The 115343-nt window shown below is 62.3% G+C and carries 108 protein-coding genes and 3 pseudogenes (1 of these 111 running past the window's edge); 57 read left to right on the forward strand and 54 right to left on the reverse strand.

Going from position 1 to position 115343, the window contains the following annotated elements:
• A pseudogene (locus ONR57_RS06105) lies at window positions 1–284 on the reverse strand (hypothetical protein); the annotation flags it as partial.
• A gap of 528 nt (window positions 285–812) precedes the next feature.
• A complete protein-coding gene (locus tag ONR57_RS06110) occupies window positions 813–3281 on the reverse strand; it encodes a molybdopterin-dependent oxidoreductase (protein ID WP_265122194.1) in 2469 nt (822 codons plus the stop codon).
• 199 nt (window positions 3282–3480) lie between these two features.
• On the opposite strand from ONR57_RS06110, the gene ONR57_RS06115 reads away from it, so the two are divergent.
• On the forward strand, window positions 3481–4098 hold the full coding sequence (locus tag ONR57_RS06115) for a dihydrofolate reductase family protein (RefSeq protein WP_265122196.1): 618 nt from the start codon (window positions 3481–3483) through the stop codon (window positions 4096–4098).
• Window positions 4099–4112: 14 nt separating this feature from the next.
• On the opposite strand, the gene ONR57_RS06120 is transcribed toward ONR57_RS06115, so the two are convergent.
• The 5 genes from ONR57_RS06120 to ONR57_RS06140 are packed head-to-tail and all read right to left on the reverse strand — an operon-like array spanning window position 4113 to window position 9176.
• A complete protein-coding gene (locus ONR57_RS06120; RefSeq protein WP_265122198.1) occupies window positions 4113–5534 on the reverse strand; it encodes a lipase maturation factor family protein in 1422 nt (473 codons plus the stop codon).
• A gap of 57 nt (window positions 5535–5591) precedes the next feature.
• Window positions 5592–6143 carry a dihydrofolate reductase family protein gene (locus tag ONR57_RS06125; protein WP_265122199.1) on the reverse strand — a complete coding sequence of 184 codons (552 nt, stop codon included), beginning with the start codon at window positions 6141–6143 and terminating at the stop codon, window positions 5592–5594.
• A gap of 46 nt (window positions 6144–6189) precedes the next feature.
• Entirely contained in the window at window positions 6190–7083 is an 894-nt protein-coding gene (locus ONR57_RS06130; RefSeq protein WP_265122201.1) for a TAXI family TRAP transporter solute-binding subunit, read from the reverse strand.
• A gap of 2 nt (window positions 7084–7085) precedes the next feature.
• Window positions 7086–8516, reverse strand: coding sequence for a HAMP domain-containing sensor histidine kinase (locus tag ONR57_RS06135; RefSeq protein ID WP_265122203.1), 1431 nt, complete (start codon window positions 8514–8516; stop codon window positions 7086–7088).
• Window positions 8517–9176, reverse strand: coding sequence for a response regulator transcription factor (locus tag ONR57_RS06140; RefSeq protein WP_265122206.1), 660 nt, complete (start codon window positions 9174–9176; stop codon window positions 8517–8519). It lies immediately after the preceding gene.
• 185 nt (window positions 9177–9361) lie between these two features.
• Between ONR57_RS06140 and ONR57_RS06145 the strand changes: the two genes are divergently transcribed.
• Window positions 9362–10840: a DASS family sodium-coupled anion symporter gene (locus ONR57_RS06145; protein WP_265122208.1), complete on the forward strand. Its 1479-nt coding sequence runs from the start codon at window positions 9362–9364 to the stop codon at window positions 10838–10840.
• A 166-nt stretch (window positions 10841–11006) separates the two neighbouring features.
• On the opposite strand, the gene ONR57_RS06150 is transcribed toward ONR57_RS06145, so the two are convergent.
• Entirely contained in the window at window positions 11007–11990 is a 984-nt protein-coding gene (locus ONR57_RS06150; RefSeq protein ID WP_265122210.1) for an NAD(P)-dependent alcohol dehydrogenase, read from the reverse strand.
• Window positions 11991–12321: 331 nt separating this feature from the next.
• Here ONR57_RS06150 and ONR57_RS06155 point away from each other — a divergent pair, with 331 nt between their 5' ends.
• From ONR57_RS06155 to ONR57_RS06165, 3 genes are all read left to right on the forward strand, one after another.
• Window positions 12322–13368: an RNA polymerase subunit sigma-70 gene (locus ONR57_RS06155; protein ID WP_265122212.1), complete on the forward strand. Its 1047-nt coding sequence runs from the start codon at window positions 12322–12324 to the stop codon at window positions 13366–13368.
• Window positions 13369–14096: 728 nt separating this feature from the next.
• Window positions 14097–14648 carry a DUF5994 family protein gene (locus ONR57_RS06160; RefSeq protein WP_265122213.1) on the forward strand — a complete coding sequence of 184 codons (552 nt, stop codon included), beginning with the start codon at window positions 14097–14099 and terminating at the stop codon, window positions 14646–14648.
• Window positions 14632–15033: a DUF5994 family protein gene (locus tag ONR57_RS06165; protein WP_265122214.1), complete on the forward strand. Its 402-nt coding sequence runs from the start codon at window positions 14632–14634 to the stop codon at window positions 15031–15033. Before ONR57_RS06160 ends, ONR57_RS06165 begins: the two co-directional genes overlap by 17 nt.
• A gap of 264 nt (window positions 15034–15297) precedes the next feature.
• On the opposite strand, the pseudogene ONR57_RS06170 reads toward ONR57_RS06165, so the two are convergent.
• Window positions 15298–15399 (reverse strand): annotated as a pseudogene (locus tag ONR57_RS06170) (resolvase); the annotation flags it as partial.
• A 632-nt stretch (window positions 15400–16031) separates the two neighbouring features.
• Between ONR57_RS06170 and ONR57_RS06175 the strand changes: the two are divergent.
• Together ONR57_RS06175 and ONR57_RS06180 are read left to right on the forward strand one after the other, a co-directional pair.
• Entirely contained in the window at window positions 16032–16673 is a 642-nt protein-coding gene (locus tag ONR57_RS06175) for a hypothetical protein (protein ID WP_265122215.1), read from the forward strand.
• A 25-nt stretch (window positions 16674–16698) separates the two neighbouring features.
• Entirely contained in the window at window positions 16699–17820 is a 1122-nt protein-coding gene (locus tag ONR57_RS06180; RefSeq protein WP_265122216.1) for an ImmA/IrrE family metallo-endopeptidase, read from the forward strand.
• A 244-nt stretch (window positions 17821–18064) separates the two neighbouring features.
• Here the strand turns inward: ONR57_RS06180 and ONR57_RS06185 are convergent, their stop codons facing one another.
• From ONR57_RS06185 to ONR57_RS06205, 5 genes are all read right to left on the reverse strand, one after another.
• The gene (locus ONR57_RS06185) at window positions 18065–20614 is read right to left on the reverse strand and encodes a DEAD/DEAH box helicase (protein WP_265122217.1); all 2550 of its coding nucleotides are present in this window, start codon (window positions 20612–20614) and stop codon (window positions 18065–18067) included.
• Window positions 20611–21558, reverse strand: a complete 948-nt coding sequence (locus ONR57_RS06190; protein ID WP_265122218.1) for a DUF1837 domain-containing protein — start codon at window positions 21556–21558, stop codon at window positions 20611–20613. Before ONR57_RS06190 ends, ONR57_RS06185 begins: the two co-directional genes overlap by 4 nt.
• Before the next feature lie 12 nt (window positions 21559–21570).
• Window positions 21571–21726, reverse strand: coding sequence for a hypothetical protein (locus ONR57_RS06195; protein ID WP_265122219.1), 156 nt, complete (start codon window positions 21724–21726; stop codon window positions 21571–21573).
• A 757-nt stretch (window positions 21727–22483) separates the two neighbouring features.
• Window positions 22484–23005 (reverse strand): recombinase family protein, encoded by a 522-nt coding sequence (locus tag ONR57_RS06200; protein WP_308198668.1) that lies wholly within the window; start codon window positions 23003–23005, stop codon window positions 22484–22486.
• 353 nt (window positions 23006–23358) lie between these two features.
• Window positions 23359–23769 (reverse strand): MerR family transcriptional regulator, encoded by a 411-nt coding sequence (locus ONR57_RS06205; RefSeq protein WP_265122220.1) that lies wholly within the window; start codon window positions 23767–23769, stop codon window positions 23359–23361.
• A 53-nt stretch (window positions 23770–23822) separates the two neighbouring features.
• Here ONR57_RS06205 and ONR57_RS06210 point away from each other — a divergent pair, with 53 nt between their 5' ends.
• Entirely contained in the window at window positions 23823–24695 is an 873-nt protein-coding gene (locus ONR57_RS06210) for an alpha/beta fold hydrolase (RefSeq protein WP_265122221.1), read from the forward strand.
• A gap of 36 nt (window positions 24696–24731) precedes the next feature.
• On the opposite strand, the gene ONR57_RS06215 is transcribed toward ONR57_RS06210, so the two are convergent.
• Window positions 24732–25511 (reverse strand): enoyl-CoA hydratase-related protein, encoded by a 780-nt coding sequence (locus tag ONR57_RS06215; RefSeq protein WP_265122222.1) that lies wholly within the window; start codon window positions 25509–25511, stop codon window positions 24732–24734.
• A gap of 58 nt (window positions 25512–25569) precedes the next feature.
• Window positions 25570–26433 carry a hypothetical protein gene (locus ONR57_RS06220; protein ID WP_265122223.1) on the reverse strand — a complete coding sequence of 288 codons (864 nt, stop codon included), beginning with the start codon at window positions 26431–26433 and terminating at the stop codon, window positions 25570–25572.
• An 85-nt stretch (window positions 26434–26518) separates the two neighbouring features.
• On the opposite strand from ONR57_RS06220, the gene ONR57_RS06225 reads away from it, so the two are divergent.
• Window positions 26519–27919 carry a GntR family transcriptional regulator gene (locus ONR57_RS06225; protein WP_265122224.1) on the forward strand — a complete coding sequence of 467 codons (1401 nt, stop codon included), beginning with the start codon at window positions 26519–26521 and terminating at the stop codon, window positions 27917–27919.
• 32 nt (window positions 27920–27951) lie between these two features.
• Here the strand turns inward: ONR57_RS06225 and ONR57_RS06230 are convergent, their stop codons facing one another.
• A complete protein-coding gene (locus ONR57_RS06230) occupies window positions 27952–28707 on the reverse strand; it encodes a maleylpyruvate isomerase N-terminal domain-containing protein (RefSeq protein ID WP_308198658.1) in 756 nt (251 codons plus the stop codon).
• 255 nt (window positions 28708–28962) lie between these two features.
• Window positions 28963–29415 (reverse strand): Lrp/AsnC family transcriptional regulator, encoded by a 453-nt coding sequence (locus tag ONR57_RS06235; protein ID WP_265122226.1) that lies wholly within the window; start codon window positions 29413–29415, stop codon window positions 28963–28965.
• A 112-nt stretch (window positions 29416–29527) separates the two neighbouring features.
• Here ONR57_RS06235 and ONR57_RS06240 point away from each other — a divergent pair, with 112 nt between their 5' ends.
• Entirely contained in the window at window positions 29528–30160 is a 633-nt protein-coding gene (locus tag ONR57_RS06240) for a LysE family translocator (protein ID WP_265122227.1), read from the forward strand.
• Between the two features lie 19 nt (window positions 30161–30179).
• Here ONR57_RS06240 and ONR57_RS06245 read toward each other — a convergent pair whose 3' ends face one another.
• From ONR57_RS06245 to ONR57_RS06255, 3 genes are read right to left on the reverse strand one after another with little or no spacing between them, the layout of a single operon-like run.
• Complete coding sequence (locus ONR57_RS06245) at window positions 30180–30869, reverse strand: CE1759 family FMN reductase (RefSeq protein ID WP_265122228.1); 690 nt, start codon at window positions 30867–30869, stop codon at window positions 30180–30182.
• Entirely contained in the window at window positions 30866–31318 is a 453-nt protein-coding gene (locus ONR57_RS06250) for a MarR family winged helix-turn-helix transcriptional regulator (RefSeq protein ID WP_265122229.1), read from the reverse strand. Before ONR57_RS06250 ends, ONR57_RS06245 begins: the two co-directional genes overlap by 4 nt.
• Window positions 31318–32493: an LLM class flavin-dependent oxidoreductase gene (locus ONR57_RS06255; RefSeq protein ID WP_265122230.1), complete on the reverse strand. Its 1176-nt coding sequence runs from the start codon at window positions 32491–32493 to the stop codon at window positions 31318–31320. Before ONR57_RS06255 ends, ONR57_RS06250 begins: the two co-directional genes overlap by 1 nt.
• A 127-nt stretch (window positions 32494–32620) precedes the next feature.
• On the opposite strand from ONR57_RS06255, the gene ONR57_RS06260 reads away from it, so the two are divergent.
• The 15 genes from ONR57_RS06260 to ONR57_RS06330 all read left to right on the forward strand — a co-directional run bounded on the left by ONR57_RS06260 (window position 32621) and on the right by ONR57_RS06330 (window position 47664).
• A complete protein-coding gene (locus ONR57_RS06260) occupies window positions 32621–33166 on the forward strand; it encodes an MliC family protein (RefSeq protein ID WP_265122231.1) in 546 nt (181 codons plus the stop codon).
• Between the two features lie 126 nt (window positions 33167–33292).
• Entirely contained in the window at window positions 33293–34924 is a 1632-nt protein-coding gene (locus tag ONR57_RS06265; RefSeq protein WP_265122232.1) for an aromatic/alkene/methane monooxygenase hydroxylase/oxygenase subunit alpha, read from the forward strand.
• An 89-nt stretch (window positions 34925–35013) separates the two neighbouring features.
• Window positions 35014–36057 carry an FAD-binding oxidoreductase gene (locus ONR57_RS06270; protein ID WP_265122233.1) on the forward strand — a complete coding sequence of 348 codons (1044 nt, stop codon included), beginning with the start codon at window positions 35014–35016 and terminating at the stop codon, window positions 36055–36057.
• 53 nt (window positions 36058–36110) lie between these two features.
• On the forward strand, window positions 36111–37217 hold the full coding sequence (locus ONR57_RS06275) for an aromatic/alkene monooxygenase hydroxylase subunit beta (protein ID WP_265122234.1): 1107 nt from the start codon (window positions 36111–36113) through the stop codon (window positions 37215–37217).
• Entirely contained in the window at window positions 37214–37555 is a 342-nt protein-coding gene (gene mimD, locus ONR57_RS06280; RefSeq protein WP_265122235.1) for a propane 2-monooxygenase effector subunit MimD, read from the forward strand. The genes ONR57_RS06275 and mimD overlap by 4 nt, the downstream gene beginning before the upstream one ends.
• Before the next feature lie 22 nt (window positions 37556–37577).
• Entirely contained in the window at window positions 37578–38621 is a 1044-nt protein-coding gene (locus ONR57_RS06285) for an amidohydrolase family protein (RefSeq protein WP_265122236.1), read from the forward strand.
• On the forward strand, window positions 38618–39361 hold the full coding sequence (locus ONR57_RS06290; protein ID WP_265122237.1) for an iron-sulfur cluster assembly protein: 744 nt from the start codon (window positions 38618–38620) through the stop codon (window positions 39359–39361). The genes ONR57_RS06285 and ONR57_RS06290 overlap by 4 nt, the downstream gene beginning before the upstream one ends.
• Window positions 39358–40383 (forward strand): NAD(P)-dependent alcohol dehydrogenase, encoded by a 1026-nt coding sequence (locus ONR57_RS06295; RefSeq protein ID WP_265122239.1) that lies wholly within the window; start codon window positions 39358–39360, stop codon window positions 40381–40383. Before ONR57_RS06290 ends, ONR57_RS06295 begins: the two co-directional genes overlap by 4 nt.
• A gap of 38 nt (window positions 40384–40421) precedes the next feature.
• Window positions 40422–42071: a chaperonin GroEL gene (gene groL / locus ONR57_RS06300; protein WP_265122240.1), complete on the forward strand. Its 1650-nt coding sequence runs from the start codon at window positions 40422–40424 to the stop codon at window positions 42069–42071.
• A 34-nt stretch (window positions 42072–42105) separates the two neighbouring features.
• Window positions 42106–42429, forward strand: a complete 324-nt coding sequence (locus ONR57_RS06305; RefSeq protein WP_265122242.1) for a putative quinol monooxygenase — start codon at window positions 42106–42108, stop codon at window positions 42427–42429.
• On the forward strand, window positions 42426–43796 hold the full coding sequence (locus ONR57_RS06310; protein WP_265122244.1) for an FAD-binding oxidoreductase: 1371 nt from the start codon (window positions 42426–42428) through the stop codon (window positions 43794–43796). The genes ONR57_RS06305 and ONR57_RS06310 overlap by 4 nt, the downstream gene beginning before the upstream one ends.
• A gap of 111 nt (window positions 43797–43907) precedes the next feature.
• The gene (locus ONR57_RS06315; protein WP_265122245.1) at window positions 43908–45662 is read left to right on the forward strand and encodes a sigma-54-dependent Fis family transcriptional regulator; all 1755 of its coding nucleotides are present in this window, start codon (window positions 43908–43910) and stop codon (window positions 45660–45662) included.
• Between the two features lie 100 nt (window positions 45663–45762).
• Window positions 45763–45993, forward strand: a complete 231-nt coding sequence (locus ONR57_RS06320) for a hypothetical protein (RefSeq protein ID WP_265122246.1) — start codon at window positions 45763–45765, stop codon at window positions 45991–45993.
• An 86-nt stretch (window positions 45994–46079) separates the two neighbouring features.
• Window positions 46080–46844 carry an ANTAR domain-containing protein gene (locus ONR57_RS06325; protein ID WP_265122247.1) on the forward strand — a complete coding sequence of 255 codons (765 nt, stop codon included), beginning with the start codon at window positions 46080–46082 and terminating at the stop codon, window positions 46842–46844.
• Between the two features lie 76 nt (window positions 46845–46920).
• A complete protein-coding gene (locus ONR57_RS06330) occupies window positions 46921–47664 on the forward strand; it encodes a hypothetical protein (RefSeq protein ID WP_265122248.1) in 744 nt (247 codons plus the stop codon).
• Here the strand turns inward: ONR57_RS06330 and ONR57_RS06335 are convergent.
• Together ONR57_RS06335 and ONR57_RS06340 are read right to left on the reverse strand one after the other, a co-directional pair.
• The gene (locus ONR57_RS06335) at window positions 47600–48013 is read right to left on the reverse strand and encodes a PPOX class F420-dependent oxidoreductase (RefSeq protein ID WP_265122249.1); all 414 of its coding nucleotides are present in this window, start codon (window positions 48011–48013) and stop codon (window positions 47600–47602) included. The genes ONR57_RS06330 and ONR57_RS06335 overlap by 65 nt on opposite strands.
• 2 nt (window positions 48014–48015) lie before the next feature.
• Window positions 48016–49041: an LLM class flavin-dependent oxidoreductase gene (locus tag ONR57_RS06340; RefSeq protein WP_265122251.1), complete on the reverse strand. Its 1026-nt coding sequence runs from the start codon at window positions 49039–49041 to the stop codon at window positions 48016–48018.
• Window positions 49042–49090: 49 nt separating this feature from the next.
• On the opposite strand from ONR57_RS06340, the gene ONR57_RS06345 reads away from it, so the two are divergent.
• The 3 genes from ONR57_RS06345 (at window position 49091) to ONR57_RS06355 (ending at window position 51146) form a co-directional block, all read left to right on the forward strand.
• The gene (locus tag ONR57_RS06345; RefSeq protein WP_265122252.1) at window positions 49091–49552 is read left to right on the forward strand and encodes a PPOX class F420-dependent oxidoreductase; all 462 of its coding nucleotides are present in this window, start codon (window positions 49091–49093) and stop codon (window positions 49550–49552) included.
• 70 nt (window positions 49553–49622) lie between these two features.
• Window positions 49623–50318: a hypothetical protein gene (locus ONR57_RS06350; RefSeq protein WP_265122253.1), complete on the forward strand. Its 696-nt coding sequence runs from the start codon at window positions 49623–49625 to the stop codon at window positions 50316–50318.
• Window positions 50319–50330: 12 nt separating this feature from the next.
• Entirely contained in the window at window positions 50331–51146 is an 816-nt protein-coding gene (locus tag ONR57_RS06355; protein WP_265122254.1) for an SDR family oxidoreductase, read from the forward strand.
• 3 nt (window positions 51147–51149) lie between these two features.
• Here ONR57_RS06355 and ONR57_RS06360 read toward each other — a convergent pair whose 3' ends face one another.
• Window positions 51150–52268, reverse strand: a complete 1119-nt coding sequence (locus ONR57_RS06360; RefSeq protein ID WP_265122255.1) for a site-2 protease family protein — start codon at window positions 52266–52268, stop codon at window positions 51150–51152.
• An 83-nt stretch (window positions 52269–52351) separates the two neighbouring features.
• Window positions 52352–53236 carry a LysR family transcriptional regulator gene (locus ONR57_RS06365; protein ID WP_265122256.1) on the reverse strand — a complete coding sequence of 295 codons (885 nt, stop codon included), beginning with the start codon at window positions 53234–53236 and terminating at the stop codon, window positions 52352–52354.
• Window positions 53237–53332: 96 nt separating this feature from the next.
• Here ONR57_RS06365 and ONR57_RS06370 point away from each other — a divergent pair, with 96 nt between their 5' ends.
• Both ONR57_RS06370 and ONR57_RS06375 read left to right on the forward strand, forming a co-directional pair.
• Entirely contained in the window at window positions 53333–54568 is a 1236-nt protein-coding gene (locus ONR57_RS06370; RefSeq protein WP_265122258.1) for an MFS transporter, read from the forward strand.
• A gap of 70 nt (window positions 54569–54638) precedes the next feature.
• Complete coding sequence (locus ONR57_RS06375) at window positions 54639–54848, forward strand: PLDc N-terminal domain-containing protein (protein WP_265122259.1); 210 nt, start codon at window positions 54639–54641, stop codon at window positions 54846–54848.
• 7 nt (window positions 54849–54855) lie between these two features.
• Here ONR57_RS06375 and ONR57_RS06380 read toward each other — a convergent pair whose 3' ends face one another.
• Together ONR57_RS06380 and ONR57_RS06385 are read right to left on the reverse strand one after the other, a co-directional pair.
• Window positions 54856–55386 (reverse strand): hypothetical protein, encoded by a 531-nt coding sequence (locus ONR57_RS06380; RefSeq protein WP_265122260.1) that lies wholly within the window; start codon window positions 55384–55386, stop codon window positions 54856–54858.
• A gap of 20 nt (window positions 55387–55406) precedes the next feature.
• Entirely contained in the window at window positions 55407–58496 is a 3090-nt protein-coding gene (locus ONR57_RS06385; RefSeq protein WP_265122261.1) for a sacsin N-terminal ATP-binding-like domain-containing protein, read from the reverse strand.
• A gap of 63 nt (window positions 58497–58559) precedes the next feature.
• Here ONR57_RS06385 and ONR57_RS06390 point away from each other — a divergent pair, with 63 nt between their 5' ends.
• Complete coding sequence (locus tag ONR57_RS06390; RefSeq protein WP_265122262.1) at window positions 58560–59207, forward strand: TetR/AcrR family transcriptional regulator; 648 nt, start codon at window positions 58560–58562, stop codon at window positions 59205–59207.
• Window positions 59204–59860 carry an enoyl-CoA hydratase-related protein gene (locus ONR57_RS06395; protein WP_265122263.1) on the forward strand — a complete coding sequence of 219 codons (657 nt, stop codon included), beginning with the start codon at window positions 59204–59206 and terminating at the stop codon, window positions 59858–59860. The genes ONR57_RS06390 and ONR57_RS06395 overlap by 4 nt, the downstream gene beginning before the upstream one ends.
• Here the strand turns inward: ONR57_RS06395 and ONR57_RS06400 are convergent.
• Complete coding sequence (locus ONR57_RS06400) at window positions 59847–61040, reverse strand: cation:proton antiporter (RefSeq protein ID WP_265122264.1); 1194 nt, start codon at window positions 61038–61040, stop codon at window positions 59847–59849. The two genes, ONR57_RS06395 and ONR57_RS06400, sit on opposite strands and share 14 nt — an antisense overlap.
• A 189-nt stretch (window positions 61041–61229) precedes the next feature.
• Here ONR57_RS06400 and ONR57_RS06405 point away from each other — a divergent pair, with 189 nt between their 5' ends.
• The 3 genes from ONR57_RS06405 (at window position 61230) to ONR57_RS06415 (ending at window position 62913) form a co-directional block, all read left to right on the forward strand.
• Window positions 61230–61958 (forward strand): flavodoxin family protein, encoded by a 729-nt coding sequence (locus tag ONR57_RS06405; protein WP_265122265.1) that lies wholly within the window; start codon window positions 61230–61232, stop codon window positions 61956–61958.
• A gap of 72 nt (window positions 61959–62030) precedes the next feature.
• Window positions 62031–62669: an RNA polymerase sigma factor gene (locus tag ONR57_RS06410; RefSeq protein ID WP_265122266.1), complete on the forward strand. Its 639-nt coding sequence runs from the start codon at window positions 62031–62033 to the stop codon at window positions 62667–62669.
• Window positions 62662–62913 carry an anti-sigma factor gene (locus tag ONR57_RS06415; RefSeq protein WP_265122267.1) on the forward strand — a complete coding sequence of 84 codons (252 nt, stop codon included), beginning with the start codon at window positions 62662–62664 and terminating at the stop codon, window positions 62911–62913. Before ONR57_RS06410 ends, ONR57_RS06415 begins: the two co-directional genes overlap by 8 nt.
• 1 nt (window position 62914) lies before the next feature.
• On the opposite strand, the gene ONR57_RS06420 is transcribed toward ONR57_RS06415, so the two are convergent.
• The 9 genes and pseudogenes from ONR57_RS06420 to ONR57_RS06460 form a co-directional block, all read right to left on the reverse strand.
• Entirely contained in the window at window positions 62915–63295 is a 381-nt protein-coding gene (locus ONR57_RS06420; protein ID WP_265122268.1) for a VOC family protein, read from the reverse strand.
• A 13-nt stretch (window positions 63296–63308) separates the two neighbouring features.
• Window positions 63309–64172, reverse strand: a complete 864-nt coding sequence (locus ONR57_RS06425; protein ID WP_265122269.1) for a universal stress protein — start codon at window positions 64170–64172, stop codon at window positions 63309–63311.
• Window positions 64173–64255: 83 nt separating this feature from the next.
• Window positions 64256–65143, reverse strand: coding sequence for an alpha/beta fold hydrolase (locus tag ONR57_RS06430; RefSeq protein ID WP_265122270.1), 888 nt, complete (start codon window positions 65141–65143; stop codon window positions 64256–64258).
• 266 nt (window positions 65144–65409) lie between these two features.
• Window positions 65410–67068 (reverse strand): annotated as a pseudogene (locus ONR57_RS06435) (SulP family inorganic anion transporter); the annotation flags it as partial.
• Between the two features lie 119 nt (window positions 67069–67187).
• Entirely contained in the window at window positions 67188–69947 is a 2760-nt protein-coding gene (locus tag ONR57_RS06440; protein WP_265122272.1) for an HAD-IC family P-type ATPase, read from the reverse strand.
• A 29-nt stretch (window positions 69948–69976) separates the two neighbouring features.
• On the reverse strand, window positions 69977–70339 hold the full coding sequence (locus ONR57_RS06445) for a hypothetical protein (RefSeq protein ID WP_265122274.1): 363 nt from the start codon (window positions 70337–70339) through the stop codon (window positions 69977–69979).
• On the reverse strand, window positions 70336–71745 hold the full coding sequence (locus ONR57_RS06450) for a DUF4389 domain-containing protein (RefSeq protein WP_265122276.1): 1410 nt from the start codon (window positions 71743–71745) through the stop codon (window positions 70336–70338). The genes ONR57_RS06445 and ONR57_RS06450 overlap by 4 nt, the downstream gene beginning before the upstream one ends.
• On the reverse strand, window positions 71742–72632 hold the full coding sequence (locus tag ONR57_RS23285) for a DUF302 domain-containing protein (RefSeq protein WP_308198659.1): 891 nt from the start codon (window positions 72630–72632) through the stop codon (window positions 71742–71744). The genes ONR57_RS06450 and ONR57_RS23285 overlap by 4 nt, the downstream gene beginning before the upstream one ends.
• Window positions 72633–72763: 131 nt before the next feature.
• Window positions 72764–74110: a wax ester/triacylglycerol synthase family O-acyltransferase gene (locus ONR57_RS06460; protein ID WP_265122277.1), complete on the reverse strand. Its 1347-nt coding sequence runs from the start codon at window positions 74108–74110 to the stop codon at window positions 72764–72766.
• 177 nt (window positions 74111–74287) lie between these two features.
• Here ONR57_RS06460 and ONR57_RS06465 point away from each other — a divergent pair, with 177 nt between their 5' ends.
• From ONR57_RS06465 to ONR57_RS06490, 6 genes are all read left to right on the forward strand, one after another.
• Window positions 74288–75274 (forward strand): nitroreductase family protein, encoded by a 987-nt coding sequence (locus ONR57_RS06465; protein ID WP_265122727.1) that lies wholly within the window; start codon window positions 74288–74290, stop codon window positions 75272–75274.
• A gap of 213 nt (window positions 75275–75487) precedes the next feature.
• Window positions 75488–77803, forward strand: a complete 2316-nt coding sequence (gene ppsA, locus ONR57_RS06470; protein ID WP_265122278.1) for a phosphoenolpyruvate synthase — start codon at window positions 75488–75490, stop codon at window positions 77801–77803.
• A complete protein-coding gene (locus tag ONR57_RS06475) occupies window positions 77800–78597 on the forward strand; it encodes an HAD family phosphatase (RefSeq protein ID WP_265122279.1) in 798 nt (265 codons plus the stop codon). Before ppsA ends, ONR57_RS06475 begins: the two co-directional genes overlap by 4 nt.
• A complete protein-coding gene (locus ONR57_RS06480) occupies window positions 78590–81004 on the forward strand; it encodes a glycoside hydrolase family 65 protein (RefSeq protein ID WP_265122280.1) in 2415 nt (804 codons plus the stop codon). The genes ONR57_RS06475 and ONR57_RS06480 overlap by 8 nt, the downstream gene beginning before the upstream one ends.
• Before the next feature lie 88 nt (window positions 81005–81092).
• Entirely contained in the window at window positions 81093–82820 is a 1728-nt protein-coding gene (locus ONR57_RS06485; RefSeq protein ID WP_265122281.1) for a GAF domain-containing protein, read from the forward strand.
• Window positions 82821–82954: 134 nt separating this feature from the next.
• Entirely contained in the window at window positions 82955–83338 is a 384-nt protein-coding gene (locus ONR57_RS06490) for a hypothetical protein (protein WP_265122282.1), read from the forward strand.
• On the opposite strand, the gene ONR57_RS06495 is transcribed toward ONR57_RS06490, so the two are convergent.
• Window positions 83339–84136: a 2-oxo acid dehydrogenase subunit E2 gene (locus ONR57_RS06495; protein ID WP_265122283.1), complete on the reverse strand. Its 798-nt coding sequence runs from the start codon at window positions 84134–84136 to the stop codon at window positions 83339–83341. It abuts the gene before it with no gap.
• Window positions 84137–84301: 165 nt separating this feature from the next.
• Here ONR57_RS06495 and ONR57_RS06500 point away from each other — a divergent pair, with 165 nt between their 5' ends.
• The 3 genes from ONR57_RS06500 to ONR57_RS06510 all read left to right on the forward strand — a co-directional run bounded on the left by ONR57_RS06500 (window position 84302) and on the right by ONR57_RS06510 (window position 85763).
• On the forward strand, window positions 84302–84592 hold the full coding sequence (locus ONR57_RS06500) for a hypothetical protein (protein ID WP_265122284.1): 291 nt from the start codon (window positions 84302–84304) through the stop codon (window positions 84590–84592).
• A 55-nt stretch (window positions 84593–84647) separates the two neighbouring features.
• Complete coding sequence (locus ONR57_RS06505; RefSeq protein WP_265122285.1) at window positions 84648–85292, forward strand: PRC and DUF2382 domain-containing protein; 645 nt, start codon at window positions 84648–84650, stop codon at window positions 85290–85292.
• Between the two features lie 219 nt (window positions 85293–85511).
• Window positions 85512–85763 (forward strand): hypothetical protein, encoded by a 252-nt coding sequence (locus ONR57_RS06510; RefSeq protein ID WP_265122287.1) that lies wholly within the window; start codon window positions 85512–85514, stop codon window positions 85761–85763.
• Here ONR57_RS06510 and ONR57_RS06515 read toward each other — a convergent pair.
• From ONR57_RS06515 to ONR57_RS06550, 8 genes are all read right to left on the reverse strand, one after another.
• On the reverse strand, window positions 85736–86557 hold the full coding sequence (locus ONR57_RS06515; protein ID WP_265122288.1) for an alpha/beta fold hydrolase: 822 nt from the start codon (window positions 86555–86557) through the stop codon (window positions 85736–85738). The two genes, ONR57_RS06510 and ONR57_RS06515, sit on opposite strands and share 28 nt — an antisense overlap.
• A 203-nt stretch (window positions 86558–86760) precedes the next feature.
• Window positions 86761–87390: a dienelactone hydrolase family protein gene (locus ONR57_RS06520; protein WP_374116404.1), complete on the reverse strand. Its 630-nt coding sequence runs from the start codon at window positions 87388–87390 to the stop codon at window positions 86761–86763.
• 10 nt (window positions 87391–87400) lie between these two features.
• Window positions 87401–88399 (reverse strand): zinc-binding alcohol dehydrogenase family protein, encoded by a 999-nt coding sequence (locus tag ONR57_RS06525; protein ID WP_265122289.1) that lies wholly within the window; start codon window positions 88397–88399, stop codon window positions 87401–87403.
• 37 nt (window positions 88400–88436) lie between these two features.
• On the reverse strand, window positions 88437–90734 hold the full coding sequence (locus ONR57_RS06530) for a heavy metal translocating P-type ATPase (RefSeq protein ID WP_374116405.1): 2298 nt from the start codon (window positions 90732–90734) through the stop codon (window positions 88437–88439).
• A complete protein-coding gene (locus tag ONR57_RS06535) occupies window positions 90734–91336 on the reverse strand; it encodes a polysaccharide deacetylase family protein (RefSeq protein ID WP_265122291.1) in 603 nt (200 codons plus the stop codon). Before ONR57_RS06535 ends, ONR57_RS06530 begins: the two co-directional genes overlap by 1 nt.
• Window positions 91337–91581: 245 nt before the next feature.
• Window positions 91582–91845 (reverse strand): hypothetical protein, encoded by a 264-nt coding sequence (locus ONR57_RS06540; RefSeq protein ID WP_265122292.1) that lies wholly within the window; start codon window positions 91843–91845, stop codon window positions 91582–91584.
• Between the two features lie 37 nt (window positions 91846–91882).
• Entirely contained in the window at window positions 91883–92308 is a 426-nt protein-coding gene (locus tag ONR57_RS06545; protein WP_265122293.1) for a hypothetical protein, read from the reverse strand.
• A gap of 7 nt (window positions 92309–92315) precedes the next feature.
• The gene (locus ONR57_RS06550; protein WP_265122294.1) at window positions 92316–92897 is read right to left on the reverse strand and encodes a hypothetical protein; all 582 of its coding nucleotides are present in this window, start codon (window positions 92895–92897) and stop codon (window positions 92316–92318) included.
• Between the two features lie 267 nt (window positions 92898–93164).
• Here ONR57_RS06550 and ONR57_RS06555 point away from each other — a divergent pair, with 267 nt between their 5' ends.
• Window positions 93165–94391, forward strand: coding sequence for an alkane 1-monooxygenase (locus ONR57_RS06555; protein ID WP_265122295.1), 1227 nt, complete (start codon window positions 93165–93167; stop codon window positions 94389–94391).
• 148 nt (window positions 94392–94539) lie between these two features.
• Here ONR57_RS06555 and ONR57_RS06560 read toward each other — a convergent pair whose 3' ends face one another.
• Complete coding sequence (locus tag ONR57_RS06560; RefSeq protein WP_265122296.1) at window positions 94540–95124, reverse strand: HhH-GPD-type base excision DNA repair protein; 585 nt, start codon at window positions 95122–95124, stop codon at window positions 94540–94542.
• Between the two features lie 159 nt (window positions 95125–95283).
• On the opposite strand from ONR57_RS06560, the gene ONR57_RS06565 reads away from it, so the two are divergent.
• The 7 genes from ONR57_RS06565 to ONR57_RS06595 all read left to right on the forward strand — a co-directional run bounded on the left by ONR57_RS06565 (window position 95284) and on the right by ONR57_RS06595 (window position 101759).
• On the forward strand, window positions 95284–95964 hold the full coding sequence (locus ONR57_RS06565) for a hypothetical protein (protein ID WP_265122297.1): 681 nt from the start codon (window positions 95284–95286) through the stop codon (window positions 95962–95964).
• A gap of 46 nt (window positions 95965–96010) precedes the next feature.
• Complete coding sequence (locus ONR57_RS06570) at window positions 96011–97267, forward strand: glutamate-cysteine ligase family protein (protein WP_265122729.1); 1257 nt, start codon at window positions 96011–96013, stop codon at window positions 97265–97267.
• Window positions 97264–98583, forward strand: coding sequence for an ergothioneine biosynthesis protein EgtB (egtB, locus tag ONR57_RS06575; RefSeq protein ID WP_265122299.1), 1320 nt, complete (start codon window positions 97264–97266; stop codon window positions 98581–98583). The genes ONR57_RS06570 and egtB overlap by 4 nt, the downstream gene beginning before the upstream one ends.
• 2 nt (window positions 98584–98585) lie before the next feature.
• On the forward strand, window positions 98586–99365 hold the full coding sequence (egtC, locus tag ONR57_RS06580) for an ergothioneine biosynthesis protein EgtC (RefSeq protein WP_265122300.1): 780 nt from the start codon (window positions 98586–98588) through the stop codon (window positions 99363–99365).
• The gene (gene egtD / locus ONR57_RS06585) at window positions 99362–100363 is read left to right on the forward strand and encodes an L-histidine N(alpha)-methyltransferase (RefSeq protein ID WP_265122301.1); all 1002 of its coding nucleotides are present in this window, start codon (window positions 99362–99364) and stop codon (window positions 100361–100363) included. The genes egtC and egtD overlap by 4 nt, the downstream gene beginning before the upstream one ends.
• 111 nt (window positions 100364–100474) lie before the next feature.
• Entirely contained in the window at window positions 100475–101032 is a 558-nt protein-coding gene (locus ONR57_RS06590) for a hypothetical protein (RefSeq protein ID WP_265122302.1), read from the forward strand.
• A 169-nt stretch (window positions 101033–101201) separates the two neighbouring features.
• Entirely contained in the window at window positions 101202–101759 is a 558-nt protein-coding gene (locus ONR57_RS06595) for a hypothetical protein (RefSeq protein ID WP_265122303.1), read from the forward strand.
• A gap of 7 nt (window positions 101760–101766) precedes the next feature.
• Here the strand turns inward: ONR57_RS06595 and ONR57_RS06600 are convergent, their stop codons facing one another.
• On the reverse strand, window positions 101767–105315 hold the full coding sequence (locus tag ONR57_RS06600; RefSeq protein WP_265122305.1) for a bifunctional RecB family nuclease/DEAD/DEAH box helicase: 3549 nt from the start codon (window positions 105313–105315) through the stop codon (window positions 101767–101769).
• A gap of 45 nt (window positions 105316–105360) precedes the next feature.
• The gene (locus ONR57_RS06605; protein ID WP_265122306.1) at window positions 105361–105753 is read right to left on the reverse strand and encodes a hypothetical protein; all 393 of its coding nucleotides are present in this window, start codon (window positions 105751–105753) and stop codon (window positions 105361–105363) included.
• Between the two features lie 263 nt (window positions 105754–106016).
• Here ONR57_RS06605 and ONR57_RS06610 point away from each other — a divergent pair, with 263 nt between their 5' ends.
• The 4 genes from ONR57_RS06610 to ONR57_RS06625 are packed head-to-tail and all read left to right on the forward strand — an operon-like array spanning window position 106017 to window position 110820.
• Window positions 106017–107678, forward strand: a complete 1662-nt coding sequence (locus ONR57_RS06610; RefSeq protein WP_265122730.1) for an ABC transporter ATP-binding protein — start codon at window positions 106017–106019, stop codon at window positions 107676–107678.
• On the forward strand, window positions 107675–109456 hold the full coding sequence (locus ONR57_RS06615; RefSeq protein ID WP_265122307.1) for an ABC transporter ATP-binding protein: 1782 nt from the start codon (window positions 107675–107677) through the stop codon (window positions 109454–109456). The genes ONR57_RS06610 and ONR57_RS06615 overlap by 4 nt, the downstream gene beginning before the upstream one ends.
• A 9-nt stretch (window positions 109457–109465) precedes the next feature.
• Window positions 109466–110497 (forward strand): NUDIX hydrolase, encoded by a 1032-nt coding sequence (locus ONR57_RS06620; RefSeq protein WP_265122308.1) that lies wholly within the window; start codon window positions 109466–109468, stop codon window positions 110495–110497.
• A complete protein-coding gene (locus ONR57_RS06625; RefSeq protein WP_265122309.1) occupies window positions 110494–110820 on the forward strand; it encodes a tRNA-binding protein in 327 nt (108 codons plus the stop codon). Before ONR57_RS06620 ends, ONR57_RS06625 begins: the two co-directional genes overlap by 4 nt.
• On the opposite strand, the gene ONR57_RS06630 is transcribed toward ONR57_RS06625, so the two are convergent.
• Window positions 110806–111267 (reverse strand): hypothetical protein, encoded by a 462-nt coding sequence (locus ONR57_RS06630; RefSeq protein WP_265122310.1) that lies wholly within the window; start codon window positions 111265–111267, stop codon window positions 110806–110808. The genes ONR57_RS06625 and ONR57_RS06630 overlap by 15 nt on opposite strands.
• Before the next feature lie 10 nt (window positions 111268–111277).
• The gene (locus ONR57_RS06635) at window positions 111278–112069 is read right to left on the reverse strand and encodes an SDR family oxidoreductase (protein ID WP_265122311.1); all 792 of its coding nucleotides are present in this window, start codon (window positions 112067–112069) and stop codon (window positions 111278–111280) included.
• Window positions 112070–112169: 100 nt separating this feature from the next.
• Here ONR57_RS06635 and ONR57_RS06640 point away from each other — a divergent pair, with 100 nt between their 5' ends.
• Window positions 112170–113339 carry a low temperature requirement protein A gene (locus ONR57_RS06640; RefSeq protein WP_265122313.1) on the forward strand — a complete coding sequence of 390 codons (1170 nt, stop codon included), beginning with the start codon at window positions 112170–112172 and terminating at the stop codon, window positions 113337–113339.
• Window positions 113340–113432: 93 nt separating this feature from the next.
• Here the strand turns inward: ONR57_RS06640 and narI are convergent, their stop codons facing one another.
• The 3 genes in view from narI to narH are tightly spaced (each overlapping or abutting the next) and all read right to left on the reverse strand, a layout consistent with a single transcriptional unit that may run on beyond the window.
• Window positions 113433–114164 (reverse strand): respiratory nitrate reductase subunit gamma, encoded by a 732-nt coding sequence (gene narI / locus ONR57_RS06645; RefSeq protein ID WP_265122315.1) that lies wholly within the window; start codon window positions 114162–114164, stop codon window positions 113433–113435.
• Window positions 114161–114865 carry a nitrate reductase molybdenum cofactor assembly chaperone gene (gene narJ, locus ONR57_RS06650; protein WP_265122317.1) on the reverse strand — a complete coding sequence of 235 codons (705 nt, stop codon included), beginning with the start codon at window positions 114863–114865 and terminating at the stop codon, window positions 114161–114163. Before narJ ends, narI begins: the two co-directional genes overlap by 4 nt.
• On the reverse strand, window positions 114862–115343 hold the final stretch of the coding sequence (narH, locus tag ONR57_RS06655) for a nitrate reductase subunit beta (protein WP_265122319.1). The gene runs 1153 nt beyond the window's last position; only the last 482 of its 1635 coding nucleotides appear in the window; its start codon lies beyond the right edge, outside the window; it ends in the stop codon at window positions 114862–114864. The genes narJ and narH overlap by 4 nt, the downstream gene beginning before the upstream one ends.

Genomic DNA, 115343 nt, shown 5'->3' on the forward strand with positions numbered 1-115343 from the left:
AGCGCCGCAGTGTCGTGCGGGTGATCCCGGCTTGCCGGGAGAGTTCGAGTTCGCTGCAGCGGGTCAGCATCGCCTGTTGCAGCGCGTGTCAGAAGGCGGATGAGGCTGCGTCTGTCATCACGTGCGATCTGTTCCCCGGCACTGAGGTGCGCGAGCACGCTGGGCGCACGGTGGTCGCTGCCCGCGCGGGCCAGACCAGCAATGGTGGAAAACATCTGCCCATGCAGCGGGCGGTAGAAGTCGGAGTCTTCCAGCGTCCTGGCGGCAGTAGCCGCGTCACGCACCGGCTATGGAAGACCAATCCGATCACGCACGCTCAACAAGCGACCTGCAGCAACCACCCATACAGGCGCAGTTCGCAACACCGCAGGTAATGCCCCAAGGGCTGCCGGGGAGAGGGGTTATCAGAACCTGCCGTATTCGCATGCCATGCGAATAACCCGTTTGTTACCTGACATAATGTAGATTATCGGCTGTAGACATAGTCGCAGATCCGGCACGAATTCATCGCTGTGATGGCCCTGCTCACTCATTCGTTGACTTGCCCACTTTAGTTGTCGCACGGATGCAGCTACGGCCTCTAACTTGGTTGCGTGACTGCCACGCTAAACGAACCCTGGATTCAGCCGAACCGCGTCCAGTCGGTTGCGTGCGGATTACGGCACCCGGCTGCGGCTCGGACAAATACCGTTCTACTTCCTGATCCTCCAACGCCCCGTGACCCACCCACAAAACGTCACTGTGACGTTTTGGACTTCAGTTAGACCTGCGGCCGTCACTTGGCCGGTGGCGCGGAGGTCATTGCTTTCCCATCAGATCGCTTCCAGCCGGGCGGGAACATACTTGTGCCACGGGGTTCCAGCGAACTCGTCGCGCAGTTCGGCTGTGGTGAGTTCGTTCGGCGCGACACCCGCGCTCACAGCGCCTTCTTCATCAGGGAAATCGACACCGAGGCCGTTGGGCAATGCGATGTTTCCGCGCTGCATCATGTTGCTGATCTCGACGAGGACCTTGGCGGATCCGCCACGGGTAACCAAGCGAGCATGGTCACCGTCTGAAACCCCGAGCGCAGCAGCATCTTCCGCGTTCACGCGCAGGGTGCCGTCGCGATCTCTGCGACGCCAGTCAGGGTTGCGGATGATCGTATTTGCAGTAAACGAGCGGCGTTCACCGGCAGCCAGAATCAGCGGAAACTCATCAGTGGTCCACGAGGATCGCGCGGTGGCGAGGTTACGGGTTTGCTCAAGCAAGTCGTCGATGACAATGGTGAACCGCCGGTCCTTTCGGGTGACGTAGTTCCAGACTGTATCCCAGGTGTCAGCGGTGAACACCACGCCCGTGTCGGACTCAAGTATCTTGTCAAACAGGGCATTTCCCGGTGCGAGCCCTGCCCCTGTGAAGCCCGCACGGCTGACGGCGTCAGGGTTGGCCGCCGCGCACATCTGGGCGGCGCCCCACAGCACAGCCGCCCCACGCATGTGTGCGGGCAACGTTTCCCCAAGAGTTTCGTACAGGATGTACGGCGCGAGCTTGGCGAGCTGCGGCTGGGCCACGGTGAGTGCCATAAACGTGGCACCAAAGGTGTCACGACCAGTGTGTGCCGCGGTCCGGAGATTGGTGAGTGTCGCGTCGTCAACCACGTTCATGCGCCGCAGAATCCGGGCATAAATTTCGGGTTCAGCTAGCGTCCCTGGCAGCGGTTCGAACACCGGTTTACGCAGGTGAAATACATTGTGCGGGAATTCGAAGTTAAAGAAGGTCGCCTCTGGTTTCTCGAACTGACTGGCGGCGGGCAGGACATAGTCCGCGTGGCGGGCGGTTTCGGTGAACGCCACATCCACGACGACAGTAAGATCTAGCGCGCGCATTGTCGCTCGGAACCGTTTTGAGTCAGGGAGTGAATGAGCGGGGTTCGTGCTGTCGAGCCACATGGCCCGAAACCTCTTTGGGTGGTCAGTCAGAATTTCCTCAGCAATAGAGTTACAGGGAATGAGTCCACCGATGATTCGCGCACCAGTGACCGGTGTTCGCCGGGCCCCGCCACTTGAATTGCTGACTTGCGGCGGTCCCCCAACGAGCGGCGCTAGTGTTTCGAGGAGGGCCCGCGCACTTGGTTCGACCATGCGCCTGAGCCCCGGGGCCCGAGCTGCGGCTGGAATCAGATTCGCAGCGGCCGTCGCACCTGTACGCATGGCTGTGCTGAGGGCGCGTTTCTGTGCGCGCTGCAGTGGGGTCAGAGTTCGTCTCTGCCCGCCTCCTGCCCCACCTCCGGCGAGTGGAACGAAACTCGAGTGCAGGAACATCGTCCCGGGCCGCCCGAAATTGCCGGTCAGAATCCACAGCATCTTGTTTAGGTAGGACACCAATGTGCTGTTAGGTGCCTGCTGAGTGCCCAGATCTTCGTACACGCACACGCTGCGTGCGGTTCCTATCCGCCGGGCCGCCAACCGGATCTTCTCTTCAGGCACACCACAAATTTCAGCGAAGCCAGGGATGTCGACACCCTCGAAAACCGTTCGGACCTGGTCAAACCCAGTGGTGTGTTCGGCTATGAACTGCTGGTCGACGAGGTTCTCCTGCACAAGTACGGCAACCATGGCGGCAATTAACCATGCGTCGCACCCCGGTTTGACCTGCAAGTGGTGGTCGGCGAGAGCGGCGGTTTCGCTCACTCGGGGATCGACGACGACCATCGACTTTTCTGGGTCTTTCGCCACAGCTTTCAGCAGCGGCCGGGCTCGAGGGAAGCTATGTGACTGCCATGGGTTTTTGCCGATGAACACCAGGACTTCAGCGTTCTCAAAGTCGCCCTTCGTGTGGCCGCCGTACAGCTTGCCGTCGACCCACATCTCGCCTGTCTTCTCCTGGGCGAGAGCGTTCGAGTAGAACCTGCTGCCCAGCGCTGCTCGCAGCGCGACAGCATTCGCTGAACCCAGGTGGTTGCCCTGCCCGCCACCGCCATAGAAGAAGATGGTTTCCCCGCCGTGCTGGTCGCGGATCCCCATTAGCTTGGCAGTAATTTCGTCGAGAGCAGTGTCCCAGTCGATTTCGGTGTACGTGCCGTCCGCCTGCCGTTTCATCGGACTGCTGATGCGGTGCGGACCGTTTTGATACAAGTCGAGGCGCATTGCCTTCTCGCAGGTGTACCCCGCTGAGGCAGGGTGCGCCTTGTCACCGCGAATCTTCGCGATTCTGCTGCCCTCGATGTCCAGCGTGAGACCGCAGTTGCACTCACACAGCACACATGCCGAGTTCTTCGTCGTTACAACGTTGGGGTGCATGGCGCTCCTCGACAGCGTGACAATTGGTAGCCAGACCGGGCATTAGTACTTTTTATGACAGATAGCATACCCCATGGAGACGGGTGTCGAATGCAGGGCAAATCTGCCTGCTGGCTGGTCACCCGAATGTCCACCGATGAAGACCACCCGCCCGCGCGGTCTAAAGGAATGACGATGGCGGCAAACAAGAGGCGTCACCATGAAACTGACGACAACCACGCACCTGTCGCTTGATGGAGTCATGCAGGGCTGCGGCGGGCCGGATGAAGACCGAAGCGGCGGATTTGAACGTGGCGGCTGGATCACGCCGTTCTTCGATGCGCAGGGCGGCACATTCATCGTCGAGACATACCAACGCGCGGAAGCGTTTCTGTTCGGGCGGCGAACGTATGAACTCTTCGCCGGCTACTGGGGAACAATGACAGACCGGAACAACCCCATCGCAGCCGCCTTGAACACGCGTCCAAAGTACGTCACGTCACGCACGCTCACTGCTCCCCAATGGGACGGGACGACCGTTATCAGCAGTGACGTCGCAGCCACGATCCGCAAGCTGAAGGCACAGCCCGGACGGGAGCTACAGGTGCACGGCAGCGGCGAACTCATCCGATGGCTGATCCACGAGGATCTTGTCGACGAGATCAACCTTCTCCTCTTCCCCGTTATTGTCGGCCAAGGCCGTCGCCTATTTGCCAGCGACGGCCCGGACGTCGCTCTCCATTTGCTGAAATCCCAAACCACCCCCGCAGGCGTCACAATCCAGACGTACCGGCCAGCCGGGCGCCCTCGGTACGCGACCGCCGGAGCCGAATCTTAGCGCCCAAACCAGCATCATCTGCGGCCCACCGGCGCCATGTAGTCAGTCACGAATTCGCGGTGCCACCACGCGCCGGTTCGTTTGCGCTCCGCGGGGCTGGTGAATCGATAGACATACATTCGGGCCCGCACCCATCGGGGCGGCGTATCGGGGAACGGATTGTGCCTGAGTAGTTTCAGCGTTGCAGAGTCATTCTCGGCGAGTTTGCGCGCGAGACGCGGCAGCCATGTCTGGGCGTACCCCGGCGAGACCGCCGCGAACCACATCAGCCAGTCGAGACGCAAGTGATAGGGCGCAAACTGGCGTGGCCGCCGGTGCGGGTCACCCGGCTTTCCCTTGAATTCATACTCATGCCATTCGGCGATATCAGTCGGCAGCTCCGCAGAGGTGCCTTCGAGGATCACTTCGTAGCGTGTGCGCGTCACCCGGCCGAACGCGCCATATGTGTTAACCAGGTGCAACTTGTCGAAGCTGTAGTTCATCAGTTGCTGCCGCGAGAATAGGTTGCGTGCTGGCCGGTAGCTCAGCGCAACAACAAGGACGGTTACCCCGACGACAAGGAAGGCTTGCCATCCGGGAACCGGTTCTGCTGCGGGCGGATCGAGCGGTAATACGATCGCCCACCACGAGCCGTCGATGACCGAAAGCGCCAGCACAATCGTCAGGACATTGAGCCACGCGAAGTTACCACTCATCACCAGCCAGGATTGCGTGATGATGATGATAAGCGCCGCGATTGATGCCACTGGCTGCGGCGCGAAAAGAAAAAACGGAACGACCAGCTGTGCAAAGTGATTGCCAGCTACTTCGATTCTGTGCAGCGGCTTCGGGAGGTGGTGAAAATACCAGCTCAGCGGATTAGGCATCGGCTGTGTCTCGTGGTGGTAGTAGAGGCACGTGAAGTCACGCCAACAGCGGTCCCCATGCAGTTTGATCATGCCCGCGCCAAATTCAAGGCGGAAAAGAACCCAGCGCAGCAGGAACAGCACTAGTACTGACGGCTCCGCGGGCCCCGCACCGATGAATATCGCGAGGAAGCCCACTTCAAGAAGCAAGGACTCCCAGCCGAATCCGTACCACGCCTGCCCAACATTCACGATCGACAGGTACAGGATCCACAACAGCGCCCACAGCGCCATCGAAGCCCACAGCGGAATCACGTCGCCGACACCTAACACTGCGGCGCCAGCGAGCGCTGCACCGCACCCGGCGACGACTGCGAAGAAGCGATCTGAGTAGTAGAGATGGAAGATGCTTGGCGCCTGCCGCCAACTCCGCTGCTCCAAATAGCGCGGTATCGGCGTGAGACCCCGGGAGCCGATCAGTGCGCGAAACTGATTAAGCGCGACGAGGAACGCAACGAGATACACCAGGCCGAGCCCACGCTGGAACATCCAGCGGCTCAGCCAGTATCCAGACTCTCCGAACCACTCCATGCCGCACCTCGGTGACTCAGCTCAGCCTACAACGCTGCGCCACCCACGTCGCGGACTTCATTCAGTGACGTAGCGCAAAAGCACCGCGGTGTTGAAATGCCTGGTCTCGGCGAGTCGAAGACGAATGGAATTATCGATGACAGGGAACATCGCGGTGCCGCCCCCGAGCACAACAGGTGAGACGAAAATGTGGTACTCATCGACGAGTCCATGCGGTATCAGCGAGGCCGCGAGATTAGCCCCGCCAACCTCCATGACGCCATCGCCGCCCGCTTTGAGTCTGCGGACCTCCTCCACTGCGTTCTCGCTGACGAGAGTGCTGTTCCAGTGGACCTCAGTCAGTGTCCTGGAGAAGACGACCTTGGGCTTCGCCAGCCAAAGGTCCGCGAAGTCGCGCTCGATGATGGACGCGTCGCCAGGCACGTGCGGCCAGTACTCCGCCATCAGCTCGTACAGCCGACGGCCATGCAGCGAAATCTCGACGTCGCGGAACCGGTCGTTGTGAAACTGGTGCAATTCGTCGTCCGGGTGAGTCCAGTCGATGTTGCCGTTGCGGTCGTTGATGTAGCCGTCCACGGACGTTGTGAACCCATAGATCAGTTTCCTCATGACCAGTTAGACCTCCGCCGCTTTCGAGACTCATCGGAGCCACGGTTTACCCGTGCAGACGCTGGTACGCGTCGGCCGCTCCAGGATGCATCGGTACAGGCCGAGTGCCGATAAGTGCACGGATGTCGAGGAACTGCGTTCCAAGTGCGTGTTCGGGAATCAATTCACGTGCCTTGTCGACGAGCACCCGCGCGAGTTGGCCTGCCAGCGCATCGGAAAGATCGCTGCGCGTCAGCAGTAAGTTCGCGACGCCGACTGTGTCGACGCGCGTGCCGGGCAACCGGACGTGGTCGTACAGGCCCGGGTGGCTGCGCTGGAGCTCCGGGATGACGGGACCGAGCGACAAGTAACGAACGCCCGCGGTATGCAGCGCTGGAGTGGGAAACCCGCTGCCCCAAATCACAGCGTCAATCTGCTGCTGCTGCAGCGCAGCGATCGATTCGGAGAGCGGCATCGTCAGCGCTGCCACGCCGTCTGTCATTCCCGCCGCATCGAGCAGTCGCACGCTGGTCACTGCGGCGACTCCAGAGCCGGGAGCCCCGAGCACTATCCGCGCCCCACGAAGGTCCTCGAGTACGGAGAAGTCGGAGTCGTCGCGTACCGCCAGCTGGATGTAGTTTTCATATACTCGTCCGATCGCCACAAGTGTCCCCGCCGCAGCGTCCTCGCCGATTGCGTCCGCATGACTGAGCGCGAGCTCAGCATCACCAGCGAGGAGGAGCCGGATATTTGAGCGCGAACCATCGGTGACTAGAGGGTCGATTCGCAACGTTGAACCCGCTGTTGCCGCGGCTAATAGCTGCGCGAATTGAATGTACGTGCCAGCAGCCTCCCCCGCCGCGAAACGCAGTGTCACCGTACCGCTGTCGCCGGAACATCCGGTGCCGCCCGCCGCGAGGACAGCACCGAACATCAGCAGGAATTTTCTTCTCGTCAGCATGGTCAGCCACCGCTCTCGGCGCGCGCAGCAGCTACCGTGCCCACTTCGAGCGTCACGCAGAGCCCATGCGGCTCGGCGGCCTCAACGTGGAGCTTCGCAGAATATGCCTCTGCGAGTGCGTGGGCGATCGAAAGCCCGAGCCCCGTGCCGGTTTGGCCCTGACCTTCAGCGCGGTAAAACCGCTCGGTCAGTCGCCCAAGCTCACTTTCAGGCACGCCCGGACCGTCGTCAGCAACGGCGATTTCACACGTGTTGTGATCTGACCGGACAGACAGCGTCACCGTTGCGCCCGTTCCGGCGTAGTGTTGCGCATTGCTCAGTGCCGCGTCAAGAATTTGTTCGAGTGCCGATTCTTCGATCATCGCTCTGATGCGCTGCGCACCGAATTCGGTGCGGAGAGTCATCTCTGCGGCCTTAAACGCCGCGCCCCACGCGTCAGCCCGTTCCGCGGCGACAAACACTGCGTCGCAATACGCAGCGGAATCGGTTCCCGCGGCAGCGCTCTCGAACTGGTGTGGCACTTCGGCGGTGGCGAGCTTGAGCATGCCGTCGAGAATTGCCCCGAGGCGTTCTGCCTCCGCACCCGCCCGGTCGAGCGATGATTGGGAGCCAGTTGGCAGCTCATATGCCAAGGCGTCGAGCCGTAAAGTCAGTGCAGCCAGCGGGTTTCGGAGCTTGTGCGCGGTATCTTCGATTAGCTTCCGCTGCGCGCTCGCTGAGCTGAGGACCGCGTGTGCCATGGCGTCAAAGGACCGTGCGAGGTGCCGTATCTCCGGCGGCCCCGAATAGTGAGCGGTGAGCGGCGCTGGCGCTTCGGGGGTCGGCAATGTTCGCGTGAGGAAACTGACACCGGCCGCGAGAGAGTCCAGGGGACGCAGGACCCAGCGCGTCAAAGTGTGGGCTAGCACATAGACGACACCCAGTGCGACAGCCGAACTCAGCGCAATCAGTATCCAGGTGCGCGTGATGTCCGCCTTTGCGCGCACGGTTGTCACTTCGAGGAGAACGACCCCTTCCGAATGCACGCCCGTCCCGATAGGCCTGGCAAGCAAGAGCGTGTCCTCGCTCCATGGTGTAAGCCGTGCAGGAGTATCCAATTGTTCGTTACGACGGCCGGAGTCGATGGCGCCGCGCACCATCGGGTCAGCAGCCTCCAAACCGGTAGAAAGGACAACAGTCCCCGCAGAATCCGCTATCAGAACCGGCTCCCGAAAGAGTTCGTAATAGTCGTCGATCTCACCGCGCAGAAAGTCCGCGTCTCCCGTGATGAACTCCGGGTAAGCGAGGGTCGCGAACCAATCAAGTACGGCTGTCCGGCTCAGCATGAGGTCACGCGTCCGCGCGTCAGAAGCGGCGAAAGCCAGCGGTATCGCGAAGGAAAGCACCGCTACAGCTGCGAAGGCGAGCAGCGCGGCCAGCACACGGGCGCGCATTCACGTCCCCCACCGGTAACCGAACCCGCGAATCGTCGAAATGAGTCCCGGACGGTTCAGCTTTGACCGCAATCCGTTCATATGCACGTCGAGGGTGCGTGAGATCGCGACGTATGCGTCGCCCCAAATCTCATCCATCAGTTGCTGGCGGCTGATGGCCTCGCCAGGCCGAGCCGCAAGGGCGGCAAGCAGTTCGAACTCCTTGGAAGTCAGCGGCACTGTTTCACCGGCCACGGTCGCCGTGCGGGCGGTGAGTTCGACTCGGACGTCACCGGCAACGACGACATCTGGGGGTTGTTCGTCGGCTGGTCGCCGCCTCCGGGTCACAACCTCGAGGCGCGCGACGAGTTCGTTGAGGCGCGGCGGCTTCACCAGGTAATCGTCGGCTCCTGTTCGAAGGCCGCGCACGACTGAGCGTTCGTCATCGCGGGCAGTCAGGATTATTACGGGAATGTCGCTGACCGCGCGGAGTTGCCGCAGTATGACAAGACCGTCAGTATCGGGCAGACCCAGGTCGAGAAGTACGGCATCGAACCCGCGATGATGCAGCAGCAACTCGTCGCCGCGACGCATCCGCTCAGGAGTGTGCGCACGCGCGCGCAGTGCGTCTACGAGTGCATCACCGACACCATCATCGTCTTCAACAACCGCGACTCGCACCTGTCTTCCTCTTTCCCTGCCCGCGCTAGCGGCACCGGCAGATCTACGTTACAGAACCAGCCACGTGCCCGAACCCATTCGTCTTAAGGGAATGTAAGGCCTCGCCGCAGAGTGTGGCCTGGCGCATAGCGAGTGAGTGAAGGTGGTGTGTATCACCAGAACAGATTCCAGTCCAAGGAGCGCAAGTGAGTGTAACCACGATGCCGCGAGGGACAACGAATGCGCCGTCCTCCCCTATCACCCGTGAACGGATTGGGCTGCTGCTGGGGCCCGCGCTGTTCGCGATCGCCTACTTTATCCCGGCCCTCACTGGCCTCGACGACGCCCCCAGGGCAGTCCTCGCTGTGACGTTGTGGGTGGCGACCTGGTGGATAACGGAAGCCCTGCCGATCCCGGCAACGTCGCTCATGCCGATCTTTCTGCTGCCCGTTTTCGGTGGCGCAGACCAGACAACCGCGGCGACCGCCTACGCACATCCGATCGTGTTCATGTACATGGGCGGATTCACCATCGCGATTGCGATCCAGAAGTGGAACCTGCACAAACGCATCGCCATGGCAATCATCACGATGGTCGGCAGCGGTGGGCAGCGCATCATCCTGGGCGTCATCCTGGCAACTGCGTTCCTGTCGATGTGGATTTCCAACGCGGCCACCGCATTGATGATGCTGCCGATCGCGCTAGCACTGATCGCGGAACTTCGTGATAAGCGGATCTATGACGAAGAGACGTTGCGGCGCTTCGCTAAGGGCTTGTTGCTGTCGGTTGCGTACGCAGCATCCATTGGCGGCCTCGCAACGTTGATCGGTTCAGTTCCGAATGCGGTATTCGCGGCAGTAGCGGAGCAAAATCTCGGTACCACCGTGTCGTTCGCGCAGTGGTTCTTCTTCGCGGCGCCGCTTACCGCTGTGATGCTCACGTTCCTGTACTTCTACCTCACCCGCATTCAGTTCCGTGTGGCGTCGCGAACCAGTGTGTCGAGCGACTTTGCGCGCGAGCAGCTGAAAAAGCTCGGACGTATGTCGTACGAAGAGAAGGCGGTGCTTGCGGTCTTCACTGCGGTCGGCGCGCTATGGATCAGCAGCGGATTTCTGCCTGAAGCCCTCCGGCTGTCCGACACGTCGATTGCGATCATCGGGGCCGTGAGTATGTTCTTGCTGCCCGCGAAGCAGGAGAAAGGCGGCCTGCTCGTCTGGGACGATATGAAGCAGTTGCCGTGGGGTTTGCTCCTGTTGTTCGGTGGCGGACTCTCGCTGGCTGCGGCATTCGAATCGTCGGGCCTGACGACGTGGTTCGGCGAGCTGCTCGGGGGGCTGGCATCGCTGCCATTCGTGCTGATCATTGCCGCGCTGAGCGTCATCGTGCTTTTCATGACCGAGATCATGTCGAATACGGCGGTATCGAACATGCTGATACCCATCAGCATCGGGCTCGCCCTCGGCATCGGTGTCGATCCCTACTCGATCATGGCTGTCGTCGCACTTTCCGCGAGCTGCGCGTTCATGCTGCCAATCTCGACCCCACCGAACGCCGCCGTCTTTGCCTCCGACTACATCACGATCAGCGACATGGTTAAGGCCGGGTTCTGGGTGAACATGTTCGCGATCCTCGTCATCAACGGATTCGTTCTGCTGTGGCAGCCACTAGTGATGAGCGCGGGCTAGTTCGCGACGGCACGAAAGGCAGACTCACCTGCGCGTCGCTTCGGACCGGAGCGACGCGCAGGTGCTGACACCGCACACAGAACAGTGACGCAACCTTCGCGAATAGTTTGTACAGTTGGCCAGAGCTGACAGCCACGGGTGCGCTGGCGGGGACGATCGGCGGCGCCTAGTCTGCGGCCGTTTCCCCTGGCGATTCGGCAGAGCAGTCGTCCGCCACGGTGATGACGATCTTGCCCTGGGCCCGGCCGGAGCGACTGCGGCGGTAGGCGTCCTCAGTGTCGGCGAACGCGAACTGGCTGTCTATTACAGGAGTGAGTTCGCCCGCCTCAATCATCGAATTGATCGTTTCGAGGTCACGTCTCACGGGACGGACGAGGACCCCTTTCACGCGCGGATTACGGCTGGTCCGCAACGCGAGTACCGACTTGGCATTGCCGCCCGTGGAAACGAAGTACCCGTGCGGTTTCAGCAGGGGCGCGCAAGACTGCGGTGTCTCGTAAGACGTCACATCGAAGACCAAGTCGAATTGTCCAGCGTCGCGACGGTAATCCCCCGCGGTGTAGTCGATGACCGCGTCCGCACCGAGTTCATGCACGCGCTGGCGGTTCCGCGAGCTGCACACGCCAGTGACATGACAGCCCATAGCCTTTGCGATCTGGACAGCGAGGGTCCCGACCCCGCCGGACGCGCCGATGATGAGCACCTCGCTCCCTGACTGCGCCTTACCGATGTGCAGGCCCTGCAGCGCTGTCAGCGCAGCGAGTGGGAGCGATGCAGCGGTGGCAAAATCCAGGCCATGCGGCATGTGCGCAACGCAGCGTTGGTCGATGACGGCCTTCTCCGCCAGGGACGCGGTGCGTGGCCGCATGTCCATGCCATAAACCTTGTCCCCCACCGTGAAGTCAGTGACGCTCGACCCGGTGGCGATTACTTCACCTGCGAGATCGTCACCAAAGAGGGGCGGTAGGAGCTTTGTCAACAGAGGTGTCGCGAGCATCGCGGCTGTGCGGTTGAGTTTCCAGTCTTTGGGGTTCACTGACGAAGCCTTCACCTTGACCAGGACGTCGTTCGGTCCCGGTTTCGGCGGCTTGCTCGTGCCGACTACCAAGCGGGTGCCAGGACCCAAACCCGCCGTTTTGATTGCCTTCACTGCATACCTCCGTCAGCGCCTCGTGCCAGCAGGCGAAAGCGATCTCGGTATGAGCTGGTGACGCATACCTGCCGCCGGGGCAGAGTCATACCGTGCTGTCAAGCAATCCTAGAACGGCCAGCCAAGCTCGCCGTTCCGGGCTTGCCGTCCAGTGCTGCCTGGCGCGTGAGCGCAATGCTGACCGGACACCGAGCGTTGTGGCTGCCCCAGCCCTCTTCTGCGGCCTGCAGGCAGATAACCACACTCACCGATACCGGCCGATGACATTCTTCCCCTTCAGACGTCTGCACTTATGACGGGTGAGGTACGTTCGAAAAAGGAGTTGATCGCCATGGGCAAAGTGAGGCACGCCGAAGTAAGCAGCGCAAGCAGCGATACCGGTCCCATCGGCGCAGCTGAGGTCGAATTCATTACAGCCGCGCGGTCCAGTGACACGGCACAGTTCGCCCTGCTCACTGAACAATATCGGCGCGAGCTGCAAGTGCATTGCTACCGGATGCTCGCGTCATACGAAGACGCTCAGGACATGACGCAGGAAACGTTCCTGCGTGCATGGGACCGCCGCGAAACCTTCCAGGGCAGAGCCGCGCTACGCACGTGGCTGTATCGCATCGCCACGAACTGTTGCCTGGATTTCCTGGAGAAACGCCGCGATCGCACACCAGTGCCTGCAGAGCTGCCCGAGGCAGGATCGGAAGTCCGCTATCTCCGGCCGTACCCCGATTCAGCCCTGCCCGACGACCCGCAAGAAACAACGGTCGCGCGCGAAACAATCGAGCTTGCATTCATTGTGGCAGTACAGCACCTCCCGCCGCGCCAGCGCGCAGTACTCATCCTGCGTGACATCTTGGGCTGGTCGGCACGTCAGGCTGCAGACGCACTGGAACTCACAGTTGCGTCATGCAACAGTGCCCTGCAGCGCGCCCGGTCGGGAATGCGCGAACAGCTGCCAGATGGACGTCTGGACTGGCGCGCCGCGTCGACGAAACAGTTAACGCCGGACGAGCGTGTATTGGTCGATGCCTACATGGCCGCCCACGAACATTTCGACTCAGACAAGCTCGCATCGTTGCTACGGGAGGATTTGCGCTTCGCAATGCCGCCTCAGCCTGGTGTGTGGGTTGGCCGCGGTGCCACCGTTGCGGCATGGATCGAGGGCGGACTTGGTACCCCGGAGTACTCGGATTGGCGCTGCGTGGCGACGACGGTCAACAAGCAGCCTGCCGTTGCTATGTACCTGCGCAAACCGGGCGATACCGTGCACCGCGCTTTCGCTGTGGACGTCCTGCGAGTCACTGACGGTCTCGTCGCAGAGATCATAACGTTCGATGAGACGGTCTTTGGGGTGCTTGGGCTGAGCGAGGTTGTGGATGGCTGAGCAGGAAGGTCCAGAGTCTCGGCGTGTCAGTCTGCTTGCCCTGAGTTCACGCAACACGGCAGCGCAATGATGTATCAGACGAAGTTTTGCAGGACTTCACTCACACGTGATTACTTCACTGGACCGGAATATGATCTGAAGACTTGGACGATTGCCTTGGAAAACCCCAATCGATTCACTTATACAGCCAGCCTGTGCCTCAAACAGTTTCCTGATCTGAAGAAATACTTGGACGAAAATCTATCACTCCGAGTGCCCCTGACAACGTTCGCCGATGCAAAACTAGCACCGCGCGAAAAGGTGCGGTGGGCTAGCCTTCTTGAAGAGAGCTAAGCCGCCCCATCTTTTCGAAACTGTTTGCAGTCAGTAGGCAGCGAAGGGTTCCGCTACGCTCGGTTAAGCGGCCGCGGAGCTCGGCGCATGCCACCGCCCGACCGCACTCGTATGGCCGGTAAGCGGAACTCCGATCTGCGTACCGGTGTCCAGATCCCACACCCGCACCGTCTTATCTAGGCTGCCGGTGACCGCGACCGGTCGGCCACCAGCCACCGAAATGAAGATGCAAAGGTACCGGCAAAAATTCCGTACATCTAATCGCGGCCAGCTCAGCAAATGCACAGGTCAAGCGCGCAGTCTAGCGTTAGTGGCCAAAGACAACACTTAGGCATTCTGCCTACGCGGCCGCGATGAATCAGTCACGCAAATGCGGGGCAGATCGGATCGTCACAATGACGCAAACTTATACCCCCGTATGTGGCAGCGATGATCGCTGTCGGCTGCGGATGAAGCCGCCCGGCGCACAAGCAGGTGCCGTGGATGGCGTTTGGTGGCCGCATACAGACGACCTCACGCTGGAGATTCCCCTGCTTCAGGAGTTCTGCCGCACCCTTGGGCGGATCGACCGAGTTGCGTACTCGCTCTTCGAATGGGCCTCTGCACCAGCCGCTGTCGTGCATAATGATCACCGCATTAAACTCGACGGGTACCGCTTCCACACGCGCCACACACTGCACGTGCGGTACGTGAACGGCACCGCGCTACGTCTGCTCATCCTCCCGCCGCAGTCTGCGCCGGATGCGGCAGCTGCGGCACTGTCCGTTGCGGCGCAACCTCGTGACGAAACGTCCGTGGCCGACCTTTTGAACCCACATTCAGCTGCCCTCGCTGGCTACCTCGCACGCCGTGCAGCCGAGCAGAACTGGGAATACGAAGGAGGGCACACCTACGAAACCGATGCGGCCCAGCCCGCGATGAGGAAATGGTATGACAAGCGCACATGAAACACCCGCCCGCACTCCTCGAGAGTTCGGTGTCGGTCACATGCCCAAAAGCACCGAAAGCCAGCCTTTCAGGAAACCAAGCCGGACGCCACGCTTACAAATGCAGGCCGGTGATCGCACCAGCGGACAGTGGCGTCCCTTCACGACTAACCTCGTCGTGGAGCTGCACGATCTGATAGCTGCGCTCTCCCAGTTCTACGGACCCATCGAACGTGTCGTGTTCGACTGGAGTGACCACGACATTGGGCAGCGAGCTATCGGCAATCTCGACGATGTCGCAGTCGATGGGCCGGAGCCAGACCAGCCAGCAAACACGATGTACCTCTACTCAACAACAGGCCTCCGGATCCAGTTAACGGTAGAACCACCAATCAGCACCCGATGAAGACGCCGTAACCCAATGGCATGAAGCCTGCGCCACAGCGATCGCATGCTCCGGGGCACCGCGCGCTCTGGCCTGGACACATCTGCTGATGGGTCAACACCGGCACGGTCGGCGATCGCGATGCGCGCCAGAAGATGGGGTTCCGGTAGTAATCGCGCGAAAAACAACACATATGCCCGGACCAGCAGTAATGGCGGAGTATTTCGGGTCCGGGCGGGTTACGTGCGTGGGGCGGATGCCGCTGATGAAGGTGGATGGTGGAAGCAGTTTCGGCTGTTTGCCCTTGAGTCGGCCTTTCGCGCGGGCCTTTGCCATGCCCTCGCGGGTGCGCAGGTGATTCAAGTTGGCCTCGAATTCGGCGACCATCAGTTCAATCGACGGTGCGTCATCCTCACCTCCGGAGCCTTGAACAATCCGGCCCCCACGATTCACATCTCCGCCCCGGCATCCTGGCGACGGTCCACCTCGTCGAACTCATCGCCGAAACCAGCAGCGAACCTGTCCTTCGGCAGCACGATCTCCTCGCGCGGCTCCGGCATCCCGCCTTCCCTCGCCAGTGCTCCGTCCCGGATAACACGCCACCCCCGGCATGGCGCGGCGACGCGAACACCTCACCGCCCATGACTGGATCGACGTGCGGCAGTAACTCAATAACCTCGTCATCCCGCGACGTCCCCATGACCGCAACCTTTCGACCTGGAACCAATTCTCCTTCACATCTACGGTCGTTACCGATGCCCACGGTCATCGCCTCATTTCGATGACAGATTGCCCTGCGCGCTGCCTGACTACGCTAGTGGTTACACCCCGCCGCAGGCGTTTGCAGCCGCGCAACTCCAGTGCCAGATGGATCGGGGGCTCTTGTTTGTAGGTCGGACGGGCCTCGTGCGGTAATCTCATCGCCCGGCAGTTCAAGAAAACGACTCACATTTGTGGTCTTGAAACTTGAACTGATTCGGGATGGTGCCCTACGCTGTGTATAGCCGACGATCGGAGTGATGATGGCGATTCTTCAGCCGCGCCGCCGCGAGGAACTGCACCAGCGTCTCGCGTCGATGAACCTCGAGCTCTGGTGTTTCGAGAACGCGCTCGCCAGCGGTGCGGCGGAAGCTTCCTCCTACTCCCCCGGCGCACCGACGGTCGCGCCCGAGCTTGGCCGCTGGCTGCGGACCGTCGAGGAACTGCACAACGGGCTCGTCGCCCTGCAGCGTGGCTGGGAGCGCTCAGATCCAATGAATCAGCCCACCTGGATAAACCCCGCGATGCACACTGCGATCGTGGTTAGCAGCGGCGATGAAAACACGGGTCAGGTTACGTTCAGCGATCCGAGTAACCGCAACCCGAAAGGGCGGTCGTTCGGGGCCCTGGTCGCGGCTAACGAGCAGGCTTCGTTCTTCGACGCGGTCACAGAATCCGGTGAGATGGTCGATATCAACGAGACTTGGGTATTCCTCTACGACGCTCGCGAGGGCTTCGTTTACTCGGAGTTGTCCCTGCCGACCGTTATGCCCGAGGCCTACATCGAGAACTGGCGCGAGCGCATCCTCCTGCCGCGATTCGACGGTGGCGCTAACAGATTCGACGGCTCGGCCGACGATGACCCGACCCAGGACTTCAGCTTCACTATCCAGCGCCGCTGATGCAGCACGACATATCTAATCCACGATGACTCAACTGTTCCTATCGTCGCGCCTGCCGATGGCGCGTAGCCTGCGCGGACTGACCGCGGCGGCACTCGCCAAGTCCGCCAATGTCACGCCCGAGTGGCTGTCTAAGGTCGAACGCAACCGCACAACGCCGAGTGACGAGCTTGTAGGCCGACTCGCTAGAGCGCTCGACTTCCCAGTCGAGTTCTTCTACCGCGATCCGATCAAGCTTCCCTCGACCGAAGCCTTTCATTTCCGGGCCTCGTCCAAGCTTGCGCAGAAAGACGAGACTGCGGCGCGCTCCTTCGCCTCCCTAGCTGCCGAGCTGTCGGAGTGGATGGACCGGGCCTACAAGCTCCCTATACCGGGCATCCCCGAGATTCAGGAACTCGCCGGAGCGGAGGTTGACGCCGGCCCTGAAATCGCCGCTGAAGCGCTGCGGAGCTACTGGGGTCTAGGAACGGCGCCGATCAGCAACATGATGACGTTGCTGGAATCGAAGGGCGCAAGGATCTTCTCCGTAAGCGGCACTTACCAGGCGATCGATGCATTCTCCTTCCGGTACAACGGCAGCGCCATCATCTTCCTTAACCCCTCGAAGTCAGCTGAGCGGCTCCGCTTCGACCTGGCGCACGAGTTGGGACATCTACTAATGCACGGTGGGAGCCTCTATGAGAGCGAAAGCAAGCTCCGTGAACGACAGGCGAACGAATTTGCCTCCGCATTCCTGATGCCCAGGGCCGGCCTGCTCGGCTCACTCCACGGGAACGTCTCGCTGGATGACCTACCAAGGTTGCGGGAACTCTGGAAGGTCAGTGCGATGGCGATCACAGTGCGCCTGCACCAGCTCGGGGTGATCTCGGATTGGACCTATCGGCTCATGTGCCAGGAACTCTCCAAGCGCGGCTTCCGGAGAGGCGAACCCGGATCAACTTTGATCCCGGAGCTCTCCAGCTTGTGGGCCCAAATCCTCGCCGACCTGCGTGAACAAGGACTAGGCTTCCCCTACATCGCCAACCTTATCGAAGTACGCGCGGCCGACGTTCGCTCACTCCTAGTTGGGCTCGTCCCGATGGCGATCAGCGGAGGCGCGACACGGTCGAGCCGAAGCTCTGGCGACCTGCGGCTCGTCAGCAGCTAGTCCCCTATACCGCTTTCAGATGGTTTCTCAAAGAGACTGGACTGGCGCGGCACTTTATTTCTTGTTGGGAATAAGGCTGACTCTGATGCGGGTTTCGCCTGGCTGATGTGCCCTGGCGCATAAGTTCTCAGCGTCCTAATGTTGGCTGACTGGAAGATCCAGTGATGACTTTCCGAAGTTGGATCTTGCTCCAGCCGATATCCATGCCGTTCAACCATAGCGTGACATGGGCACCGATCGGGCGTTAGTGCTGGTCCGGGAGCGTGGATTGCGTGGCAATGAGGTCGAGGATTTCCCGCTGGATCAGGACAGGGATGTCCATGCCTTCAATGTTCTGGTGCGTAAGCCATTCGAGGCATTCGGTTGATGTCCAGTTGTCGACCGTCACGTATTGTGAGAGAGCGATTGTTGCTGTGCGGGACATGCCAAGTGACATCAGAACCACCTCGCTCGGTCTGGAAACACCGAGTTCGAGAAGCATCGTGATGTCTTGGCTGGGACCGACGTCGTGAACACCGCGCTCAGAGGCATAGGCGGCGAGCACATCTGAGTAACATGACAAATACTTCGGTGCCTGGAACCGGGCGACCGTCTCAATATCGGCCATGACGTCTCTGATGGCCCTCGCGATGGAAGTCTTTCCGGTGGCACGCTGCTCGATCAGGCGCGCTAGTGGCATCCCCTTCATCCAGTTGACGACCAGATTAGCGATTTGCCATTTGCGTTTGTCTGGTCCGCCGGTCTTCGGCGGAAACCCGAACGCCGTGGTCATCGTCTGGCCGATTAGAACGAGCGCGTCTTGATATCGCTGTCGGGCGTCTTGCTCCTCCGGAAGGGGTAGTGAGAGTTCGTGGGGATCTTGGTCAGTGGCTCGAAAACGCTCGAGCAGGCGTTGCATCGCAATTGGCGAGATGCCGGCATGCCGCGGAATGAGATTGTGTGGAAACTGGGCGTGATCGATGGCGTTGATGAGGGCATGCTGGACTTCTGCCCGTTCCGAGTGGACCGCTATACGGTCCAGATGAATGGTTATGTCTCGACCGCAAGCGTATTGAGCGGCCAGGTATGAGAAAAGATTTTCGGAGCCAGTATCCGACCCCACGGCGAAGTCACTGCGTATGTAAGCGATAAGCGGAGCCACGTCACTGAGACCATGGTGTGTAGCAAGCCTTAAGTTAGATCGACGTCTGATAGCTGGAAGGTTAGGCCATAGGTTTTCGTCGTCCGTATCGATGCACACAATGTTGCCCTGGAATTCCTTGCCCCACCGGCCAGCGCGCCCCGCGAGGTTCCAGAAGTCGGCTTCGGATAGAGGCCGTCCACGGCCTTTCTGCGGATTGCGCATAAAAATCGTGCGGCAGGGAAGGTTGACGCCCTCTAGCAACGTGGAGGTACAGACGAGGAACTCAATCTTGCCGTCACCGAAGAGACGTTCGATCTCAGACCTGATGGCGAGAGGCATGTTGCCGTAGTGGAACGCGACGCGCTTCGCGAGGGCGTCGGCCAAGCTGTATTTCGGGTGGACTGCGGTTCGCACCAGTTCTTGAAGATTCCGGACTTCCTCATCATTCATCACATTGGGACGGAGGTCAGAAATGTTCTTCGCGACTTTCTCAGCCTCGTCGGCGCCATTGATGTAAACGATGTTGCCGCCGCTGTCACCACCGAGTGCGTGAGCGACGTACGCGATCCTCATTGGGATCCGTGTCGCGCGCTGTTGCAGCTCGAAGCTAGCGACTTCGTGGGCCTGGCCATCTTGCACCAGAGAGACGACTCTCTTCGCGGGCGCTCGGTACACTCCCTCGACTCGGATAAGGTTCTGGTTGACCGTCACGGCTTCGGATGTAATAGCCTGCGACCGGGCTGAGTCCGGCTTGTCGCTTAGGAGGATGGCGGGGTTAGCGCTGAGCGGGCTAGCAAAAATGACTCTTAGTGCAGGCCGATCCTCGACGGCACGGTCAAGGACGTGTTGGAGCAGCACACCTCTCTCGGCGTTACCGAGCCCTTGCGCTTCGTCAACAAACAAAAGGTCAATTTCGAACGGATGGCGTGCCTGCTGGATGAGATGGAGCCGTTCCTGCGTTAGAACGAGGACACGTCGGTGGGTCTTGTCTAGATCGGGGTCCCACGGCATCACAAAGACACCGGTCCCTGCGGGCACCGCTTCGCGGAAGTCTGCTGAAACCTCTTCTACCAGTGCGCGAGTGGGTACAAGGTACACGGCCGTGTATCGGTTGTGCTGCCTGATCTGCTCCAGAAACCATTCGCGCACGATCCGTGACTTTCCGGCGGATGTAGGCGCAGAGACACTCACCCAGTCGAAGTCCTCGGCATGCTTCCACAGCTCACTCTGGAAGGAGTTGACCGTGAGGTCCACACCGGTCGAAAGCGGAATCGATAGCTGAAGGCGCTTTCGGATCGTCTCCATTCGCAGCAAAGGAGGAAGCTGCTTCCAGATACCCGCCTGGACAAGATTGCGTGATTCCGCGAGCTCTACGGAACGATGGTTGCCAACTCGATCAAGGATGGCGGTTGCCGCGCTCTTGTGTGCCGCATCGGCATCGTCGCTTGCGAGACAGGCCGCTGCGACTCTGAGCACAGTGTTCTGCGCACGCTCGGTAGGGGTGGAGGAAAGAGCACTGGCGCATAGCAGTGCATAGTTCCAGTCAATCACGGTGGGCTCGTGGTGCATCGTGATCATTGGGAATTCCGCGTGGAGCGACTGTAAACGTATCGAGTGGACGATGTCTCGGAACTTCTGTGACTCGAACACGATCTGTGAGAGGTCAGTCACGAGACACCCAGCTTCTTTCGGACCATCTTTCGGAGCGCATCGACGTCCGGGAACGGGATGCAAAACACATCGATACTTACTTCGAGCAGTGTGTTTTTCTTAAGCCTGTCAAAGATGGCCTTGTGCCACCGTTCAGTGGCCTGAGCGATTTTGGTCGATTCCTCGTCGGCGAGCGTCTTCAGGTTGGGGTAGCTCGAGTAGTCGAAGCCGACGAGGCAGACGCCGTTCCAACGAACCTGGAGAGCCTTAGGATTCGTCTCGTCGAAGTATTGGAGAAGATGGGCGGCAAGGTCGCCCTGCTGAACGTTCAGGTTGTCGCGCACCAGCAAGAGATCCCGGCGGCGGGTATCGCCGTCAGCACCGAGGAATGGCCCGATGCTATCGAAGCAGTCTGTAAACGCAGCTGAACTTGACTGATATAGCTTTGATTCGCCCCAGTAGAGGTCCAGTACGCCATCGTCAGCAAGCTTGGCATGGACCCCATCGGAACCATGTACATGGACGTTGCTATTGGTTTTCAGTGACATCTTCGCCAAGAGTTGAGGCAGTTTGAGCGCTTGTTCCATGAGTAGGAACAGGAGTAGTTCGCCTCCTTCGCCGGTGCCGTCTCCATCGACAAAGAGTTCTCTTGCTTGTTGTTCAAGGCGGGAGAACTGACTGGTCGAACCGGTTTCTTGGAGGTGTTTTAGTGCTTGTTTGACACGGGATCGTGGGATGCAGAAGTCCACGGCGGCGCGCGCCATGGCAGTGCCAAGCAATTCGACTGCCGGATTGCCATTCGCGTCTGTGGCAAGGAAGTGTGTACGCACCGTCGCGGTTGATCCTTCGAGGTGCACGGGGACGTCATACGCAGTCAGCAGGTGCAGAAACTCGTTCGGGTCTCCCCGAACCAGGCTCTCCAGCATGTCCGCGAACGAATCGTTCACAACTCCGGTGTCGCTCATTCACACGCTCCGTCACTCAGCGGCATAACCATCACTCCACATTGCGGCGTTCGCTTCTGCTGGATCTGGTGTCGCTCTGTCGTGTCCGATCCCGTCGGCGGCCGCGTGCATGTAGGCGATGAGGAGATCTACCGGCTGCTGGCCGACAGAACTGGCCGCTGGCGCCATATGTTGTCTCCACATCTGATAGATCCGGGTGCTACCAGTCGGTGCGATAGAGTAGGCCACTTCGCAGTATCGACCCACATGTGGGTCCCGTTCCGCGCGCTCTCCGTGTTCGACCCCGTCACGAACCGACATTCCGGCCGACTCCGACGTCGGCCGACCATGCGGAACAGCGCTGCGAGTAGTGTCGTACATGACATCTTCAGTTGCCTGCACAACCAGCGAGCCACGCCGATGCTTGTCGTTAGCGCGTGAAGAATGAGTCCCTGTTGCCATCAGCAACGATCAGCCCGCCGGTACCCCCAACGACCGCTGGTGCCTACTCAGCCTAGCGAGGATTGCAGGTGGTGAATAGCCAGCTTGGCATGTCGACGGTGTGCACGGTGCAAGCACGGGGAGGACAGCGGCCGGATTCCGAAATGCCGCAGTTGCTTCTTGCCGGATGGTCCGGCTAGCTGTACTGACGCACAGACTTTTCGCGACGGCGTGGTGGGTCGATATGACGAAGACCGCCGGATAAAGGGCAAATTGCCGAGCATTCACGTAACCACGGCGGAACTCTCCGTATTCACCGGAATGCGCATTCTCTTGGAAGATTGTGGCTAGCGTGCTGCACCGTGGACGACGATTAACATTTCAACGAATCGGCGGCTGTCCACTGGGCACAGCGATTCGACCTTCTCACGTGCTCACGACGCCGAATGCGTAAGGGCGCGGTGGCGTACCGGATGCACGACTGCCCCTCGTCAGTCGTGCTTTGCTATTTAGCCCGCCCGAGGTGCCGGTAGATCGTGGCCCGCCCGACACCGAGCTCGGCTGCGATCTGCGCGACGGTGTATTTGCGCTTCCCGTCCTCGCTGAGTTCGTTGTACATGTCGCGGGCCAGTTGGACCTGCCGAGGCCGCAGCTTGGGTTTCTGGCCACCGACTCTGCCCCGTGCTCGTGCTGCGGCGAGACCAACCATCGTCCTCTCCCGCATCAGTGACAGCTCGAATTCACTGATCGCGCCGATGATCTGAAAGAACATTCGCCCCAACGCGTTTGACGCGTCGATGCCCTGTTCGATTACCACCAGATCGACTCCGCGTTGCTCAAGCTGCTTTGACAGCTCGATCAGGTGCCCGAGGGAACGGCCGAGCCTGTCCAGCCGCGTGATGACTAGCTTGTCCCCCGCCCGGTTCGCTGACAATAATGCCTTCTCCAGTCCGGGTCTCGCGGTGAGCTTGTCCGAGGCGTGGTCGGTGAATACCTCGTCGCATCCGGCCGCGCGCAGCGCATCGATCTATCCGTCGAGGTTCTGGTCGGCGTGGACACCCGCGCGTAGCCGATCTTCATGGCGCTCCCCGGTTTCGTCGCGTCGCCGTCATTCGTAGTGTGTCAGAGACGGGGTTCGCGAGACATTGAATCGGACACGGAATGTGAGACACCTCTGTGCTCGCGAAACAGGTTTCCGCGCCGGTGTCTCACAAATGATCGTTGGCAAGACGTAGGACGGCGTTTGCCTGAACGTTTCAATTGAACTGCCGACTCGCAACGTGCATGTGCAAGTCGCGGGCCCGTTTGACCGAGGAAGCCCGCGCTCAGGTGGCCGACTGAGTGGATATGATCTTGGACGCCAGCCGGTGCGTTAGGACGTCAAGGTGTGGCTGACGGTGTCACTTGCTTGTTTTGCTGCAGACGGACGGTTTCGGCATATCTCATGCACGAATCGCATCTCGTCAGTAGGTCGTGTTTGCAGTTAATGACGTGCTCAAGGAATCGTTCGGCATCCTCGAGTTGCGCTCGTTGTGTTCGGATCCGGTGAAGTTGCCGCTCGATCGCGCCCGTTCGCCCGGGTTCCCCGCGCTGCAGCACCTGCCGGATCTCCGGCAGGCTCATGCCGACGTCCTGGCAAGCCTGCAAGATCCGTAGGCGATGGAGGTGCTCGTCGGTATATTCACGGTGGCCTGACGGTGCGCGGTCGGGCACGACGACCCCTACATCGTCCCAGTGCCTCAGCACATGCACCGCCACACCGATACGGTGAGCGGCCTCTCTGATCTTCATGAACCCATTATGGCCCTTGACCTCAGGTCGACCTGAGGTTCTAGCGTCATCGCATGAATACGCCAGCGCAGTTGCCGGATCCTGTCCACATCTCCCTCGATGGGGCAAGCGTCGCGACATACGTACTCACGCCCCGCCGCAGCGCTCCGCTGGGCGACGTGGTGTTCTGCCATGGCACACCGTGGTCGTCCCAAGTGTGGGCAGCGGCCGCACACCACTTAAGCAGCCGCTATCGGGTGCACCTGTGGGACATGCCCGGCTACGGTCGATCAACGAAGGATCCGTCAGTACCAATTGATCTCGCCGCCCAGATGTCACGATTCGCGCAGCTACTCACGCAGTGGCGCTTGGAGAGTCCATACGTCATCGCACACGACATAGGAGGAGCCGTGGCGCTCGGCGCTCACCTGCTACATGACAGCGAGTACGCGGGCTTGTTCCTTTGGGACGCCGTGACACTCGATCCCTGGGGTTCACCGTTCTTCCGCCTGGTTGCCGAACATGCCAGCGTGTTCGCGGAACTCCCCCACGCGCTCCATACGGCGCTGGTCAAGGAGTATATCTCCGGCGCGGCACACCGCCAGTTGTCACGTGATTGGGTCGACGCGCTGAGTCAGCCGTGGCTGGGGACGCAGGGTCAGCCGGCCTTCTACCGCCAGATCGCTGCACTGCGGCCCGAACACACTCAGCCGGTCGTGCAGCGCCTGCAGCAGGTGAGATGCGAAGTGGCCATCGGCTGGGGTGAGCAAGACCCGTGGATTCCTGTCAGCCAGGCAGCTCAACTGCAAGACCGGCTCCCCGGGAATCCACCCGCCATCACCCTGGACGGGGTTGGGCACCTTGCGCCCGTCGAAACGCCATTGCGTGTCTCCCGCGCTCTGAGCGACTGGCTCGCCGCTACTGCTGTCCGGGGTAAAGAGCGGTGACCACTCGCCGGATCCCCTCCCGTCAGCGGTCTCGAACTAACCGGGGACCCCTTCCCCACGGTTGAGGAACTCGTCGATCCCCCTCCGGACTCCCGCGGTGGGCACGGTCGTAGCGAACCATGCGGCCTCGACACCGAGTCCTTCATCGATGGGCAGGTTGATGCCGCGGGTAACTGCTGCGAGGCAGGCATGTACCGCCGTGGGGGCGTGCCGCTCGACGCGGATAGCCAGATCGGACGCGGCTTTCAGCACTTCCGAGGCGGGCACTACGTGGTTGACCAAGCCGATCTCGTACGCACGGCGGGCACCGATGGGGTCACCGGTCAGGATCATCTCGAGCGCGCGTTTGCGGCCGATGTGGCGCGGTAACCGTTGGGATCCGCCGAACGGGGGCGGAAATCCGAGTGATACTTCCGGTTTGGCAAAGGTGGCATGTTCGGCCGCCACTGCCAGATGAGCGGCCTCGACAATCTCGCAACCACCGCCGTAGGCCAGGCCGTTGACCGCGGCGATGACTGGCTTGGGGAACTGTTCGATTCGTTTGGTCAGGCCTTGGCCGCGGAACACGATGTCTTGCAACGCACGTGGAATTCCCGATCCGATGGTTTCTGCCAAGCAAGAGATGTCCGCTCCCGCGCTGAATGCACGGTCACCGGCTCCGGTGATGATGACTGACCGGATCGAATCGTCGGTTGATGCGGTATCGAGCCACGCAGACAGCTCATCGATAGTGCTGTAGTCGAGTGCGTTGAGCTTTTCGGTCCGGTCAATGGCGACAATAGCCGTGGTTTCGGCCAGCTTGACGTCGATGGTCACGCGGCTGTCCTTCCTGGATGTGAACTTTTCGGCTTCATTGCTCTCTCCGGCGGTTTCTTCAGGGCCGGGGAACGCCGACGGGGTTGGGCAGCGGTATGGCACCGGAGTCGAACAGGCGCCGGCTGATCGGTGCCGCGATGGCGATGATGTCCTCGATTCCCGTCTGTCCGACAGCGGTGACCGGGTCAGCTGCGAGAAAGTCAGTGCGGTCTTCGATGCTGCGGCGCAGCGCTCCACCATTCTTGGTGAGTCGGCCACTGACATCGATCACGCCACCGGCGCGAAGTCGCCGCTCCGAGGTCTCCCACTCTTCGTCGGTCCAGCCGCGATTGTGCTGCATAATCTCGCGGGTCACGGTTCCGGTGGCGGCGTGTGCGACGACGGCATCGATGCCGCGCAGTCCAGCGTGCACGCAGGCGATGACGTGCCCGTCACCTCGGTGCTCGCGCAGTACAGTCGCAGCGAGCCACACTTGCGCGGTGAGATCGTCGGGTCGCGTGACACGCGACCACCCGGCGGCCAGTGGCCGGCCTGCGAAATGACAACCGTCCGCGGCCATCTCAAGGTAGGACGCGAGCTGTTCGAGGTCGCGGCGAGGGACCTGGCCCAGGTACTCGGAGAGCACGAGACGAGCCGTGGCTAGCCGCGCTTGCAGCACGGTCGCAGGATCCGCGCACACCCACGCTTCAGGCAGCGCACGGGCGACACGCCGGGCGGGGAAGCTAAAGAACATCGACTCAACGGGCGCGGCGGTCATCGCGCCGAGTGGCGCCGCCCGGCCCGCAAAGTAGCCCATCCAGTAACCGCTCATGCCGAGATCGAGTGAAACCCGGCGGTGGTGCGGTGAGAAGTATGCCGCGGCGTGCAGGGGCTCGATCGCTTCCCACAGGCGCCGTGCCAGTGTCGCTGCCGGTTCTGCCATCCTCGTCGTCTCTCTGCTTTGATGAACATGCTGTGAAACCAGCATCGTGGTTGCGGAAGAAGACGGACAGTGCCACTTTTATCAAGTGGACCAGGATGCGGCGTGGTGGACAACACTGGTCTTCGGCGCGGACGGAGACACTGACCTCCCTCGTTACCTGCAGATCGTGGCCGATATTGAGCACGCCATCGAAACCCGAACTCTGACACACGGTCAGCGTTTGCCCGCAGAGCGGACTCTCGCAGCTGCTTTGTGCGTCAGCCGTGGCACTGTCGTGCGCGCATTCGAGATACTCGCTGAGCGCGGCACAATCGAGCGCATTCACGGCTCGGGCACGTTCGTCCGGTCCAATCCGTTCGCCGCCCTGCCACACGTCCGGCACATCGATTCGGCCGCAGACGATCCCGGCGACGTCATCGACCTATCCCAGGCAGCACCCTCCGATCCGTCACATTTACCGGACATCGATTGGGGGTTCGACCCTGTCGACCACAGTCCGGGTATCACCGGGCGGGGCCTGCCGATGCTGCAGGAAGCACTAGCAGTACACCTCACTCGCCTGGGACTTCCAACCACGGCGGACCAGATCATCGTGACTACCAGCACCGCTGACGTTGTCGATGTGGTTCTCCGCTCGAACCGCGCAGGCAAACGGCCAGCTGTCCTTGGGACGCCGGCGTGGCCCGCGTTGCGGTCAGTTTTCAGCGAACACACCGCGGCTTCGTTGTGTCTCTACCCTGACGCGGGGGGTGTAGACCCGGCTGCGTTACGACGGGCACTGCGCCGCACGGCGGCGTCGGTCGTACTCGTCGACACGGTTGAAGCGGGACCGGTCGGCCGAGCGACGGCCACGTCAAGGTTTCCCCGGATCGCCGCGGCGATCGAGGACCACACCGCCGTCGCGCTTGAGGATCTGTCCTTCTTGGCGTGCGAGGCTGTCCACAACCCCCAATTCCGGCCCCTGTCGGCATTGTCCGAACGGTTCACCGCAATGGGAGACTTGGGACGGGTGTTCTGGTCCGGTTGTGGGGTGGGGTGGCTCAGGGAAGCCGCACCCGCGGAGTCACTACTCGGCGCTGCCCTGCGGATTCCTCGACCTGCAGCAAGCGCGCAGGTGCACGCCGCACGCCTGCTCGTCGCCGCGACCCCTCAATGGTTTGCCGAGCGCCGCGAGCACCTCAGCGAGCACGTGCGGTACTTGATTCGGCGTCTTGGAGAGGTGCTGCCAAGCTGGAAGATCGAGTCGCCGACTGCAGGTGACGGCGTGTGGGTACGCTTGCCGGTTATCGACGCGTCAACCTTCGCTCACGTCGCTGCTCGCAGCGGAATCACGGTGTGCAGCGGGCAAGGGTGCGTCACAGACGGCGGCCTGCGCGAATACATCAGAATCTCGGCAGCCGCGGACAAGCCCACCCTGGAACTCGCAGTGGACCGACTTGCCGAAGCCTGGGCAATCTACACACGGCGACTCGCCGCAAGTGTGTAGGGTCTCGCACGACAGACCGCAAGCCTCTGATGTCACACAACAGTGAACCCGCCAGGCAGGCTGCACCGCCCAGTTAATGCGAGCAGGACCAGTTCGCCGTGCCCGCGCCGCATCGCTAGCGTCGCTGCCAGCGTCAGCACTTCGGTTGTCACCTCCGCCGGAAGAGATTCGCATTGCCCGGTTGCTCGCGCTAAGTCCAGGCCGTGCACGGCAAGCTCGAAGGTGCGAGTCGGTAAATAGTCTGACAACAACATTCCGCCCACCGCGGTAGGGATGAGCCGGTCTTCGACACCGGAGAGTGCGCTGACAGCGCGGTCGCGAATAGCCGTCAGCGACGTCAGCGGATCGTCACCAAGCTCAGCTCCGGCCTGAACGCCACGTACCTGGATCGAGTGCGGATCGATCTGATCGGCAACGAGAAGGTAGTAGTCAGCGGCGGAACACACCGCGTGCTCGGTGGTGGATCGAGCGAGGTAGTCGACGACCGTGGTCATCGCTCGGCTGATATGCCCAACCAGAGAGCGCACGGTCCACGAACCCAGTGCAGGCTCGTCCCACTTCCCTTGGGGCACACACTCGGTCAGTGCTACGACGTAGTCAGCCGCAGCGCGAAAGTTGTCAATTGGCAAAACATCACAAGACGCGCGTGCGCAAGCATGCTTGGCAACGCCCTTCCCCTGGTTGATAGCCATGCCACCAATCGAACCGATCCACCACTCCAGGCGACAGTGCCACTTAGCGAGAAAACCCTCAGCTAACCGCCCATTGGACCAGTGCACCTTCGGCATATTCGGAGTACTGAGACCAGCACTGGCACAGAATCCGAGCCGATGCGCGCGCCAGTCCGCTCGACAGAAATTCCGGCGCGCCTCAGCGCCGCTGCGCGGTGTCGTCACCGTGAAGTCGCGAACCAGCAGGAGGAACGCGATCGAGCTCTGGCTGAAGAGCGTCGGCCGACGCTAAGTGACATCTTCATCGCTGCCGTACGCCGCTCCTTGCGGGCTACGACGCATACCGATCGGTCTACACCAATGGATAGGAGCTCAGAGCGGCAACGGACGTTCCCGCACAACGTGTTTCATTACGAGGGTGGAAGCAACTCGCTGAACTCCGGGCAACCGAGTGAGTTGCTCGTCATAGAGCCGCTGATACGCGGCTAAGTCTTCGCTGACTACCCGCACGAGATAGTCTGGTTCGCCGAAAAGCCGCTGCGCCTCAAGCACATTGGGGATTGCAGCCGCCGCCTCTTCGAACCTGACGAGCGTTTCGTGGTTCGCCTCTCGCATCGTGATGAAAAGCAGTGCCTCGAATCTCAGGCCCAGCACTTCGGGTTCGAGCACTGCCCGGTACCCGCGAATGACGCCAGTGTCCTCAAGCTCACGCAGGCGGCGATGTGTCGGTGACACGGTGAGACGCACGCGCGCAGCTAGTTCGGTGATACTGATTCGGCCGTTTTTCTGGAGCTCCGCAAGGATTTTCCGGTCAACCGCGTCCATGGCCAAGATTCTCTCAAACACTCGCCGGTAGCGGCGGAATCTTAGGAACCAATTCTTCCCCATTCGGCATAGGTTTTGCTGAGGTCCCATCGAGTGGAGGAAGGTTCTGCCAATGAGCATGAGTATGGTCGCGGGCTTTTGGGTGATCGCGCTGCTGCTGATTGCCCTCCCTGGGCCTGACTGGGCATTCACGATTGCGGCCGGTGTGCGTGACCGAACCGTGTACCCGGCGGTCGCGGGTTTAATGGCCGGATATGTGATTCTCACGTGCGTCGTCGCAGCGGGGGTCGGCGCACTCGTGGCGAGCACACCTGCGATCCTGACGGTGCTGACGATCATCGGCGCGGCTTACCTGCTGTATCTGGGCGGCTGCCTCCTCAAGCGGCCGGCGCCAGTGCAGCTCGGCCAGCCGGATTCGATGACGTCCGCACCCTGGTGGGCGCGGACAGTGCGCGGTGCCGGTGTAAGCAGCCTCAACCCCAAGGCCCTCATCTTGTTTCTCGCGCTGCTACCCCAGTTCACCGACGGCAGCAGTAGCTGGCCAGTTCCCGCACAAGTCGCGGCCCTGGGCGCCTTGTACATCGCGACGTGCGGCGCGTTCTACACGGCAGTCGGCCTTGGCGCACGCGCCGCCGCACTCACGCGGCCACGAGTGATGCGTGCCCTCCCCAAGCTGTCAGGTGCTGCGATGCTGACGCTGGGTGTCGTGATGCTAGGTGAGCACGCCGCGCTGTTAGTGAGCTGATCTGGCCCGGCACCCACATTCACTGCCGCGGGCGGATCGACCCGCCCGCGGCCAGCCGCATCAAATCGGAGTCCAGATCAATGGACGTTTCGGTGCCGCCCGCGCTCCCGTATTCGTGCTGATAACTGCCCCACGACTCGTCGCGCACTTTGTGGGCGATACCAGACTCCATGAGCAGCACCAGTTCGCGCGCAGCACGGTCGATACGCTTATTCAAGTCACTGTCGCCCCAGTCGTCCGACGCCGCGAAGAGCGCGGTCGGCGCGGTCATGGTTCGCAAAAACGCAAAAAGCGAGCGCATCTGTTCATCGACGACGAGGGCATGCCGACTAGTCCCGGCAGTCGCGGCGAGCACGACTGGCTTGGCGATGAGGAGATCGTTGTCGAGCACGTGGAAGAACGACGTGAAAAGCCCGCTCGGCGCAGCCTTGTAGACAGGTGCAGCGGCGATGATGCCGTCGGCCGCAGCGAGCGCAGCCACCGCGCGTTCCATCTTGGGGCCATGCAACTGGGAAACGAGGGCTGCGCTGATCTCCTGGGCAAGCTCCCTGAGATCGATGACCGTCGTTGTGACAGCTGCGCCCCGCTTTCCGGCGAGGCTTTCGGCACGTGCCGCGACGCGGTCCGCCAGCAACCGTGTCGAGGACGGATCACTTGTGCCGCCGCTGACGATGACGAGCCGGTAAGGCTGTGCAGTCCCGCTGGTCATAGTGGTGTTGCCTTTCTTTCCTGCGCGGCGAGTTTCCCGCAGAGTCTTTGCAGTTCACACATCTCTTCCTCGGTGAGCGCGCTTTTCACGGCACGCGCGACACCAGCGGCGTGGCGACCGCCAATGCGGCGCTGCACCTCCCGCCCGTCACTGGTGAGTGAAAGCCGCACTCCCCGGCCATCGCGTGGGTCCCGGGAGCGTGCGATCAGTCCGCGATCAACGAGCCGGTCAACCATCCGCGATAGCGCGGGCTGGCTTAACAGCACGTAATCGTTGAGCTCTGCCAATCGCAGCGGGGCAGGGCATTTCGAGAGTGTGTAGAGCACGTCGTACTCCCGCATCGTGTAGCCCTGCCACACGTCTTGCGCAGCGAATCGCTTCATGAGCACCGCATGCGCCGTCATCAGTGCTTCCCACGCGTCGTTCGCGCGACGACTGCTCGACGACATCAGCGGCCAGTCGTGAGCTGAGAACTGTCCTGGTACGGAGAGGTGCCTGTGAGGTTGTCACCGCGGTTGGCGTTCGGACGCGGCTGACGCGCAGGCCGGTCACCGTACTTTGCCCGCACGCGCGCCGCGTGAGTGGGCGGGGACGCTGTTTCGGGATCTTTCCTTGCCGCGAGCTCCCTGCGCAGTACGGGCACTACTTCACCACCGAGCAACTCAAGCTGGTCGAGCACCACGTTCAGCGGCAGGCCTGCATGGTCGATGAGGAAAAGCTGGCGCTGGTAGTCACCGATGTGGTCGTGGAAGGTGAGGGTCTTGTCGATCACCTCTTGTGGACTGCCCACTGAAAGTGGCGTCATCTCGCTGAACTCTTCGAGTGACGGACCATGACCGTAGACGGGTGCCTCGTTGAAGTACGGCCGGAACTGCTTCCACGCGTCCTGCGATTTCTTCGCGATGAATGCCTGCCCACCGAGACCGACGATTGCCTGCTTGGCGGTCCCGTGCCCGTAGTGCTCGAAGCGCTGCCGGTAGAAGTCAATAAGCCGCTTCGAATGTTCTGTGGGCCAGAAGATGTGGTTGGCGAAGAACCCGTTGCCGTAGTACGCGGCTTGCTCGGCGATCTCCGGAGTGCGGATCGACCCGTGCCAGACAAACGGGGGAACGTCGTCCAATGGGCGTGGCGTCGAGGTGAAGCCCTGCAGCGGCGTCCGGAAGTTGCCCTCCCAATCGACCACGTCTTCACGCCACAGCCGATGCAGCAGGTTGTAGTTTTCGAGCGCGAGCGGGAGGCCCTGACGGATGTCTTGGCCAAACCAGGGATAGACCGGTGCAGTGTTGCCACGGCCCAGCATGAGGTCCATACGGCCCTGTGCTAGGTGCTGGAGCATTGCGTAGTCCTCGGCGATCTTCACCGGGTCGTTCGTCGTAATGAGGGTTGTGGCCGTGGTGACGATGAGGTGTTTCGTCAGGGCGGCGATGTGCGCGAGAAGGGTCGTTGGTGAAGACGAGAAGAATGGCGGGTTGTGGTGCTCGCCAATCGCGAAAACGTCGAGCCCCACTTCGTCGGCTTTCTGCGCGATCTTCACCACCGCGCCGATGCGCTCAGCTTCGCTGGGGGTATAGCCGGACACCGGGTCGCGAGTGATGTCGCTGACTGAAAACACTCCGAAGTGCATAGTGGACTCCCGTCCTCGATTCATGCATTTGCATCTATTCTAACTCGCGCTAATCCGTACCTATTCCCGATCTCCGAATACGCCCAAAACAGGCGCTACCGTGAAGCGCCGGCAGTAAAATTCGATGATGAAACGCCTCGCACTCCTCCTGATCGGAATGCTTGCGACCGCCTGCGCGACGACGGCACCTGACTCCGATCCAAATACCACCCCCACCGCCGCTCCGGCGACCGCCGATCTCGATGAGCGGGTAAACACTGAATACGAGCGCGCGCTCAACGCCCCCGGAGCAGATCGGGAAGCTCTCGAGGCGTCGCAGATCGAATGGCAGACGCAGCGTGAAGCATGCGCAGAGGAAGACGACCCCGCGCGCTGTGAGCGAGAATCCAGCATGACCAGGCTCGTCGAACTCCAGATCGCCGACCCCGCGACTGCCGCGCCAATAGACGCCCGCTACACCTGTCCTGACGACAAAGAACTCACCGCGCAGTACTACAACGATATCGACCCCCAGGCAGGCGTGTTCACCTGGGACGGTGAGCAAATGATTCTCTTCATCGAAATGTCCGGCAGCGGCGCGCGCTACGGCCGAGACGGTGTTTCTTTCTGGGAACACCAGGGCGAAGCGACGTTTGACTACCACGGTGACACTGTCGTGTGCGAGGTGGCCTAGGAGCCTCTCTGTGATCCGCGTCTCATACTGAGACGGATGGGGTGTGCCTCACGGTGTTGTATCGAATCGCACCGTCCCCCACGAGCTGGCAGTCCAGTCCAGCTCCCGACCAAGGAGGCGCATCCATTGAGTAGGCAGAGCCTGACCAAGGCGCATGCGAAGATCACCGAACTCTCGTGGGAGCCCACGTTCGCCACCCCAGCGACGCGGTTCGGTACGGACTACACATTCGAGAAGGCCCCCAAGAAGGACCCTCTCAAGCAGATCATGCGGTCCTACTTCCCGATGGAAGAAGAGAAGGACAACCGCGTCTACGGGGCCATGGACGGCGCTATCCGTGGCAATATGTTCCGTCAGGTCCAGCAGCGCTGGCTTGAATGGCAAAAACTGTTCCTATCGATCATCCCGTTCCCGGAGATCTCCGCCGCACGCGCGATGCCGATGGCCATCGACGCAGTGCCCAACCCCGAGATTCACAACGGTCTTGCCGTTCAGATGATCGACGAGGTTCGCCACTCCACGATCCAGATGAACCTCAAAAAGCTCTACATGAACAACTATATCGATCCGGCAGGGTTCGATATCACTGAGAAGGCCTTCGCGAACAACTACGCGGGCACCATTGGCCGTCAGTTCGGCGAGGGCTTCATCACCGGTGACGCGATCACAGCCGCGAATATCTACCTCACAGTCGTCGCGGAGACGGCCTTCACCAACACCCTGTTCGTGGCTATGCCTGACGAAGCCGCCGCGAACGGTGACTACCTGCTGCCCACCGTGTTCCACTCCGTACAGTCCGACGAGTCACGCCATATTTCCAACGGCTACTCGATTCTCTTGATGGCGCTCGCCGACGAGCGCAACCGGCCACTCCTCGAGCGTGACCTCCGGTACGCGTGGTGGAACAACCACTGCGTTGTGGACGCCGCGATCGGAACGTTTATCGAGTACGGCACGAAGGACCGCCGGAAGGATCGTGAAAGCTACGCCGAAATGTGGCGGCGCTGGATCTATGACGACTACTACCGCAGCTACCTGCTGCCGCTCGAGAAGTACGGTCTCACCATCCCGCATGATCTGGTCGAAGAAGCCTGGAAGCGGATCGTCGACAAGCATTACGTTCACGAGGTGGCGCGGTTCTTCGCAACGGGCTGGCCGGTCAACTATTGGCGCATCGACGCGATGACCGACGCTGACTTCGAGTGGTTCGAAGAGAAGTACCCAGGGTGGTACTCGAAGTTCGGAAAGTGGTGGGAGGCCTACAACCGGCTCGCCTACCCTGGCCGGAACAAGCCGATCGCATTCGAGGAAGTCGGCTACCAATATCCGCACCGGTGCTGGACCTGCATGGTCCCTGCCCTCGTCCGCGAGGACATGATTGTTGACAAGGTCGACGATCAGTGGCGCACCTATTGCTCCGAAACATGCCACTGGACAGACGCGGTGGCTTTCCGGGGCGAGTACGAGGGCCGCCCGACGCCGAACATGGGACGGCTCACCGGCTTCCGCGAATGGGAAACGCTGCACCACGGGAAGGACCTCGCCGACATCGTGCAGGACCTTGGTTATGTCCGCGACGACGGCAAAACTCTCATCGGGCAGCCGCACCTGCAGCTCGACGATCCGAAAAAGCTCTGGACCCTCGATGACGTCCGGGGTAACACGTTCAACAGCCCGAACGTGTTGCTGAACGAGATGTCTGATGCGGAACGTGAGGCGCACGTAGCCGCCTACCGCGCAGGCGCAGTACCCGCCTGATCCAGGCTCGGTGGGTGGCGCCGCGCTTCAAGCCGGCGCTCCCCACCGCTTCAGCACACCACTTTCTTTCTGAGCTCAGGAGATGGCCCGTGGCCGATAAGCACCGTATCAACTTCGAGCCCGTCGACATCGAGATGGAAGTCGGCGAGGACGAGTACATCCTCGATGCCGCGTTCCGGCAGGGAATCCACCTCATGCACGGCTGCCGGGAGGGCCGGTGCTCGGCCTGCAAATCCTTTGTCCTCGACGGCGATATCGAAATGGATAACTACTCGACGTTCGCGTGCAACGAATCCGAGACCGAGGAGGGACTCGTCCTGCTCTGCCGCTCGACCGCATACAGCGACTGCACGATTGAGCTGCTCAACTTCGACGAGGACGAACTCCTCAGCGGCATACCTATCCAAGACGTACGCACCAGAGTGGTCGCTATCGAGCCGCTCACCAAAGACATCGTGTCGCTGCGGCTGCAGCCCGCCGAACCGGCGGTGTATGAGTTCAAACCGGGCCAGTACTCAGAGCTGACAATCCCGGGAACGGAAGAACGCCGTTCGTTCTCCATGGCGACGACACAATCCACACCGGATCAGGTCGAATTCCTCATCAAGAAGTACCCGGGCGGCAAGTTCGCCACCCTCCTTGAGGACGGGATTACTGTCGGTGACGAAATCGCTCTCACCGGCCCTTACGGGTCATTCACCCTGAAAGATGGCCACGTCCTCCCGCTCGTCTTCATTGGCGGCGGCGCAGGGATGGCACCGCTTCTCTCGCTGCTGCGTCACATGGTCGAGACAGGTAACACCCGGCGGGTGCACTTCTACTACGGTGCCCGCACCCCGCCGGACCTCTTTTACCTCGACGAGATTCTCGAACTCGGAAAGGGACTGGTGGACTTCACCTTTGTTGCGTGTCTCTCGGAGTCGCTTCACCCGCCAGTTCAGGGTGCGATCACCGTCGAGGAAGGCAACGTCACCGACGTCGTGCGCCGCCTTGAACCCGCGCTCGGCAAATCCGAGGTGTACCTCTGCGGGCCACCGCCAATGGTTGATGCCGCCCTCGAGCTCCTCGAGGAGAGCAACACTCCGCACGACCAGATCTTCTACGACAAGTTCACGAGCCCCGCTTTCGACTAGCGCTCCAGCAGACCAGGACCCAGCCCACACCACCGAAAGAACTGAGAGAAAAGATGACCGCAACCACCGGGACCAAGCAACGCAGCTTTCCCTCCATCGAATTCACCGACTCGGAGGCCGGAGCTCTCGAGTTCCCCAGTTCACGCAGCCGCACCTTCAGCTACTACAAGCCCGCACGGAAACGGGCAACCACCTACGAGGACGTCACCGTCGACGTCCAGCCGGATCCCGCTCGGCACCTTACCCAGGGCTGGATCTACGGCTTCGGCGACGGCCCCGGCGGCTACCCGCAGGATTGGACAGTCGCTAAGTCCTCGAATTGGCACGCATTCCTCGATCCGAACGAGGAGTGGGACCAAACGATCTACCGGAATAATTCCGCGGTGGTGCGCCAGGTCGATCTCTGCCTGAAAAACGCGAAACGTGCTCGCGCATACGATGGCTGGAACAGCCCGTGGCTGAAATTCATCGAGCGCAATCTCGGTGCCTGGATGCACGCGGAGAATGGCCTCGCACTCCACGTCTTCACCTCGATCCAGCGTTCCGGGCCCACGAACATGATTAATACCGCTGTTGCGGTGAATGCGGCGCATAAGATGCGCTTCGCGCAGGACCTCGCGCTGTTCAACCTCGATCTCTCCGAGGCTGTCAGTACCTTCGACGGTTCCGCGCACCGAGACGTGTGGCACTCCGCCCCCGAGTGGCAGCCCACCAGAGAGGTTGTCGAACGACTCACCGCGGTAAGCGATTGGTGCGAGCTGCTTTTCGCCACCAACATCGTCTTCGAACAGCTCGTGGGTTCACTTTTCCGCAGCGAACTTGTCATGCAGATCGCGGCCCGAAACGGTGACTACATCACCCCCACACTCGTCGGGACCGGCGAATACGACTACGACCGTGACCTCGCCTACACACGAAATCTGTTCCGCCTGCTCGTTCGCGACGAGACGCACAGCGACACCAACAAGGCGCTTCTCGCCGAATGGCTGGCTACGTGGGTACCGCGCTGTCTCGATGCCGCCCGGGCTCTTCAGCCGATCTGGTCGCAGCCTGCGGACAAGGCCGTGACGTTTGCCTCGAGCCTCGACGCGGCACAGTCGAAATTCCGTTCCCTGCTCGAAGAAATCGGGCTTGACATTCCTGAGGAGCTGGACAAGTGAGCATGCAATTCGGTTCGTCCACTGAGTTTTCGAACATGTGTGGCGTCACGCTGATGAACACCCCTATCGGCCGCGTCGTCGCTGATGTGATGGGCGCGAAACAGGGTGTGGAGCTGACTGAATATCCCTCGATGATCCGCGTGGACGGTGTCAAACTCCTCGAGTTCAACTACGACGAACTCACCGATGCCCTCGGCAGTGAATTCGACGGTTCCATCTTCGAAGAAATCAGCTCTACGCACTACGGACGCATGGTGCACCTCGACGACAAGACGATGCTCTTCGCCAGCCCCGAGGATGCAGCCGAGTACATCGGCTTCGACCTGACCGTCCACTGACCAACAACCAGGAGGCCACGCCATGTACGAGAAGGACGGCGAGCAGTATTTCATCGTCGACGGCCATGTGCATATCTGGGACGGCCGTAAGTCGAACCAGCGAAACATTCACGGCCAGCAGTTCATCGACTGCTTTTACGACTATCACAAGAACTTGAGTCCCGAAGAACATGTGTGGGACTTCGACAGCTACGCCTACTACGGCAGCGACCGCTTCATGAAAGACATCTTCGTGGACGGCTACGTTGACCACGCTATCTTTCAGGCCACGCTGCTGAGCGAGTTCTACCACAACGGTTTCGGCCAAACCGAAGAATCGTTCGCGCTCACCCAGCAGCATCCCGGCAAGCTGACCTACAACCACGCATACGACCCGCGCCATGGCGAGAAAGGTCTCGAACAGCTTCGCCGGGACGCGGAACGCATGAATCTGAAAGGCGTAAAGCTCTACACCGCCGAGTGGTTTGGCAGCTCCCGCGGCTACAAGCTCGATGATGGTTGGTCACGGCGCTACCTCGAAGAATGTATCGCACTGGGGATAAAGAACATCCACGTGCATAAGGGGCCCACCATCCGGCCGCTCGATCGCGACGCGTTCGATGTGGCAGACATCGACAAGGTCGCGACTGATTACCTCGAGCTGCGCTTCATCGTGGAACACGTCGGCCTGCCACGGCTTGAGGACTTCTGCTGGATCGCCACCCAGGAGTCCAACGTGTACGGCGGTCTCGCGGTGGCAATGCCGTTCATCCATAGCCGCCCACGGTATTTCGCTCAGATTATGGGCGAGCTGCTGTACTGGATTGGCGAGGACAAGATTCTCTTCGGCAGCGACTATGCACTATGGACGCCAAAGTGGCTGGTCGAGCAATTCGTGGATTTCCAGATCCCGGATGACATGGCGGAGTACCCGGCAATCACTGTGGAGCAGAAGAAGAAGATCCTCGGTCTGAACGCGGCCGCCCTGTACGACTTGGACGTCCCGAACGAGTTCGCGTTGCGCGAGTCAGCGGGACAGGACCGTGTTGAGGTGGCCGCTGGGGCGCGAGAGGCCGCGTCGCTATGACCGCGCCAACGGTGGAACTGGTGGACGAGATCGTCGCGGCGCTCGCGACGGTCTCGGACCCGGAACTGGACCAGCCCATCACAGACCTCGGATTTGTCCGATCGATCACTCTCGACGACCATGGCGTCATTGTCCGTCTTCGGCTGCCCACGGCGTTCTGCGCACCGAACTTCGCGTACCTGATGGCATCAGACGCACAAGACGCTCTCCGGATGGTCGAGAACCTTGGAACGGTCCACGTCCTGCTCGACGATCATCACGATAGCCAGAAGATCAACGCTGGCCTCGCGGCTAACGCAGGGTATCGGGGCACGTTCGGTGATGAAGCGAGCGACAGCCTCGCGGACCTGCGACGCACCTTCCTCCGCAAGGCCCACGCCGCCGCGATGGAGCGGTGCGTCGCCGCGCACCTCAAAGAGTCGGATCTTCGCCTCGACGAAATCTTCCGGCTCACTCTCCGCGATCTCGCCGCGGGCAAGGAGAAGACTGCGCTGCTGCGGCGCCGGGTGGACGTCGGCCTCAGCATCTGCCCAGCGTCTCGCGTTGTGGTTGACGACGAAGGCCACCCACTTTCACGTGTCGAGGTTCCGATGCGGCTGAGGTTTGCGCGATCGGTGCGCATCTCGATGGAAGGCAACGCGCATTTCTGCCGGGGTCTGCTCGCGACCCGCTACGGCGACAGCGACTCCGCCGATACACCGCAGGTCATCGATATCAGGACAACAGGGAGACCGCAATGAAGGCCGTGCAAGTGGTCGGGTACCACACGAAACTACAGCTCAACGATGTTGCGGCGCCGAAGATTGAGAACCCCTTCGACGTGATCGTCAAGATTGGCGGAGCGGGTGTCTGCCGTACCGACATTCACATCCTGGAGGGCCAGTGGGCGGAGAAGACGGACGTCGCACTCCCCTACACAATCGGTCACGAGAACGCCGGCTGGGTGACTGCCGTGGGCAGTGCCGTGACGAATGTGTCCGAAGGCGACAAGGTTATCCTGCATCCGCTCATCACCTGCGGTCTGTGCCGCGCGTGCCGATCTGGCGACGACGTGCATTGCCAGAGCAGCAGCTTCCCCGGCATCGACACGAACGGCGGCTACGCGGAGTATCTGCGTACCACCGCACGCAGCGTAGTCAGAATCGACGACGGGCTCGAGCCGGCCGATGTGGCGGCCCTCGCCGATGCGGGACTGACGGCCTACCACGCGATCGCGAAGGTTGCCCGTACGACCCGCCCTGGTGATGTCTGTGTAATGATCGGCGCAGGTGGGCTCGGCCACATCGGCATCCAAGTGCTTAAAGCCATCTCAGGCGTGACGATCGTCGTAGTTGACCGCAATCCCGCAGCTGTCGATCTCGCAGTCAAGATCGGTGCCGACATCGGCATCGTGGCTGATGGCAGTCAAGTCGAGCAGGTACTGGAGATCACCGGCGGCAACGGTGCTGAAGCCGTCGTCGATTTCGTCGGTGAAGGGGGCGCGACCAAGCAAGGTGTCGCAATGCTCCGGCGCGCGGGTAACTACTACGTCGTCGGCTACGGCGAGAACATCGACGTTCCCACCATCGACATCATCTCGACGGAGATCAACTTCGTCGGAAATCTGGTGGGGTCCTACAACGATCTGCAAGAACTCATGGTGCTCGCGGCACAGGGCAAAGTCACCTTGCACACCACTAAATACCAACTCGACGAGTTCCAGAACGCAATCGACGACCTCGACGCCGGACGGGTGCGCGGCCGCGCCATTCTCGTTCCCTGACAACGCTTCCAGACAACACGAACGAAAGGCAGAAAACCATGGCAAAGGAGCTGCGGTACAACAAGGACGCTCGCCTCCGCTTGGAGCACGGCGTCAACGCTCTCGCCGACGCGGTCAAGGTGACCCTCGGGCCGAAAGGCCGCAATGCGGTCCTCGAGAAGCTCACTGGTCCGCCGACCATCACCAACGATGGTGTGACCATCGCGCGCGAGATCCAGCTGCGCGACCCGTTCGCCAACATGGGCGCTCAGCTCGTGAAAGAAGTGGCGATGAAAACGAATGGTGTTGTGGGTGACGGCACCACGACCGCAACGGTGCTCGCCCAGGCGATGGTGCGCGAAGGGCTCGCCGCGGTTGAAGCCGGTGCGAATCCCATGCGGGTTCGCCGTGGTATCGAACGTGCGGTAACCGCGGTAGTCGAGACGCTGCGAGACCAGTCTGTTGACATCGTCGGCCGCGAAGACCTGAAACGAATCGCCGCACTAGCTGCAAGCGACGACGAAGCTATCGGCGAAGCCATCGCTGCGGCAGTGAACTATGTTGGCAAATCTGGGGTGGTCACCACAGAGGAAAGCGACACCCTTGGGATCTCTGTTGAGGTGGTTGACGGTATCGAATTCGACCACGGCTACATCTCCGGCTACATGGTGACTGACCCGGAACGTATGGAAGCGGTCCACGACAAGCCGCTTATCTTGTTGACCAACAAGAAGATCACCAAAGTTCAGGACATCATGCCGACCATCGAGGTCGCCAAGCGCGCGGAGCGGCCTCTCGTCGTCCTCGCCGAGGACGTTGATGGTCCCGCGCTGCAACTGCTCGTGGGCGGAAACATGCACAAAACGATGCAGTCGGTGGTTGTTCGTGCACCCGGATTCGGTCACCGGCGAGTGGCGGAACTCCAAGACCTCGCAGTGGCTCTCGGTGGCCACGTCATCGCCAAGGACACCGGGGTGGAGCTGTCAGAGATAAAGCTCGAGCACCTGGGATCATGTGACCGGATCACGGTCACCGAAAGCACCACGACTATCGTCGGCGGGCACGGCGACCCGCGCCTCGTTGATGCACGGATCGGACAGCTCGAGGCCCAGCTCGAGCGGGCGAAAATCGATGCCGATCAGGAAAGCTTGCAGTTGCGCATGGCCCGGCTCAGTGGTTGCGTGGCCGTGATCAGGGTCGGCGGAGCAACGAGTGTCGAACTCAAGGAGCGCATGCTCCGCGTTGACGACGCCCTCGCTGCCACGCAAGCGGCGCAAGAAGACGGCATCGTGTCGGGCGGGGGTACAGCGCTGGCGCAGTCGCACGCCGCACTGCGTGGCCTCGACCTCGATGGGGATGAAGCGATCGGCAGCGAAATCGTGCGCAAAGCGCTCGCTGAGCCGATCACGTGGATCGCAAACAACGCCGGATACGACGGAAACGACGTGGCGCGGGTCGTTGCTGATTTACCGCTCGGCCATGGGTTCAACGCCCTGACAGGCGATTACGGTGACATGTTCGATGAAGGTGTGATCGATCCGTTCAAGGTGACCCGCGCAGCCCTCGAAAGTGCGGCTTCAATTGCTGCGCTTCTGATCACCACGGAAACGGCGATTGTCGAGGAAGTCGTATTCAATCCAGGGGCGATACCCGCACCAGGGTTCGGCGATCTGGCAGAGGGCATGGTGCGGCCCTCCAACATCTACTAAACAAACCCATACCAACGAGGAACGGAGGCTATCGATGATCTTTATCGTGGTGCGCTTCAAAGTTCGCCCCGAGTTTCAGGACAGCTGGCTAGAGATCACCGAGGAGTTCACTGCGGCTACGCGGGCGGAACCGGGCAACCTCTGGTACGAGTGGTCACGCAGCGTCGACGACCCTGCCGAGTTCGTTCTCGTCGAAGCTTTTCGAGATGCGCAGGCTGGGAGTGACCACGTGCGCGCAGATCACTTCAAGAAGGGGCTGGACGCGATGCGCCCAGCGCTGAGGGAGACCCCGCGCATCGTCCACACGGAGGTGCCTGGCACCCAGTGGTCGCGGATGGGCGAACTCGAGATCGCATGATTCGCACCGCTATGAGCGCGGTGGAGGAACTGGCCGCGTGTCTCGGCTCGGCTGTCATCTCCGGCGCTGACGCCAGCCTTGCCTATCGCCGGGATCGCTCGCTGCTGACCGCTGCAGGTACGCCCGCAGCGGTCGTGCGTGCCCGCTCGGCCGAGCATGTCGTCGCCACTCTGCGGATCGCTGATCAGAGGGGCGTGCCTGTTGTGACACGCGGTGCTGGGTCAGGGCTCGCGGGCGGCGCGAACGCAATTGACGGTTGCATCGTGCTCTGCACAGAGCGCATGAACCGGATCCTCTCAATCGACGAGCACACGCGTACCGCCACCGTGGAAGCAGGTGTCATCAACAGCGATGTGGCTACGGCCGCGGCGGCGCACGGACTGTGGTACGTGCCTGATCCGGGAAGCCGTGATTTTTCGACAATTGGCGGGAACATCGCGACCAACGCGGGCGGCGCGTGCTGTGCAAAGTACGGGGTAACAGCAGATCATGTTGCACGCATCAAAGCGGTGCTGCCGGGCGGGCAGATAATTCACACCGGGTCAGCCACACGCAAGAACACCGCCGGACTCAACCTGACCCAGCTGCTCGTGGGTTCCGAAGGAACACTCGCGGTTATCGTGGAGGCAACAGTGCGGCTGCGACAGTTACCCAGCGAAACCGCCACACTGGTTGCCACGTTCCCCAGCGCAACCGCGGCGACTTCCGCAGTCGCCAGCCTCACCGCAGCTACCGAACCGTCACTCGTCGAGTTCATGGACAACACCACGATCGCGGCGGTCAACCGTATGACGAAAATGGGCCTCGACGAAGCGGCGGGCGGGATGCTGCTGATCCAGTGCGACGGCGACAGCGCCCACACCCAGATCGAACGATGCGCGGCGGCGTGCGGCGAACTCCAGCCAATTGAACTCTATGTCACTGCAGACGCACGCGAAGGTGCGGCGCTGATGCAGGCTCGCCGTGTTGCACTGACCGCGCTGGAGAAGTGCGGCAGCACCTTGCTCGATGACCTGGCTGTGCCCGTCCCCCAGCTCGCCAGCATGCTCACCGCGATATCCGAGATCGCGACGCGCCACGAACTGCTTATTGGCACGTTCGGGCATGCGGCTGACGGGAACCTCCACCCGACTATCGTGTTCGACGCCGCAGATCCGGATGCAGTGTTCCGAGCGCGCAGGGCGTTCAGCGACATGGTGGCGCGCTGTCTTGAACTCGGCGGGTCCATTACCGGCGAGCACGGTGTTGGTCAGCTAAAAAGCTCATTCCTGACTCAAATGGTCGGCGTGGCGGAGCGCCGGCTGATGGGTGACATCAAGTCCGTGTTCGACCCGCGGGGCATTCTCAATCCTGGCCGCGGTGTGTGACGGGCTGTCCGGTGTCTCATTTTGAGACGCAGCGAAGACCGAGGCGGTCTACGCTGGTCACAGTACGCAAATCACGCAAGGAAGGCACGCAGGCTGAAGCAGGCATTGGTGATGACGACCAAAGAAGTTCAGAAAGCGCGTGAACGCTTTCTCACAGATGGCGAGCCCGACGACAACGTGCGCGCGGCGATTCTGACGTCGTGGCGACGGTCGAAAGCCTTCAGCGTTCGTAATGATCGGCTCACCATGCCGTTTATCCGCGAGCCGAACCTGGATAGCCCTTTGATCCGAGCCGCCAGTCCGGTGCTGCAGCAGCTCGCCGACGGCCTCGCCGCAGAGCCCGTCAGTGTGATTCTGACTTCGGCTGACGGCGTGGTGCTGACCCGGATCAGTCCAAGTCACCGTCTCGAGCGAACACTCGATGCCGTAAACCTCGCGCCGGGTTACAGCTACGCTGAGGAATTTGTCGGGACGAACGGGATTGGCACCGCGATTGAGACGCGCAGTCCCACCCTGGTGATCGGGGCTGAGCATTATGCTGACTGCCTTGGTCAGCTGGCGTGTGCCGGCGTGCCGATCATTCATCCCGTTTCGGGGGCGGTCGCGGGCGTGCTCGACCTTACCGGATGGGTCGAAGACGGTGGTCCGCTCCTCGCTACCCTCGCTCGATCGGCCAGCCATCAGATTGAAGGACGGCTGCTGGAAGAGGCCAGCGCGGCGCAAATGACACTGCTCAACGCCTATCTTGCGGCCTGCCGCCGCGCGCCACAGCTCGGCATCCTCGCTCTGGGCGATGATGTGATGCTGATGAACCGCCGCCTCCGCTGGGCGCTCGATGTCGAAGATCAAGCTGCGCTTTTCGAACACGCGATTGACTCACTGCATGTGCGGGCCAGTGGAAGCCTCGTATGCACCTTGCCGAGCGGTCAGACCGTGCGTCTCACCCGTGCCGGCGTTCCCGAAGCGGGCACGCATCCGGACACCGCGCTCTTCTCAGTGCATCTCAACGACAAGCCCGCCATGCTCGCGCTTCCTCGCCACCCACAATCACGGCCACTGCCCGGGCTTGTCGGCGATAGCGCATCCTGGCGGCATAGTTGTGACGAGATTTCGCGTTGCGTAAGCGCCGGACAGTGGGTTGCGGTCAGTGGCGAACCGGGTTCAGGCCGATGCGCCGCGCTAGCCGCCGCAGTTGCGCACCTCAGCCCCGGCCGCGCGGCGCGTGTCCTCTCTGCCGCGGATTTCGCTGAAGGCGGCAACGGCGCAGAACTGCTCGATCAGGCGCTCGGTGAGGAGAATTTTCAGATCATCGTGCGCGACCTGGATGACCTCACCGAAGAGCAGCTCTCTACAGTCGCCGATAGCGTCCACGGACGTGAGCATGGCGGCTGGATCGGCGCCACAATCAGCGGCAGGGCTCACGACTCCAGTCTGGGTGCGCTGCTGCTTCCTTTCTTTGGGCAAACTGTCTCCGTCCCAGCGCTGCGCCACCGCATTGAGGACCTCATCGATCTTGTGCCGCACCTGCTCCGCCAGCTCAGCCGTGGCGCCGAAGTATCGCTGTCTCCGGACGCGTTGCGCCAGCTGCGAAAGTACTCGTGGCCGGGAAACGTGGCCCAGCTCAGAGACGTACTGCGAGAAGTGGTGCAGCGCCAGCGGACGGGTGTCATCGGGGTGCATCAGTTGCCCCCAATGTGCCGCGCGGTAAGCCGCCACGCCCTGACGCAGATTGAGGCACTCGAGCGGGATGCGATCGTCCGCAGTCTCGAGACGCACGGCGGCAACAAGAAGGCGGCGGCGACGGCACTGGGTATATCGCGAGCCACGATCTATCGGAAGATCAGGGAATTCGGAATTTCGCTGTGAGCTCCTGCACCCGGAGTGTCCGTATTTGAGACGGTCAGCGGCGCCTGCCGGTTTCACGATTGAGTTGTCACCACTCGTTGCGACTCGACGGAGACCGGCAATGGCCACCTCGCACCCTTCACCTCATCAGCTTTCCAGGCGTGTATGGCTTGTGGCGTCAGTGCGCGACATCCCGGAACCGGCGGATCGCCCGACTGTCCGTGATGATCTCATGCGGACGTGGCGGCCGGAGGGCGACTGCAGCTACCGCTGCGAGTACGGCAAACGGTGCGCCACGTGGGCCGAACTGCACGCACGGTTCGACCTAGTCGAAGTACCGGCCACCGACTGACGCGCGACGCCCATACTGGTCAATCATCGTTTGTCCCGGCAGTATGGTGATGACAAGCTCGATCGCTGATCCGGGAAGGTGCAACCATGTCAGGGGGCGCGCAAACGACGCATACTGATGCGTCCTTTTTCGCGGCAGCTGAACGGAAACTGGAAGGTGCCACCGAATCGGGCATGCTTCTGGTCGACCGCCGCCTGCGCATCCGGGGCCTCAACACCGCGTATACGCAATCCACGCTGCACCAGCGCAAGACGCTAATCGATCGGTCTCTCTTTGACTGTTTTCCCGACAGCCCGGAGAACCCTGACAAGGGGATGCCAACCGTGGCGGCCTCGCTTGAGCGTGTTTTGCGCACCCAGCAGCCGGACACATTGTGGGTGCAGCGCTACGACATACCTGATCCACACAATCCCGGCGCCACAGTTCCCAAAGTGTGGACGCTGGTGCACGAACCGCTGTTCGACCAATCTGGCCGGGTCGCGGGCGTCATTCAGCGAAGCGACGACCTCACCGCTCTGGACAATGCGCTGGCACGCTTCACAGCGCACGAATACAACACCGACTGCGACGCCTGGCACAAGCTTCTGGACCTGATCGGCCCGGGAGGCAACGCGATGCCTCGCTACCGACAGCGATATCTGGCCCTCGCACGCGAAAATCACCAGCTCAGAGAGGCGCAGAGGTCTCGCGCCGCGATCGAACAAGCCAAAGGCATTTTGATGGGGCAGCGCCGCTGTTCTGCTGCGGAGGCCTTCGAAATATTGCGGAAACTGTCGCAAGATACTAACCGGAAACTGCGGGACGTTGCCGCGGCACTCATCGAAGACACGGCTCAACAGACTCGGCAGTGAGTCCGGGCCGGAGGTCACTTCCATAAGGGACCGATGGCGCCTATCGCAGAAGGCCCGTTGCCGCGACCATTAGCGCATGACCACTTATCGTCGCCCAGCTACGAGCACCCGCGTCCGGCGCTTTGCCGCGATGCTGTACGAAACCCTCTGCGGGATCGCTTTGATCAAGATTCACGTGATCCTCGGCCGGCCACTGCGGAACTGGCGCACGACCTGGGGCACCACAGCTGCGGAACGGGACCGCACATACCCTGGCGACGACCTCGTCCGGGAACCGGGCTGGAGTTACACGCACGCCGTGACAGTCGCCGCTCCTCCAGCAGATGTATGGCCGTGGATCGTGCAAATCGGTCAGGGCCGCGGCGGCTTATACAGTTACGTGGGCCTCGAGAACCTCATTGGCTGTCGCATCACCAATACCGATTCAGTCTTGCCGGAGTTCCAGGAACTCCGGCCCGGAGACGCGATCCATCTGCATCCGAAGGCACCGCCGATACCGGTGGTGTTCGTCGAAGCTGACAGTCATCTCGTTATGCACGGCCACGATCCACAGACCAGCGAGGGCACTGTATGGGGGTTTCACCTGCTCCCCCACGATGGCAGCACCACGCGGGTCATCGAACGGGGCTGCTACAGCTACGGGCCGTCCCTGCGAAGCCGACTCACCTTCGGTCCCCTGCTGCTTGAGCCCATCAGCTTCGTCATGAGCCGAAAAATGTTGCTCACCATCAGGAAGCTCGCTGAACACCTAACGGTCAGCCGCCCTGAGCACGCAAGCGCCCCCATCCGTGCCAGCGATCGATCTCGATCCAGGCACTAACCCGCGGCCGGTCCCGGACCGGATACTGCTGGCCGGTGTAATGGCGCGCGATCCGATCGATATCACGCAGCCCCTCGTCATCGGCAAACTCAACCACACGGCCCTGAACACTGACGTGTGTGATCCAATCGTCAGGATCCATCGCGCTCACACTGACTCGCGGGTCGCTGCGCAGGTATTCGAGCCGCTTGCGCCCGGCGTCCATGTTCACGAGCACTCTGCCGTCCTCAAAGAGATACCACGTGGGTACAGACACGGGTTGCCCGTCGGGCCGCACCGAGCTGATCGTCGCGTAGTTCGGGCGTGCGAACATCTCTGCCGCATCGCTGGGCAGAGGTGGTTGAGGCATGATTATCCTTTCGTGGTGATTGACGCGTGTTGCGGTGCTAGCCCACAGACCTCGGCTACGATTTCGAGTGAGCGCAGCCACGCGTCCCGATCAACGGCAGCGGACAGCACGATAAGTTCGTCCGCGTGCGCGTGTTCTGCGAACTCATCGAGGTATTGTCTGACTTCATCTGGTGTGCCGACGGCTGAGTAGCGCGCCATCTGACGTACCTGCTGCCCGGCGGTCGAATGGAGCAGCAGCTCGGCCTCCTCGGCGGTGAAGCGCCGGCCGCTGTGTTTGCCCACGAGCCTGACGACGCGATGCCGCTGCGCAGCATCGAACAGACGCATCGCCTCAGCCGGTGAGTCCGCGGCGATGACGTTGACACCGGCCATCACGTATGGGTGCTCGAGTTGCTCGGAAGGCTGGAATTCTTTCCGGTACACCGCCACCGCCGCCTCGAGAGCATCTGGCGCGAAATGCGAAGCGAATGCATACGGTAAGCCGAGAGCCGCAGCGAGGCGAGCGCCGAAAAGCGAGGAACCCAAAATGTAGAGCGGCACTTTCGTTCCTGCTCCCGGGACCGCCGCCACACCCGGAATCCGTGATTCGCCCGCCAGGTAGGCCTGTAGTTCTAATACGTCTTGCGGGAATCTGTCCGCCGATGTGGCATCACGGCGCAGCGCACGCAGCGTGGTCTGATCCGTGCCTGGCGCCCGGCCCAGCCCCAGATCGATCCGGCCGGGATGCAGAGTCGCTAGTGTGCCGAACTGTTCAGCGATAACCAGCGGTGAGTGATTGGGCAGCATCACTCCCCCCGCCCCCAGCCGGATCGCCGAAGTGTGGGCAGCGATATGACCTATGAGCACGCTCGTCGCGGAGGAGGCGATCGATTTCATGTTGTGGTGCTCCGCGTACCAGATCCGCTTGTAGCCCCACCTTTCTGCGTGCTGCGCCAGGGTTACGCTAGCGGCGAAGCTGTCATTGACCGTTTCATCGTCGGCAACGGTGGCGAGGTCGAGTATTGAGAAGGCACACCGTCGTTTCAACACTAAGTTCCGTGGCAGTATTTCCGCCGCTGACCACTACGCTGACACCATGGCTGTCGCAACGACGAAGAAGGTGTCCCGCGCCGAGTTGCTCGAATTCGTCCGCACCCGCCATCACTGCGTGCTCGTCACGCGAAAAAGGGACGGTGGGCTGCAAATGTCTCCGGTCACTTCGGGCGTCGACAGCGAGGGCCGAATAGTCATCGCCACGTATCCAGAACGGGCCAAAACGCGCAACGCACGGCGTGATCCGCAGGTCAGCATCTGCGTGCTGTCGGACGCGTTCAGTGACGCGTATGTCCACGTGGAGGGAAACGCTGAAGTCCTTGACATGCCCGGCGCCCTCGAGCCGCTCGTGGAGTACTACAGGTGCATAGCGGGTGAGCATCCCAACTGGGATGAATACCGGGACGCGATGCGCGAGCAAGGGAAAAGCCTCATCCGCATCACGCCAACGGCGTGGGGTCCCATCGCTACCGGCGGCTTTCCGCCTGCACAGAACCGGACGTAAGGTCCCGCGGCCGGAAATCAGGGCCGAAGGCCTCTACCTGCTTACCGGGAAACGGAGTGCCCTTGGTGCTATGACCCGTATGGCAGGACAAGCACCCATCGTGCGGGATGCTCGCGGCGACGCGAACCTCGTCCGCCCCTGGACTCTCGCGTTCGTTGTCGGGGAACTCGCTGGCTTCATTCCGCCCGCTGTAGCCGGAGTGACGCTCGGCATGCTCGCCGCCCCCGATTTCGCTTTCGTCATATTCCTCACGCTGGCGGGCGTGGCGGAAGGTGCAGTGCTCGGCGCTGCCCAGGCGTGGGTGCTGCGGCGGTACGCGCCTGGAATCGACTCGCGGCAGTGGATCACCGCAACAGCTGCGGCCGCAGGCTTCGCATGGTTTATCGGGATGGGCACTAGCGTGATCGGTGGCTCGTCAACTGCGCCAGCGTGGGTGATGATCGTTCTGCTCTCTCCACTCTGGGTTATGGCACTTGTCGGTATGGGCTTTGCGCAATGGACGGTCCTGAGACAAACGGTCCCGCGTTCGGCCCGCTGGATTTGGGTTACCGCAGCGGCATGGCTGGCCGGCGTGACCATCCCCATCGTCGCGCTGTCGGCTGTCCCTGATGGATGGCCCATCTGGACCCACGGCGTAGTGGGGCTGGCAGCCGCTGTCGCCATGGGCCTCACTGTGGGGGCGCTCACTGGCCGTACACTCACCAATCTCCTGCTAACGCAGCGAATACATAGCGGTATTGCGGGTACGCGATCCGGGAGACCGTAGAGGAGGAGTCATATGCCCTTGCGAGCCCCCACTGCACAAAACCCGCTCGTTGCCGTCGTTACTGGTTCCGATTCCGGCATCGGCCGCGCGATCGCAGCGGAATTGGCAGCGCACGGTGTGAGTGTCGGCATCACATACAACTCTGACAAAGAAGGAGCTGAAGACACCGCGATGGAGGCACGCAAGAAGGGCGTGCGGGCGGCGGTGCGCCATCTTGATCTCTCGGACTTGCCGCGTTCGCCGCTGGCGGTTGACTCACTCGCAGACGAGTTAGGTGCACTGGACATCCTGGTGAACTGCGCAGGCACCGGTTCGTCGGAGCCTGCACTGGATATGCCCTACGAACGGTGGCGCGAGGTCGTGTCCGTCGACCTTGACGGTGCGTTTCTGTGCAGCCAGGTCGCGGCGCGCCGTATGGTCGCGCGAGGCGAAGGCGGCCGCATCATCAATATCACCAGCGTGCACGAACACGCTCCCCGCGTCGGAGCAGCACCGTATTGCGCCGCGAAAGCTGGATTGGGCGCGCTCACGAAAGTTCTCGCCCTGGAACTCTCCGAGTACGGCATCACCGTGAACTCCGTCGCGCCCGGGGAAATATCAACGCCAATGACCGGGCAAGATGACGTTGAACCAGCAAGTCAGCCACGGCCCGGGTACCCACTGAAGCGGCCTGGACACGCTCATGAAGTTGCTGCGGTGGTGAGTTTCCTTGCTTCGCCTGCCGCCGAATACGTGACGGGCTCGTCATACGTCGTTGACGGCGGAATGCTGCTCATGGGACCGCAGGCAAGCGGCGCACTCGAAACCGCTGCGTGGCGCGAGGGCTGACGTTTAGGGGTGCCGCCCGCTTGCGTGCCGAATGATTGCGTCCGGCGTGATGACGCCGGCGAGTCTGTGGCCATCCATGACTGCGACGAGATCGCGCCCGAACCGCAGCGGTACCTGCGTGACTAAGCTGCCAAGATCCGTCTCGAATCCCACGATTGCGTCGTCGGGCAGCTCGCGTGCGACGTCTCGGATGGGGGCAGCTGCCCGGTTGTCGCGGGCTGCATTCACCAGCTCTTCCAGGCTGACGACACCGACGGGCTGTCCATCGTAAGAAACGACGGGAAAAACGCCGCCGCGGCTGAGGCCAGGGGTGCTGGTGAGAAACGTTTCCACCTGCCACCATTCTGGCGCGACGTCAAACTGCCGGGTCATCACATCTTTGGCGAGCAGGCCAGCAAACTGCTGGCGCGCGGACGCTGCCGTTCGCTCGGCCGCGGCTGCCATCAGCATGAACCAGCCGATCAGCACCAGCCACAAGCCGCCGGCTGAGGCGAACACGGCTTGTACGAGGCCTAAGACGATGAAGCCGAACCCCAATGCGCGGCCAAAGCTAGCTGCTTTCAGCGACGCCTGTTCCCGGTCGCCGCTGCGCCGCCAAAGAAATGCGCGCAGTACCCGGCCACCATCGAGTGGCGCCCCTGGGAGCATGTTGAATACCGCGACTATCGCGTTCACAAGGCCAAGCCAGATGATCGCGGCGAGCACCAGCGGGTCGAACCACTGTCTGGTCAGGTACGCCGCGAGAAACGCAGCGACGGCGACACCGAGGCTTGCGAGTGGGCCTACGACGGCGATCCTGAACTCCGCGCGCGGGGTGCGGGGGTTCTCTGCGAGCTCGGCGACTCCACCGAGCAGCCACAGCGTTATCCGGGTGACTTTGACGCCATATGACTGCGCGACGAGTGCGTGTGCCAGTTCGTGCGCGAGCAGCGACGCCAGAAAAACTACCGCACCGATTACCGCGACAGTCCCGTAAGCGGCGGCACTGCGGCCCGGTACCGCTGACGGCAATATGGAAGCACCGAGAATGAACGTGATGAGCCCGAAAATCGCGAGCACCGACCAGTGGGCACCCACAGGTATACCTGCTGCCCGGCCGAGCGGAATCCTGCCACCCTGCATCGAGGCCTCCAATCTGACGCGTAAGTCCCATTCTCCGGGTTTTCCCGGCTGAAGACAGGAATGCGGCGACCGGGCCGCCAGACTTAGGCGAAATCGCTGACCACGAAGTCGCGGAACGCACGGACGGGCCGACTCAGCGCCGCGCCTGCCTTCCAGATGATGCCCACCTCGCGCATGGATCCCGGTCCGCTAAGGGGAACTTGCACGAGGCCTTCAGGCAGAAGGGGGCTCTGCTCGACGGGCATGATAGCGACCCCAAGTCCGGCAGCGACCATTCCCGAGATGGTGAACAGTTCGGAGGTTTCGAAGGTGATGTGCGGCTGAAAGTTTGCTGTCGCGCACAGCTCTTCCAGGATGCGCCGCATCCCGTAGCCGGGATGCATCGTGATGAACGGCTCGGCGGCAGCTTCGGCGAGGTCCACACTGTGTCTGCGCGCGAGCGGATGGTCCGCATGCACGGCGAGCGCAAGCTGCTGCGGTGTGAGCAGACTCCACGCGACCGCGGCAGACGTCGGGCGGGGTGAAACTATCGCGAGTTCGGTGTCCCCGGATTCCACCTTGCTGGCGATGGTGGCTGCCGCATCTTGCTCGAGTTCGAACCGGACACGGGGTTCTTGTGCACGAAACTCCCGGATTAGGCGCGGTATTAACCAGACGCCGAACGAGTGGAGAAACCCAAGGCGCACGGTACCGTGCGACGGATTGGCGAGGTCCTCGATGCGGCGGCATGCCGCGTCCAGTTCGGCCTTCGCGCGGCGGGCATGTTCAAGATAAATCTCGCCGTTGGTGTTCAGCTCGAGGCGACGGCCGTGCCGGCTGAACAGTGACGCGCCGACTGCGTGTTCGAGTCGCCGCAGCTGCCGTGACAGTGTGGGCTGCGAAATACCGAGTTCCTCGGCCGCTGCGGTGACCTGCCCGTGCTCTGCGACGGTAATGAAGAGGTGAAGCTCATCACTGTGACTGGGCATTGGCTGGACCGCCTATCAGTTTGTATACACAAAAAGCATACTATCCCATACATCCATGCATTTTCTTTTCCCGCGGTGCACGCGGACGATGCTGGTATGGCCGCAGTGATCGAGACCACCGCCAAACCCGAGGCGCACAAGCTGCGCTCGCGCGGGTACCGCCGGGTTACCGCCGCGTTGTTTGTCGCAGGTGTGGCGACGTTTGGATCGATGTACGCCACGCAGGCTGTTCTGCCGGAGTTCTCTCAGCAATTCGGCGCCTCGCCCGCCAAAGCTGCCCTCGCCATGTCGCTCACGACCGGCATGCTCGCCCTGACGATCATCCCGGCGAGTGCGCTCTCTGCGCGTTTCGGCAGGACTCGGGTGATGACGGTGTCGGCCTTGTCAGCCGCTGTCATTGGGCTGCTGGTCCCGCTCGCGCCGTCGCTGGAGGTGCTGCTGGCGCTGCGCGCAGCCCAGGGCGTAGCACTTGCCGGAGTACCGGCGGTCGCCATGGCCTATTTGGCGGAAGAGGTCGACGCCACCTCACTGGGGCGTGCGATGGGTCTCTATATCGCCGGAACAACCATTGGCGGCCTTCTCGGCAGAGTTCTCACTGCGTCGATGCTCGACGTCACGACGTGGCGCTGGGCCCTTGAGGTGGCTGCGCTGGTGGCGGCGTTGAGCGCGATCGCGCTTGTGCGCCTGCTTCCGGCATCGAGGCGGTTCGAGCCACAGCGGGTGACACCCGGCCGAGTCGCAAAGAACGTGGCGAACCACCTGAGATCGCCGGTGCTCCTCGCGCTCTGCACAGTCAGTTTTCTGCTGATGGGCAGCTTCGTCGCCGTCTTCAACTTTCTGAGTTATCGTCTGCTCAGCAACCCGTTCGGTCTCACCGCCACCCTCACCGGACTGGTATTCCTGTTCTATCTGGCGGGCACTTTTTCTTCTCCCCGGGCCGGGCAGCTCTCGGACCGCTACGGCCGCGCCATCGTCCTTGCCGGCTCGGTTGTCGTCATGCTGGCTGGGATTCTCCTCACAGTCCCCGATTCGCTCGCGGCCGTCCTCATGGGCATCGCTGTGTTCACGATGGGCTTCTTCAGCGCGCATTCAGTCGCGAGTAGCTGGGTAAGCCTCGCCGCCACCGAGCACCGCGCCGAGGCATCCGCACTGTACCTATTCAGCTACTACTTAGGGTCGTCTGTTGCTGGAGGTGGTGCCGGGGTCTTCTTCACGATGGGCGGCTGGCCGGCGCTCACGATGTTCGTCGGCGTGCTCATTGTTTGCGCCCTGCTTCTTGTCGCGTGGAGTGCGAGGGATGGTCGCAAGGTCTCAGCAGGGAAAGGCCTTTAGTCTCTTACAAAAGGAAGCTCCGCCGGTAGATTCGACGATGAATTAGCCGCTCACAGTGAGGTGTAAGTCGATGACGTCGTGGAAAGATCTGAGCCCTGCCCAGCGCGGTGTACTGCTCGGCGCTGCTTCTGTTCAGCTCAGCCTGGCTGCCGCCGCGTGGTCAGACCTGGCTTGCAGGCCCGCGACAGAGGTCAATGGTTCTAAAGCCAAATGGGCGGCGATCATCGCTATCAACTTCATCGGCCCCATCGCGTACTTCGCGCGAGGCCGCAAACGGTGATGTGACGCTACGTGCGCCGGGCCCCTGCCACGATCACACCCGCAGCGATAGCAGCGACTCCCCCGCCCACAATGCTGAATTTCAGCGCGGCGGCCCACCACGCCAGCTGCGGCCACGGCTCAGCCGGCGGTGCCAGCAATAGGTTCAGCAGCGCGACGTTTTCCACCATATCGAGCACACCAGCGACAATCTGCAGCAACGCGATCGCCCGGAGTGCCCGCACGTACCGTCCGAAGTGTTGTGCTACCCACAGACATCCGATCGCAATCGCGGGCACCCACACGGCGATGAACAAGAAATCAAGGCCCAGGTTGAAGGCTGCTTCGATTCGCCCGCGGTCGCCCCAGCTCTCGATGATCAGCGCTGCGGTCTCAGAATCTCCGGAAAATTCGAATGAGACGATGCCGTGGGGCGCCACGCTTGTGGTCAAGGTGCCACTTGTTGCCCACATCCCCGCGGACACAACAATAGTGGCAGCGAGGAACGCGAGAAACAATCGCCACAGCGTACGCGGATGCAAAGTGTGGATCCCGAACATAACTGGGATCCTGCCAGATTTCACTCCAGTTCAGCTTCGGCCACGAACTCGCTGGCACGCTGCGGTTCACACAGCACTGCAGTGAGAAGATGCCTGCGTTCCCATCGCCCTGCCCCCCACGCCAGCGCCCGCGCAAGCCCCCCAGGGGTAGAAGCATGAAGTTCACCATCGACAACAACCCACTCAACCGGCGCGCCGTTCATGAGGAGACTGTCGTGCTGCATGTACGTCTGGGCTGCGCCGGGGAGGAACAGGTGCACCACCTCCGGGACCTCGCGCACACTTCCATTCGGCGCCACCGTTTTTTGTATCTCTTCACTTGCAAGCGGGATGTCGAGCACGTCAGCGAGCGAAGCAGCGCTGTGCAGTGGCGCGAAGATCAGTGGCTGCTGCGCGAGAAGCGGCAAGAGATCCGGCTGATCGACGATCAGCACATCGTCGGCGTCTGCGATGACAAGCTTGCCGTCCTGCACTGCCCGGACGCGCTCAGGGGGCGTCACCAGATCGGGTTCGACCTGTGCAAGTGCGGCCCAAATGGCGTGCAGCGCTGCGCGATCAAGGGTGCGCCGGGGGTCAGCTAGCCGCGCCAGGAGGTCATCCGCACCGCCCGAGTCGCGGACTACCTCACGGAGGTGCTGCCTGATCCCGATGGCGTGTGCAAGCTGAGCATCAAGCGGGTCCGGAAGTTCATCGAAAAGTTGCCGTATTTCGGCGTCGGCGTCGGCGGTCCGGTAATGCGTGAGAGGTCTATTGTCGATGCGTGCGCGGGTCCGCAGCCACCACGCTGCATGGGAGGGCACGTCGTGCACCCCGCCGTCCGCGCTGACCACTCGCACTGCGGTTGTGACAGTCTGGCGGAGATCCGGGTCTGCGAGCAGCGCACACGCTTCGCGCCATTTTCGGTCGTCGACGAGGTCGAGATCCGCAATGCACCCGAGTTCCGGGATCATTGGCGGTACCGCAGAGGCACCGATCAGGCTGAGAACATAATCGCCCCACTCTTCGATCCCGTCGATCGCACCGCTAAATACCTCGTCGAGGTCACCTGGCTCACCGGTAAGTTCGACGTCGGACGCCCGCCGGAGCGTGAAGGTCCAGAGTGCCCCCGCCGCGCGCAGGACAGCTGTGCCGTGCCTGTCGACGACTTCGGGGTGAACACGTGTGAGGGGTGCGTCATCGGCAATGACCGCCTCGAGTGGTGCCCCGGCGATAAGCAATTCACCCGCCGGCACGTACTCGTCCTCTTCATCGCGAAGTGCGAGTTCAGCGAGCCATGGCACGTCGTCACTGGTGAGTCCGGCTTCCGAGGCGAGCGCGAGCACCGCGCGGGATATCTCTTCTGGACGGTGATGGTCAACCGAATCGCGGACGAGAGCTTCGGTGAGCGGATCCATCAGCGCTGTCGCGGCGGTCAGCTGGGTGGCTCCGAGCCGGTCGAGCAGTGGGTCGACCGCGTCAGGATGCACGATGCGTAACCCGAGCGCGGCTAGGTTATCTGGCGTCAGGTCACCGCTGTTGGCATGTGGAGGCAACAGAACGCTTCGCGCACCGCGCACGAGTCTGCCATCCGCGAGGGGAATCGGGAGCGCTCCAAGCTCACCAAGGTCTGCCCCATGGGCGGCATCCGCTCGAATGGCGGCATACACGGCCGACCACCACTCGGGCGGATGTGCGCGGTCAGCGAGAAGGTCGGCTGTCGCCGCGAGATCTAGCCTGCGTATGTCGAGCGCACGCAATTGCGGTATCCGCGGGTCCCAATCCCCGGGGAGAAGTCCCGTGACGATCGGAGCCAGCACGCCCGCGAGGTGCGGTGCTGCTCTGCCGGTCCCGATGTCGAGCACGATCGAATTGCGCGGGGTAACACGCTGGCCCTCGTGCGTCTCCAAAAAAGGTGTGTCGCGGACTCGCTGTGAAATATCCTCGCGCAGTGTCGATTCGAACCAGCCGCCAGAGAGTGTGGCGACGGGAACGAGGTGCAGCGCGGCCGAACCGCTGAGCCTGGTCATAAGCTCGGCGTACGCGTCGGCCGTTGCGCGGATGAGGAACTCCGTTGCGGGGCCTGGCTGGACGTTGCGGCGATCTGCGCTGAGCGGAAACGTCGCGATCAGCAGGGCAGGGAGGGAGAGGGCGGTATCGCTGGGCGTTGGTGCGTACACGACCGGCGCGACGTCTTCGGGGAGCGGACCAATGCTGCCGTCTCGCGTCACGGGCACTGCCCACTGAACGACCCACGTGGTGTGGTCACGTTCTTCGCGCGGGCGGTCCGCAAGCATCGCGGGTATGAATGCACCCGTCCGCCGCACGGTTCGCCACCGCGTACCGACGCCGTCGACCGTGGTCGTGAAATCAGCGCCAGCCGTGTCGCTTACGCGAGTGAGCGTGCGCGACTGGCCGCCGATATCGATAACGACTTCGGCGAGGCCTTCCATTGCAATGAGCAGTGCCTCACCGGTCTGCTCAAGCAGCGTGCGAACCCGCATGCGGTCGTCCTCCGAGCGCAGTGTAAGGGTCACGACGGTGTCGTAGCCGGGCTCGGTGGCGGGTGGGGCCGGGAAGGGAAGGCGCAGGGTCGGAACGTGCCCATTCCGGCGCTCGACTTCACTTCTGAGAGCGGGGTTGTCTTGCGTGACGGTGGCGACTGCGTCGCGTGCACGCTGCTGTGAGTACAGCAGCGCGTGTCCGTGCGAGGTGACGTTGATGTCGTCGCTGACGGCGGCAACGGCCGAGAAACCAACTCCGAAACGGCCAGTCGCGTCACCGCTGTGCCGTTTAGACGAGGCTCGCAACGTTGACAGTGATTCTGCGCCTTCGGCTGTGAGTGGCGCTCCGGTGTTCGCGGCGGTGAGTCGAAGCCCGTTGAGCCTGAACAGCAAGCGACCTTGCACTCCCGCGCGCCGAGCCGCATCCGCAGCGTTTTGTGCGAGTTCGATGATCAACCGGTCACGGTAGCCGCTCAACGCGAAATCTTCCTCCGCGTTCGCGTCTTCCCGGAAGCGGGCCGCCGAGTCAGCCCAGGCAGCAAGTACGCGGCGGCGCAGTACAGCTGTACTAAAGGGGTCGGCTGTCTCCGCACTATCGTTCTTAGCCGCTCCAGGATCGTTTCGTGTCACGGCACTAGCTTGCCAGGTACCAGTGCGCTTGTAACAGAGCGATCGCTCTGTTACAGTTCGGGCATGGCCCGGCCCAGGCTTCACGACCCCGATGAGGTGCTCGACACCACAGAACAGCTCATCGCACGGTCTGGCCCCGCAGCGGTCACCATCCGCGCGATCGCCGGGGCCACCGGTATGTCCAACGGTGCGCTCTACCACTCGTTTGGATCCCGCTCCGGACTGGTGGGCCAAACCTGGATACGCGCCGCGCGCCGATTCCTGGAAGTGCAGGCAGAGTTAGTCGACGCTGGCCTCAGCGCCGGCGGCGGTTCGCAGCCCGCGGCGCGCGCCGTAGTTGGGGCAGCTGACGCACCCGCAGTTTTCGCGGAACGGTTCCCCGCGTCGTCGGTAATCCTGCACGCCCTCAGAAGAAGCGACCTCCTCGGGGACGGTCTTCCCGAGGACATATCAGAGGAGATCAGCAGACTCGAACGGCAGCTTATTGGCCTGATGATTCGGCTTTCCGTCGCGATGTGGGACCGCAAAGACGCAGCGGCGGTCGACGTGATCACCACCTGTGTGGTCGACCTCCCCACCAGCATCCTGCTGACCAGAGACCGCCTCGGGAAACCCACTGCGCGTGAACACCTTCGCGCAGCTGTGCGTGCCATCCTCAGCGTCGGTCCGCCACCTGTCGAGTCCGTCCCCCGAATTCAGGAGATGTCATGACCCCAACTCTCAGCTATTCCGACAAGATCGCGGTACTGGACCTCGGCGACAGCGAGAACCGGTTCTCGCCGGAGTTCCTCGACACGGTCAGTACACACCTCGACACCGTCGTCAGCGAGGGTGCGCACGCCCTCGTCACGACCGCATCCGGAAAGTTCTATTCGAATGGTCTAGACCTCGAATGGCTAGGCGCACACGGTGACCAATTGCAGAGCTATGTCAATCGCGTGCACGCGCTCTTCGCTCGTGTCCTTGCTCTGCCGATGCCCACCGCTGCGGCGATTCCCGGGCACGCTTTCGGTGCGGGAGCTATGCTCGCGATCGCTCACGACTACCGGGTGATGCGCGCCGACCGCGGCTTCTTCTGCTTCCCCGAGGTTGACATCCACATCCCGTTCACCACCGCGATGGCGGCACTGATTCAGGCGAAGCTCACACCACAAGCAGCGGTCGCCTCGATGACTACCGGACGCCGATTCGGCGGCGTCGACGCACAAACCATCGGCATCGTCGATGCCACAGCTGCTGAGGGTGCGGTGACTGACGCGGCAATCGGCCTGATTTCTGCACTGGGCGGCAAGGACCAAACCACGCTCGCAGCGATTAAGAAAACGATGTTCGAACACGCGCTTGCGCACCTCACCGCGACCTGAGAAGGGGTGGAGGGACAAGCCGAACGGTACGCAGCAAGCTGACAGCGGCCGCGGGAAAGAGCAGTACCGAAACAAGTCCTGCCAGGACGAGCGCAGCGGCCGTTTCACCATCGATGAGGTCCATCTCTCGCCCGATCTGGGCCGCGGTAAGCAGAAACGGCAGCGACGTCGCCTGCAACAGCGCGACGGCCACCGCCTCCCGGCGGCTCACCTCACCCGCGTACGCCACCACGGGAACGCCGCGAACAATGAGCAGCGCAGCGAGAAACAGTGGCACCCTCATCAGGGCGGAACTGTTCGCCAGCAGCGACCCGACGTCGATCGCGGCACCGCTGGCGACAAAAAAGACCGGTATGAGGAAACCGAAGCCTAGCGCTTCTAACTTGACCGGGTACCTGGGGTGCGTCCGTTCAGGTTCGGGATCGAGCACACGCACAAGCACACCAGCGAGAAACGCTCCAAGAATCGCCTCAAAACCCACGGCGTCGGCGACGTACGCCAACCCGGCTACCAGTAGCACTGTGAGCCGCACCCTGATCTGCGCACTGGTATCTGCGCCGCGCTGGATGATCGCCGTGACGCGGCGGGAATGGGTCAGGCCGGCGATCGCGGCACCAAGTGCGGTGATGGCGAGCGCGAGCAGGGCCAGCAGCAGCACCCGGCCGGGAAGAGGTGCGTCTGTCCCCGCGAAACCAACCGACAACAACACCACTGCGGTGATGTCTCCCGCGGATGCACCGGCGATCGTGATCTTGCCAACGGATGTTGTGCGCTGCTGTGCGTCAGCGAGCACTGGCACGATGAGACCGAGTGACGTTGCGAGCAGGGCCACCGCGAGGAGCGGTGTGCCACGTATCCCAAGAAGCGCGAAAACCGCACCTGCGGCTAATGCCAGCCCGATCGATAGCAGGAGGGAGACAGCGACGTGGCGTGCAAGTGTGCCCCGAAAGCGGCGCGGGTCGATCTCATGGCCGGCAACGAACAACAGGAATGACAGCCCGAGCAAGGCGACCACACGAACTGTGCCGTCGATTTCGATCCAGCCCAGGCCGAATGGGCCAAGCGCGATTCCCGCACAGATCTCACACAGTGCGACCGGGATGAGAACGATCCGGGCGGCGCCGATCAGCAGCGGAATCACTCCCGCTATAACGAGAACGATAACCAGGCTGGCACTCATGGCGACCGCCTCTCCCAGAAATGCAGTGACATTTCCTCAGTGCCTGGCCACAGTGCGCGCGTTACAGCCAAGCCACCACCTTTTCTGCTGCCGCAGGGGTGTGGGGAAGGGCGAATGTAACGCTCGGCCTACCGACAGGCACTGAGTGTGCAGGCACCCCCTGCCGAACCCCAGACTCAAGGAGTACTCATGTTCGCTGGCCCAACAACTGCCCCCGCTCGCTATCACGACCTGCGCGCGCTTTTCATCAATTGCACTCTGAAACGCTCACCCGAGCGCAGCCACACTGAAGGTCTGATTGACATCAGTGCCGGAATCATGCGTAAGAACGGCGTGCATGTTGATGTGATTCGCGCCGCCGATCACGACATCGCGATCGGCGTCTGGCCAGACATGACGGAGCATGGCGCGCGCGTGGATGAATGGCCCGCCATTTTCGAGCTGGTGAAAGCGGCGCACATTCTCGTCCTGGCAGGGCCCATTTGGCTGGGTGACAATAGCTCGTGGATGAAAATTATCCACGAGCGGCTGTACGGCTGCTCACATCTGCTCAACGAATACGGACAGTACCTGTACTACGGCCGCGTGGGAGGGTGCCTCATCACCGGGAATGAGGACGGCGTCAAGCACTGTGCGATGAACACCCTGTACACACTCCAGCACATCGGATATGCCATCCCGCCACAAGCTGACGCTGGCTGGATCGGTGAGGCTGGACCTGGGCCGTCGTATCTCGACCCCGGATCCGGCGGTCCGCAAAACGACTTCACCAACAGAAACACGACCTTCATGACGTGGAATCTCATCCATTTCGCACGCATGCTCGCGGACCAGAAGGGAGTGCCAGCGCATGGGAATCAGCGCTCGGCGTGGGACGCAGGTTGCCGGTTTGACTTCGAGAATCCCGAATATCGATAGAATTCTCCCGTGGGTGTTCATTTCTGCGCGCGTCGTCGATGCTGAGGTAACAGGCGCCTCAGGGAGGCGGGGTTGGACGAGGAAACTGCCACGCGCGAGCGGGGTTTGGTCGAGGCACTGCGAAACGGCGACGAACAGGCGTTCGCCGCACTCGTTGATGAGCTCACCCCAATGATGCTCAAGGTAGCGCGCGGCTACGTGGCTAACCGGGAGGCCGCCGAGGAGGTGGTGCAGGAAACGTGGATCGCTCTGCTCAAGGGCATCCACGCGTTTCAGCACCGCGCGCTGCTGCGCACCTGGTTGTTCCGTGTTCTCGTCAATATCGCAAAGACGCGCGGCGCGAAGGATCAGCGGTATAGGGCAGTGTCGTTCGACGAAAACTCGCCGCTTCCGGCCGTCGACCCTGCGCGGTTCCAAGATCCGGAAGAGCCATGGCCCGGGCACTGGCGTTCAACTCCGAAAGCATGGGACGAAAGCCCTGAGCACTCGTTGCTCGCGTCAGAGATCAGGGAGGTTACCCAGCAGGAGCTGGACCGCCTTCCCGAAGCACAGCGCGATGTCGTCACCTTGCGCGACGTCATGGGATACGAGGCCAGCGAGGTGTGTGAGATGCTGGCAATCTCAGCGGCAAACCAGCGCGTGCTCTTGCACCGCGGGCGCGCGCGAATCAGGCAGGCACTTGAGCAATATATGGGGGCGCGCGATGGGTAGTGGCGACTCCGTTAATCTGACGTGCCAGACCGTAGTGGAACTCATCACGGATTATCTGGAAGGTGCGCTCGACACGGAAACGCACCGCAAGGTCGAGGCTCACCTGGACGGATGTGAAGGCTGCACCAACTATGTGTCGCAGATTCGCTCCACGATTCGCGCCCTCGGGTCAGTTCGGGACGATGACCTAGATCCGCACATGAGACAGCGTCTACTCGATGCGTTTCGCGACTGGCGGACCTGAATTATCCGTCGGTTCGCGGAATTTTCTGGGCGAATTCGATGACGTTTCCGTCCGGGTCCGCGATGTGCATGGTCCGTTCACCCCAGGGACGGTCCACTGGTCCCGTAAGCGGTTCGACGCCTCTTTCACGCAGCGTTCGCGCCACAGCGTCGATGTCGCGGACACGGAAGCCTATTTCGCCGCACGGCGCCGTGCCCGCGGGGCGCCCGATCAGATCAGGCAGCTTGTTTCGCTCGAAAAGCGACAGCTTGATGTTCTCCATTGCGAATTCGACGTAGCCGTTGCCTTCGGTGCGGATGTCAAGGCCCACGATATCCCGATAAAAGCGCACGGCATCGCTGAGCGAGGTGACGTACCAGATCACATAGTCGACGCGCCGCACATCTCCGACGGTATCAGTGCACGATCAACAGCGGCGACTGTGCAGTATCGAGCAGGGCAATGCTCGTTGAGCCGAGTATCAGGCCCATGAATCCGCCCCGTCCGCTGCTGCCCACTATCACCAAGTCGACAGTTGCCGACAACTTCGCGAGTGTCCGCGCGGCGTTGTCGGAGACGACCGTCCGGCTGACGTCGACGTCCGGGAACTTTTCACTCCAGCCGGCGAGGGCTTCGGCCAAGATGATTTCTTCGGCTATGCGCGCTTCATCCCACGGAAAGTCGTGTCCAGCGAGAGCTGACGAGAAGCCCGCCTCTTCCCACGTGTATACGGCGACAAGTTCCGCGCCCCGCGCGGAAGCCTCCTCGAATGCCACACCAATCGCGTTGTCGCTGCGGCGTTTACCGTCGATTCCCACCGCGATTCGGTTCGCCGTGGCGTATTCGGCATGGAGTGGGATGATCGCGAGGGGACACGCCGCGTGGGCTGCGAGCCCCGCAGCGGTCGATCCGATTACTCGCGGCAGCCCTGACTCGTTGCCGCCCCGCGCACCCACGACGAGTTTGTGCGCTCGCTCGGACGCGTGTACGAGTTCCCGCACCAGCGGACCTTTGGTCAGCTGCTTACCGATATCGAGAGATGTGCTCTCGCCGATTTCGTCGCGCGCGACACGTTCTGCCCGCTCAAGCGCCGCCCAGCTGTCGCGTTCGATATCTTCGAAGTAGCTCGCCGGCATCCAGGTGGATAGGTAGCCGCCAGCGACGCTCAACAGCACCAGCCGCCGATTGGTCACGAGTGCCTCACGCGCCGCCCACCGCACCGCCGCATATGACTCTTCAGAACCGTCGACACCCGCTGTGACCGGCAGGTTTTCATTCATGCGATTCTCCTCAACTCACACGGCGACCTTGACGCAGCCTTGTGTCTCTATCCTGCCGCTGCGGCGCACCGCAGTGCAGGGACTTAAGTCCCGACATCAGCGATGAGTGTGTCACTTTCTTGGGCAATCGCCGATGCCGCTCCGATGACGTTGGTGATCACTTCGCCGAACCCGTTCGGATCGTAAAGCAGCCAGCCGTGCGTGCCTTCCACGGTGATCGCGGTAGCTTCACCAGACGCTGCGCGCAGCGCCGCTGTTGCTGCATCGGGAATGACGTTGTCGCGCTTGCTCCAAACGATAATCATGGGAAGCCGTCGCTGCTTGAGAACCTCCAGCTCCCGTCGCAGGTCTGCGCCCCGTGCGAGGTTTCCGGCATGCCACACCGCCGGAAAGTTCCGCAGCAGGTTTGGTACCGCGTCACGGATGATAACCGGAAGCACGCGGGTGACCTGACGCAGCGGGAACAAATCCGCGGAAAGGTGCAGGCCCCAGTCCCACAGCGGGCGTTCCCGCAGTGTCCGGGCCATTCCCCGGTAATCAGTCCATGCGGATCCGCCAATCGAGTTCACAAGCACCAAGCGAGCAACAAGGTCGGGGTGGTCGTGCGCGGTTGTGATGGCGACACCTCCGCCGAAGGAGTGCCCCACGAGTGTCACCCCCTGGGACTTATGCGCCGGCACGACATCTCGAATGAAGTCGGCAACCCAGTCGGCGTAGTGCCCCAGCGTGGCCCGTCCAACCTTGAGCCTTTCAGCGCCCCCGAAGCCGGGCAGCGTTGGGGCATACACGCGGTATCCGCGGTCAGCGAGCGCCTCGAGACTCTTACGATAAGTCTTCGTGGAAACACCCCAACCATGCAGGAAGACCAGGGGGGCTCCCGCCCCGCCGGTCAGGTAGCGCACCACGGCGCCGTCAATACGCGCTCTCAGGAACGCCAGCCGCGTTGGGGCTGGACCACACTTGACCACCATCACCGCTCCTCCTTGAGCGACTCCCCCGCCAGCCGTCCGGCCACAGTTCGCGTTGTTCTGGCCTGCGCTAGCTTCACGCGACGTCCAGAACCTGCGGCTAACCGGCTGGCGGAGTCTGCTTCCCCGCCATTACCGGGGATCTCAGTATTTGAAACGCATCCCCGAGTCCGCCCATTCCCGTGATCCGGCTGGGCCAATACGTCCGGGACCGGCGGCCCATGCGGGCCCTGCGCTGGTTCGGCTTCGTTCCGGCTTTCGCATGCCGCGCGATAGGCCGCAACCGCGGTCGGCAACGTCGGATATACGCGTCCCTCGCCAATCTTCTCCAGTAACCCCCCAGCGGCGAGCGGTTCACGGAGTTCCTGTTTGACTCGCGCCAGCGCGAACACCACTCCGCGCCCTTTCAGTTCCGTGTAGAGGTCGGTCAGCATGTCCATCGCGGTCAGGTCAATTTCGATGTTCGCTTCCGCGTTGAGAAGAAACCACTCCGGCTTTTCTGGTGCCTCGTCCAGCGCTGCGAGTGCGCGACGGCGGAAGTTGTCCGCGTTCGCGAAGATGAGCGGTGCGTCATAGCGATACACCACCAGTCCGGGGATCCGAACCGCGTCCGGATAGTCATCGATATCGTGCATGCCCGCAACTCCGGCCGGATACCCCAGGATCGCGTCATGTGGGCGGGCCACCTTGCGCAGCACATCCAGGATCGATAGCGCCACTGCGACCAGCACACCACCCAGCACACCGACGGTAAGCACAGCAATCGTGGTGGTCAGCCCGATCATCAACTCGCTGCGGCGAAAACGCCCGATCCTGCGAAACTCGTTGATGTCGATAAGCCGGACAGCCGCGAAGATCACCAGCGCCCCGAGTGCGGCAAGCGGGAAGGATTCTAGAACTGGGCCGCCGAGAAACAGCGCCACTACCACCACTGCCAGTGCGACGAGTGAATGCGCCTGAGATCTGCTTCTGAACGCGTCACCGACCGCTGTGCGGCTCGCACTGCTGCTTACCGGGAAGCCCCTTGCGAAAGCCACGGCGAGGTTTGCCACCCCTAAGGCCAAGAGCTCGCGCTGCGCGTCGATGCGGTACTTATTGCGCGCCGCAAACGCACGGGCGGTGAGGACATTGTCCGAGTAGCCGACGATCGCTACACCGATGGCGGGAAGGACCAGCAGCCCCACGTCATGCACCGAAATATCGGGGAATGCCGGGACCGGGAAGCCGCGCGGCATGTCCCCAACCACGGCCAGCCCAATATCTGTGAGGGAAAAAAGCGCGGTGACGGCAGAGGCCGCGAGCACAGCAACGAGGGTGACAGGAACCTTCGGCCACCACCGCGTCCCGAAGACCAGCACAATGAGCACCGCGGCGGCCACCGTCAGAGTCTGCCAATGCACATTGGGCAGTTGCCGCACGAAATCGCCAACCTCACCCGTTACCGATGTGCCGCTGACATCGGTCCCAGTTACCTTGCCTAGCTGGCTGACGACCATGATCACCGCGATCCCGGCCATGTAGCCAACGAGTACGGGCCGTGATAAGAGGTCAGCGACGAAGCCGAGACGAGCCAGCCATCCGGCGAGGCACACAACACCGACGAGCAGCGCCAGCGTCGATGCGAGCGCCGCATACCTGCTTGGGTCTCCACCGGCGAGGGGGCCGATGGCGACTGCTGTCATCAGCGCGGTCGTGGATTCCGGACCTACCGATAGCTGCCTCGATGACCCGAGGCAGGCGTATACCACCAATGCCACAGCAATCGTCCATAAACCGGTCACGGGCGGAAGCCCGGCCACGGCGGCGTATGCCATAACTTGCGGAACTAAGTAGGCGGCGACAGAGATGCCCGCGATCAGGTCGGAGCGTTCGGCGCCGCGCGGGAACGGCCGCACGGCGCGCAGACGCGCCTTCCACTCATCCCGCACATCGGCTCCTCCGCGAGAACTTTTCTGTTTCTTCAAGCCTCGGACTTGCCTGTGTGCGATACGAGGGCCGATCGTCGTGAAATGTTAGGGGCCTTTGGACACTTTCCGTGCCAGCGGCGTCACGGGCGCAGACTCCTGCGTGCATGCCGGGCCGACCACCGTCTCAGCGCTTTCTCAGTCTCCACCGCCGCGAATGTGAGGACCGCGATACCCCCGATGGCGAGCCACGCTTCCAGCGAGATAGGCGCGGAGTGAAACAGCGTGTTCATGACGGGCGTGTACGTGTAGATCAACTGAAGAACGATCATCACAGCGATACCAATTGTGAGCCACTTGTTGCTGAACAGCGGAGTGCGCAATGCGGAGCTAGCGAGGGAACGGCAATTGATCAGATACGCGACCTGGATGAAGACGATCACATTCACAGCCACAGTTCGCGCTTCTTCGATCGGCACGCCGTTCTGCAGCAGCCACTCGAACATCGTGAAAGCAGCGACCACCATAATCGCGGACACAGTGATGATTCGCCATACAACAGCCCGGCTCAGCAGTGGCCTGGACGCGGGAACCGGCGCACGTCTCATAATCCCGCGCTCGAGGGGTTCGAACGCGAGCACCAGACCAAGAGCAACGGCGGTAGTCATGTTTACCCACAAGATCTGTACAGGAAGGATTGGCAGCTGCGCTGCGAGAGCGATAGCCGCGAGAATGATCAGGCCCTGGCCGAGGCTGGTTGGCAAGATGAAGGTGATGAACTTCCGCAAATTGTCGTAGACTCCGCGGCCTTCTTCGATCGCCGCTTCGATGGACGCGAAATCGTCGTCCGTCAGCACCATGTCGGACGACTCCTTGGCCACCTCTGTTCCGGCACGGCCCATCGCGATGCCGATGTCAGCACGCCGCAGGGCTGGCGCATCATTGACACCGTCACCTGTCATCGCGACCACATGACCGCTGCTCTGCAACGATTCGACGAGCCGCAGCTTCTGCTCCGGGGTCACGCGCGCAAACACATCCACACTCTCAACGAGTTCGGGAAGGTCTCGGATGGGGCATGCAGCGAGTTCAGCGCCTGTAACCACCCGCGCGCGGTTGTCTCCCCCGATACCGAAACGGCTCGCGATCGCACGCGCTGTCGCCGCATGATCACCCGTGATCATCTTCACCCGGATCCCGGCCTTTCGGCAGGTGTGGACAGCGTCGATCGCATCCGGCCGCGGCGGGTCCACCATGCCCTGGAGTCCGATAAGGGTCAGCTGACCCGCTATTAGCGACTCGCTGAGGTGCGCTCCCCGATGTGTGATCTCAAGCCGGGCGAATGCCAGTACACGCAGCCCCGATTGGGCAAGAGAGTTCGCCATTGCCTCAGCGCGCGCCCGGTCGAGTGGCCGGGGCGTTCCAGTTACCGTGAGTTCGGTGGTGGCGAACTGCAGTATCCGCTCCACTGAACCTTTGACGTATACCACGCCACTGTTCGGCCGGCCGGGATCGTCACTGCTGTGCAACGTTGCCATGTACTGGGTGGCGGATTCGAAGGGAAGCACGCCGCGGCGGGGCACATTGCTCCGCAGCGCTGTGACGTCTTCTCCGGCTTTGAGCGCTGCGGTGAGAAGGGCTCCTTCAGTGGGGTCGCCGACCAGCTTCCACTGTCCCTCGTGCTCAGTAAGAACGGCGTCGTTACACAGCGCACCGGCGATAAAGAGCTCTCGCAACGCGGAGTTGTTCCCGGGCGGCGCAGACGACTTCTTTCCATCAATCGCGGTGACCGCACCCCGCGGGGCGTATCCGGCGCCGTCCAGTGCGTACGTGCACCCGCCAGCCCACGCCGCTGTCACCGTCATCTCGTTCGCGGTAAGCGTTCCAGTTTTGTCGGTACAGACAACGGTGGTGCTCCCCAGCGTCTCGACTGCGGGAAGGGTCCGGATGATCGCGCGTCGGCGCGCCATACGGGCCATCCCGATCGCGAGAGTGATTGTCACGACTGCCGGGAGTCCTTCAGGGATAGCCCCGACCGCGAGAGCCACGACTGCGGTGAGCATCGATGTGGCAGACTCGCCTCTTGCCAGCCCCAGTACGAATGCTGCGGCGGCGAGAACGAGGATCGCGACGGTCAGCACTTTGCTGAACTTCGTCAGGCGCCGCGTAAGTGGCGTTTGTAGCGTTGCTGCGCTACCGATTAGCCGATGTATGTGGCCTATTTCGGTGTCGGCACCAGTTGCTGCAACTATGCCCATCCCCTGTCCGCGTGTCACCAATGTGCCCGAATACGCCATGTTCGCCCGATCCCCGAGTTCGGCCGAATCCGGTAGCGGCCCAGGAGCCTTCACAACGGGGACAGACTCACCGGTAAGCGCCGACTCGTCGATCTCGAGCGCGTGCACAGCGAAGAGCCGAAGATCAGCCGGCACTTTGTCACCGGCTTCGAGGACGACGATGTCGCCTGGCACCAGATCCTCAGAAGCGACCCGCCGGTGCACGCCTTCGCGTATTACCACGCTGTGCGTCTTCGTCAGGGTGAGCAGCGCATCCAGTGCCTTTTCCGCTCGTGACTCCTGGATGTACCCGATAACCGCGTTGAGCAGGACAACGCCGGCGATCACGCTCGCATCAACGACCTCGCCGACGAGCAGCGTCGCCGCCGCGGCCACAATCAGTACGTAGATGAGCGGGTGATTGAACTGCAGAACGAACCGCAGCCATGGCGAGCGACGGTCGAAGCGGGGCAAGACATTTCCGCCAACACGGTCCTTGCGCTCGGCAGCGACGCTTCCGCTCAGTCCATACTGCAGGTCCGTTTCGAGCAGCGCGGCAAGTTCGTCGGCTTCCATTGTGTGGCTACCAGTGATGCGATCATCGCTCGCTACGGCCTGGTCGGTCATTTCAGTCGTTTCTCCTCTTCAACGAAAGATCACAGGTGGGTGGCGACGATCGACGCCATAATCACGGGATTTACGACAACGCCGAAAGCTAGCCAGGTGTGGTAAAAGCCGACGCACAGCACGAGTGAGGTGAGGGCCCCGATGACTGCCAGGAACGGGGCCCAACTGGACCCGAGCAACAGGCCTAAGCCTGCGCCGACGAAGGTCAGCGCCGATAGTCCCGCGAGCCCCACCGCAACGAAACTCGCTTTCGCTTCGATGCCCCAGCGCCGTGCGAGCCACGAAAACCGCGGGTCATCGGTTCTGCGCGCGTGGGGCTGCCCAGGGCTGATCCATACACTCCAATGCACGAGGCCGTGCACGATGAGGAATGTTCCGGCCAGCGTATTCATGGGAGTGAGTCACGCACCTCGGTAGCACCCTGATCAAGCCGGAACGGCGGGTACTCATCTCGCATGAGGGCGGCGTAGACCATGACGCGGAACACCCAGCGGTTGATCCCGATGATGAGGCTGAACAACGGCTGCGGATACGTACCCCGAAACAGCAGACTCACCGCCGCGACGAGCACCAGTAGTCCGAGGAGGGAGACGGAAAGCACCGACCGCCCGTCTGCCGACACCGCGATCGCCACCCCGCCTACGAGAACGGCGAGCACAAGGTAGTGCGGGATCGCGAGCAGCCACCACTTGACCAGGACCAGCCCGCGCGATAGGCGCTCCGGATACTCGACGTCGAACTCAGCTGGATAGTCAACAGCATGGAGCGTGAAAGGCGGGTAACGATCGGTGCCGAGCGCCGCGTACCCGTAGAAGCTGACTCGCCAGGACCATCTGAGGACGCCCACGTTGAAGTCGAATATCCACCGCGGATAGCGTGCCGTAAACAGGATGGCGAAGCCAGCGATGATGGTGAGCACGGCAAACGCGATGAAAAGGAAGAAGAGAACGATGTAGTGCGGTATCAGCAACAGCCATTTGACAAGCCATAGCCAGCGCGAAGATGGCGGCACAGCAAGCTCGCCGCGAAGACTGGCCGGGTAATGCATACCGGTTAGAGTTGCCGGCGCGACATAACCTCCCCGGCCTTCCAGGCCTCCCGGCGCCGGGCTGGGCGGACCAGCAGGCGTGGTGTCGATGCCGCGGGCGCCGATCACGACGAGCGGCACGCCCACACCAAGTAAGATCACCGCTGCGGCGAGCGTTATCAGCGCGGCCGGCCCGAGGAGGCCGGAGTGCGCACCCGCGGTGACCTCAGCGGTGACGGGAGCGGTTCCGTCGGCGTTCATCACGACAATCAGCCATGTGCCTGGTTGAGGCTCCCATGTCACATCTTGTGGTCCTTGGCCCGTCGCGGAAGCCTCCCAGAAATCCTGCGCGGTCGGAGAAGCTGCCGTGCCGGTGCCGGGGACTTGGTGATAGCGGGCCCGGAATGGACTGAACCGCACTTCGCGCAGCTCTGAGTGCGCCGTCCCGAGCAGGTAATCGCGGACATCACCCTGAGTGGCGATACCGACAAAGACCTCGCCGCCCGGATCAGCTGCCTGTGCGGTAATGCGGATGTCTCCCAGACGTTCCCGCACGAAACGTGGCAGCGGCTCGTCAAAGGTGATCGTGAACGGTTCCGAGACGATTGCCGTCCCGGAGCTCTCATATCGCTCTGTCGGCGTTTCGATGTACCCGTCACGACCCTGTGCCAGGGTTGCCCAGCCCAGCATCGCGGCGCCTGCGAGCGCAAGCAGACCCCCTAGTGCGAGCAGCGTGCCGATAACGATCAGCACGATCCTTCCTGCCTTCATTGATTGTTCTCCTCACGCAACGATTGGATCGCGGCGCTGAGGCGCGACAGCGCTTCTGGCGCGACGCGTTCGAGGGCATGCACGTGTGCCGCATTGACCAGTGCCTCAGGATCCAGCGCATCGACCACAACAGCGCCCGTCTCAGTCGGGTGATCCCGCACCACGACGTTGCACGGCAGGAACAAACCCGCCTGCGGGTCTGCGGCGAGGGCGCGCCGGGCGAGGCCGGGGTTACAAGCACCCAGGATGACGTAATTGGAAAACCCTTCACCCAGCTTTTCCGCGAAGGTCTTCTTCATATCGATCTCAGTAATGATGCCGAAGCCGTGCTCGGCCAGTGCATGCCGCGTGCGTATCAGAGCCTCAGGAAAGGGCATCCGCATCGTCGCTTGCATCGCGATCTCGGGCACGATTGGCAGCCGGACTTCCGTGACGAAATTCCGCTGATCAGCGCCTTCACCCGGGCCGACTAGGTACACCTCAGTTGGTGGTCCGTTCACGCGGAACCGCGCGGCGCCTATCCACTTCTCCAATGCGTGGTACGCGTCGCAGATTGTGTCGCGACTACCCCGGTGCAGCGTGTGCGCGCAGAGGTCGCCCGGCAGCGTTATCACCGCAGTTTCCGGCGCCGTCTCCACCGCGGCACTTGCGTGGTCATCTCTGATCGGCAGAAACAGATGTACTGGAACGCGGTTGTCCGGGGCGAAATCAGCCAGATACGTCACAGCCGGAGAGCCGGTCGCGACCACTTGCGCGGCACTCGCCGCTTCGGCAAGCTCCCGCATCCGCCGCGCGACTTCTTGCGGCACCTTGTCGGCGTCGATGACGGTGCGGAGGCTGAGCGCGGTGCGCGGAGCCGTTTCGGAAACCGTGATTTCGTACGACATTGTGCCTCTCCTCGGGCAGCAGCGGACGACGGGCAGAACCGGGATACTGTCCATTCCACTGGCTCGGCCGTCCCCTCTTTAGAGCAAAGAGCCACTGCCATTGGGGTCCAAGGTCACGAATTAGGCCAATTTCAAGAGCTCGCCGCGGCAGCGAGTTCCGCGATTGCACCCCGGATATCGTCAGCAAAGAGCGCCGTGTCGGTCATGCGATAGTAGTCTCCGGTAATACCAAAGGTCAGAGTGTCCGCGTAGCTCAAGATCCCGATACTCGTCCGGATATGAACGGCGATGGGGACGAACGGATACACCGCGCTGACCTCTCGGCCCAGGAACTCCAGCTTTGCGCGCGGGCCTGGCACGTTTGTTGCCACTGCCACGAGGCTTCGCTGCGGAAAGCGCGACATGATCCGAACGGTCCGCGCGAAAAGCTGGAACGGGATAAATCGTGCGAGTGATGTGGCAGATTGACCCGCATGTGCCTGACCGCTCCCTTTTGCCTTGTTCATCACGGAATGGACACGCATTAGCTGTTCGACCACGTCGCCCACGTCCACTGGAAGGAACGGCAACATCACGGAGACCTTGTTGTTCGTGCCGAAGTCGCCGTGAGAAGAACGTACCGATACGGGGACGAGCACCCGCACTTGCCGCGCGTTCGGCACGTTTCCGCGCCGGATCAATGCTTTCCGGAATGCTGTCGTTATCGCGGTCAGGGCGATGTCGTTGATGGTCACCTGATACCGCCGCTGAATCGCGCCCACAGTACTCAGGCTCACTGCCGCGACGCTGTAACGCCGACTTGCCGATATTGGGCCCACGAGGGTCGATTTCGAAGCGGGGACAATCAGATTCGTCACTAGGCCGTGCACACCTGCGGCGACGTTCTGAACCGCTGTCACCGGGCGTGTAAGGCGAGTTGCGAACCCGCTGAGGACGCTTGAGACGCCGACGGCTCGCTGCTGACGGTGACGTGCTGGAGAGGCCGCGTGTGCCGGAGGTCCGTGGTCGCACAATCCGGTGAGGATGTGCACCGCGGAGATGCCGTCGGCGATGCTGTGGTGCAGTTTCACAATAGCGATCGAGGCGGCGTGCCCCGGCCGATCGATCAGCCAAAACTGCCATAGGGGACGAGAGTGGTCGAGCGGCGCAGCCATGATATCTGCGACGGTTTGCCAAATCTGGGTGTTTTCAGCGTCGTCTTCATCGCGCAGCGCCAACGTGAAAACGTGGTGTTCGATGTCGAAATCCGGGTCGTTCTCCCACACTGGGGGCTGCAGTCCGGTCCAGCTCGGATGGACTCGTTTGCGCGCGTACGGGAATCCATCCAGGCGGCGAAGGAGAGCGAGGATGACGTCAGCGCGCGACGGCGCTTCCGCGTTCAGCTCTGCGACCGCGCCGATAAACAGGGTCGCATTTTCGTCACCTTCCTCTAACTCGAGAAAAAGCGCATCGAGGGGGCTCAGGTGCTCTTGCGTCATGGCCGACTGCCACCGTTCTGGTACGCGCGACGAATGGATAAATCGATCGTCGCTGGCTCCTCAATCGGGCGTAAGAGTCCAAGGTCCCACCCGATAGAAGCCTTCGGCTCTACTCGGCAGCTGCGCGACGCCGGACGATTCTTCTCAGTAGCCGAGAATCAAGTCCAGGAGTTCGCCATGGATAACAGCCACATGCCCGACGCTGACACGATCCGAACCGCGGTGTCGCTGGCCGTTCGTGCCCCCTCCGTGCACAACACACAGCCGTGGCTGTGGCGCATCGGCGACGAGAGCATCAACCTGTACGCCGACCGGTCGCTGCACCTGCGTCACACCGATCCTGACCAGCGTGACCTCATGCTGAGCTGCGGCGCAGCACTTCACCACGTCCGGATCGCGCTGGCCGCGCTCGGCTGGCGGTCGGTCGTGCACCGATTCCCGAATCCTGCGGACAAAGACCACGTGGCCGCACTTGAATTGCACCGCCGCCAGCCCACGCAGCACGAGATCGCCCTCGCGGCGGCGATACCGCGGCGGCGCACAGATCGCCGTCACTACAGTGCCTGGCCGGTCCCGCCGGAGTACCTGGCCCGCCTCGGTGAAGCAGCCGAGAACGAAGGCGTTGTCTTCCGGGTCTTGGAATCGCAGAGCCGCTTCGCGGAACTCATCCGCGAAGCTGTAGACCTGCATACCACTGATGCCGCGTATCAGGCAGAACTGGCTACCTGGAGCGGGCGCCACGGATCCCCGGAAGGCGTGCCGTCACAAAACACCCCGCTGGCCGAGGTGACAGCTGAGGGCATCTCGGCGCGTCGCTTCGCGTGGCCTGCGCTGTCGCCCGCGCCGGGCACCGATGCGGCGAGCGACGAAGCCGAGATCATCATGCTCACGACCGCATCCGATGACGTGCTGTCGCGGCTGCGGTCAGGTGAGGCGTCGAGCGCTGTGATGCTTGAGGCGACGGCGCTGGGCCTCGCGTCCTGCCCTATCACGGAACCTCTCGAAGTACGGGCGACTCGAGAGGCTGTACAGAACGACGTGCTGCATGACACCGGCGTGCCGCAGATCGCCGTTCGAGTGGGCTGGGCGCACATCAACGCTGACCCGCTGCCTCCCACACCGCGCCGCGCGGTCGACGACTTCATCCGGCCGCTCGGTGCATAGCACTGGACACACCTCGCCGTCCCGTACCGCCGCAGGAGCCATACAGACTTCGCAGCGGGTTTAGCGAAGTGTCAAAACTCCCGGCGAACGGGACTGTGCTCGCGCTGACGTGCCAGGCAGAGCACAAAGTCCTCAGTAGAGGCGACTCGAGTCCCTTCAATCACGATCGTTCTCCCCTCTGACGATGGCCTCGCTGCCGGAAGGCTTAAACACATGGAATACGTGCGCACACTGGACAATCTCACACTTGCTGACGCCGCAGTCGCAGGCGGCAAAGGCGCGAACCTTGGCGAACTCATCGCTGCGGGACTGCCGGTTCCCGGCGGCTTCACTGTGCTGAGCGGCGGTTATTGGACGTCGATGAAGGACGGTGGCGTGGCGGACGAGCTCGCCACCCTCCACCACGAGGCAATCAGCGCTGCCCAGGACAGCGCGCAATTGGATGAGTTGTGTTCACGGATGCAGTCGCTGGTCTCCAAGGCGGGGGTCGCCGAGCCTGTACTGGCGGAACTTTTGCGCGCGTACACCGACCTGGGTCACGACGTCCCCGTCGCGGTTCGATCGTCTGCGATTGGGGAGGACAGCTCCGCCACGTCGTTCGCGGGAATGAACGCCTCGTTCACAAATGTCCGCGGTGCGGATGCGCTGCATGATGCTGTGCTGCGCTGCTGGGCATCACTTTTCACCCCCCGCGTCATCAATTACCGCGCAAGCCAGAACATGGATACCGCGCCTGCAATGGCGGTGGTGGTGCAGAAGATGCTGACCGCCGGGCGCAGCGGGGTCGCGTTTACGGCTGACCCGATCACGGGGGCTCGCGACCACATCGTCATCGAAGGTGCTTTCGGTCAGGGTGAGGTGGTCGTGTCGGGCGCGGTTGAACCCGACCACTATGCGGTGCGCAAGCCTGATCTTCGAATTGAGAAGGTGCACCGGGGCCATCAAGAGTTCGCCATTGTCGCCGACGAGGACGGTGGCGACAAGCAGGTAGCGATGCAGTCGGGTGAGCATCGCGTCCTTAACGACGACGAGGTTGCACGGATAGCTGAACTTGCCGTGCGTGCCGAACAGCACTATGGCACACCACAAGACGTCGAGTGGGTGTATGCCCCGCGAGACGGTGAGACCACCGAAAGCGGGAGCGCACTCTGGTTTGTGCAGGCCCGTCCGATCACCACGCTCGGTGTGCAGCCCGGTCCTGCGACGTCAGATTCGAAGGGGGAGATTCTCGTAGCTGGCCTCGGCGCAGCGCCGGGTACCGCGAGCGGAACGGTGCGCGTGCTTGCGATGCCCAGCGCTGGCCACCGCCTGCACGATGGCGAGATTCTGGTCGCGCCGATGACAAACCCCGACTGGATCCCAACAATTCGGCGTGCGGCTGCCGTTGTCACCGACAGTGGCGGGATGACGTGCCACGCAGCCATCGTCGCGCGTGAACTCGGCGTGCCGTGCGTGGTCGGTACCCGGGACGCGACGACCCAGCTGCAAGACGGTCAAGTTGTGACAGTCGACGGCGACCGCGGCACCGTTGCCGCTGGGCGCAGGACACAGTCGGTTCAGCCGGCGTCAGCCCCTGCTGCGGCACCTGCCCAGGTGACGCTCCCCACCGCCACCAAGATCTACGTCAACCTGGCGATGCCGGATCGGGCTGAAGCCGTCGCAGCTTTGCCCGTCGATGGGGTTGGGTTACTGCGTGCCGAGTTCATGCTGACGCAGGCCCTTGATGGCCGGCATCCGCGCGATCTTCTCGCTCACGGTGAGCAAGAAACATTTGTGGCGAAAATGGCGGAATCGCTCGGAAAGATCGCCGCAGCCTTCGCCCCAAAGCCGGTGATCTATCGGGCTACGGACCTGCGTACCAACGAGTTCCGCGGCCTCACTGGCGGTGACCAGTTCGAGACTGTGGAAAGCAATCCGATGATCGGCTACCGAGGCTGCTACCGATACATCAATGAACCAGATCTGTTCGAGCTTGAACTCGAGGTGCTGCGGCGCGTGCGCGAGACCTCCCCAAACGTACACTTGATGATCCCATTCGTGCGCACTCGCTGGGAATTGCAGGAATGTCTCGAGCTGATCAACGCGAGCCCGCTAGCCCGGGACCGGCATCTGCAGCGCTGGGTTATGGCGGAAGTGCCGTCCGTTGTGTATTGGCTGCCGCAGTACATCACGCTCGGTATCACCGGGGTGTCCATCGGCAGCAACGACCTTACGCAGCTCATGCTCGGCGTCGATCGTGACTCCGAGGAGTGTTCGGAACTCTTCGATGAAGCCGATGAGGCCGTTCTCGACGCGATCGAACGCATCGTGCGGATAGCGCGCACCCACGGGATTACATCATCGCTTTGTGGTCAGGCGCCATCAACGCGCCCTGGGTTCGCGGAGCGGCTCGTCCGCATGGGCATTACGTCGATTTCGGTGAATCCTGATGTGGCCGCGGAGGTGCGTGGTGCGGTCGCCGCCGCGGAACAGCGCGTGCTGCTCGACAAGGCACTGGGAAATCCGGATCAGGCGGGGCCAGCCAGATGAGCCTCTCCGTTACCGCGCAGACCGATGCGTCAGTCGCGCGAATTCGGCGAAGTGTCATCGAGGCGGTGATATTCGACCTCGACGGCGTGGTCACCGACACCGCAGAGCTGCACGCGCAGGCCTGGGCGCAGCTCTTTGACAGCTATCTCGCGTCGCGCCCGTTGCGGCCCGGCGAGGATCACAGCCCGTTCACGCCTGCGGACTACGCCGAATTCGTCGACGGAAAGCCGCGCCACGCGGGCGTCGCTGACTTCCTCACGGCCCGCGGAATCACGGTTTCGATGGGTGCCGCAGGTGATGGCACAGACCAAGAAACGGTTTACGGGCTCGGGCGGCGCAAGGACGAGCTGTTTTTGGCGCTGCTCGCGTCAGCACAAGTCACTGCTTACCCGTCCACAGTCGGCCTCGTTGGCATGCTGCAGCGCGCGGGGCTCAAGACAGGCCTTTTCTCGGCAAGCCGGAACTGTCGCACTGTCCTGCATGCGGCTGGCCTCGGCTCGTTGTTCCCTGTCACGGTCGACGGCGTCACCGCTGTGCAGCTCGGTCTGAAGGGAAAACCTGACCCAGCTGTTCTGCTGGAGACCGCGGAACGGCTCGGCTGCCCAGCGGCACGCACTTCGGTTGTCGAGGATTCGGCCGCCGGTGTGATCGCCGCGCGTCGTGGTGGATTCGGTCTGATCATCGGGATAGATCGCTCCGGCAGCAACGAGCGGCTACGGCATGCGGGTGCGGACGTGGTGGTCTCTGACGCCGCGTACATCAGAGTTGAAAGCGAGGAAACCAGCAATGGTTGATACCTGGCACCTCGAGTTCGACGGCTACGACGCAAGTGCCGAGAAACTGCGTGAAGCGCTCTGCACCGTCGGGAACGGATACCTCGCGACGCGTGGTGCAGCACCCGAAATGCCTGCGGGCCAATCGCATTACCCGGGCACTTACATTGCTGGGCTCTTCAATCGCCTTGACGACACTGTCGGTGGCGTCGCGGTCACCAACGAAAGCCTGGTGAATGTACCGAACTGGCTGCCTGTGGAGGTCCGCGCTGAAGGAGATGACGAGTGGTTTTCGCCTGAGACACATGCTGTACACGGCTACAAGCAGACTCTTAACATCAGACATGCGGTGCTGACTCGAACATTCACGTTCACCGACCGCGCTGGCCGCGACACCCACGTCACGCAGCAGCGCTTCGCATCCATGCACCACCCACATGTGGCGGCGCTCAAAACCACGGCTAGACCGCTGAATTGGACGGGACAACTTGAGCTGCGATCCTGCGTCGACGGGGACGTCGCCAACGACCTCGTTGAGCGCTACCGCGACCTGTCGCGGCGTCACCTCGAACCAGCTGAAACCCGCTCGCTTGGCAGAGAATTCGCGCTCCTCGAAACACGCACTACAAGCTCGCACATCCGCATCGCCGTCGCCATGCGCAATCACGTCGTCGCAGACGCTCACCCGACTGAGTGCGAACTGGAGCTTGTACACGACCGCAACCGCATTGGGCACAGCGCCGTCGCACCCGCGTCCCCCGATCATCCGGTGACGCTCACAAAAACGGTCGCGATCTGCACGAGCCGGGATCCGGCGCGAGGGGCGCCAGGCGGCGACGCGGGGCGGATAATCGTCCGTGCTGACACCTATGAAGCGTTACTCGCCGACCACGTGACCGCGTGGGAAGCGCTGTGGCTCAAGTGGGACTGCAGCCTCTCAGGCCACGATGTGGCCGAGCGGACCGTGCGATTTCACCTCATGCACGTGCTGCAAACACTGTCGCCACACACTCAGGAACTCGATGCCGGTGTTCCAGCGCGCGGGCTGCATGGCGAAGCATATCGGGGGCACATCTTTTGGGACGAACTGTTTGTGCTGCCTGGCCTCAGTCTCCGGATGCCTGCCCTTGCACGCGCTCTTATCAAGTATCGGTACCGGCGGCTTCCTGAGGCGCGCGCGGCAGCACACGCACGCGGCTACATTGGCGCCATGTTCCCCTGGCAGTCAGGCGGCAGCGGCGGTGAGGAGAGCCAGAGCCTGCACCTCAACCCAAGATCCGGCCGCTGGCTGCCCGATGCGAGCCACCGTGCGCACCATGTGGGGCTCGCGATCGCCTATACGGTGTGGCAGTACTACCAGGTGACCGCTGACGTCGAGTTCCTCACTGATTATGGCGCCGAAATGCTTCTCGACGTCGCACGCTTCTGGGGCAGCTTCGCTCAATACGACCCCGCCGACAGCCGGTACCACATCCGCGGCGTGATCGGGCCAGACGAGTTCCACGCCGGATACCCTGAGGCTCCGCACGAGGGTGTCGACGACAATGCTTACACGAATGTGCTCGCAGCATGGACTATTCAGCGAGCGCTGGCGGCGCTGCGTATCGTGAACTCCCGTGCCCGTGCGGAGCTGGAGCGCAGACTTGGGCTTTGCGACACGGAACTCGCGCACCTCGAGGAGGTATCACGGCGGCTCTACGTACCGTTCCACGACGGTGGCATCATCAGTCAATTTGCGGGCTACGAGAAACTCGCGGAGCTCCCGTGGGAAGCCTACCGCTCACGCTATGGCAATATTCAGCGGCTTGACCGGATCCTTGAAGCAGAAGCTGACGACATCACCCGGTACCAGGCATCCAAGCAGGCCGACGTCCTCATGCTGCTCTATCTCTTCTCAGTGCCGGAACTGACGGCGCTGTTAGAGAGCCTGGGCTACCATTTGGCTCGCGAAAACGTGCCGCGCATGATCGACTACTACCTGGCCCGAACCTCACATGGCTCGACGCTTAGTTCAGTTGTCCATGCCTGGGTTTTGGCGAGGGCACACCGCCGCGAAGCTGACGAACTGTACGAGCATGTACTCAAGGCGGATCTCTCAGACATACAGGGCGGGACCACATCTGAGGGGATCCACCTCGCTGCGATGGCCGGGAGCATTGACATCGTCCAGCGGTGCTACTCGGGCCTCGAGTTCCGGGACGAACGGGTCATCTTCGCGCCGTGTTTTCCCGATTCCTTCGGTGACGTGTCCTTCGGATTCCGTTACCGCGGCGGCTGGTTCACCGTCAGCGCGCGCGGGACGAGTCTGACCATCAGTGCAGCTGCTGGTGCGTACCCGAGAGTCACAGTCGAGTGCCACGATCGCGTTGTCACGCTCTCGCCAGGCGAAAAGGCATCGTTCGAGCCGGCGTTTGCCCGGCTCGCATAGCGCCGCCGGCCTCTGCCGCAGGACCGGGGCACTGATGTGGGCCGAATCCATGGTGACGGCCCACGTGGTCAGTGACACAATGTGGTTTATGGTGCCTTCTAGCTCTGAGCCGAACGGCGAAGGAAGAAACCCCGTCCGGGAGACCCTATCCCAGTTACGTCTGCGCGAATTGCTGCGCGAAACCCAGCAGCGCATCGAAGCAATGATTGACGCGAAAGACCGCACAGACGGTCTCATGGAAGCGATGCTCGTCATCACGTCAGGTCTCGAACTCGACGTGACACTTCGGGCGATAGTGCACCGAGCCAGAGAACTTGTGGATGCGAAGTACTGTGCACTCGGTGTTCGTGGACACGGGCATTCGCTCGTGGAGTTCATTTACGAAGGCATCGACGAGAAGACACGCGAACAGATTGGTGCCTTGCCTGCCGGCAAGGGTGTGCTCGGGCTGTTAATCGATCAGCCGAAACCCATCCGGATGGATGATTTGTCGAAGCATCCCTCGTCGGTTGGTTTTCCTGCGCACCACCCGCCGATGAAAACGTTTCTCGGTGTCCCCGTGCGTATTCGCGACGAGGTCTTCGGGAACCTGTATTTTTGCGAGAAGCGGGACGGTCAGCCATTCAACGCCGATGACGAAGTGCTCGTTGAAGCGCTCGCGGCAGCCGCCGGTATCGCGATAGCGAACTCCCGATTGTATGAAGAGTCGCAGATGCGGCAATCGTGGATCGAGGCGACGCGCGATATCAGCACTGAACTTCTGGCCGGGTACGACCCGGACGTTGTGCTGGGCCGAGTCGTAGGGCGTGCGAATAAACTCGGGGACGCCGCGCTGTCGTTCCTCGCGCTGCCCGCCGACCCGGAACAACCCTATTCTGAGGTCGAGGAACTCATTGTCACTGAAACCAGCAGTACATCGGCGAAGATCTCGGGCCGTGCGGTGTCGCTCGGGCAACGGGTTTTCGCGTCCGCGTTCATCGAACAGAATCCGCAGCGCACTGATAACCTGCATGAACAGCTTTCCTGGCTGTCGGCTGATTATTCGGGACCAACCCTGATTCTGCCGCTGCGCGCCGAGGAGACAGTCACCGGACTGCTCGTCATCATTCGCACCGCCGCCAGCCCACCGTTCACAGACGAGCAAGTTGCCATGATGGTGGCGTTTGCCGACCAGGCGGCGCTTGCACTGCAGCACGCGGAGGCGCAAAGCCGCGTCCGAGAACTCGACATCATTGCTGACCGTGACCGGATCGCCCGGGACCTCCACGACCACGTCATCCAGCGTCTGTTCGCAATTGGTTTGAGTCTGCAGAGCGCGATCCCGCGCACGCGCACCCCGGAAGTGCGTGAACGAATCACCGACGCCACGGAAGACCTCCAGCACGTTATTCAGGAGATACGAACCGCCATATTCGACCTCCACGGTGGCGCGCCGGGAGCAACGAAGCTGCGTCAGCGTCTCGACGAGGCGATCGCACAATTGACGGGCTCAACCCCGGTGCGCACAGTCGTTCACGTGTCGGGCCCGCTTTCTGTTGTCGACGCAGCGCTCGCTGATCACGCGGAAGCAGTGCTTCGTGAGGCGGTGAGCAATGCGGTCCGTCATGCGGAGGCAAAGACGATCACCGTGCAGGTCTCGGTCGCCGACGACCTCACCATCGCAGTGACCGATGACGGCGTGGGGCTACCTGACAACGTGCCACACAGCGGCCTGAAGAACATGTCGTCACGAGCCGAGGAATACAACGGCACCTGCAGCGTGACCGCGTCTGATTCTGGCGGGACACGAGTGCACTGGTCAGTGCCGCTGCCCTGATGATTCCCACCTTGGGGCCGAACGTCAGTCCAGAATGTGACTTTATGCCCGCGCAGGTCCCGCGGGCCCTCTGGAACCCTCAGATACGAAACCACCACGTGTTTGATCAACTAGCCTGAGGGGAACTCCGCGACATGGCGACAATCGAGATCCAGTGCCTCCCCGGTGATTGTTACCGGTTGAGCAGCCGCGCTTACGCACTCTTCACAGGCCAGGCGACGTCACGCCACGACGACTCTGATAGTTCAGCCGATACTCAGAAGCTTGTGGCCGGCACACGTGAAGTTGCTTCTCGTGTTGCCCGTATCCTGCGCACAAGCTCGCTCCCCGCCGAGGGACTGGTTGTCCGGGCATCGTGGCCACGCGCCGAGCGCGCTACCCTCACCCCGCTCACCGTCGAGGTACTCACTCCGCGCGGCCTGCCGGCTGCCGCGCAGACTACTGTTCGCCGATTTCTCGATTCGATGGGACAGCGATTTCCGGCCACGGGGGCTCCCGTGACCTTCAGCCTCCGCTGATCAGGAGTCGTATCTTCCCGGATCTGCGCAGAATGCACGCATGGCTGCTGCGAGCTGGGCAGCGTGGCTTCCGTCGAGGTATCGATGGTCGAACGTCGCTGTCAGCGTCAACAGGGGACGTACGACGACCGCACCGTCTTGGGCCACGGGTCGGTCAGCCACAGCTCCGACGAGTAGCAGAACGGGCACCTTGTAATACGGCGCTAATGGTGAAATCGCCCTGCTCACGCCCCACATTCCGACTGAGGTCACCATCGCGGAGCCGAACGCGTCGCGGGGCATCCCCAGTTTCTTGAGATCCAGATGGAGGTCTGAAGTCAGCCATCCTGCCAGGCGCAGAACCACACGTAGCATTGGGACCGGAAGCGCCGACATCATCTGTTTGCCGCGCCCAAGCTGAGTGTCATCCCCGCGTTCGATCCCGGCGACGTGGTCCGCGAGTTCGCGTGCAATAGCGGCCGCAGGCTTTCTTTCCGTCTCCGCGATCTTCACACCGGTAAGCTCTGTGCCATTCGAGTACGAAACGATGAAGAACACGTCAACGGAGTCACGCGGGATCACGCGGCCGCGAGCGATCCGGACGTTCGCTGCAGGAACTGCTGCCAGCGCATAAGCAAGTGCTTTCCCGATGAGATGCGTCATCGTAATCCGTTCGCCAGTCCGTTCTCGTTCAGCGCGCATGTACTCGACGAGGGCGCCGGCGTCTACGTCGAGTTCACCGACGAACTGTGGATCGATTGGGGCACGCCACGTCGCTCGGGCCAGTTTTCGCCAGCCACGGATTCTGCCACCCTGCATCTGAATCTCCTCTGCCGTAGATCTTCAGGATCGCGCAGAGCGCGTCAGCAAGTAAGTGACCAAAGGCCCTAAGGGCAATGCCGCAATGCTGTAGTGGCTGACATGGGCGCCAGCGCAGACTAGATACACCGCCGACCGCTTTCGTGTGTGCACAGAGGGGCTTCCATGAACGGCGATTGCCTGCCGCCCAGTAGCGACCCAAGCTCGGATGACATCAGCAGGCGTCGCGCCGCATTGATCACGGCGCACTTCGCAACAGATGCGGACGATCTTCGACAGCTCCTCGACATGCTTGGGCTCCTCGACACCGAACCCGCTCAAGAATGCGTCCCCGACGAGGTATCTAATCCCAAACATCTGCACCTCGCAGCGCAAGTCAGCGGGACCGTGGGTTACTACTCCCCCGCGATCTTGCGCGCGATCGCGGCTTCCGCGGCGAACAACGCTCCACGTTAGTCGCGGCTACGAGCGGGTAGTTCGAGTCTGAGAACCCTTGGGAGAGGAGATATCGATGGCTCGCAATACTGACGTCGACAGAATCGTTGGGATGACTGGCTATGGTTCCGACGGTGAAAAGATCGGCAAGGTTACCGACCTTTACATCGACAACTCAACGAATGAACCGTCCTGGGTAGCGCTGCGCACCGGGTTGTTGGGCATGAAAGAATCCCTCGTGCCGCTGGCGGAAGCCCACATGGATGACGAAGGAGTGCATTTCCCCTTCACGAAGGACACGGTGAAGGACGCGCCCGATGTCGGCAACGAGGGAGACCTATCGCCGCATCAGGAAGCAGAACTGTTCCGGTACTACGGGCTGCCATACCAAGATCCGAATGTGCAACAGGCGGGCGAACCTGTCACCCTGCGCGACGCCCCACCGCAAGAAAGACCAGCAAAGGAACCGCTGGCCGAAGAACCCTTGGCCGAAGAACCTAGCTCCGAGACAGTTTCTGCTGTGCCCGCCGTGCCCGAGCGCGATGAGCGCACGCCAGCAGACGAACCACCCGCACAGCCGCCAGTGCCACAGCAGCCGCCCGGGATGCGCTTGCGGCGCCGCGTTGTGCATGAGACCCAGACCATCGATGTGCCCGTGGAGCGTGAAGAGTACGTTGTGGAGCGCGATGACGACACTGGCCTGGGGACGCCCGAGCGTTGAGTCACCAGAGGCCGACTCCCGCTGCAGCGTCGCAAAAGGGACCAAGGTCCCTACATGGAAGGGGCTTCCGCCGCTTACAAGGCGTCACGGTTGAAATTCAAACTAGAAGGGTAAATGGTGTTCAGCCCTGCGGCTGCTGAGTTCCCGGACGGTCTTATGTCAGGTTCGCTACCAATTCTTCCCACTGACAAGGGAGGCCCCTTAAGCCACGAGCAGTGTGTGAAAGCCGCGAAAGTCGCTGCGCACTACGCCACCGACGCGGACGATCTGCGCCACATCTTGTCCATGCTGGGCCTGCTCGAGGGGTGCAGTGAGGAGCCAGCGGACGCCTCAGGCGCCGCACATAATGGCCACTCTGCCCACAATGGAAACGGGTATTCGGTCCCGCAGACCTCCGTTATGGATCGGCTCAGCGCGCTCGAATTCGGACCTGAGGATCCCGGTTACGCTGCGGGTGCGGCCACCTGCTGAACGGGAGCCGACCGCACCGCGCTGCCCTTGAGCAGCACGGAGACGACACCATCGGGGTCATCGTTCATCGGCACATGCCCGGCCAGCGGCATGATGACCAGATCCGCATGCGGGAACTTCTCGCGCACCCGAAAGGCCTGATAAACGGGAAGAATGAAGTCAAGCCCGCCCCATTGCACCGTCACCGGGATGGATTCGTCGACAGGTGCGCTGAGCTGGAACGTCGACTCCGCAACGCGCTCAGCGGTGACATTGTTCGCAAGCGAGGCAGCGTCTGCTGCCGCATCTTCCGGGCTAATGCGCCACGGACGGCTGAAGAACGGCGCAAGCGCGGCGCTGCGCACAGCTGTGTTCCGAAGCGCGTGCAAGCGAACCGGGCCGAGCGCTCGCGACACGAAGCGCAAGCCCCGGAACGTTTCGACGGTGCGCCGCTCATCGAGGGAGTTCAGCCAAAATCCAGCTGGCGAGAGTGCAGTCGCTGACGCAACGGCACCGCGCGCTGCGAGTTCTAGCGCCAGCCAGCCGCCGAGGGAGTTGCCTGCAACGTGGGCCAACTCGCCACGCGGGGTGACTTCGCCGATGAAGTTCTCGAGGATGTCGGCCATCATGTGTGCGGCATCGTCCCCCTCACCGAGGTGCGGTGATTGCCCGTGACCAGGCAGATCAACGGTCACCACTCGCCGATGCTCGGCAAGCTTCTGAATAACAGGCGTCCAGGCCTGCTGGCGGTGCACCACGCCGTGCACCAATACGAGCGTCGGGCCTGCTCCGTAGATCCGGTACGCGAGATCCATGCGGCTGTGTCCTCCACCTTCCCCCGGACCAGCCTGGATGCTGACACTCCTGTGTGCCGAGCGACGTGATCCGGTACGTATGCGACGATGCATACGCGCGACTAGCTCACATTAGATGGAGACAATGAGCGTTGTAAATATCCGCGACGGCGTTTCTCACATAAGTTCGCGTCTCAAACCTGCAGCGGGTGTGGTGTGCATCACTACAAATGTCGAACAAACCAGTCACGCGCGGCGTCAGCAGCCGCGCCGAGCGTTCCCGGTTCCTCGAACAAATGCGTGGCGCCCGGAATCGTCACCAGCAGCTTTTCGCACGTCATCGTGGTGAGAACCGCGCGGTTCAACTCGAGAACGTCATGGTCGCGTTCACCCACGATAAGCAGCGTTGGCGCCGTTACGCGCGCTGCGTCAACCGCGAGGTCGGGACGGCCGCCACGTGACACCACCGCTGAAACCCTGGTCCGTGCGGCCGCGTACAACGCGGCGGCCGCCCCAGTGCTCGCGCCAAAGAGACCCAGCGCCACGTCCGCTGGTTTCCACTGGTCACGCAACCAACTGGTGGCACCAAGTAATCGTTCCCCCAGCAGACCGATATCAAAGACGAGCCGCCTGTCGCCTTCCTCAGAAGGTGTCAGCAAGTCGAACAGCAGCGTGCCCAGACCGGCCTGATGCAGAACGTCCGCGACGTAACGGTTGCGCGGACTCATCCGGCTGCTGCCGCTGCCATGAGCGAAAACGACAGGCCCCGCCGAACCGGCAGGTTTCACCAGGTCACCCGTGAGTTCCACCGAGCCGAGCCTGATGTTGACACTGTCCACATGTGGCATGGTCATCGCATCCTCACTAGGGAACGAGCACCGCGGCGCCGCTGAAGCGCCCCGCTGCGAGATCGCGCAGCGCATCATGCGCGCCGCTCAGCCGATACACGTGGCTCGACACCTCAAGTCGGTGACTACCCGCGAATTCCAGAAACTCACGAGCTTGCCCCCGCGTATTGGATGTCACGCTCCGCACCTGCCTTTCCCTGAACAAATGACGCTGATAGTTGAGAACGGGAACATCGGTCAGGTGGATACCTGCGAGCGCGAGCGTTCCGCCCGCGTCTAGCGCTTCGAGTGCGGGCAACACGAGTTCCCCCGCGGGTGCGAAGAGAATTGCCGAATCCAGCGGCTCAGGGGGCGCGTCGGCCGCACCTTGCGCAGACGCGGCGCCAAGTTCAAGCGCAAGGTGCCGCGCATCCGCCCCGCGCGTCATGACATGCACTCTGCACCCTCTGGCGAGGGCGACCTGGGCTGTCAAGTGAGCACTGCCTCCGAAGCCGTAGATCCCGAGCACACCACCAGCAGGTACCTCCGCGCGCAGCAGCGCGTGGTAGCCAATAATTCCCGCGCACAACAGCGGGGCGAGTTCAGTGTCCGAGTAGCCACGTGGCAATCTCAGCGCGTAGTCCGCGGGCACAGTCGCGTACTCTGCATATCCCCCATCGCTATCCCAGCCCGTATAGCGGGACGCGGTGCAGAGATTCTCGGCGTCGCGTGCGCAATACTTGCAGGCTCCGCACGTGTGACGCAGCCAGGCGATCCCGACTCGCTCACCCACATCGAAGCCCGTCACCGCGCCACCAGCCGACGCGACCTCACCCACAACCTCATGTCCCGGCGTGACGTGTGGACGGTGCACTGCCAGGTCTCCCTCGACAACGTGCAGATCCGTTCGGCACACTCCGCATGCCAAAACACGAACAAGTAGCTCGTTCTCCGCAGGTTGGGGGCGCTGCTCCTCGGTGAGCCGCAGAGGACTGCCGGTTATCGGTCCGGGTTCAGTAACTCGCCACCTGCGCATAGCGCTGCTCCTTAACTCCCCCATCGGGTACGCGCACTCAGCCTGCGCCCGGCTTGTGTCCGCTGTCCTCAGCCAAACTGAAGTACGCTTCCTCCTCTTGAGCGAAGTGCAGCGTAAGGATCGCGTCAAGACCGTAGAGCGTCGCCCGCAAATCTTCGATTTGTTCAGCTGCGATACAACCAGTGGATTCGCTGAGATGCCGGCCCAATCGGCGTGTCAGCCGCTCGATCTCCGCGTGCTCACGGCTCATGGTCAGCGTCACCTCGCGGGTATTCCAGAGCGCGTTCAATGCGGGGTAAAGCTCCTTCTCCTCTGCTGCCTCATGAGGGAGTATCTCCCGCTGCAACGCTTCGTACGCAGCGCAGACCGCAACATACGCAGCGGCTGCCCTTCCGCTCTCGCTAAGTGCCGCCGCAGCGTGCCGTACAGCGGAACGCGCCTGGGACAGTTCGTCGTGTTCCTTCGCAAAACGCTCAAGCAGCCCGCTTACCGGACGGGCAAGCCGCGTACGTTTACGCAAAACGATCCGGAGCGAATTGAGGATCACAGCGACATCGATCCCTTCCTGCACGATTGCCCCAGCCAGCGGCACAAGCAGTCCTGCCGCCGCGAATCCCATGGCAATGAGTGAAAGAGACATGCCGATCATGGCGCTCTGCACGGCGAGACGGCGGCTGCCGCGAGCAATCTCGACCGCGTCGGCTAGGCGGTCGATTCGGTCGTCGACGATAACGGCGTCCGCAGCCTGCACCGCCGCTGTCGAGCCACGCGAACCGAGCGCCACTCCCACGTCTGCAGCCGCGAGGGCGGGGGCGTCGTTGATGCCATCACCGACCATCGCGGTTGGCGCCCGGCGGCACTCGTCCTGTACACGCCGAATCTTCGCAGCTGGGCTCGCGTCAGCGGCAACATCAGTCACCCCGATGAGCGCGGCGGTTTCCGCGGCGTTCTCAAGCTTGTCCCCCGTCAACAGCACCGTGCGACCGATTCCAGCGGAAGCGAGCCGGAGCATCGTCCGATTCGCGTCCGGCCGTATCCGGTCTGTCATGAGCAATGCACCGGCGAGAACGTCGTCGGCCTCGACCCACACCACCGAAGCGAGGTCGAGCCGGGCGCGGAGTGCCACGCCGCGGGCCCAATCGGGAGCAGTCTCGACGTGCAGCTGCCCCACGCGTATCCGCGTGCCGTCGACATACCCTTCGGCATAGGAGCCATGTGATTCTCGTACTTGTTTGGCGGGCATCAGGGCGGCACCGCTCTTGCGTGCCGCTCGAACGATCGCTTCGGCCGTAACGTGGGACGAGTACTGCTCGACTGACGCCGCCTCAGCAAGTACAGATTGCGGATTATGCTCTGGCGCGGTTACCACTGCCGCAACGCTCGGCTGGCCGGTTGTGACCGTTCCAGTTTTGTCCATGACGAGAGTCCGAACCCGCCCGAGCGACTCGAGTGCGGCACCATCTTTGACGACCACCCCAGCGCTCGACGCGCGCGATAGGCCTCCCGTGATCGCAATGGGCACTGCCAGGATCAACGGGCACGGTGTGGCGGTGACGAGCACCGCGACGCCGCGGACGGGATCGCCACTGAGGAGCCACGCACCCAAAGCGATAGCGACCGCCACCGGGAGGAACCACTGGGCGACGTGGTCGGCGATCCGCGCAATGGGCGCTGACTCGGCAGCTGCCTGCTGCGCGAGATGCACGATTCCGGCGTAGGTGCTGTCAGCTGCCCGCGATGTCACGGACATCCGCACCGCGCCCCCGCCGTTCACCACGCCGCTGCGCACCGCGCTTCCACGCTCCCGGGTGACCAGAAGGGCTTCGCCGGTGAGGGCGGACTCGTCCAGCACAGCGTTCTCACAGAGGACGCCGTCAACGGGAACGATCTCTCCAGAACGCACGACGACCTCGTCACCAGGCCTGATCGCGTCCACCTCGACAGTCTCGGTCCCTGCGGCCGTCACCCGGTGCGCGTGGCGCGGTGCACGATCCAACAAGGCAGTCAAGTCCTTCGCGGCGCGCCGGGACGCGAAACCTTCCAGCAAACGGCCCGTCGCCACCATAAGACCGATGACTGCGCCCGCCAGCAATTCGCCAACCAGAAGTGTTGACGCAAGAGCGAGCACCGCGAGGAGGTCCGCACCGTACTTGTGCCGCCGAAAATCCTGGAACACCCACCATGCTGCGGGCAGCAAAACGATGACGATCCCCCCGGCCCAAAGCGCGTCCGACGCGACCGTGCTGAACAGCCGCGCCACTCCGCCACCGGTGAGCGCGGCGATCACCGAAATAAGCAGCAACGTCTGTGGGTTCCGGAGCCTGCGCAACGCCATCACCAAAGCAGTTCGTCCAATGTCACGAAGCCATACCCCTGGCCGCGCAACCACGTGATGATCTGGGGCAGCGCGTCAGCATCCAGTGTCGACCCATCGGATGGGTGCGCGCCGACGTGCATCAGCACGATTTGCCCCGGCTGCGCCGTTGTTTGCACGCGGTCCACGACTGTCTGGATACTTCTGCCACCGCTGGTGCCCTGCCAGCCGAGAGTGTCCACCGTCCAGCGAACCGCCAGATATCCAGCGCCGTTTACCGCTGCGATACTGCGCGCATCACGATCGCCGAAGGGAAACCGGAAGAAGGGCTTCGGGTTGCCACCCGCGGATGCTATGGACTGCTCGGCAGTCGCGATCTCCGCTCGGATCTGGGTATCGCTCAGCGACGTGAAGTACGGATGCGTCTGCGAATGGTTGCCGAGTCGGTGGCCCTGGTTTGAGATGCTCGCTATCCCAGCCGGATTCGCCGCCGCGAACGCTCCGGTTGGAAAGAACGTTGCGCGGACATTTTCCGCCGCCAGCACGTCCAGTATTCGCTGCAGTCCGGCCCCACTCGCGCCCGCGTCAAATGTGAGCGCCACGACGCGCCTGTCCGTCGGCATCACCTCGATATCAGAGCCGATGTAGCGGGCAGGGAAAGCGGGAGCAGGCGGCGCAGGCTGGGGGAACGAGGCCGGGGGCGCCAGTGGGCTTGTTGCTGGCGGCGGCCCCGTTTCTGCAGGTGTCGTTGGCGGGGCCGTGCCAGCGAATGGAGGCTCGTTAGCCTCTTCTCTACTGGCACATGCCCCAACCAGCAACATGCAAGAGGTAACAGCTGCCAGTCTGACGAGAGGCGACTTCGGCTTCCTCACATCTCACCGCACAGAAGCGAATGCACTATTTTATGTGCTTCAGGATTGTCATGCAGAACACGGTGAACCTGCTGGGCTACAGCATCATCGCTATGCAGGAACTGGTGCACTTCGTGCTGGATCGTCCCGCGTGGGTGCTCACAGGCCATGTGCATATCGTGATGCGCACTCGCTCCTGCTACTCCCGCGGCAAATACGAGAGTCACACCGCCGAGTACTCCGGCGGCCATTGCACGTCGCAACGTTTTCTTTGCACTCATTTCAGCTCCAATCACCGTTGCACGACCTTGTCTATGTTCATGCGGCTCCCCGGAACCTCTCGCTGAATGCACGCCCGCAGTGACGATCGAGGATCGGCCGAACAGCACTCAGTTTGATCACTCCAACCAGGCAGCCGTGATCCTGAACCAGCACCGCACCGGACGCGGACTCTGCGAATGCGCGGTCCACGGCCATCGCGTCGGCATCCGCGTCGACGTAGCACAGACCGTGACTGCAGCACTCACCGGCAGTAGCACTCGAGTCGACCGGGTCTTCACTGCTGACTGGCGCCACAAGCAACCCGATGCAACGGCGCTCCATCATGATCGGTGCTTCCGAAACACCAAAGTAGGACATCAATTCGAGTGCCGCCGTTACCGGCAGGTGGGCGGGCACACCGACGATCCGATTGTTCATGAGGTGGCGAGCCGTCAGCGCGGTCTGCGAAGTTGCGGACATCATGCACCGCCTATCCGATTGCAGCTTTGAGTTCCTGCTCCCACTGCGCGAATCGCCGCCTATTCGCGAGACCGTGGATGAGCGCGTATATCCCGAAAACCGCCGCGAGAGAGATCAGCCAGAACGTCAGGCCAGTGATCACGCCGGTGTTCACAGCTTGTGTGGCGTCCATCGGCCGGGGCACCACGGCACCAGTTGCGTCGTCGAGCCAAATTGATACCCGGCTTCCCACAGGAGTGCCTGACGGCACGTCTACCAGGCCGGACGCCTCCGTGCCCCAAGGCGTCACCCACGTCGCGGGGACGCGTGGCGGCACAACCGGTTCGAACCCGCGGGCTACCGCGGTTGCGGGCGGCGCGGCCTCCTCCGTAATCGCGGTGACTTGCACTCGGCTCTGCTGCTGCAGCTCGGCAATTCGCAGCTGCGAGTGCCCCATGGAAGAACCCACTGTGAGCGCGACTGGCAGTGTGACAAGCGCGATGAGCACCAACACAGGGATGCACCGGGCTTCGATCCGGTCGATCGGACGCACCAGCGGGTTACCACGGGAAAATATCCGGGACTGCAGTACGTGAAGACCACTTCCGTGCATCGTAAACCTCCCAGCCAGCCGTGCTAAGACTGAGTCTTCTCCCGGGAGGGCACGGCATCGACTGGCGAAGGGCACCGGTTAAAGGGACTAAATGCCCAAAGCCTCGACTAAGCAAGTCGGCCTTGACTCAGACCGGGTCCGCGAAAATTTCCTAGACATACTGCCTGTGTTGTGATGCGCACTGACGGCACGCGGGCTATCGTCAGCGTTGTATACATGACACGCTGGTGTGTCAGCGTGCCACCGTCTTCACTGGAGAGGACAACGGTGTCGTCAACAGAAGTACAACCGGACGTACCCGTCACCGAGTGGCGCGACAAGAAGCGCTACTGGTGGTTGTTGGGGATGTTCGTCCCGGCGATCATGCTCGTCGTAATCGGGCTGGTGCGCGTTTTCAACGACCTCGGCCTCACGCCCATATCGCATGTGCTGTTCTGGGGTGGGCCGATCCTTGTTTACATCATCATCCCAACGATCGACCTGCTCCTGGGACCCGACGGTTCGAATCCGCCGGATGAGTGGATGGAGCGCCTAGAGAAAGACAAGTACTACCGGTACATTCTCTTCGCTTACATCCCGCTGCAGTACATCACGTTCTTCCTTGCTTGCTACCTGATCACTGCGCACGATCTCACCTGGCTCGGTTTCCCCGACGGGCTCGCACTGGTAGACAAGATCGGGCTCGCCATCAGTATTTCCTTTGTTGGCGGCATCGGTATCAATACCGCGCACGAACTTGGGCACAAGAAGGAGAACCTGGAACGCTGGCTGTCCAAGATCACGCTCGCTCAGACGTTCTACGGACATTTCTACGTCGAGCACAACCGTGGGCACCACGTTCGCGTGGCAACGCCGGAAGACCCCGCAAGCTCCCGACTGGGCGAGACCTTCTGGGCGTTTTGGCCGCGCACCGTTTGGGGCAGCCTGAAATCTGCCTGGCACCTCGAAAAGAGCCGCTTAGAGCGCATGGGCAAATCGCCCTGGACCATCAAGAACGATGTGCTGAATGCCTGGCTGATGTCCGTCGTGCTGTTCGGTGCAGTACTTGCGCTTTTCGGGTGGGAGCTTCTGCCGTACCTGATTCTGCAGGCAGTTCTGGGCTTCTCGCTGCTCGAGGTGGTGAATTATCTCGAGCATTACGGCCTGCGCCGCCAGAAACTGCCGAGCGGCCGTTACGAACGCTGCAGCCCGCAACATTCGTGGAACAGCGATCACATGTGCACGAACGTGTTCCTTTACCATCTGCAGCGGCACAGTGACCACCACGCCTACCCGACCCGTCGCTACCAGATTCTTCGCAGCTGGGACGGCGCACCGAACCTGCCGAGCGGGTACGCCAGCATGATCGTGCTTGCCTACATCCCACCGATCTGGCGGCGCGTCATGGATAAACGCGTACTCGCGCATTACGAGGGCGACGTGACCAAGGCCAACATTCAGCCGTCGAAACGAGAGAAGATTCTCGCTAAATACGGAGCCGCGGAACAAGACTGACGCGTTGACGGAGAGTGCCCGGGCCATAAGCCCAGGCACTCTTGTTCCGAGAAACACTATTTGCGCCTGCCCACCCACGAGCGACAACTCAGGAGGGGCCACAAACTACCGCACAGCTGGCTGATTTGCTGGAGCGGTAATGCACTGCTCAGGCGTCCTTCGCCGCTACCTTCTTAGCCGCCTTCATTGAGCGCTTGAATTCTCGAACCTGCAGGAGCGTCTTTTCGTCGGTGACATCCGCGATTGACCGGTGCGAGCCCTCTTCGCCGTATTCACCGGCCGCCTCGCGCCAGCCCTGCGCGTCGATCCCATACTGCTTGCCGAGCAGCGCGAGAAAGATGCGCGCTTTCTGGTCACCGTATCCGGGCAGAGCTTTCAGTCGCTTGAGGATCTCCCTGCCATCTGGATTCCCCGCTTTCCAGATAGCGTCCGCCTTGCCGTCATAGTTGTCTTCGATGAACTGGCACAGCGCCTGGATGCGTTTCGCCATCGCACCCGGGAACCTGTGGACAGCTGGCGGCTGAGCGCATAGGGCGGCGAACTGCTCTGGATCCATGGATGCGAGGGCGTGAGCGTCGAGCGATCCAGCCCGGTCAGCAATCTTCTTCGGCCCGGCGAACGCCACCTCCATAGCGATCTGCTGGTCAAGCAACATGCCGAGCAAAGCCGCGAGCGGATCGTTCGACAACAGTTCGTCGGCGTCTGGGTCCCCAACCAGTCTGAGCTGCACCATGCCCGCTAGTTTGCCACGAAACACGACTACCCTGTCAGGCATCGGTACCGTTTCAGCCTGAACACGGTTTGGCAAATCCGCGCCGTGGCGCTGCGGAGTCCGCTGCAGACTTCCGTAGCTTCGGCGTCGTTCAGTGGAAACGCCAACACGAGGTGAGTCATGCGCCGTCACAATTGGACTCGAAGCGTCATAGCAACTGTCAGTTCTGCTAGCGCCATTCTTGCGTTCGGCGCCGCGACCGCAGCCGCGCAACCGCAAACCCCGGCGCCGGACGCCAGTGAGACCACGGAGCAGTTGCCCGCGCACGACGACGACTCGGAAGATGCCCTCACCGAGAATGACGACGAGCAGGCGAGCGGTGTGCGCGCTGTGGACTGGCTCAACGCCACGCTCACTGTGCCAGCTCTCAACGGTTGCCCGGAGGAGGAAACCGTCACCTTTGACGACGGGAAGGCCGAGGCCGGCAATCAGGTGTACCGGTTCGCGTTCGACGGCGTTGTCGAATACGCCGATGTCAACGGTGACGGACGTGACGACGCACTTGTCCTTATTGATTGCGGCCCGCGCGACTCGCACTACACCGGCGCGCTTGTCGCCTTTACTGAAGATGCCGACTCCAGCGCCGGGGACGACGCCATGGTGCTCAGTCCGCTCGGAGCGGTTGTGAACCCGGGCATATGGACGCAGCGGCCGATTGATTTCATGACCTGGCATGGTGACATCGCGGTTGCGATGCTTGATCACGACCTGCCGGAAAACGCCGAGGCAGCGGGTCAGATTTGGACTGAGTACTACCGCTGGTCTAGTGACAGCGAAACCTTCGAGCGCATCGACGACTAGCCAAAGCCGGGCGAAGATCACGCCTCGCCGGTAGCGTTGTGGCGTGATGCACCCCGGTTCACCGGAGCTCTGGATTCGCAGCCACGATGAGGCGATCCAGCTGATATGCGAGCACACTGTAGCCGTTGCCGACGACATGACGGTCGGTGCCGAGCTTGAATGGCTCGTCGTCCGCCGCGGTTGTGGGGCGGACCGGGTAGCCGTGGCTGACTTGAGCCGGTCCTTGGGGCAGTACGCGCCCCAGCATGATGGGCGCTCCGCACCGTTACCGTCGGGCTCAGTGCTCACCATCGAGCCTGGCGGACAGGTCGAATTGTCGAGCGCACCGTTTTCCAGCGCACGAGCGCTCACGGAGGCGCTCAGCGCGGACACTGCCGTTGTGCGTTCGTGCCTCGCGCGCGAATCCATTGACCTCATCAGCGCCGCCGCGGACACTACCCGGCCGCCCGTCCGGGTGCTGGACGCGCCGCGCTACCGCGCCATGGAAAACGTGTTTGACCGGAATGGTCCCGCGGGCCGCGTGATGATGAATAACACCGCGGCGGTACAGGTCTGTGTTTCCGCAGGATCGTCGCCCAGCGAGGCTTTACGGCGCTGGTTGATGCTGAACGAAGCCGGGCCCGCATTACTCGCTGCGTTTGCGGCCTCACCGGCGATCGCGGGTGGCCCACCTGGACGCTGGGAATCCCAGCGCATGCGCGCCTGGTTCACACTGGACCCCCAGCGGACCTTGCCGCCACGCTCGCAAAATCCGTTGCGAGACTATGCCGAGTGGGCGCTGACCGTCCCGCTGCTGTGCATCCGCCGCCCCGGCAGTTGCTGGGACGCGCCGGCCGGCCTCACCCTCGCCGAGTGGATCGCCGCCGGTGCCGGCCAGATGACCGCGCCGCACGTATTGCCACAGCGCTATCCGGCACGCGACGACGTGCTGTATCACCTGTCAACGCTTTTCCCACCAGTGCGCCCACGAGGTTACTTCGAGGTGCGTTACCTCGATCAGCAGCCGGCAGACCACTGGCGGGCCGCGGTTGCCGTCGTCACGACGCTCGCGCACGATTCGCGGACCGTGGACACCAGTCGTGACCTCGCCGCTGAAACCGCCGATTTGTGGCTCGAGGCGGCGCGTCTGGGCATGCAGCACCCGAAACTCGCGGCCGCCGCTACCGCGCTGCTCGAATTCGCGGCGGCGAGTGCGCCCGAGCCCATCCTCCGCACGGCGATCGAGTCATACCTCTGCACTATTCGAAGCCGCAGCGATACACAGGTCGCGGCCGCGCGGCCGCGCCAGCGAGGAGGACTATGAGCGACGACCATTCGGCACTGCGATCAACGATCGCATCGGTGCTCGATCGCGCCCGCGCCCGCACACTAGCATTGACGGACGCCGTCGGTGACGATGAACTGTGCACGCAGCACTCCCCGCTGATGAGCCCGCTGGTGTGGGACCTCGCGCACATAGGTAACCAGGAAGAACTTTGGCTGGTACGCGACCTCGGTGGGCGCGAGCCGGTCAGAAACGACATCGACGACCTTTACGACGCCTTCCAGCACCCGCGCGCGAGCCGTCCCCAATTGCCCCTCCTGAGCCCCGCTGAGGCGCGGGCATACACGCAGACCGTGCGCGACAAAGCCTTCGACGTCCTTGACCGCGATCCGCTGTCCGGACCACGGCTCAGCGCGAACGGATTCGCGTTCGGGATGATCGCGCAGCATGAACAGCAACACGATGAAACGATGCTCGCAACCCATCAGTTGCGGCGTGGCGCACCCGTCTTGCATGCACCCGCGCCGCCGCCGAGCGCGCGCAGGGTTTCTGGTGAAGTCGTCATCCCCGGGGGACTTTTCGAGATGGGGACGAGTACCGACGCGTGGGCGCTCGACAATGAGCGGCCCGCACACTTCGTCGACGTGGCTGCGTTCGCGATCGACCGGGCACCGGTTACCAACGACCAGTACATGGCTTTCATCGACGATGACGGATACGCACGACAAGAACTGTGGTCCCGCGAAGGATGGGCGCACCGGAATGCGAGCATGCTCAGCGCTCCCCTGTTCTGGCGAAGAGACAGCGATGGCAGCTGGTGGCGGCGCCGTTTCGGCCTCATCGAGCCGGTGCCCGCTGCGGAGCCCGTCGTGCACGTGTCGTTTCACGAGGCTGAGGCGTTCGCCCGCTGGGCGGGCAAGCGGCTGCCGACCGAATCAGAGTGGGAGAAGGCCGCACGCTGGGATCCAGCGAGCGGTCGGTCGCGCCGTTACCCGTGGGGGGATGAAGAGCCGGCCGCGCATCACGCGAACCTTGGCCAGCGCCACCTGCAGCCCGCGCCGGTTGGCGCGTACCCAGCGGGGGCGTCACCGCTCGGGGTGCATCACTTGATCGGTGATATGTGGGAGTGGACGTCGTCGCACTTCCGGGGATACCCAGGGTTCGCGCATTTTCCCTACGCGGAGTATTCGGAGGTCTTCTTCGGCGCCGCCCACCGCGTGTTGCGTGGCGGGTCTTTTGGAACGGACGCAGTCGCGATCCGGGGCACCTTCCGCAATTGGGACTACCCCATTCGGCGGCAAATTTTTGCCGGCTTCCGGCTGGCGCGTGACGTTCCGGCGGAAGAAGCCACCTGACTATGTGTCGTCACCTTGCGTACATCGGGCCGCCCGTACGGGTGCGCGACCTCCTGACAACTGGTGAGCACTCTCTGGTTCACCAGTCGTACCAGCCGCGCGACATGCGCGGCGGTGGTGTGGCCAACGCGGACGGTTACGGGGCGGCGTGGTGGGATGGGCCTGCTGCTGCAAACAGTGCGCTGCCCGCGCGGTACCGGTCGGCAAAACCCATCTGGGCCGATACGGCCGGGCTCGACGCGCTCGGCGCGATCACCTCCGGCGCGATTGTGGCGGCGGTCCGAAGTGCTACCGAAGGCATGCCGGTCATCGAGACTGCCTGCGCACCATTCCTCTACCGCGAGTGGGCGTTCAGTCACAACGGGTACGTCGCCGGCTGGCCAGGCAGCCTTGCTGAGCAGGCGCAGGCATTGCCAGTGGTTGATTTGATGACACTAGAGGCGCCAACCGATTCCGCCGTCTTGTGGGCACTCATACGCCGAGAGATTGCAGCGACGACTACCGCCGAGGCCGCCGTGGCGGTCCTCGCGGACGTGATGGTGCGAACGCAACGAGCCGCACCAGGTTCCCGGCTGAACTTCCTTGCGAGCAATGGAGAGTCCGTTGTCGCAACCACCTGTGTTCATTCACTGGCCATTTCCGTGACCCCGGAGAGCGTGCTGGTGGCAAGCGAACCGCTTTGTGCTGCAGCGGAATGGCAGTCAGTACCCGACGGACATGTTGTTATCGCGGTACCGGGCAAGGCCCGCATCGCATCTGTTGACGAGTGGAAGGCCGCATGACCACACCGCACCGAATCGACATGCACGTTGACCCCATCGACCGCGAGTCGTCGCTTATCGCAGATGTGCGCGGCGGTTTGTCGGCCCGGCCGCGGTGGCTGCCGCCGAAGTGGTTTTACGACGAGCGCGGCAGCGTGCTGTTCGACGCGATTACCGAGCTGCCTGAGTACTACCCCACCCGCACCGAACGGCATCTTCTCCGCACCTGTGCCCCGGAAATTGCGCGCATCACCCAGGCGCGGACGCTCGCGGAGCTCGGTTCGGGATCATCAGAAAAAACGCAGGTGCTCATTGAAGCACTAACGGCACAGTCAAATTTGACAACGTATGTGGCACAAGATGTTTCAGAATCCGCGCTGCTCGGCGGAATGACTGCGCTAGCGGATCGCTACCCAGGCCTCGATATTCACGGCGTCGTGAGTGACTTCTCGGCCGGAAACTTCCGCGAGGGCCTGCGATCAATGCCGCATTACCCGGACACCCTTTTGGCATTTCTCGGCGGCACTATCGGCAATTTGGTGCCTGCGGAGCGCAGGAACTTTTTCGCTGCAATGCGGGAAAAACTGGGACCGGGTGAACACTTACTGATCGGCATCGGGCTCGTCACGGATGAAGCCACCATGCTGGCAGCGTATGATGATGCTGCTGGCGTTACGGCTGAATTCAACAAGAATGTACTTCATGTCCTTAACCGCGAGCTAGGTGCGAATTTCCCGGTTCAGCATTTCACGCACGTCGCCGCGTGGGATGCGGACAACTCGTGGATCGAGATGCGATTACGCGCCCAGCAGGCTTTGAGAATAGTGATACCGCGTGCTGAACTCACAATTTCGCTGAACGCGGGAGAAGAAGTCCGGACTGAGATTTCGGCGAAGTTCGAGCTCGGCGCTTTTCGAGGTGAGCTTAAATCGGCCGGTTTCGAGGAGGTGGCGCACTGGCTTGATGCAGATGAGCGGTTCGCACTTCTCCTCGCTCGCGCCGACCGTATAGTGCCCTAAAGACACAATCAGAGGTCAAAAAGATCACGGTCACATAAGGATTATTCACGCCACCAAAAGCCGCCTATACCATTGAGGTGGGTCGGACTACAGCATTTTGGTTGGTGTGTGATGAAAAAGAAGCTCTCGGCCTGCCTCGGTTCCCTTATCGTGGCACTTGCGCTGACCGTGTTCCCTGCGTCCACGGCGATCGCAGCCCCGCCTCCATACTGCGGAATCACGTGGGGCTCGCTCACGAAGTCAAACGTAACCATGTCGGCAGCCCCGGTCGTTAACGTGCGGTCTGGACAGCACGGTTGTTTCGACCGTCTCGTCGTTGATATTGCAGGAAAAGTAGCGGGGTATCACGCGACCTATACCGGTACCGTCCGGCACGACGGCTCCGGGCAAGCAGTACCACTGCGTGGCGGCGCTTACATCGAGTTTGTTGTGCGCGCGCCAGCGTATGACTCCGCAGGGCAGCTGACATATCGTCCGGCGAACCGGAATGAACTCGTCAACGTACACGGTTACCAAACGCTCCGGCAAGTGGCCTGGGCCGGGTCTTTCGAGGGCCAGACCACATTCGGCGTTGGTGTACGCGCACGACTGCCTTTCCGGGTATTCACCCTGGACGGCCCTGGTGCGCACAGCCGTGTAGTGATTGACGTGGCACACTTCTGGCACTGACCCGTAATCGGCAGCAATACCGCGATATGCAGGATATTTAACGCGCATATCAAAACTGCTCATTACATAATTGAAGCGGACATAACGGTCCCATAAGGATCCGCCAACTTCCGGGTCGCTGCCCCTACCATTGGGTTAGGCCGCATCGCAGCGATTTTGGAGGTGTGTGATGAAAAAGAAACTTTCAGCGGCCCTGGGATCAGCAGCATTAGCTGGCGCATTAACTGTCGCACCGGTATCGACGGCGACCGCGGAACCGCCGCCGTACTGCGGCATCACGTGGGGTTCGCAAACGAAGTCTGAAATGAACTTGTCCACTGGCACTGTCCAGGGTGTGCGCTCCGGCCAGCACTGGTGTTTTGACCGCATCGTTGTGGATATTGCCGGCCCGGTGGCTGGATATCACGCTGACTACGTCGACACGGTGCGACAAGAGGGGTCCGGCTTCCCGGTTCCGCTGCGCGGTGACGCATACATCCAGTTCTCTGTCCAGGCTCCCGCGTACGATCATCAAGGGAACCGTACCTACCAACCCGCGCATGATGCCGAACTCGTCAACCCCGAGGGGTATCAGACACTGCGCCAAGTCGCGTGGGCCGGATCCTTCGAGGGTCAAACAACACTAGGGATCGGAGTTCGCGCACACCTTCCGTACCGCGTATTCACGCTTGAGGGCCCAGGTGAGTACAGCCGCGTCGTGATCGACGTGGCGCACTTCTGGCACTGAATGACAGCTAGCCCTCGCACACGGTGAGGAAAGCACCGAGCTCTTCGAGACCCTCGGGCGTTGCGGGCATGAAGTCCGTGAGTGCCGGTGACCGCACAATCACAGCCAGCCACTGGCCTCGTGAAATGGCCACGTTGAGCCGATTGCGGTTGAGGAGGAATGCCATTCCTCTCGGTACATCTTCGAGTGCGGACGCCGTCATCGACACGATGGCCACCGCGGCTTGACGGCCCTGGAACTTGTCGACTGTTCCGGCCATCACGTCCCCGAAGCCTGACTCCCGAAGCACCGCGCGGAGCGTATTCACCTGCGCGTTGTACGGGGCGACAACAATGATGTCGCGGGTGCCGAGCGGCCGTGCAGCGGCGTCGGGCTGCGGCTGCCACGGCGTACCGAGCAGCTTCGCGATCTCGTCACGGATCGTGAAGGCTTCCTCGATCGACGACGTCGAGTTCCCGCGATGATCAACCATAATGGTCGTGACCCCGGGTGTCACGCCCTCGAGGCTGCGAGCGCGGGTTACCGCCTCCTCGCTCATCAGGCGGCCTTCGTACGAGAGCGCAGAGACGGCGCGGCACAGTTCGGGATGCATGCGGAAGGTCCGCTCGAGAAAGTAGCCATACTCCGGGGGAATCGTGCCGTGGTCACCGATAAGCCAGCCAAGGGCAGACTCGTCGATCGGCTCGGGATGCGTCCCCTGACTAACCTGCGGCAGTTGCTGGGGGTCACCGAGCAGCAGCAGATTTCGTGCGGCCCCCGCAACAGCAAGCGTGTTTGCGAGGCAGAACTGGCCCGCCTCGTCGATGACGAGCAGATCCAGCGCACCCTCCGGCACATAGTTCGGATTCGCGAACGTCCACGCAGTCCCACCGATGACAGCACCACTGGCCGCGGAGTTCAGTGCAGCAGCGAGTGCTTTGCCGTTCCCCAGCGTGGTCCACTGCTTCGATCCGAGCTTGTTGTCCGGTTTGAAGACGCGTTCTCCGGACACCCCAGCTTCGACGATCCCGTCGAGCATGTTCTCGACAACCGAGTGTGACTGCGCGACCACTCCCACTTTCCAGTGGTGCTTCAGCACAAGGTCGCTAATTACTCTCGAACCGGTGTATGTCTTCCCGGTGCCTGGCGGTCCCTGCACGGCGAGATACGAATGGTCAAGGTCGAGCACTGACGTGATAATCGCCGCCGCAGCGTCATTGTGTGCGACGGGCGTGAGGCCCTGCGCCGGACTGCTTGCCTGAATGCGTGGCGGTTGGCGCAACAGCACGTCGACTGCAGCGGTGCTGGGAAGCTTCGGCCAGTCCGTAGCGAACGAGTGCGCGAACCGCTCGACTGCGTCTTTCAGCACCGCAGCGGGCGGCGGCGCCCCCGGCGTCAGCGCGACCGGCTTCGCGGCGTACGGCTCACACTCTTTAGGGCACGACTCTTCAAGAATGAAGCAGTCGTCTGCTACCGGGAGACCTAACTCGTAGCATCGCTCGGCGCTGAGAATTTTCACCGACCGGTAGCCGCGTGCCCCTGGTACGGGCTGCCTGGCACTGTCCGGGCATGGTGTGTCGTATAGGGCAAATGCGTCGCCACCGTCGCGCAGCGTGGCACCGTTGGGCGCCTCCCCACTCACACGGAGGTACCGGCGCAGTATCCGCTGTTTCGGTCCCTTCGTCCACTCCGTGAGCACCTCACAAGAGTCGAACACGAGCGCCTCCGACGACTCTGCGAGGTCGGCTTCAGAGGCGCTGAGGCGATCAAAGTGCCCCCACCAGAATGGTTTATCTTCACGCCAGTGGTAGTTCATCGCCGCGGCGGTCATCGCTGCCGCCTGTTGTTCACCGGAGCGGTGGGTGCGTGGCGCCTCTCCGGCGACCTCGAGCAGTGACTCCTCCAGTGGTGACGTGTCGAAATCAGCTGCGAGTTCCTCGGCGTCTGCTGCTGAGGGGACAAGCGGGACTCCATGCTGGCGTGCTTGCCTTGCGAGCCAATTCCGCAAATGCAGCGTGGAGTCGCAGTCGTATCGGTTATAGTCCTCGATCGATGCGAGGACGGTGTTGGCCGCATCGATGCCCCCGTCGGACACGAGCTCGCAATAACGCGCATATTCCGCGATCGAGTCACCGGCGGTCGTGACGTCACCGCCCCGCAAATGCGCACCCATATACAGCGGTTCCAGCTTCTTGATGCTGTACGAGGGCTTCCCGATCCTGATCGACTTGCGAACCAGCGGGTAGAGATCGACGAACACGTTCGCGCGCAACAGCGTGTCTAGTTCGGCTTCACCGACGCCATGCCGCCCGACAAGCCTCCGCAGGGCTGTCTTTTCGTATGGAGCGTAGTGATACACGTGCATCTCCGGATACCGGTCGCGGCGCTCGACGACGTAATCGAGAAAGTGCCGCAACGCGCGCTTCTCTTGCGCCCGGTCGTGTGCCCAGAAGGCCCGGAAGCGCGTCGCCACACCGGAGTCATGGTCAATAGCTGCGTCGGGTGCTTCGACGATCCCGAACAGGTACTCCAGCCCCCAGTCCGCGGAGCCGTCTTCGGCCCAGAGCGGATCACCCTCGAAGTCAAAGAATATGTCCCCCGCACTGGGCTCGGGCAGTTCGCGCAGTGCACTGGCGTTGTGGAGGGCGAAGTACGGCACGCCCGTGCGCTCTTCCTCGACCTGGGCCGCCGCTTGTGCGCACAGCCGATCGAGCGCGTCAGGCGAAATTCCAGGGATTCCCTTCCGGTGGCCGCTGAGCCCAGCCAACTGGTCGATCGTCGTAATGCCAGCCCGATTGAGGCGGGCGCGCTGCACGGTCGTGAGCCCCGCGACAAGGATGACGTCGCGGGTGCGAGCGATGTCGGCGGCGGCGAGTTCACTGCGCACGTCCGCGGTGTAGCGCGAGTCTCCCCACGCGACGGGCCCGGGCTCGCCGAGGTGCACATCGAGAATGGCATCAAGTCGTGCTCTGCGCTGCCGGTAAACCGGCAGCACGTCGGTGAGCCGGTGATTCGTGACAGTGCCGTCACCGAGGACGAGGTGCATGACAGGGGACACTCTCATCCCGGCATGAAGCAGTTGATCCGCGTAGGCAGCGAGCTGCAGCAGGGCAGGCACGCGCGCGTGCCGGGCGAGCTTGGTGTCGTACACCGCATACGCCGGACCTTGAGGGGTGTCTTCCCGGATAAGGAAATCGCAAAACCCAGCAAACCTGCCGTCGAAGAACGTGCCCTGGTAGATGACCGGCGCCTCATCCCTGATCGCCTCGATCGTGTCGGCGGCCGCAGCTGTCAGCGCTGCTTTCGCGAATACCGGCCGTGCCAGGGCGGCTACCGCAGCACCGTACTGCGCGGTCAGTTCATCCAGCATCTTCCGTTCATGCGCTTCCCCGAGCGCTGCCGTGCGCGCGAACAGCGGGTCCGGCTCGCCACCTCGCGCTGACACGCGGCCGAGGGCCATGTCGAGACTTCGCAAGAAATCGAACTCGCTTACCGCTGCTAGTGCGAGGTCTGTTGCGCTATAAACGATTTCCGGTTGCGTGGTGACATCGCGCGAATCGCCTGGCAGGAGGAACACGCCACTAGCCTAGGTCACCGCACTGACAGTCTTTCGCGCTGACCGTCATCCTTTCCCTGAGGGGTCGCGGTTGATGATGGCATATGCCGCAATCCCGAGAATTGCGATAACCGCGAATGCGGAACTCGGCAGCACTGGGCCGAGCATCGCACCGCCGAATGGATGGCTGAACAGCAGCGCCACCGCCAGTATGACGATTATCAGGGCACTGACAGCACCCACCGCTCCGAGCTGTGCCGCGGAGATGCGCTGCGGGTTACGAGCATGAGCGAGAATCTGCGCGAGGGCACGCGTTGCAGCGTGTAAGCGCAGCGGCTCCTCGGCCGATCGTCCGCGGTAGCTGCGGCGGAAGTCGCGAGCTGTGGACACGTGCACGCGATTTGCCGTGGCCGGTTTGCGCTGTTTTCGGGGGACGCCGGGGTCGTCAGTGCGCGCCATGTGCTCGCAACCTCCTCCAGCTTAACCCTCCACTTTAGGTTGATTCTAAGCGGAGGTGGGAGACGCTGTAACCGTGTTGAGAGGTTAGCTCCATCACGGCGAATCCGTTCGTTGCGGTAACAAAACCAGCACCTCATACGCGTGCATGTGCATTCTGATCGAAATTAGGGTTGACTTACTTAACTGTGACGGCAGATCCTGAACAGCCACCCCAGACTGGCGGTGCAATCCTGCGCCGGACATTGCACCGCAACCGTGCCCGGATGAGCGGGGCCACGCTCTTCCTGGGCCTCCACCAGGCAGCAGAAACCGCTGTGCCCATCGCAATTGGTCTCATCGTCGACTACGCCATCGCCACGGCTGACTTCACCCGGCTATCTGTATCGCTGGCCGCGTTAGCTGCGCTTTTCATCGTTTTGTCCTACGCCTGGCGATTCGGTGCACGCCTATTGAGCGTGGCATATCAGCGTGAATCACACGCACTGCGTGTCGAAGTCGCCCGTCGTATCCTCGACCCGCGCGGGCTGGATTCGCCCCTTAAGTCTGGTGAGTTCATCACCATCTCCACGTCGGACGCGGACAACGAAGCGGAGATTCTTGACGCAATACCGCGCGGTATCGCTGCGATCGTTGCCGTCACCCTCATCGCGGCCGCACTCCTGACGATTCACCTGCCCCTCGGTGTAGCGGTGCTCATCGGAACCCCGCTTATCTTGCTCGGACTGCAGGCCGCCACCCCCGGCCTCGTACACCGATCTCACGCCCAGCAAGAAACAGTCGCTCACGCTGCGGCGATGGCGACGGACCTGCTAAGTGGCCTGCGGCCGCTGCGCGGCGTGGGCGGCGAGGAATCCGCGGCGCAGCGTTACCGCCAAGCCAGCCGCCGCGCACTGGCAGCCCGAATGCGGGCCGCCACTGCGCACGGGGCCTACACCGGTGTGAGCATGACCGTCAGCGCATTGCTCGCTGTGTCCGTTGCTGCAGCCGCGGGCTGGCTCGCGCTTAGCGGCGCGCTCACGGTGGGTGAACTCATCATCGTCGCCGGGCTCGCACAGTTCCTTCTCGAGCCGTTGTCAACCCTTGCCGTCCTGCCCGGACACCTCGCGCGTGCGCGCGGGTCCGCGCAGCGGCTCGCGAGCGTGCTGGCCGCCCCTCCCCTGCTGCCCGTGCCTGAATATGACACCGTCAATCCCGGGAAGCTGGAGCTCGAGAGCATCGCTTACCGATCGCTGCGCGGGGCCACTTTCACTGCGGTGCCCGGCGAATTCGCCGCCATCTACGCGTACGACCCGGCAGACAGTGATGCGCTCGCGCTCGTTCTGTCCGGCCAGCTGCCACCGCGTGACTATTCGGGCGTTGTTCGTATCTCGGGCGTTCCGGTGAGCGACTTGACGACCACCGCGGCGCGCGAAGTCCTGCTGTGGGAGCCGCACCACACCGATCTGTTTGCGGGCACCCTGCGCGAGAACATCACCCTCGGACGCACCGCCAAGGGCGACGCCGCAGCTCGCCTCGACATAGCGTTACGCGCATCAGCCGCCGATGACGTCGCGGCTCTGCACACTGCCGGCCTTGACCACGAGATCGGCGAAAAGGGCGGCACTCTCTCCGGCGGACAACGACAGCGAGTCGCGCTGGCGCGGGCTCTCTACGCGCAGACACCGATCCTGGTCCTGCACGATGCGACGACAGGGGTGGACGCGGTCACCGATCATGCGATCGCGCGGGGTGTGCGAGATGTGCGCAGCCGCCCGACAAGCGAGCCGGTCCGTCAGCACACCACCATCGCCATCACAGCGAGCCCTGCCTTCCTCAGTGCCGCCGACCGCGTCATCGTCATTGCTGACGGCGCGGTGGCAGCGGAGGGCACCCACGCCCAGCTGCTAGAGCAGAATTCGCGATACCGTGAGGCGGTGACCCGGTGAAACCTCAGATTTTGCCGATCGGGGACGCTGGTGCCACGGCAAAGTGGCTGCTGCGAGAACTTCGGCAGCGCTGGATCGCAACCTGCACCACCATCGTGGTCTCCGCGGCGGCAGCTGGTGCCACCATCGTCCCAATCTGGGTGCTTGGCATCCTTGTAGACCGGGTTCGGGCTAATGCACCCGCCAGCGACATCGGCGTGCTCGCGGCGGTCATGGTTACTTCAGCGCTCATCGCCGGATGCCTCACCGGCGTCAGTTACCGGATGATTGCCGGGATCGGTGAATCCATGCTCGCCGACCTCCGTGAGACCTTCGTGAACCGCGCGCTGCATCTCCCGCTCCAACAAGTCGAAGCCGCAGGCCGCGGGGACCTACTCGCTCGGGCCGGCGACGATGTCGCCGTCATCAGCCGCGCGGTCTCCAACGTCATTCCCATGCTGATGACGGCACTTCTCACAACGATTCTGAGTATCGCCGCCATGGTTGGCCTCGACTGGCGACTCGGCCTCGCCGGGCTGCTGGCAGTGCCAATGTACGCACTGGCACTGCGCTTTTACCTGCCGCGTTCAGGGCCAATGTACGCGGCCGAACGGGTCGCGATGGGTGAACGGACGCAAGCCCTCGTGGCGAGCATCGACGCTGCGGCAACCATCCGTGCGTACCGTTACGAGCAGCCGCGCCTGCTCCTGATCGACACCGCATCCGCCAGGGCGCGCGACATTGCGATTACCGTATTCCGGCTCTTCACTCGCTTCGCCGCGCGCGGCAACCGGGCAGAGTATGTCGGACTCGCGTCGGTGCTCGCTGTCGGTTTCGCACTTGTCAGCCGCGACATCGTGACTGTGGGGCAAACCACCGCTGCAGCATTGCTTTTCCACCGCTTGTTCAACCCCATCGGGATGCTCCTGTGGACGTTCAGCGACATACAGTCCGCCGGAGCGAGCCTGGCTCGCCTCGTCGGCGTTGTTCAACTCCCGCAGCCTCATGCCGAAGCGGCGGCGCACGATCCCGCGGACGCCAGTCTCGAACTCTGCAGCATCAGCCACAGCTACGACGGCGTGCATCCGGTGCTTCGGAATATCTCCCTCAGGATCCGTCCCGGCGAACACGTCGCCATCGTGGGCGCCACCGGTGCCGGTAAATCTACTTTGGCTGCTATCGCGACGGGAACGCTTGCGCCATCCCGCGGCCGGGTCCTCGCTGGTGGTATCGATATCAGTGAGTTTGGCCCGCACCTGCGCGGGCACATCGCGATAGTCACGCAAGACGTACACGTTTTCGCCGGAACGCTCGCCGACGACGTACGCCTCGCCGTTCCCGGTGCGTCCCACGATGAGGTGACCTCGGCGCTGCGGACCGTCGGTGCACTGCCGTGGGCCGAAGCACTGCCAGACGGGATCACCACGCGTGTCGGAGAAGGCGGACATCCGCTGACCGCGGCGCAGGCACAGCAACTCGCGCTGGCCCGCGTCGTGCTCGCCGATCCCCGCATCGTCGTCCTCGATGAGGCAACGGCCGAAGCGGGCAGCGCTGGGGCCCGAGAACTCGAGAGCTCGGCACGCGCCGTCATCGAAGGCCGCACTAGCCTCGTCATCGCGCATCGCCTCACCCAGGCAGTGCACGCTGACCGGATCGTCGTGCTTGACCACGGCGCTATCGCCGAAGAGGGCACACATGACGAACTAGTGGCCCGCGAGGGGCGCTACGCGGCGCTTTGGCACGCGTGGCTCGGGCACGACGCCGAACCGGCAGAGGCTAAGTCGAGCGTTACTGGATAGGCTGCACACGTGGGAGAAGGTTCGACCGAGAACGCCGCCGCGCACGCCCCGCCCGTCCTCACCGACGGTGTCGTTACGCTGCGCCCGTGGCGGGACTCTGACCTCGAAGCCGCCACCCGCGGCCATGACGAGGAGATCCGCCGGTGGACCGGCGGAATGACCGCTGATGGTCTCCACGATGCCGTGAGCCGCTGGCAGACTTCCGGGGACGCGCGCGGCGGCGTGAGTCTCGTCGTCGAACACGACGGCATGCCCGTCGGCTACGTGGAGGTGCGACGCACCGCAGAAGACACCGGCGAACTGTACTGGGTGTTGTTCGCGGGCCAGCGCGGACGCGGCCTCGCTACGCGCGCCCTTGCCCTGCTCGCGGACTATGCGTTCACCGAGCTCGGCTTCGCCCGGATCGAGGCACGCGTCGACGAGGAAAACCTGCGCTCGATCCGGCTTGCCACACGGACGGGTTTGCGGCGTGAAGGTGTACTCCGCAAAGGACGGCGCCACGGGGATGAATGGCGCGACATTGTTGTTCTCGCGCGCCTCGCCGACGACCCGCCTCTGCGTGAGCCTGGCGGCTTCCGCGAAATTCTCAATGCTTTCCTCCCCCGCAAGCGTGCGATCTCACAGCTTCTTGTCCGTGACGACGCGCAACGTGTGCTGCTGTGCCAGTTGACCTATAAGCGCGACTGGGACCTGCCTGGTGGCGTCGTCGAGGTTGGTGAATCGCCGCATATTGCGGTTACACGGGAAGTCCAGGAAGAGTTAGGTATCCAACTCGGTGCAGGCCGCCTTTTGCTCACGGACTGGCTGCCGCCATGGGGTGGCTGGGATGATGCGCTGTGCCTGGTGTTCGATGGCGGCGCACAGCCCGCCTCTATCGTCGACTCGATCGTGGCCGACGCGAAGGAAGTGCGGACCGCTGAGTTCTGCACGCTCGACGAAGTGCGCGCGCGATGCGCCGACTTCACCGCGCGCCGCATCGAATCCGCGCTGCGCGCCCTGACTAGCAATGACCCGCACTACACAGAATCTGGACGGCCATGACACTTCAGCAGCTGGGGACGCTGGAACTGCGAGTAGGCACGATCCGCGCGGCAGAACCGAACCCAAAAGCCCGTAACCCAGCGTATGTCCTCCGTATAGATCTGGGACCTCTCGGGATCAAGACGTCGAGCGCGCAAATCACTGAGCGATATACCCCCGGCGAGCTGGTGGGGCGTCAGGTGGTGTGCGTGTGCAACCTTGAGCCGAAACGTGTGGCCGGTGTGAAGTCCGAGGTGCTGACCGTCGGTGTGTACACCAGTGACGGATCGGTCACACTCGTATCAATTGACCATCCCGCCGAAAACGGGTCACTCCTCGCGTAAGCCTTCCATCGGACCCGGCTCGTGCCCCGGACGGCCCTTTGTGCGCCGGTCTTCTTTCATCTCCGCTTCGAACACGTGCCGGATACCGTCGGCGAGACTCTCACGGGCCTCCCGCTCCAGACCTCGGAACGCCGACCAGTAGCCGTCGTCGAACTCTTCGACGATCTGAAACGTCCAGCGACCGGGCAGCACGTTGAGGCCAATAAGCTCATCTTCGATGCGCTGCGCGACGTCGTGATGTCCCGCATCGCGCAGCATGTCAGCGGCTTCAGACAGCTTCGCGTCACCGCCTCCGATGAGCTGATGGAACGAATACAAGTGGCCGCGGGCACGTTCGATCATCTCCAGCGCCTCAGAAAACCGGCCCAAAGCAGCCACAGTCGTGTCGTCGAGACCGGCCGGCCGCCGCCCCGTCGAGGAACGCGCTACAGGGAATCTGTCAGTCACCCAGTCAACTCTACTGCCGGGCGATCCGGCGATTCACGGCGCGCAGCACCCGCAGCGGTGCCAACTGCGCCGTGTTGAACATCATGGAGGCCTGACGGCCCACAGGGATATGAGTGGGCCTCGGGAACGGAAACCGCGCTGGCTGTGTCGTTTCGAAGATCCGGCGCGCGACATCGTCCGCCGTAAGATGGACTCCCAGGGAGGCCATCGAACCCGTGCGTTCGCCCTCGATCATCGCCGTCCGCACGAAAAGCGGCCATACCGCGAAGACTCTGATTCCGTCGCGCCGCCATTCGATGTCCAGTGCCTCCGTGAGTGCACGAACAGCGAACTTCGAGGCCGAATATGCCGCGAGCTCGGGCTGTCCGTAAATCGCGGACGCCGAACACACATTTACCACTTGAGCTCCGGGTGTCGCCTTGAGATACGGGTAGGAGCGGTAGCACCCGTTCATCACACCGTCGACATTGACACGCATGATCGCCTCCTGCGCCTCAAGGGGAATGTCAACGAACTTTCCGGCGCGCAGGATTCCGGCATTGTTGATCAGGACGTCGAGACGGCCGCTCGTGCGTTTCATGAACTCGCCGAGCACTGCTTCCCATTGCGCGGGGTCGGTCACGTCGAGCTGCGCGGTGACAGTCGAATTCGTCGGCGCTTCAGCCGCCAGGGTCTGCAGCCCGTCAGCATCGACGTCCGTCGCGCACACGAGGTAACCCCGCGAGGCAAACTGCAGCGCGGTGGACCGCCCAATACCAGCGCCCGCACCGGTAATGAGCACGCTCTGGCGTGTTACAGACATCCCAGTCCTCTTCCCGTTCTTGCCAGCATCATCGTCGCATGTGCACCCCAGGTTTCTGATCATTGCGAAGAGCGCGCCCGCGAGTGATAGTTTCTGGCGCATGCCGACTCAGGCCTTACCTTTTGGTGTCCTGCGCCGCCGACGTGACCACAGCGTAGGGGCAATCGAGCTCTTTTTCGACCTTGTCTATGTCTTCACGATCATTCAGTTGTCTCATTACTTGTTGTACGACGTAAGCTTCCGCGGCGCCGCGGAAGCACTCGTCCTGTTTTTCGCGGTGTGGTGGGGGTGGAACTACACGGCATGGGCGATGAACTGGCTCGATCCTGACCACGCTGGTGTGCGGGGCCTTCTCGCTGTGCTCATGTTCGCCGCGCTGGTGATGGCGATTGCGATTCCAGACGCGTTTGCGGACAGCGCCGCGTTGTTCGTCGGCGGCTACGTCTTTCTGCAGCTTGTTCGCAGCGCGTTCATGGTATGGGCCTTTCGCGGCCAGCTCATGGCGCGCAACTACGCGCAACTGCTGTCGTGGAGTGTATTTGCGTCCATCTTCTGGATTTCCGGAGTTTTTCTTCCAGACGATCTGCGCCTCGTTGCCTGGATCGTGGCGGTGGCCCTCGATTACCTCGCGCCCCTGGCTGGCTTCTATCTCCCCCGGATCGGGGCGACCTCCATGGCGGACTGGCCACTCACCGAGGAGCATCTTGCTGAACGCAACCGCCTTTTCTTTATCATCGCACTCGGTGAATCAATCCTCGTCCTCGGCTTCACTTTGTCTGACATCGAGCTAACCGCGCCGACGATCGCAGGTGCAGTCACCGGATTCGTGACAATAGTGTTCCTGTGGTGGCTGTACTTCAGTTTCCGGCACGGCAACGTTGAGCGAAAACTGCGCTCCGACACAGACGCCACCACCGCCGCCCGGGGTGCCTACGCGTACGCACACGCACTGATGGTTGGGGGAGCAATCGTCGTTGCCGTAGGCATCGAGCTCGTAACGTCACACCCGATGGACACCGCTGACGTGACCATCGCCGCCATCGTCATGGGCGGCCCAGCCATTTACCTGGTCGGCAACATCATCTTCAACAAGACGCGTAACGGGGTGGTTCCGTCGTCCCGTGTGTACGCACTCCTCGCAGTTGCGGGCCTCTTCGTCATCGCCGGCATCGCCGATTTTCCTGGCCTTGTCGTCGCGATAGCCGCGATGGCGGTCCTCGTCATCCTTGGTGCGACGACCGGCGAACTGCGATCATGCGCCCGGGGCTGAGGCCCCGGCAACGAGTTATCCACCCGTACGCGACTTCTCACGGTGTGCAACCGCGGGAAACGCATATGGGTGGAAAACCGTGGCCGGGCTGAGCTACCGCGGGCTGTTCGCGGTCTCCCACGCCCGGTCGTACGGGCTGGTACCGCGTTTCACGACATCTTTGCTGCGGTACACGACGTAGGGGCGAACCAGGTACCCCAGTGGCGCGCTGAAGACGTGGACGAGCCGGGTAAACGGCCAGATCGTAAAGAGCACGAGGGCTGCGAGCGCATGCAGCGCGAAACTCAGCGGTATACCAGCCATGAGCGAGGGATCGGGCATCAGCATGAACACACTGCGGAACCACGGCGAAACCGTCTCGCGGTAGTCGTAGCCGCCCGCGAAGATGTTCTCCCACACCGTGTTCAGCATTCCCGTGATGACGGTAACGATGAACACCGCGTACATGAAGATGTCGCCCTTGGTCGTTGACTTTCGCACGGCGGGGACGGTGACCCGGCGGTACAGCAGAATCGCAAGTCCAGTGATCACTGCGATCCCTGCGATCGTGCCGGGAATCACTGCCAGGTAGTGATAAGTGTGATCGGAGATGCCCACCGCTTGCGTCCACGTTTTCGGGATTGCTAGTCCGCCGATGTGGCCGGCGATCACCGCGAGCAGACCGAAATGAAATAGCGGGCTGCCGATCTGCAGCAACCGGCTTTCATAGATCTGCGACGACCGTGTCGTCCACCCGAACTGGTCGTGACGGTACCGCCAGATATGCCCCAGTACGAACGAGGTGAGCGCGATGTACGGCAAGATCTGCCAGAGAAGTGTATTCACAGCGGTCCTCCCGATCGGGCAGGGAATGACGGCGCCGGCAGCAGCTCCGGCGCGTTGAGCGACGGGTCAATCGCGTATGGGTCCATCCCCACTTCCTCCTCAGGTGGCCCTTCGGAGGCGAGCACCCTGATCTCCGCGCGATCCGTGGTTGTGAGAGGCCGCAGCGTCAGGCAGAGTGCGTCCGCCACCGCGGCGTAGGGTGACTCGCTGTCGTGCAGGGAGAGCCGCAGAAGCTCGATAACCGCGCGGTGCCGGGCGAGTATTCTCCCTCCTGCACGGGCGTCGACCGTGGCCGCGAATTCGAGGACGGCGGGCAGGTAGTCCGGCAACTCATGCTCATCCAGCACCGCCCCTGAGGCACGGTATGCCTGTTTCATCATCAACAGCGCCCCGCCTCGTTTGCGAGTGTCTCCGTAGGCGTAGTACGTGAGATGCAGACTCGAGCGCCGCCGCATGTCGAACGTTTCGACGTAGTGCGCAGCAAGTTCGAGCTGACCTGCGCGCTGCGCATGTTCAAGGAATTTGTGCAGTGAATCCCTTGCAGAACTTGGCAGTTGGTCGGCCGCCGCAACGAGGTCAGGAAGCATCACAAGCGTGCGGGGATGCGGATAGTCGAGCAGCAACGCGCATATTCGCCAGACAAGGCGCGCTTCGCGTTCCGTGTAGCCGTCCTTAGGACGGTGGCTGCGCAGCAGGCTCACGGCACACGCTCCACTGGGTTTTTCTGAGGCAGAAGCCCATTCGTGGAGTTGCCGTCCCAGTTCAGCAGATTCACGCGGTTCGCCTTTCCTTCCGGAGCGGCCACATTGGTGTCGTCCAGGAGGTGGAACTTCTCCGCCATCGCATCGAACGCCGTCATTCCCGCGTCGTTCATACCGGGACCGCCATCACCGTCGAGGCTGCAGGACGTGGCGATCGCTTCAAGACGGTGCGCGTCCGACGTTGCACCCGTTGGGATCACGTATCGCTCGTCGTACTTCGCGAGCGCGAGCAGGCGGTACATCGCCTCGATCTCGTACGTCGTGAGGTGAACTGATTGCGCGACCGAGGGGTCGATGTCCTCCCCCAGATTGACCTTACGCATGTGCGCGCGCATTGCCGCGAGCCGTTGCAGCGAGGAACGCACGGGCCCAGGATCCCCAGCAGTGAACAGCTCTGCGAGGTATTCGATTGGGATCC

The sequence above is a fragment of the Hoyosella sp. YIM 151337 genome (assembly GCF_026041215.1).
Classification (GTDB): domain Bacteria; phylum Actinomycetota; class Actinomycetes; order Mycobacteriales; family Mycobacteriaceae; genus Hoyosella.

Excerpts from the sequence above, each read along its gene's own strand:
- ONR57_RS06345 (WP_265122252.1), top strand. The coding sequence starts at position 49,091 with ATGGCTGTCGCAACGACGAAGAAGGTGTCCCGCGCCGAGTTGCTCGAA.
- ONR57_RS06330 (WP_265122248.1), top strand. The coding sequence starts at position 46,921 with ATGACCACTTATCGTCGCCCAGCTACGAGCACCCGCGTCCGGCGCTTT.
- ONR57_RS06305 (WP_265122242.1), top strand. The coding sequence starts at position 42,106 with ATGATCTTTATCGTGGTGCGCTTCAAAGTTCGCCCCGAGTTTCAGGAC.
- ONR57_RS06390 (WP_265122262.1), top strand. The coding sequence starts at position 58,560 with ATGGCCCGGCCCAGGCTTCACGACCCCGATGAGGTGCTCGACACCACA.
- ONR57_RS06160 (WP_265122213.1), top strand. The coding sequence starts at position 14,097 with ATGACGCAAACTTATACCCCCGTATGTGGCAGCGATGATCGCTGTCGG.
- ONR57_RS06355 (WP_265122254.1), top strand. The coding sequence starts at position 50,331 with ATGCCCTTGCGAGCCCCCACTGCACAAAACCCGCTCGTTGCCGTCGTT.
- ONR57_RS06405 (WP_265122265.1), top strand. The coding sequence starts at position 61,230 with ATGTTCGCTGGCCCAACAACTGCCCCCGCTCGCTATCACGACCTGCGC.
- ONR57_RS06535 (WP_265122291.1), bottom strand. The coding sequence starts at position 91,336 with ATGCCGACGGACAGGCGCGTCGTGGCGCTCACATTTGACGCGGGCGCG.
- ONR57_RS06490 (WP_265122282.1), top strand. The coding sequence starts at position 82,955 with ATGGCGACAATCGAGATCCAGTGCCTCCCCGGTGATTGTTACCGGTTG.
- ONR57_RS06290 (WP_265122237.1), top strand. The coding sequence starts at position 38,618 with ATGACCGCGCCAACGGTGGAACTGGTGGACGAGATCGTCGCGGCGCTC.
- ONR57_RS06190 (WP_265122218.1), bottom strand. The coding sequence starts at position 21,558 with ATGAGCGACACCGGAGTTGTGAACGATTCGTTCGCGGACATGCTGGAG.
- ONR57_RS06565 (WP_265122297.1), top strand. The coding sequence starts at position 95,284 with ATGCGCCGTCACAATTGGACTCGAAGCGTCATAGCAACTGTCAGTTCT.
- ONR57_RS06530 (WP_374116405.1), bottom strand. The coding sequence starts at position 90,734 with ATGGCGTTGCGCAGGCTCCGGAACCCACAGACGTTGCTGCTTATTTCG.
- ONR57_RS06415 (WP_265122267.1), top strand. The coding sequence starts at position 62,662 with ATGGGTAGTGGCGACTCCGTTAATCTGACGTGCCAGACCGTAGTGGAA.
- ONR57_RS06485 (WP_265122281.1), top strand. The coding sequence starts at position 81,093 with ATGGTGCCTTCTAGCTCTGAGCCGAACGGCGAAGGAAGAAACCCCGTC.
- ONR57_RS06350 (WP_265122253.1), top strand. The coding sequence starts at position 49,623 with ATGACCCGTATGGCAGGACAAGCACCCATCGTGCGGGATGCTCGCGGC.
- ONR57_RS06310 (WP_265122244.1), top strand. The coding sequence starts at position 42,426 with ATGATTCGCACCGCTATGAGCGCGGTGGAGGAACTGGCCGCGTGTCTC.
- ONR57_RS06525 (WP_265122289.1), bottom strand. The coding sequence starts at position 88,399 with ATGCGCAGGTGGCGAGTTACTGAACCCGGACCGATAACCGGCAGTCCT.
- ONR57_RS06540 (WP_265122292.1), bottom strand. The coding sequence starts at position 91,845 with ATGAGTGCAAAGAAAACGTTGCGACGTGCAATGGCCGCCGGAGTACTC.
- ONR57_RS06130 (WP_265122201.1), bottom strand. The coding sequence starts at position 7,083 with ATGCTGACGAGAAGAAAATTCCTGCTGATGTTCGGTGCTGTCCTCGCG.
- ONR57_RS06375 (WP_265122259.1), top strand. The coding sequence starts at position 54,639 with ATGACGTCGTGGAAAGATCTGAGCCCTGCCCAGCGCGGTGTACTGCTC.
- ONR57_RS06125 (WP_265122199.1), bottom strand. The coding sequence starts at position 6,143 with ATGAGGAAACTGATCTATGGGTTCACAACGTCCGTGGACGGCTACATC.
- ONR57_RS06625 (WP_265122309.1), top strand. The coding sequence starts at position 110,494 with ATGACACTTCAGCAGCTGGGGACGCTGGAACTGCGAGTAGGCACGATC.
- ONR57_RS06285 (WP_265122236.1), top strand. The coding sequence starts at position 37,578 with ATGTACGAGAAGGACGGCGAGCAGTATTTCATCGTCGACGGCCATGTG.
- ONR57_RS06260 (WP_265122231.1), top strand. The coding sequence starts at position 32,621 with ATGAAACGCCTCGCACTCCTCCTGATCGGAATGCTTGCGACCGCCTGC.
- ONR57_RS06235 (WP_265122226.1), bottom strand. The coding sequence starts at position 29,415 with ATGGACGCGGTTGACCGGAAAATCCTTGCGGAGCTCCAGAAAAACGGC.
- ONR57_RS06230 (WP_308198658.1), bottom strand. The coding sequence starts at position 28,707 with ATGCCGAAGGTGCACTGGTCCAATGGGCGGTTAGCTGAGGGTTTTCTC.
- ONR57_RS06380 (WP_265122260.1), bottom strand. The coding sequence starts at position 55,386 with ATGTTCGGGATCCACACTTTGCATCCGCGTACGCTGTGGCGATTGTTT.
- ONR57_RS06560 (WP_265122296.1), bottom strand. The coding sequence starts at position 95,124 with ATGGTGCAGCTCAGACTGGTTGGGGACCCAGACGCCGACGAACTGTTG.
- ONR57_RS23285 (WP_308198659.1), bottom strand. The coding sequence starts at position 72,632 with ATGTCGTACGAAATCACGGTTTCCGAAACGGCTCCGCGCACCGCGCTC.
- ONR57_RS06460 (WP_265122277.1), bottom strand. The coding sequence starts at position 74,110 with ATGACGCAAGAGCACCTGAGCCCCCTCGATGCGCTTTTTCTCGAGTTA.
- ONR57_RS06445 (WP_265122274.1), bottom strand. The coding sequence starts at position 70,339 with ATGAATACGCTGGCCGGAACATTCCTCATCGTGCACGGCCTCGTGCAT.
- ONR57_RS06430 (WP_265122270.1), bottom strand. The coding sequence starts at position 65,143 with ATGGTGGTCAAGTGTGGTCCAGCCCCAACGCGGCTGGCGTTCCTGAGA.
- ONR57_RS06595 (WP_265122303.1), top strand. The coding sequence starts at position 101,202 with ATGAAAAAGAAACTTTCAGCGGCCCTGGGATCAGCAGCATTAGCTGGC.
- ONR57_RS06635 (WP_265122311.1), bottom strand. The coding sequence starts at position 112,069 with ATGTCTGTAACACGCCAGAGCGTGCTCATTACCGGTGCGGGCGCTGGT.
- egtB (WP_265122299.1), top strand. The coding sequence starts at position 97,264 with ATGAGCGACGACCATTCGGCACTGCGATCAACGATCGCATCGGTGCTC.
- ONR57_RS06195 (WP_265122219.1), bottom strand. The coding sequence starts at position 21,726 with ATGGCGCCAGCGGCCAGTTCTGTCGGCCAGCAGCCGGTAGATCTCCTC.
- ONR57_RS06550 (WP_265122294.1), bottom strand. The coding sequence starts at position 92,897 with ATGCACGGAAGTGGTCTTCACGTACTGCAGTCCCGGATATTTTCCCGT.
- ONR57_RS06335 (WP_265122249.1), bottom strand. The coding sequence starts at position 48,013 with ATGCCTCAACCACCTCTGCCCAGCGATGCGGCAGAGATGTTCGCACGC.
- ONR57_RS06155 (WP_265122212.1), top strand. The coding sequence starts at position 12,322 with ATGGGCAAAGTGAGGCACGCCGAAGTAAGCAGCGCAAGCAGCGATACC.
- ONR57_RS06275 (WP_265122234.1), top strand. The coding sequence starts at position 36,111 with ATGACCGCAACCACCGGGACCAAGCAACGCAGCTTTCCCTCCATCGAA.
- ONR57_RS06425 (WP_265122269.1), bottom strand. The coding sequence starts at position 64,172 with ATGAATGAAAACCTGCCGGTCACAGCGGGTGTCGACGGTTCTGAAGAG.
- ONR57_RS06315 (WP_265122245.1), top strand. The coding sequence starts at position 43,908 with ATGACGACCAAAGAAGTTCAGAAAGCGCGTGAACGCTTTCTCACAGAT.
- ONR57_RS06370 (WP_265122258.1), top strand. The coding sequence starts at position 53,333 with ATGGCCGCAGTGATCGAGACCACCGCCAAACCCGAGGCGCACAAGCTG.
- ONR57_RS06220 (WP_265122223.1), bottom strand. The coding sequence starts at position 26,433 with ATGGCAGAACCGGCAGCGACACTGGCACGGCGCCTGTGGGAAGCGATC.
- ONR57_RS06205 (WP_265122220.1), bottom strand. The coding sequence starts at position 23,769 with ATGAAGATCAGAGAGGCCGCTCACCGTATCGGTGTGGCGGTGCATGTG.
- ONR57_RS06365 (WP_265122256.1), bottom strand. The coding sequence starts at position 53,236 with ATGCCCAGTCACAGTGATGAGCTTCACCTCTTCATTACCGTCGCAGAG.
- ONR57_RS06505 (WP_265122285.1), top strand. The coding sequence starts at position 84,648 with ATGGCTCGCAATACTGACGTCGACAGAATCGTTGGGATGACTGGCTAT.
- ONR57_RS06570 (WP_265122729.1), top strand. The coding sequence starts at position 96,011 with ATGCACCCCGGTTCACCGGAGCTCTGGATTCGCAGCCACGATGAGGCG.
- ONR57_RS06115 (WP_265122196.1), top strand. The coding sequence starts at position 3,481 with ATGAAACTGACGACAACCACGCACCTGTCGCTTGATGGAGTCATGCAG.
- ONR57_RS06325 (WP_265122247.1), top strand. The coding sequence starts at position 46,080 with ATGTCAGGGGGCGCGCAAACGACGCATACTGATGCGTCCTTTTTCGCG.
- ONR57_RS06320 (WP_265122246.1), top strand. The coding sequence starts at position 45,763 with ATGGCCACCTCGCACCCTTCACCTCATCAGCTTTCCAGGCGTGTATGG.
- ONR57_RS06520 (WP_374116404.1), bottom strand. The coding sequence starts at position 87,390 with ATGACCATGCCACATGTGGACAGTGTCAACATCAGGCTCGGCTCGGTG.
- ONR57_RS06515 (WP_265122288.1), bottom strand. The coding sequence starts at position 86,557 with ATGGATCTCGCGTACCGGATCTACGGAGCAGGCCCGACGCTCGTATTG.
- ONR57_RS06400 (WP_265122264.1), bottom strand. The coding sequence starts at position 61,040 with ATGAGTGCCAGCCTGGTTATCGTTCTCGTTATAGCGGGAGTGATTCCG.
- ONR57_RS06610 (WP_265122730.1), top strand. The coding sequence starts at position 106,017 with ATGAGCGGGGCCACGCTCTTCCTGGGCCTCCACCAGGCAGCAGAAACC.
- ONR57_RS06440 (WP_265122272.1), bottom strand. The coding sequence starts at position 69,947 with ATGACCGACCAGGCCGTAGCGAGCGATGATCGCATCACTGGTAGCCAC.
- ONR57_RS06450 (WP_265122276.1), bottom strand. The coding sequence starts at position 71,745 with ATGAAGGCAGGAAGGATCGTGCTGATCGTTATCGGCACGCTGCTCGCA.
- ONR57_RS06110 (WP_265122194.1), bottom strand. The coding sequence starts at position 3,281 with ATGCACCCCAACGTTGTAACGACGAAGAACTCGGCATGTGTGCTGTGT.
- ONR57_RS06480 (WP_265122280.1), top strand. The coding sequence starts at position 78,590 with ATGGTTGATACCTGGCACCTCGAGTTCGACGGCTACGACGCAAGTGCC.
- ONR57_RS06360 (WP_265122255.1), bottom strand. The coding sequence starts at position 52,268 with ATGCAGGGTGGCAGGATTCCGCTCGGCCGGGCAGCAGGTATACCTGTG.
- ONR57_RS06240 (WP_265122227.1), top strand. The coding sequence starts at position 29,528 with ATGAGCATGAGTATGGTCGCGGGCTTTTGGGTGATCGCGCTGCTGCTG.
- ONR57_RS06495 (WP_265122283.1), bottom strand. The coding sequence starts at position 84,136 with ATGCAGGGTGGCAGAATCCGTGGCTGGCGAAAACTGGCCCGAGCGACG.
- ONR57_RS06500 (WP_265122284.1), top strand. The coding sequence starts at position 84,302 with ATGAACGGCGATTGCCTGCCGCCCAGTAGCGACCCAAGCTCGGATGAC.
- ONR57_RS06180 (WP_265122216.1), top strand. The coding sequence starts at position 16,699 with ATGACTCAACTGTTCCTATCGTCGCGCCTGCCGATGGCGCGTAGCCTG.
- ppsA (WP_265122278.1), top strand. The coding sequence starts at position 75,488 with ATGGAATACGTGCGCACACTGGACAATCTCACACTTGCTGACGCCGCA.
- ONR57_RS06255 (WP_265122230.1), bottom strand. The coding sequence starts at position 32,493 with ATGCACTTCGGAGTGTTTTCAGTCAGCGACATCACTCGCGACCCGGTG.
- ONR57_RS06295 (WP_265122239.1), top strand. The coding sequence starts at position 39,358 with ATGAAGGCCGTGCAAGTGGTCGGGTACCACACGAAACTACAGCTCAAC.
- egtD (WP_265122301.1), top strand. The coding sequence starts at position 99,362 with ATGACCACACCGCACCGAATCGACATGCACGTTGACCCCATCGACCGC.
- ONR57_RS06250 (WP_265122229.1), bottom strand. The coding sequence starts at position 31,318 with ATGTCGTCGAGCAGTCGTCGCGCGAACGACGCGTGGGAAGCACTGATG.
- ONR57_RS06210 (WP_265122221.1), top strand. The coding sequence starts at position 23,823 with ATGAATACGCCAGCGCAGTTGCCGGATCCTGTCCACATCTCCCTCGAT.
- ONR57_RS06640 (WP_265122313.1), top strand. The coding sequence starts at position 112,170 with ATGCCGACTCAGGCCTTACCTTTTGGTGTCCTGCGCCGCCGACGTGAC.
- ONR57_RS06165 (WP_265122214.1), top strand. The coding sequence starts at position 14,632 with ATGACAAGCGCACATGAAACACCCGCCCGCACTCCTCGAGAGTTCGGT.
- ONR57_RS06245 (WP_265122228.1), bottom strand. The coding sequence starts at position 30,869 with ATGACCAGCGGGACTGCACAGCCTTACCGGCTCGTCATCGTCAGCGGC.
- groL (WP_265122240.1), top strand. The coding sequence starts at position 40,422 with ATGGCAAAGGAGCTGCGGTACAACAAGGACGCTCGCCTCCGCTTGGAG.
- ONR57_RS06605 (WP_265122306.1), bottom strand. The coding sequence starts at position 105,753 with ATGGCGCGCACTGACGACCCCGGCGTCCCCCGAAAACAGCGCAAACCG.
- ONR57_RS06395 (WP_265122263.1), top strand. The coding sequence starts at position 59,204 with ATGACCCCAACTCTCAGCTATTCCGACAAGATCGCGGTACTGGACCTC.
- ONR57_RS06475 (WP_265122279.1), top strand. The coding sequence starts at position 77,800 with ATGAGCCTCTCCGTTACCGCGCAGACCGATGCGTCAGTCGCGCGAATT.
- ONR57_RS06175 (WP_265122215.1), top strand. The coding sequence starts at position 16,032 with ATGATGGCGATTCTTCAGCCGCGCCGCCGCGAGGAACTGCACCAGCGT.
- ONR57_RS06590 (WP_265122302.1), top strand. The coding sequence starts at position 100,475 with ATGAAAAAGAAGCTCTCGGCCTGCCTCGGTTCCCTTATCGTGGCACTT.
- egtC (WP_265122300.1), top strand. The coding sequence starts at position 98,586 with ATGTGTCGTCACCTTGCGTACATCGGGCCGCCCGTACGGGTGCGCGAC.
- ONR57_RS06545 (WP_265122293.1), bottom strand. The coding sequence starts at position 92,308 with ATGATGTCCGCAACTTCGCAGACCGCGCTGACGGCTCGCCACCTCATG.
- ONR57_RS06135 (WP_265122203.1), bottom strand. The coding sequence starts at position 8,516 with ATGCGCGCCCGTGTGCTGGCCGCGCTGCTCGCCTTCGCAGCTGTAGCG.
- ONR57_RS06465 (WP_265122727.1), top strand. The coding sequence starts at position 74,288 with ATGGATAACAGCCACATGCCCGACGCTGACACGATCCGAACCGCGGTG.
- ONR57_RS06120 (WP_265122198.1), bottom strand. The coding sequence starts at position 5,534 with ATGGAGTGGTTCGGAGAGTCTGGATACTGGCTGAGCCGCTGGATGTTC.